Below are 115,343 nucleotides of genomic sequence, written 5' to 3'. Positions count from 1 at the left end.
GGATAAGTCAAAACCCACACAGGTATCAGCAGATCTGCAGGAGACGAAGATAACTCTCCCAATATTTGAGTGGCGTGGGTTAAATAGATAGATTGGACTATAGCGCGCCGGCCTGATAAGTAGGCATGAGCGGCGTAGCTGGAAGTTTTTTTCACTCGGATCGTTCGGCACGTACCTGCCGATGAAAGGACGCCACCCATGGCATCAGTAACCTTCGATAAGGCCACCCTGGTCTATCCAGGCGCGAAAGCGCCAACCGTCAATAAATTCGACCTCGAAATCGCCGACGGCGAATTCCTCGTCCTCGTCGGCCCCTCCGGTTGCGGTAAATCCACCACCCTGCGCATGCTCGCCGGCCTCGAAGATGTCACCGACGGCCGCATCCTCATTGGCGACCGCGACGTGACCACCGCCGCCCCCAAAGAGCGCGATATCGCCATGGTCTTCCAGAACTACGCCCTCTACCCACATATGACCGTGCGTGAAAATATGGGCTTCGCCCTCAAGATCGCGGGCATGGACAAAGCCGAAATTGATCAGCGCGTCAACGAAGCCGCCGCCACCCTCGACCTCACCGAATACCTCGACCGCAAGCCAAAGGCCCTCTCCGGTGGTCAGCGTCAGCGTGTGGCCATGGGACGCGCCATTGTGCGTAAGCCCCAGGTCTTCCTCATGGACGAGCCACTGTCGAACCTCGACGCCAAACTACGTGTGCAAACCCGTACCCAGATTGCCTCCCTGCAGCGCAAACTTGGTGTGACCACGCTATACGTCACCCACGACCAGACCGAGGCCCTCACCATGGGTGACCGCATTGCCGTTCTCAACGGCGGCTTCCTCCAGCAGGTCGGCAGCCCCCGCGAACTCTACGACACCCCAGCAAATGTCTTCGTCGCCGGCTTCATTGGATCCCCAGCGATGAATATTCTCGATTGCTCCCTCGAGGGCAACGTGGCCACCATCGGCAATGCACGTATCCCAATTACCGATATCACCCGCGCCGCCATCACCCCTGAGGACCAGGGTCGTATCACCATTGGCTTCCGCCCCGAGGCCCTCGAGCTTGTCGACGCCTCCGGCGACACCATCCCAGTCACCCTCGACTTCGTTGAGGAACTAGGATCCGATTCCTTCCTTTACGGTCATATCGAGGGCACCGACAATAAGCAGCTCGTTATCCGCGCAGCTCCTAATATCGCACCTCCACGCGGCACCACCATTCACGTGCGCGTGACCCCTGAGGGACAGCACAATTTCTCCGCGTCGACAGGCACTCGCCTGCCCGCGTAACCTAGACAGACCCTCACCTTTAGCCCGTACTCCCCACGCCTGGTGGGGGGTGCGGGCGCTATCACTGTTATACACAGGAAGAATCCGGATATGACCAGCCATATGCACATCGACGGCTCCGCCTACTCCGCGAGCCTCTTGCCCCTGCCCTGGAGCACCCCGCTCGAAGAATGGGGCGACGACGTTGTCGTGACCCTACCCCGCGGCATTTCCCGCCACGTGGTACGCTTCGTTCACCTCGGCGACGCCACTGGAACCGATTACGCCACCCAAGCCCTCTCAGGGGGTATCATCGCCGCCATTAAAGAAATCGGACGCCGCACCGCGCACCACGAATACGCCATGCTGCGCGAATTGCGCCGCGTCAAAGCGCCCGCAGTCACCCCCATCGCCGTCATCACAGGGCGACGTGATGAAAACGGCGAGAAACTCACCGCAGCCTTGGTCACAGAACACCTCCGCTTTTCTCTCCCGTACCGCGAAATCTTCTCCCAAACCCTCGAGCCCGCGGTGGCCGATAAGCTCATCCGCGCCCTCGCAATCCTTTTGGTTCGCCTACACCTGTTGAATTTCTACTGGGGCGATGTGTCTTTGTCGAATACCCTATTTAGGCGCGATGCAGAGACCTTCTCCGCCTACCTGGTCGACGCCGAAACGGGAGAATTCCAGCCCAAACTGTCAACCAACCGCCGCCTGCATGATCTCGAGGTGGCCCGGGTGAATGTGATCGGCGAACTCATGGACCTCGCCTCAGGGGGTACGCTCGACGAGCAAATCGACCCCATCGCCTTGGGTAATTCCATCGAAACCTATTACCTCGATCTCTGGTCCCAACTCACCGAGGAAATCGAAGTACCCGCCAGCGAGTACTGGCGCGTAAAAGAACGTGTAGAAAAACTCGCCGAAATGGGCTTCGATATCGAAGAATTTCAAATCTCCGGGTCGAGTGGCACGATCACAGCACGGCCGAAAAGCGTGGACGCCGGCCACCACTCCAACCAACTCATCAGCCTTTTGGGTCTTGAGGTTGAAGAGCAGCAGGCTCGCCGATTGCTCTCTGAGATTCGTCGTTACGCGCCCGGGCAACCCATCGAACAAGCGGCGCGCTCATGGTACAGCGAAGAATATTTGCCCACCATTCACGCTATGCCCCCTGAGCTCACCGATAAGCTCGAGCCGGCACAGATTTTTCATGAAATCCTCGATCACCGCTACTTCTTAAGCCAGGAACAAGCGCGCTTTATCCCCATGGACGAGGCCGCTCACTCCTACTACGACAAGGTGCTACCAGGCCACCGTGATGAGAAGATGCTGATCGATTTACCGCAGAAAGCCAGTATGGATATCACTCACCTCGACTCCGATAGCTAGCCACGAAGCAAATTGTTATAGTGATCCAGGAACAATACAAGGAGAAATTGGTGAGACAGTACCCCCACTACGACGGACAACTTGGCGCCCTGTATACCCCTTCAGCCACCACCTTTAGGCTCTGGGCACCAACTGCCGCTACGGTTACCCTCTATCTTCGCTCCGAGGCCTACCCCATGACCCAAGGGGATCACGGGGAGTGGGAAACTATATGTCACGGTGACTTCCACGGAGCCGAGTACCATTTCGGCCTCAGCTTTCCAAATGGCACAACTACGACGAGCGTGGACCCCTATGCCCGCAGCGTGACCATCAACGGTAAGCAGGGCGTTGTTGTGGACGTCGACACGCTACTCGGCCCAGTTCAACGACTCGACAGCTTCACAGATCCGCGCACCGCGATCATCTACGAGGCTCATATCCGCGACCTCACCATCGGGCCGAACAATGGAATCACCCATAAAGGCGCATTCCTAGGCCTCAGCGAAGCTGGCACCCGCACCACGCGGGGCAACCTCTCAGGGCTCGACTACCTCAGCTCCCTCGGAGTCACCCATATCCAACTACTGCCCATCTTCGACTTCGGCAGCGTCGACGAAGCCGGCGATCTCAGCTACAACGCCCAGTACAACTGGGGATATGATCCAGAGAACTACAATGCCCCGGAAGGCTCCTACGCCACCATCCCCGGCGACCCACTGCTGAGGCTGACCGAGCTGAAAAAACTTATCGACGCCTTGCACGCGCGCGGGCTGCGGGTAATCATGGATGTGGTCTACAACCACGTTTACGAGGCCGAAAGGCACCCCTTCGAACTCACCGTTCCAGGCTATTATTTCCGCACCACCAGTGAAGGCGCATTCTGCAATGCCACCGGCTGTGGCAATGAAACAGCATCCGAGCGGTCGATGATGCGCAAGTATATCGTCGATTCTGTTCTCTACTGGGCCCGCACCTTTGGCCTCGACGGATTCCGCTTTGATTTGATGGGCATTCACGACGTAGACACCATGAACGCCGTGCGCCGGGCGCTCGATACGGTGGATGAAGGCATCATTATCATCGGAGAAGGCTGGGAGATGGGCAACCACTCTCAGGGGGTACGTGGCGCTCATCAGGGCAATGCTGCCCTCATGCCAGGTGTGGGTATGTTCAATGATTTCTATCGCGATGTGGTGAAGGGGAGTAACTTCATCCGCACTGGCAGTGGCTTCATCTCAGGGGCTAGCGGGGATGATGCCCGCAAGTTATTTGACGCCCTCAATCCCTTGGATCCCAGTCACTCAGTGGTCTACAACGAGGCCCATGATAATTGGACAATGTACGACAAACTACGTGGTACCACCGGTTTGGAACAGGCCCCTGAGGAGGAGATCGCTCAACGCCACACTCTAGCCACCCTCACCCAATACCTAGCGCGTGGCATGGTCTTCCTTCACGCAGGTCAGGAATTTCTACGTACCAAGGGTGGAGATGAAAATTCCTATAAGAGCCCTGATTCCGTCAACGAATTTGACTACGACCGTGCCCAGCTTTTCGCCAAGGAAGCGGGTTTTGTTCGCCACCTAAATACTTTTCGTAAAAAGTACTCGTGGACCTACGATCCGCAGTATCTCATGGAGCTCATGAGCGCTGAGGGGCGGCGCCTAAGCTATCGGGTTAACGATGCCTTCGGCCCTGGCCGGCACGCGATTGTTATGCTAAATGGGGAAAATAGGCACTGGCTACACCCTGTTACCTCAGGAGCTTACCGAGTGCATATCAACCAAGGTGTGGTATTCCACAACCCCGCTCCTATAAACCTAAGCCATGAATATGTGGTGGGCCCCCTGAGTGGAACGGTTTTGGAGTGTGTCGAGTAGGCCACTAAGCGATATGCGTAGCGGCCTTTCTAGGATTGCTTTCCGTAGTACTCGAGTGCCCACTGGGAGACGCTTTTGGGGTGCGTCCGAAATTCGAGCTTTCCGCGTTTAGAACGGCGCAGCCCGGGAACCCCAGTTTTGGGATCTTTCTCGATTCGCCCGTGCCTCGAACTGATCCCTGGCACGTCGCAATTAAGACGATTATGCACCCGACACAGGGGCGCTAAATTGTCGTAGGTGGTCGGTCCCCCGCGGCAATGGGCCTCGATATGGTGTCCATCGCAGCTGATCGCTGCGATATCGCAACGCGGATGCACGCAGCTTAGATGCTCAATCGCGGCAATATATTTTTGATAAGGATTAAAGTAGCGGCCCTGTATGGTGCGCTGAATTCGAGCAGAGCTGACAGGTGCTGGGCGACCTTCGGCATCCAGCCCCCAGCAGATAACGTAGCCGAATGTGCCGATCTTCTCGTTGATGAACTGGCTGAGGTTAATTGTCGCGCCATCACTGGTAGCGATGCGCCCATCGGAAAAATACCTGGTTCCAGCCTCGAGCGGAAGAATAAAACAGGGCTCGTGGATGGGCTTTTTCTCCGGTGATCCCGTGATAAGGCGGTTGATGGCGGCTTGGCCGATGGCGTCGAGAAGCGTCAGTGATTCGTGTGCGGCGCGTAGGGCGCGGGCATCGGCGGCGAGCCTGACCCGCAGCATGTGAGCGCGATCTTCACTTAACCACCCAGAGAAGTGGATTCGCCCGTGGGCGTCGGGGACGGTACCCATGGAAAAGCGTGCCTGCGGCATCGGTTTCTCCATCCCGGCGTTTTCTTCGCGCACCCGCCGGGTCATGAAAGTTCGCAAATCGCGAAGCAGCATGGAGGGTGCTCGGCGGATGAATTCCTCGCGTAAAACGTGAGTATCGATAGATGCTGAGATCTTCTTTATATATTTATTGATCACATCAACCTGATCGACGCTCAGCTCCAAGCGAGCGGCGAGCGCTAAGTGCTTACGATCGAATTGCCGTGCCAACCAATGGAGGTGTTTTGCGCGGCTTAAATCGATCCCCGCACCCGCTTCAAGCTCCTCGGGTGTGATGGAGTGCGTGCGCACATGGTTCAACATCGCGGCGCCGGAGCGCTGTGCGGTGATCCATGTGCGGTAGCTCATGCCCTCAGCCTAACCTGAGCCGGCTGTTATCGCGCGGCGAGCTTTAGACCCCTGTGGATAACCTTTTCCCGCCCCACTACGCTGTGTTTTTCACTGGCCGACGATCACCGCACTCGCAGGTGGTAACCACTTACCCGAATTTAGGTCAGCGTTGAGAGCAAAGAGAATCTCGCCTTCATCGGGGATTTCTATTGGCTCAGTAGACATATTGATGGTGACCACTACCGAGAAGCGGCGATAGCGTAGCACCCGATCGGAGGAGATATCGGAGAGGAATTCTAAACCCCCTGAGGCGTGGAGGTCTGGGGTATCGCGGCGCAATTTAATCAGGGTGCGCACCACGTGCAGCAGCGATTGGGGATTCTGCTCGTGTCGCTCCACCGTCTTCTCAGGGCCCTGATTAGCGAAAGTGGGCAGGTAAGTATTTGGGTTCGTGCTAAATCCCGCTTGTGGCTTCGTTGACCACTGCATAGGGGTGCGCGCGCCGGTGCGGGTATAGCCGCCCTCATGGGTAGGAAGATCTTGATAGTCCATGGCGATTTCATCGCCGTAGTAGATAAACGGAATACCTGGCATGGTGAGCAGGAAAGTGAAATAGAGCCGCAACTCAGCGTCGGTGAGGTAGTGGGAGATACGTGGATTGTCATGGTTGCCCGTAATCAGGCTGAAATGGCCCGCGCCGACGCTGGCACGGTAGTGCGGGAGGTACTGGTCGATGAAGTCGCTGGCTGCTCTCGAGCTCACGGCCGAGAAGAAAGCGTTATCGGCACGAACCAGTAGGTTATAGCCGTTCCCCGGCCAATCGAGGTAGAAATCCATATCGAACCCGGCTTCCAGGGACTGGCTGGGGTTTCCCCACTCGGCAACAAAGATCGCATCGGGGTGCGTTTTCTTGACGTTTGTGAAGATCTCCTGCCACGCCCTTATGGTTGCGCTCTTATCCGGATCGTGTTTGACCAAGGAATCAGCCATATCGACACGGAATCCATCAACACCCTTATCGAGCCAGAATGTGATTACTTTCGCCATCTCTTCGCGGTTGCGCTGCGCCCCCTGAGAGGATGTAGGCTGCTGCCACGGGGTCTTCGGTGTGGCGAAGCCGTAGTTCAGAGCTGGTTGAGAGTGGAAGAAGTTGAGCACATAGCAACCGTTGCGCGGAGCTACTCCGGCGACGAAAGGCAAAGAATCGGCGTCGCCAAACCATGAGTCCGTCCAGATATAGCGGTCATCCTCAGGGGTCTTATCAGGGGAGGAGGATTGGATAAACCAGGGGTGTTCATCGCTGGTGTGGCCGGGTACAAGATCGAGCAGGAGGCGGATACCTGCGGCGTGGAGAGCGTCGATAAGCGCGCTGAGATCGTTGGTGGTGCCGTAGCGAGGCGCTATCTGGTAGTAATCGCGCACATCGTAGCCGGCATCCTTGAAGGGGGAGTCGAAGATGGGGTTGAGCCAAATGGCGGAGATGCCGAGCTGTTGTAAATAGGGGATCCTGTCGATGATGCCGCGCAGGTCTCCGATGCCGTCACCATTGGAGTCTGCAAAGGATTGGGGATAGATTTGATAAAATGTGGCTTTTTCCAGCCAGCTTTTTCCGCTGTGCGTTTCCATAAATACCATGTTAGTAGTGACTAGGATGTGATTCATGAGGCGTTTTCGACGGTCGCCGGCCCGCTTGGTGGCAGAGTCTTTTCTGGGCCTCATTGTGCTGGGTACGGTGCTTCTAAGCATGCCGTTCTCGCATGCCACCGAGGAGTCGAGCATCCTAGTTTCTTTGTTTACCGCCACCTCCGCGGTCTGTCTCACCGGTCTCGTGGTGGTTGATACTGCCACTTATTGGACGCATCTGGGTCAACTTATCATTATCGGCCTCGTGCAGCTCGGCGGACTGGGAATTATGACCTTGGCAACCCTAGCCTCGTGGGCAATAGTCGGCAGAATGGGGGTTCGCTCCAGACTTAATGCATCCGCAGAGGGCCGGGGATTGCATCTTGGTGAAGTCAAGGGACTCCTCGCAGCCACGATAGGATTTACGCTCGTCGTAGAAATAGTGGTGGCAATGAGTCTCAGCTTGCGTTTTTATCACCACTATGGCCTCGGTGTTCCGGCCGCTATCTGGGAGGGGAGCTTCCACGCCATTTCTGCCTTTAATAACGCTGGTTTCGGGCTCGCCTCCGATAACCTCGTGCCGTATGTCCGCGACGAAGTCATGCTCTGGCCAATCGCGCTAGCCATAATTTTAGGCGGTCTGGGGTTTCCGACGCTCCTAGAGTTAGCCAAGCGGGTGCGTACGCGCGGACACCTGAGCTTGACGACGATTTTCACCCTCTATGGCACGGCCATCCTATTGTCCGCTGGCATGATTGTGACGGCTTTCTTTGAGTGGAATGGGGCGCTCGCGCACCTATCCCCAGGGGATAAGCTCTTCTCCGCTTTCTTTCACTCGGTGAGCTCGCGTACGGCAGGGTTTAACTCCATCGACCTATCGATGTTTCACCCCAATGAACTCATGGCTACCAATATTTTGATGCTCATTGGAGGCGGTTCTGGGGGGACCGCCGGTGGGGTGAAAATAACCACAGTTGGAGTCTTAGTTGCTGTGTTGATCGCAGAGATCAAAGGCGACGATGAGGTGGCTATTTATGGTCGCAAATTGCCTGACCGTACCTTACGGCAGGCGTTGGCCGTGGTAACCATAGCGGCATTTCTGGTCTTTTCCTCCATTATGATCGTAATAGTCTTGGCACCAGACTTCGCCACTGATCAATTGGTCTTTGAGGTCATTAGTGCCTTTTCTACGGTAGGACTGTCTACTGGTATCACCTCAGCCCTGCCCCAAGGCGCTCAGATTGTGCTCATTATATTGATGTACGCTGGACGGATTGGGCCGATTACCGTGGTGGCGGCGTTGGCAGCCCGCGACCAGCAGCGACATTATTCTTTCCCTGAAGAAAGGCCGTTCATTGGTTAAATTATTTCGGCGCCAATCCGTGGTGGTTATTGGTTTAGGTCGCTTTGGTATGGCATTGTCTGAAGAATTGGAAAAGCAGGGTGTGGAAGTGCTCGGCCTCGATATGAACCGCGAGGTGGTGGCGCGGGCGACCGAGAAACTTAGTCATGCCGTGGTGGGCTCGGGCACCGATGAGGCGGCCCTTAAGCAATTGGGCGTGCAGGAGGCGCGCCGGGTCGTGATTGCCATCGGATCCGATTTGGCGGCCAGTGTTCTTGCTGCGCAATCCATTTTAGATTTAGGGGCGCCAAATGTGTGGGCTAAGGCCGATGGAGACGCTCACGAGAAGATACTCAAACGGATTGGGGTGCACCACACCATTCGCCCCGAACGCGATACTGGCCGCAGGATTGCCCATCTGATTGGGGGAGCGGCGGAGGAGTATGTGGAATTCGATCACGATTTTTCCATGATCAAATTGGCTCCGCCGGTAAATTTCTTGGGTTTAAGAGTGGAGGAAACTCCTCAGGGGGTCGATATTGTGGCCGTGCGTAAGCAGGGGGGTAGGTTCACTCGCCCCGTTCCCGGCCAGCGCATCGAGTCGGGCGATATCATCATCGTTGCTGGTGCTCTGAGGAGTTTAGAGAGCTTCGCAGCATCCTAATTTCTACCCCCTTTCGTGGGCTTTTTCGGGCGACGGAAGGGGGCTTTACTGTGACTAACTGCGGGTCAAAATGTGATTATCTTCATTTTTTTAGCAGACGTGATTCTAAATTCACAGCATAAGCCCCCTTCATGCTCTGCTAACAGCCTTCTTCGTCTTTGTTCAGGTGGTGCGCTGTGTTTAGATATGATTATTGAGCTTTAGCAGGATCCTTTTCCTTTGGTAGGAAAAAGAACATTGCATATCGCACATATCTTAAAAGTTCTCCCTTTTGTTCAAAAGTGGAGAGAATCTTCTACAAGAAAGTGGTGTTTGTACAGTGCTGAACACTCGCAAAGCCTTCGCAGCAGTAATTGCTGTGGCCTTGGGCTCCGCTAGCCTGGTTGCTTGCTCTAATGACGACGCTTCGACCAATGATGCCGCAGGTTCCGCATCCGGCAGCGATATCACCTTAACCGTATGGACCTCCCAAGAAGATCAGACCAACTCCGATGCCTGGCTACAGTCCATGGAGAAGGCTTATGAAGAGGCTAATCCAGATCTGAATATCACCTGGAAGAACTCCGTGGTGTCCTCGGCTGATGCTGCTACCACCGTGACCCAGGACCCATCCGCTGCTGCTGACGTGTACGTATTCGCCAACGATCAGCTCGGCTCGCTGATGGCTGCTAATGCTATTGGCGCACTGTCCGACGATGGCAAGGCACAGCTCGATATGCAGGCTGAAAAGTCCCTGGCTGACTCCGTCGTGGGTAGCGATGGAGAGTTCTACGGGCTGCCTTATGAGCCAAATACCTGGTTCATGTACTACAACAAGTCCAAGCTGAGCACCGAAGATGTCAAGAGCTTCGACACCATGTTGGACAAGGCTAAGGTTTCCTTCCCAATCTCTAACTCGTGGTACCTCTCAGGCTTCTATGCAGGTGCTGGCACCACGTTCTTTGGTGCTGACGGCCTGGATGAGGCTGACGGCATTAAGGCCGGCGATAACGCAGCCGCCGTTACCGAGTACCTCGCAGGCGTTGCCAAGAACCCGAACTTCATTAACGACGCTGATGGCGCCGGCATGGGCGGACTCGCAAACGGCTCCGTCGACGTGGTCTTCTCCGGCGCCTGGGATGCGCAGGCCGCTGAAGAGGCTCTAGGCGATGACTACGCTGTCGCTGCTCTGCCAACCTACAAGCTCAACGGTGCAGATGTGCAGATCAAGGCCTTCTCCGGTTCTAAGGCTGTGGGTTATAACCCAACCTCTAAGAACCAGGTTGAAGCTGCTAAATTCGCTCAGTTCCTCGCCTCCAGCGAGTCTCAGAAGGCTCACTACCAGCTCAACGGTGTGATCCCTGCTGATAAGACCCTCGTTGATGACCCCGAGATTTCTCAGGATCCAGTGGCCGTCGCTCTCTTCGAGACCGTTGCTAATGCCTCCGTGCTGCAGCCTACCTTCAAAGAGATGAGCGATTTCTGGGAGCCCGCTGATAACTTCGGCAAGGCTCTTGCTAACGGTGAGGTCACCGAGGCTAATGCAGCTGAGAAGACCGAAGCCTGGTTCAGCGCCTACAAATAAGGCTGCACGTTTTTCCTAGCTTCCAAGTAGTTCGATAGCTACTTGATAAAAAGCCCTGAAGCGCTCTGCCTTCATAGCACGATCTGCTTCAGGGCTTTTGTCGAATCGAGATACTGACGACGCTGGGAGTACCCCTCTTTTCACAAAGGAGAATTCCAATGAAGCACCGCGGCCAAGAAGCCGAGTTCAAGATTGGGCAAGCGTGGAGCGATGGCGATATCCTCACCAAGCTATCCCTTTTTGTCTTCGGTTTAGGCAATCTCGCGCGCAAGCAGTACGTCAAAGGTGTGATGCTGCTGGCCATCGAGATCTTAAGCGTCACTCTCTTTATTACCAAAGGCTTTTCTAAGATCGCTGCGCTGCCCGAGCTTGGTGGCGAGGGCGGTCAAACCCGGGTGAAGGTAGACGGTTTCTGGACCTACGTCACCTCAGAGCCATCGATCGTTGTGCTGCTAAACGGCATTGTCTCCGTCGTCGGAGTCCTCGCCTTCTTATGGTTTGCCACCATCGCTTTGCGCAGCGCCTTCAAAGCTCAGGTACAGATTGAAAACTACGGTCAAGCTCGTAGCTTCAAGGGCGATCTGAAAGCACTGCTGAATACAGATGCACCTATTTTGTTTATGACCTTGCCAACTGCCGGCATTCTCATCTTCACCGTCTTGCCACTGATCTTCATGATTTCGATGGCATTTACCAGCTTCGATTCCAATAATTCCCAAAACTTCAAGTGGGTCGGTTTCGAAAACTTCGGACAAGTATTTAGCAACGACGGCGGCCAAGTGAACTTTAACCTGTTCATTGGTGTGTTGATCTGGACCCTCGTCTGGGCTTTCTTCGCTACTTTCTTGAACTACTTCTTGGGCATGTTCTTGGCTATGGTGATTAACCGCCGTACCACCCGCGGTAAATCCTTCTGGCGGGCGATTTTCTCGCTCTCGGTAGCTGTTCCACAGTTCGTATCGCTATTGGTGCTGCGCTCTATGCTGCAGCCTCAGGGTGCTATCAACCGGTTGCTACTCGATTATGGTCTCATCGATTCGGCACTGCCATTTTTTACCGATACCACCTGGGCCCGTGTCACGGTGATTGTTATCAACCTTTGGATCGGTATTCCTTATACCATCATGCAGGTCACCGGCATTCTGCAGAATATTCCCGGTGAGCTCTACGAGGCAGCGCGCCTCGACGGCGCCAGCTGGTGGCAGACCTTCCGCAGTGTCACCATGCCCTATATGTTGTTCGTGATGACCCCGTACCTCATTACTACCTTCACGGCCAATGTGAACAACTTCAACGTTATCTACCTGCTCTCCGGTGGTGATCCGACCCCAGTCGGAGCCTCGGCTGGTAAGACTGACCTCTTGATTACCTGGTTGTACAAGCTCACTGTGGACAAGGGCGACTACAATATTGGTGCCGTCATCGGTATCTTGACCTTCATCGTTTTGTCCACCGTGGCGTTAATTACCTATCGCCGTTCCGGCTCTTACCGCAATGAGGAGGGTTTCCAGTGAGTAAGACCCTTGATCACACTGATGCCAAGATGACCGACCAGCGGGCTGCCCGCCGGGTGGGGGATATCTTAAGCTACGCATTATTAGGCACGCTCTCCATAATCTGGGTCATGCCCATTATCTGGATTTTTGCCAACTCTTTTAATAAGAATACGGCACCTTATTCCTCGACTTTCTTCCCCACGGAGTACACCTTCGATAACTATATTGCGCTCTTTACCGAACGCGATGTTCTCGATTTCCCGAGGATGTTCCTCAATACCTTTGTCATCGCGGTATTCACCATGCTGATTTCGGTATTCTTCGTCTTGATCGTCTCGTTCTCCCTCTCGCGGATGCGCTTTAGGTTCCGCAAGGTTTATATGAACCTCGCGCTGACCTTGGGCATGTTCCCAGGCATTATGGCCGTCGTTGCTATTTACTTCATTTTGAAGGCCATGGGTCTTACGGGTGGTTCGATGACCAATATCGCCTTGATCATCGTCTACTCCGCTGGCTCCGGTATGGGCTTCTACATCATGAAGGGCTATATGGACACCATTCCTAAGTCCTTGGATGAGGCTGCTTATCTAGATGGCTGCTCGCGGTGGCAGGTCTTCTATATGATCATTTTGCCTATTGCCAAGCCCATGATTGTCTACCAAGCTATTATTGGCTTCCTGGTACCATGGCTTGACTTCGTGCTGGCAAAGGCAATCGCACGCACCCAGGATAACTACACGGTAGCTCTTGGGTTGTGGAAGATGCTGGAGAAGGAGTATATCCACGATTGGTTCGCTCGGTTCGCTGCTGGTGCAGTGTGCGTTTCGATTCCTATCGTGATCCTCTTCATCGTCATGCAGCGCTACTATCAGGAGTCTATGGCGGGCTCCGTCAAGGGCTAAGAATAGCGCACAGATTTTTTCAGGGCGCCTTACTATATATAAGTAAGGCGCCCTTCATTACTATGATTAGGGGCTATGATGACCAGTAATTTCGCAGCCAAAGGGCTCAAAATCCGCGGCCTTCTCATCATTGCGAGCATCTTCTTGCTTTTCCACGTGATCAGCCTCGGTATCGAGCGTCGCTTGGTACCGGATATTGCCCAAGCGAGTTTTGGGAATCTTTCTTTTGTGATCATCCTTGAGATCCTCAGCTGGGCCGCCTATCCACTTCTGGCCTTTTGTTTCCTTATTGCACTTGAGCATCTTACGGTTACGCGGGACCTTGTTTTGTTGACCCTAGGGCTAAGCGTTGTGAGTGAATGTGCAGAGGATTTTGCCCGTAGTGGGCGGCTGATCGATATGCGTTCCCAGAGTTTTGTTTGGGCTTTTGTATTGTGCATCATTTGCTACCAAGCGCTGAAGTCTAAAAAGGTGCGCTCGCGTCCGCTAGTGGCCGTGGCCATCATCGTGGCCGCTTTATTATGGGCGTTTATCGCCCAACTGGGAGTGCGTTTTAGTGGGTTCGTGCCAGGGGCCATCCTCCTTGTGTTCTTCCTCGTATTCTTCTACCTCAAAGGCCGTGAAAATACTATGATGCTCTCCGCTGCCTTAATGGGCGCTACCTTTGCCGTCGCTCCGGCTTTCGGTGTGGTCTTTTTGCACTACCGTGCCCCTAGCGTGGAGATTGAGCCGCAGTTTCCACCCGCGTGGATACTAGCGGCGTACCCGGTGGCACTGATCATTGCTGGGTTTTAGAATTTGACGAGCCCATGTCCGTGGGACTAGAGTTTCCAATAGTCCCATATGTGGGAGTCTTGGAATTTTGCCCAGTGTCTACTGGGAGCCTGGATTCTAGCAATTAGTTAGATCTTCAAGATTCTTCAAGAAAAACGGTAGCGGCCCCGGAAAGAGCCCCTATTTTTGTTTGTTTAGGGGCATATAGGGATTGTCGCAATCGTCAAGAAAATTCCAGATAGTGAGCGAAATTTCCTCCTCCGGATGGATGAGGATCAATCGAAGAGAAAGACTGTTCATGCCAACTATTCAGCAGCTGGTCCGCAAGGGTCGCCATGATAAGACTGCAAAGGTAAAAACTGCAGCTTTAAAGGGTTCCCCTCAGCGTCGTGGCGTGTGCACCCGTGTGTACACCACCACCCCTAAGAAGCCTAACTCCGCTCTGCGTAAGGTCGCCCGTGTGCGCCTAACCTCCGGCATCGAGGTTTCCGCTTATATCCCAGGTGAGGGCCACAACCTCCAAGAGCACTCCATGGTGCTCGTGCGTGGCGGTCGTGTGAAGGACCTCCCAGGTGTTCGCTACAAGATCATCCGTGGCGCCCTCGATACTCAGGGTGTGAAGGACCGTAAGCAGGCCCGTTCCCGTTACGGCGCAAAGAAGGAGAAGTAAACAATGCGTAAGAATGCAGCTCCCAAGCGTCCAGTTATCAAGGATCCAGTCTACGGATCCGAAGTTGTGACCCAGCTGGTTAATAAAGTCCTTCTTGATGGCAAGAAGTCCACTGCCGAGCGCATCGTGTATGGTGCCCTTGATAAGTGCAAGGAAAAGACCGGCACCGATCCGGTGCTCACTTTGGAAAAGGCACTGGGCAATATCAAGCCTGAGTTCGAGGTTCGCTCCCGTCGTGTCGGTGGCGCTACCTACCAGGTTCCTGTTGAGGTTCGTGCCGCTCGCGCCAATACTCTCGCCCTGCGCTGGTTGGTGACCTTCACTCGTCAGCGTCGTGAGAACACCATGATTGAGCGTCTTGCTAACGAGATCCTCGATGCCGCAAACGGTTTGGGTGCTTCTGTGAAGCGTCGTGAGGATACCCACAAAATGGCTGAGGCTAACCGTGCCTTCGCTCATTACCGCTGGTAATCTTAACGCTTGCGGGCGCTATTAAGGCGCCCAATATGTGGATTACTATTAGAACTATTATCCCTTCAGCTACATAAGTTAGGAATACCGTGGCACCACAAGAAGTGCTTAAGGACCTCCACAAGGTCCGCAATATCGGCATCATGGCTCACATCGATGCCGGTAAGACCACCACCACCGAGCGTATCCTCTTCTATACCGGTATCAACCGCAAGGTAGGCGAGACCCACGATGGCGCCTCGACCACCGACTGGATGGAGCAGGAAAAAGAGCGCGGCATCACCATTACCTCCGCTGCTGTGACCTGTTTCTGGAATGGCAATCAGGTTAATATCATCGACACCCCAGGTCACGTTGACTTCACCGTTGAGGTGGAGCGTTCCTTGCGCGTGCTTGACGGTGCCGTAGCCGTTTTCGACGGCAAAGAGGGCGTAGAGCCCCAGTCCGAGCAGGTGTGGCGTCAGGCCGCTAAATACGATGTTCCTCGTATCTGCTTCATCAACAAGATGGACAAGCTCGGTGCTGACTTCTACTACACCGTGCAAACCATCATCGACCGCCTCGGCGCCAAGCCATTGGTTTTGCAGCTGCCGATCGGCGCAGAAGATGATTTCGACGGTGTTGTTGATCTGCTCGAGATGAAGGCTATTACCTGGCGCGGCAAAGTCGAGACAGGCGCTGAGCCAACCATCGAGGAAATCCCAGCTGATCTGCAAGAGAAGGCTGAGGAGTACCGCGAGAAGCTGCTCGAAACTGTTGCTGAGTCCGATGAATCCCTCATGGACAAGTACTTCAGCGGTGAAGAACTCAGCGTTGAGGAGATCAAGGCTGCGATCCGTAAGCTGACCGTTGCTTCTGAGGTTTATCCAGTGCTTTGCGGTACTGCTTACCGCAATAAGGGCGTTCAGCCTTTGCTCGATGCCGTCATTGATTACCTCCCGAATCCTCTCGATATTGGCGAAGTGATCGGCCACGCTGTGGGCGACGAGTCCACCAAGGTCTCCCGTAAGCCTTCTATCGACGAGCCTTTCTCCGCTCTCGCTTTCAAGATCGCTGTTCACCCCTTCTTCGGTAAGCTCACCTTCGTGCGCGTCTACTCCGGCATTGTGGAGCCTGGCACCCAGGTTGCTAACTCCACCAAGAGCAAGAAGGAGCGCATTGGCAAGCTCTTCCAGATGCACGCCAACAAGGAGAACCCTGTCGACCAGGCTCGCGCTGGAAATATCTACGCTTTCATCGGGCTCAAGGAAACCACCACCGGTGATACCCTCTGCGACGCCAATAACCAGATCATCTTGGAGTCCATGGACTTCCCGGATCCTGTGATCAAGGTATCCATCGAGCCTAAGACCAAGTCTGACCAGGAGAAGCTCGGCGTTGCTATTCAAAAGCTCGCTGAAGAGGATCCAACCTTCACCGTGGAACTCGACGACGAAACCGGCCAGACTGTTATCGGTGGTATGGGCGAGCTCCACCTAGATGTTCTGGTGGACCGCATGAAGCGCGAATTCAAGGTGGAAGCTAACGTTGGTAACCCCCAGGTTGCTTACCGCGAGACCATCCGCAAGGCCGTCGATCGTGTGGAGTACACCCACAAGAAGCAGACCGGTGGCTCCGGCCAGTTTGCAAAGGTCATTGTTGCCTTCGAACCTTATACCCCAGACCCAGAGACCCTCGAAGAGGGCCAATCTGCTACCTATGCTTTCGAGAATGCGGTGACCGGTGGTCGCGTGCCTCGCGAGTATATCCCGTCCGTCGACGCAGGTATCCAAGATGCCATGCAGTACGGTTACCTCGCTGGCTACCCCTTGGTTAATATCAAGGCCACGCTGCTCGACGGCGCCTACCACGACGTTGACTCCTCTGAAATGGCCTTCAAATTGGCTGGTTCCCAGGCTCTCAAGGAAGGCATTGCTAAGGCAAAGCCAGTCCTGCTCGAGCCAGTGATGGCCGTCGAAGTGATCACTCCGGAAGAGTATATGGGCGACGTGATCGGCGATATTAACTCCCGCCGTGGTCAAGTCAACGCCATGGATGACCGCGCCGGTGCGAAGGTTGTTAAGGCACGTGTGCCGCTATCGGAGATGTTCGGTTATGTTGGTGACCTGCGTTCTAAGACCCAGGGTCGTGCCAATTACTCGATGATTTTCGATTCCTACGCTGAGGTTCCTGCGAGCGTATCCGCCGAGATTATCGCGGAGCGCAACGGTAGCTAGACGCTCACCCAGGTAGCCTTCGTTGAAAGTCCAGTACATGGGAGGCTATCTGGGTAACTAGGGTAGTGGCTTCCTTGAGTCATTTTTCTTAGATATAATTCTAAAAGTGGCTTAAGGTGGCCGTTACCCTAGTAGATCCTATATCCACGAGATTTCACTAGCGGTTTGAAAAAAATGCGGTGGAACCTTAGGATCATGTAACTGGCATAAGTAATCGCTGAGCGCCAGATCATCCCCGAGGTGAGAAGGATCAGCACCATCAATTTTTGTGGCTGCGAGGTTCGTGGCCACCACGAAAAGTCCAGGAGGACACACTGTGGCAAAGGCCAAGTTTGAGCGCACTAAACCCCACGTAAATATTGGTACCATTGGTCACGTTGACCACGGTAAGACCACTACTACCGCTGCTATCACCAAGGTTCTGGCTGATACTTACCCAGATCTGAACCAGGCTTTCGCCTTCGATGCCATTGATAAGGCACCTGAGGAAAAAGAGCGCGGCATTACCATCAACATTTCCCACGTTGAGTACCAGACCGAGAAGCGCCACTACGCTCACGTTGACGCTCCAGGTCACGCCGACTACATCAAGAATATGATCACCGGTGCTGCCCAGATGGACGGCGCTATCCTCGTTGTAGCTGCAACTGACGGCCCCATGCCTCAGACCCGTGAGCACGTTCTTCTTGCTCGCCAGGTTGGCGTTCCTTATATCCTCGTTGCTCTTAACAAGTGCGATATGGTCGATGATGAGGAAATTATCGAGCTCGTGGAGATGGAAGTTCGCGAACTTCTCGCTGAGCAGGATTACGATGAGGAAGCTCCTATCGTTCACATCTCCGCTTTGAAGGCTCTCGAGGGCGACGCTAAGTGGACCGAGTCCATCGTTGAGCTCATGAACGCCTGCGACGAGTCCATCCCAGACCCAGAGCGCGAGACCGACAAGCCATTCCTCATGCCTATCGAGGATATCTTCACCATTACCGGCCGTGGCACCGTGGTCACCGGTCGTGTCGAGCGCGGTCAGCTCAAGGTTAACGAGGATGTTGAGATCATCGGTATCCGCGAGAAGAGCACCTCCACCACCGTTACCGGTATCGAGATGTTCCGTAAGCTCCTTGACTACACCGAAGCTGGCGACAACTGCGGTCTTCTTCTCCGCGGCATCAAGCGCGAAGACGTTGAGCGCGGCCAGGTTGTTGTAAAGCCAGGCGCTTATACTCCTCACACCGAGTTCGAGGGCTCTGTCTACGTTCTCTCCAAGGACGAAGGCGGCCGCCACACCCCATTCTTCGACAACTACCGTCCACAGTTCTACTTCCGCACCACCGACGTGACCGGTGTTGTGAAGCTTCCTGAGGGCACCGAGATGGTTATGCCTGGCGACAACGTCGACATGTCCGTCACCCTGATCCAGCCTGTTGCTATGGACGAGGGCCTGCGCTTCGCTATTCGCGAGGGCTCCCGTACCGTTGGCGCCGGCCGCGTTACCAAGATCATCAAGTAATGATCACCGCACCCTAAAAGGTGCGCACTAATCACCGCCTTATCTCCGCTTAGGGGATGGGGCGGTTTTTGGCATTCCTACAGGCATTTACTTCTGCGAGATTATAACGCTCAGAAATGCTGAACCTCCCAGGCTAAGATTTCAGATTGCTGGTGATGTCTTCCAGGCCCATAACGGGCTTGATGAAACTGATCAAGCGCTTATACCAAAGGCTGCTAAGCTGAGTTTTTATGGACCAATTAAGGCTCTATATGTACGAGCAGTTAACGATCGATCCCTGGCGTATCCCCGTGGTGATTCTTTCGGGGATTTTTACCTACCTCGGCTTTATCGTATTGGTTCGGATTTTTGGAGCCCGGGTGCTCTCCAAGATGCACACCTTCGATGCCGTTGTTATTGTCATGTTTGGAGCGGTGGCAGGACGTGCAGTTATCGGTCACCCGCCCACTTTAATGGCGGGAATAGTGGGACTCGGCACGCTTATGGTCATGGAATCCATTTTTGGGATGATCCGCGACGGTCGGTATATCAAGCGAGTCATCAATAGCCACCCCCAGGTCATCGTCGCCAACGGAGAGATGATCGACGATCAGCTACGCAAAACTCATGTATCCCCCTCTGATATTCGCTCTGCACTACGCAGAGCAGGTATACCGACACTCTCTATGGTGCAGCTGATGATTCTAGAACCAACCGGGGACCTTACAGTTTTCAAGGTCGGTATTCCCGTAGATCCCGATCTTCTCAAAGGGGTGGCTGGTGTGGAGTATCTCTACCCCTAAATAGAGAAATTCTCCTGCCGGCATTATGCCGACAGGAGAATACTAAAAAAGAATCTTATTACTTAGCCCAGCCGATATTCTCTACCGGAAGATCAGCGAAAGCGGTGGCGCCGAAGTTAGCCAAACCCTTCTTTACGCCAACCATTTGAGGTCCGTTGTACATAGGGACAACACCGTAGGTAGCAAAAGCTTCCTCTTCTAGTTTATTCGCTTCCTTAATTTGCTCCTCAGCGGTGGGTAGCTTTTGGAGCTTGTCAATCTTGGCATCGAGTTCAGCAGAACCCGTGCCCGAGATATTCAGCTCGGAGTCGGTATTATAGAGCTGACCGAAGTACGCGGCTCCAAAAGGATCAGAAGACCTAAAGCTAAGGAAGAAGAGATCGAAGTCCTTGGCGGCCATGATCTTGGAGAAATCAGATGATGGGCGCTCTTGGATGGAAAGATCCACACCAATATCCTTCATCATCTTCTGCAAAGCAGAGGCAAATGCCTTATCAATTGCGGAGTCGCCCAGCATGGTGTAGCGGATGCTGAACTTTTGGCCATCCTTCTCGCGGATTCCATCGCTACCAGCAACCCACCCAGCTTCGTCGAGCAACGCTTGAGACTTTTCTGGGTCGAAAGCCCCTACAGAACTAAAGTTATCTTCGTAGCCTGGCTGGAAGGTGAAATAGGTCAGTGAGCCTGGCAGTTCCTCAGTATAGTCCAGACCATTGAAACGGATCTCTGAGATTAGTGCGCGGTCGATGCCCTTCACAATAGCCTCGCGAACTTTAATATCGCCCAGTTGTGGTGCCTGGGCGTTGAGCATCATCAAAGCATTGGAGGTAAGTACCGAGGAACGAATATCAATAGCATCACCCAGCCCGCGAGCGGTGGCAAGGTTGTCTTTGCTGCTCACGCCGGCGGCATCGATCTCGCCAGCTTTGAAGGCATTGATCGTTGCCAGATTCTCCATGGCGCGCAGCGTCAGCTTCTCAAGTTTGGCGGTCTCGCCCCACCACTTATCATTGCGAACGAAGGTTACGGTATTGGCGTTCGGGTCGAAGCTGTCCACGATGAATGGACCGGCACCCCATTCAGGATGCAGAGTGTTGATATAGCTCTCATTGAAAGTCGCGGGATCGTTAACCTTTGGGTGCAGGATCGAGTTAAACAAGCCCTGCCACCACGGGTAGGTGCCATCGAAGGTGATGATTACTTGCTTATCATCGTCACCCCGGGTGACAGCGGAAATGCGCTCATAGCCATCGGTGCCGCTAGGAACCACCTGAGGGTTAGAGCCGTTATTCATCTTCCAGGTGTTCTCAAAGGCGGTCCAGTCAATGGGGGTACCGTCGTTGAAGGTTGCATCAGGGTGAATATCCCAGGTGAGTACCAAATTCCCATCTACGATATCGTCCTTGACATCAGTGAGGTAGGCGGGATTGGCGTGCCAGGTGCCATCACCGTCGAAGAGGGCGATCTGTGGGTTGAAATAGCGCCAGATCCTGGTTGTATCAGCCGAGCTATTACCGTGGAAACGATTGAGTTGCTCGGGAATTTCTGAGATAGGCAAGACCAGCTCGCCGCCATCCTTGATCTGATCGCGCTCGAGCGGGTTATAATCGCCAGCAGCCTTGATCTCGAACTCGGCTGAGCCTTGGCCGGAGGCTGATTGGGAGCCAGTGCCCGTGGTGGCACCGTCGGCGCACGCACCTAGGGTCAGAGCAGCAACAGATAGCGCAGCCATCGTTGCAATGCGGATATTCTTCTTCATAAGGAAAAAATCTCCTTCATTGATCGTGTGAGGGTGGGTATAAGCGGACGTCAAGAGGGCACCGGGTTATCATGCCCGTGAGTCCAGAGCCTTTCTCATGATGAAGAAAATCTCTGCACGAGACTGCGATACGACGGATCAATCGACCGCAACCTCGTGCAGAAACCTTTTCGCTCTCTAAGCAAACTATAGAGGTGGTGCCAGGATCTTAGTACTCATGTATATTGCTGATACTTTATAATCCTGACACCACAGGGGCAAAGTCTTTATCGACGCGCAACCGTTGGATCGGGGATGGGGATCGCCTCGAGCAGTTGCTTGGTGTACTCGTGTTGCGGATGATCGAAGATATCATCCACCTCACCCTCTTCCACGAAGCGGCCTTTGTACATCACTGCGACCCTATCGGAAAGATGGCGCACGACAGAGAGATCGTGGGCTACGAAAAGATACGATAAACCGAGCTTGCGTTTGAGGTCTTCAAGAAGGTTAATTACACCCGCTTGGATCGAAACGTCGAGGGCAGATACCGGTTCATCGAGAACGATAACACTGGGATTGGTCGCCAAGGCTCGAGCGAGGCCGATACGCTGGCGTTGACCGCCAGAGAAATGCCCGGGGAAGCGATCAATTTGGGAGGTATCCAGGCCGACCAAAGTCATGAGTTCTTGGACTCGGCGATCAATATCGCCGTCGAAGCCGAGCGCATATAACGGTTCAGCGATAACTTCCTTTACCGTCAACCGGGGGTTGAGCGAACTCATGGGATCTTGGAAGACAATCTGGATTTGCTTTCGCGCTTCTCGACGCTGGGTGCGTGTCATCGATGATGCATCAATACCATTGAGAATCACGTGGCCGTGGGCTGGATCAAGATCCATGATCTCAAGGAGAGTTGTGGTTTTACCGCAACCAGATTCACCAACAATAGCCATGCACTCACCCTGGTGAATATCAAAGGTCAATCCGTCGACCGCCTTCACGGTGCCAACTTTGCGCTTAATGAGAGCACCTTTAGTCAGCGGGAATTCCTTGCGAAGATCCTTGACACTGAGCGTAACTGGACGTTCGTCGCGTGGGATTTCAGCAAGAATATCCGGGCTCAGTGGGGGTAGTTGGTACATGCGATCACCATCGATCCTGCCATCGAGGATCTCTTGAGAGCGAAGGCAAGCCGATTGATGAGCCTGGGTTCCTGGCACGAGATTGAGGGAGGGCTCTTCTTCGTGGCAGCGTGGTTGTACCACTGGGCATCGGGGGGCGAATTGGCAGCGATCGCGCAGTCCCACGAGCACGGGGGGATTGCCCACGATAGGTGTTAAGGGTTCGTCTGAGGAAATATCAGGGCGGGGGGTTGATCCGAGGAGGCCGACGGTATAGGGCATCCGCGGTTGGGCAAAGACCTCAAAGACATTACCTTTTTCCACAGGCCGCCCCGCGTACATCACGAGGACGTCATCGGCGGTTTCGGCCACCACACCCATATCATGGGTGATCATGATAGTGGCGGCACCAGTCTCGCGTTGGGCGAGTTTAATGACATCGAGGATTTGCGCTTGGATGGTGACATCGAGCGCGGTGGTGGGCTCATCCGCAATGAGCACACGAGGATTATTTGCAATCGCAAGGGCGATGACCACGCGCTGGCGCATACCACCAGAAAATTCGTGGGGAAAGGACCTCACCCGTTTGTGCGGCTCTTTAATACCGACAAGATCTAATAACTCTATGGCCCGCTTGAGTGCATCGGCTTTGGAAATCCTTTGGTGCGCTTGCAACGCTTCTACAAGCTGGGTGCCAATATCAAAGACGGGGGTCAGTGCCGAGAGCGGATCCTGGAAGATCATACCGATGCCGTTACCGCGAATCCGTGACATTTCACTGTCGGTTTTGCCAATTAGTTCTTCACCGGCGAAACGAACCGAGCCTGCAATCTTGGCATAATCCGGAAGGAGACCCATAACAGACAGTGAGGTGACCGACTTCCCCGATCCGGACTCGCCCACAATTCCTAGAGTTTGACCAGGAAAGAGGTCAAAAGACACACCGCGCACAGCATTGACAACACCGGCTTCGGACGGGAAAGAGACATTAAGGTCGCGGACTGAGAGTATTGGGGTATTTAAGGCAGTTGTGCCTTCGAGGGAATACGAGCTAGGCGAACTCATGCGTTTCCTCCGGACTTTGAGTTGGGATCGATGGCATCGCGCAATCCGTCAGCAATAAGCGCTAACGAGACCGTCAGTAGGGTCAAGATCGTGGCTGGGATATAAAACTGCCACGGAGCAGTGAGAACAGTGGCGGTGCCGCCTGATAATAAGGTTCCCAAAGACACATCGGGGAGTTTGACACCTAAGCCGAGGAAGGACAACCCAGTCTCGCCCATAACTGTCGATACCGTGCCGAGAACAAATTGGATCACTAACAGCGAGCTGATATTGGGGAGCATATGGCGGACGATAATTCGTGACTTGGATACGCCCATATAGCGAGCAGCCCGAACAAAGTCGTTTTCACGCACGGAGATGGATAGTGACCAAATCACACGAGCCGAGTACATCCAGCCGAGGAGAATCATTACGAAGATGAGCACCTTCCAGTCGCCGCCGGAGTCAGAAACCAGCAGCGCCAAAATGAGGAAGCTGGGAACCGCGAGGAGGAAGTGAATAATCGCTAGAATGATCTTTTCTACCCAGCCGCCGAGAAGGGCCGCTCCGGCACCAACGATGGCGGAGATTATGGTGGTCGACAGTGCAACACTCACGCCGATAATGAGAGAGCGTCCCAGACCATGGGCGGCCTGTGCAAAAAGGTCTTGGCCACCGTCGGTGGTGCCAAACCAGTGCTCGGACGATGGAGCGCTTGACAGGTTAAGGAAATCAGGTTCTGTAAACGACCACGGGGTGAGCAGGCCACCAAAGGCTGCGAAGAGAGCGAGGAGCCCAAAAATGACCGAGCCGATGACCGCACCCTTATTGCGCATGAAGCGGCGTGCGTAGAGTGTGAGACGGGAGGTGCCGCGGACGAGTTCCGGTGTCTCGGGAAGGGTAGGTTGGGATTCGTTCTCATCGGAACGAATCTCTGAGCCATGGGGCACAGTTGCACCGACGTGGAGGTTTGCTGGCGGCATCACCGTTGAGGTGGCCTCGTCGATATCGCCTGTGGGGCGTTGATTATTATCGTTCATGGTATTAACTCACTCGTACTCGAGGATCGAGGGCAACGACGACTAGATCGGCCAAAATTGCGGAGACGCCGGTGAGTGCAGCCCCGAAGGCGGCAACGGCCACGGCACCGTGGACGTCATTTTTCGATATGGTTTCCACAAAATACACGCCCATGCCGTTCCATGCGAAGATTTTTTCAGTCAGTACCGCGCCCGTAAAGATGCCGGGAACAGCGAAGGCAACCGAGGTGGCGACCGGGATGATGGAGGTGCGCAATGCGTGCCGGCGAATAGCCTGTCCCTTTGTCAGCCCTTTAGCTCGGGCTGTGCGTACATAGTCGGCGTTAATATTGTCGAGTAGCAGGGAGCGCTGCATGAAGTGGTAGCCAGCATAGCCAATAATTACGAGAGCGATTGTTGGCAGAATGAGGTGCTGGGCATAATCGACGAGCTTGGGAAAGAATCCCTCCACGCTGGGGTTCGAGGCCCCGGTGACATAGAGGATACGAGCTCCTACTAGGTCGTTGATTTTAATCGCTGCGGCTACAACGATAATCGATGCGACGACGACGTGGACATTCATGGCCACGATTGAGATAGCCTGCCAGATTCGGTCACCTCGCTGGTATTGCCTAGACGCTGTGTACACGCCCACCGACACTCCAAGGACGATGGTTATGAGGGTAGCGACGAGCATCAGTTGAGCGGATACCCAGATGCGGAAACTAATTTCATCATTAACGAGGGATCCAGTTGGAGAATAGCCCCAGTTCCAGTGGAGCAGGATATCGCTTAACCAATTCCACCACCGCTGCCACAAGGGGATGGTGGGGCTGAGATTATAGGGCACAAGGAGTGTGTCAATCTGCTCGGGGGTTAACGGTGGCCTCCGCCCAATATAATTCGAGCGAGGGTCGAGGAAGGCCGACGCTAGGAAGAAAGTAATATTTGTTGCCAGAAAGACGATGAGCGTCCAGCTAGCTGCTTTCCTCAGTAGATATTTGAACAATGGTTTTCTCCATCACGTGCGAAAGTCACAGGGCTTTAAAGTTCTCCAGGAGGCTTAAAACCGGCGTTGGTGCGTAAAACGACAGTATCCCACATCTACTCCGGCATTGTGAATACGGAGCCTGCGGAATTATTGCAATTGTTGTGCTTATAATTTACGGCTCTACGCGGACTTTTAATAATTACAGCTCGCAGAAGCTAAAAAAATTTCGATAATATTCGATCCGTCCACTACCCCCACAGCGGTGATGTGAGGATTATTGCTGCTGGATTTTCTCCCTATTGAAGCTAGGTTTAGGGGCCAAAAATACCGGTTTTCTTAGTCTTGAACTGGATAAATCAAGTCTTCTCCCAGTTGTTTTGTGGTATCGGGTTGATGAGCATCCTTCCGGGGCTAGGTAGTGAGGTCTAGGGCGGAGCTGCGGGTGATGATGATCCAATTTTATTCATTGGATCTCATAGGAGGTACTCCTTAGTGACTTCTCATCATCCTTTGGCGATGTGTGTATGTGATCGAGAGCATAGTGCTAAAAGCCCCGGTGCAGCGGCTGGCGCCGAGGTGTGGGGTGGCTTAAACTATAAGTAGTTGACTTATCAACTTTCCTATCCATCACGTACGCGAAAGTAGCTTAAATCATGACCCACTCTCTCCACTCCGGCTGGCCTGCGCTCAAAGTTGCCGATTGGGAAGAAACCCGCACGACTGTTCATATGTGGACACAAATCATCGGCAAGATCCGCATGGCCTACGCACCCCTCGTCAATCACTGGTGGCAAGTGGCGCTCTATGTCACCCCAGCGGGTCTAAGTACATCCGCGATCCCCTTTGAAGACGGATCCTTTGATATAGAGTTCGACTTTCTCGCCCATGAGATCCACTTCCGTCGCTCAAATGGAAAGCGGGCACATTTTGCCTTGCAATCCATGAGCGTGGCCGCGTTCTACCGTCTCGTGGCAGAGGCAATGGAGGCGATCGAGGTCCCATTCGATATTCGACCTATCCCAACCGAAGTAGACCCCGCACCTGACTTCCGCACAAATGAGACCGACGCTGCCTACGATAAGAGCGCAATCGAGGCATTTTTCCAACAACTTGTGCAAGCGAATAATCTCATCGGTGAATTCCGTGCTGACTATATTGGCAAGGTCAGTCCCGTTCACTTCTTCTTTGGTTCCTTTGATCTTGCATGCACGCGCTTTAGTGGAGAACTCGCCCCCCGCCACCCGGGCGGCGCGCCCAACTGTGGCGACTGGGTCATGGTTGAAGGTTATTCGCACGAACTATCCAGCTGCGGCTTCTGGCCGGGTGGGGGAGACGAGGGAGCATTCTATGCCTACGCCTACCCCGTGCCCGAGGGATTCGAGCGCGCAGCTATCGCCCCCGAAGGCGCTTATTATAGTGAGGAATTCCAGCAATTTCTGCTTCCCTATGAGGTAGTTCGCCAGTCGGCCGATCCTCGCGCTGCAGTCCTTGCCTTCTTACAGAGCACCTACGAGGCCGGAGCCACTCTCTTGAAATGGCCGCGTACCCAACTAGAATGCGACGATTCTAGGCTTGAAGCCTATAAGAATGGCCGCACCCCGCGTGATCTACACTCTTAAAGGTCCACCCTAGGAGCAAAACGAGAGTAGCCGAATCCCCCCTCGTGGCGAGCATATAGACCCACGAGGGGGGCTTCTGTGCCATTCGTACAATTTTCCACCTCGTGGATTGCGCGGTAGATTGCGCGACCTGTCATCCGGTGTTATATAGAATCTCCGCCGCCGCAGCTACGTTAGGGAGCCGATCGGCATTCAGGGAGGATATGAAGTGATAAAGGTGGTGTGCTAAGCGCTGAAACAAATTGGCAATCTAGCTTGCAACTTTCCTTCATACATGTTTTAATAATCAGGTTGCTTTGACAGGTGCACTGGTATCGCCCTCAAGCGGTTTCAGTGAGGCTGGCAAAGCAAACATGACACCTTCACTTAAGGTGACTTTAGTATTTAAGAGGTACGGATCCTCCTTACGAGGGTTAGCGGCCTTGTTATTACTGAAGCATCTAGGAGGTTTCTTCAAGGAGAATGAGCTCACGCGAGTTCTATTTGAAGGCCAGGATAAGTGACGTGGATGCATGGCAAATAAACAGCGGCAGTACGTAAGTGATCACCTAGGTGAAAACCTAGCGCCCGATCCCTTCCGGCTTGACTTCTTGGGTCTTGTACCCCGAGGGCTAGTGAAAAGGCCAAAGTTTGTGAGCTTTGTAGCCACATCGACATGTTCGACATTTTCCTAGCAAGTCTGGAATAGACAATCAAGTAAGAAACTGGCGTTGCGCCCAGGTATCCCAAGAACTCCTGGACAACGTTATAGAGAATAAGATGAAGCGATTCCCACCAATCCATTGTGGAAGTGGGACAAGCGAGGAAGAGGAAAGCGTGGCGGGACAAAAGATCCGCATTCGGCTAAAAGCCTACGACCACGAAGCAATTGACGCGTCTGCACGCAAAATTGTCGAGACCGTCACCCGTACGGGTGCACGAGTGGTAGGCCCAGTGCCATTGCCAACCGAAAAGAACGTATATGCCGTTATCCGTTCTCCCCATAAGTACAAGGACTCTCGCGAGCACTTCGAGATGCGCACTCACAAGCGCCTCATCGACATCCTCGACCCGACGCCGAAGACGGTCGACGCGCTCATGCGCATCGATCTTCCGGCCAGCGTCGATGTGAATATTGTGTAATCGACGACTTTCTTGGCATCCGGAGAATAAATAATGAGTGAAACTGAGATCAAGGGCATTCTGGGCCGCAAGCTCGGTATGACCCAGATCTTCGACGAAGAGAACCGCGTAGTACCGGTGACCGTCGTTGAAGCTGGGCCATGCGTTGTAACCCAGATTCGTACCCCCGAAATCGATGGCTATAGCGCCATCCAGATCGCCTTTGGCGATATCGACCCACGCAAAGTAAACAAGCCAGGCACCGGCCACTTCAACAAGGCCGGAGTTACCCCGCGCCGTCACGTAGCCGAAATCCGCATGGATGATGTGTCTGGTTACGAAGTCGGCCAGGAAGTCACCGCTGATATCTTCGAAGGCACCACCTTCGTCGACGTCACCGGTACCTCCAAGGGCAAAGGCTTCGCCGGCGGCATGAAACGCCACGGCTTTGCCGGACAGGGTGCATCCCACGGTAACCAAGCAGCTCACCGCCGTGTCGGTGGTATTGGTGCTTGCGCTACCCCAGGCCGCATCTTCAAGGGCAAGCGCATGGCTGGCCGCATGGGTTCCGACCGCGTCACAACCCAGAACCTCAAGGTTCAGAAGATTGACGCCGATGCTAACCTCATCCTGATCAAGGGTGCAATCCCGGGCAACCGTGGAGGCATCGTGACCGTTAAGACCGCAGTGAAGGGCGGTGCACACGCATGAGCCATTTAACATTGGACGTCCACACCGCTCAAGGTGCCACCAATGGCACCGTTGAGTTGCCAGCAGAGATCTTCGATCGTGAAGTCTCAATCGCGCTGCTGCACCAGGTAGTCAACGCTCAGCTCGCTGCTAAGCGCCAGGGTACCCACTCCACCAAAACTCGCGGTGAAGTCCGTGGCGGTGGGCGTAAGCCTTTCCGTCAAAAGGGAACCGGTCGTGCTCGTCAGGGCTCGATCCGCGCACCTCACTTCGCCGGTGGTGGCATTTCGCACGGCCCTAAGCCACGCGATTATGCGCAGCGTACCCCGAAGAAAATGATCAAGGCCGCTCTCTTCGGCGCCCTGTCGGATCGTGCACGCAACGCACGCATCCACGTGGTGGAAGAGCTCGTTCCTGGTCAAACCCCTTCAACCAAGTCCGCAAAGACGTTCTTCGAGCGTCTCACCGATCGTCGCAACGTATTGTTCGTCGTCGGCCGTGAGGATATTACTGCCCAAAAGAGTGCTCGCAACTTAGAGCATGTCCAGGTGCTATTCGCTGATCAGCTGAACACCTATGATGTGCTCAAGTCTGATGATCTAGTATTCTCCGTCGAGGCTCTCAATACCTTCATCACCCGCACCCAGGGTGCGGTTAAGGAGGAGAACTAATGGCTAAGATCGCAAATCCCCGCGATATTATCCTCGCACCGGTTGTATCCGAGAAGTCTTATGGTCTGATGGAAGAAAACACTTATGTTTTCTACGTCGCTAAGACCGCTAATAAGACCGAAATCAAGATTGCCGTCGAGCAGATCTTCGGCGTTCAGGTAGCTTCCGTGAATACCATTAATCGAGAGGGCAAGCGCAAGCGCACTCGCTCCGGTTTTGGTTCCCGCAAAGCCACCAAGCGCGCCTACGTGACGCTCCGTGAGGGCAGCGACACAATCGACATCTTCGGCCAGAGCGCTTAAGAGAGTCGAGGTAAGGAAAAACTATGGCTATTCGTAAATACAAGCCGACAACCCCGGGTCGCCGCCAGAGCTCCGTTTCCATGTTCGAGGAGATCACTCGCTCGACCCCGGAAAAGTCCCTGGTTCGCCCACTTCCCAAGAAGGGTGGCCGTAATGTACACGGCCACATCACTGTTCGCCACAAGGGTGGTGGACATAAGCGGCAGTACCGTCTCATCGACTTCCGTCGCAATGACAAAGATGGTATCCCCGCTAAGGTCGCTCATATCGAGTACGACCCGAACCGTACCGCTAATATCGCCCTGCTGCACTACGTAGACGGCGAGAAGCGCTATATCGTGGCTCCTAAGGGCCTCAAGCAGGGGCAGATGCTCGAAGCTGGCGCCAATGCTGATATCAAGGTTGGTAACAACCTGCCACTGCGTAATATCCCAGCTGGTACCGTTATCCACTGCGTAGAACTCAAGCCTGGCGCCGGCGCCAAGCTCGCCCGTTCTGCTGGTGCATCCATCCAGTTGCTCGGTAAGGCTGGTAAATACGCTGTACTGCGTATGCCATCTTCCGAAATCCGCCGCGTCGACATCCGTTGCCGCGCTACCGTTGGTGAGGTTGGCAATGCTGATCAAATCAACGTGCGCTGGGGCAAGGCTGGCCGTATGCGTTGGAAGGGCGTTCGCCCAACCGTCCGTGGTGTCGTTATGAACCCGGTCGACCACCCACACGGTGGTGGTGAAGGTAAGACTTCTGGTGGTCGTCACCCAGTGTCCCCATGGGGCAAGAAGGAAGGCCGTACCCGCAACCCGAACCGGTACAGCAACAATATGATCGTGCAGCGTCGCCGGTCTAATAAGAGCAAGAAGCGCTAAGAGGAGGTAAGGAAAGATGCCACGTAGCCTAAAGAAAGGCCCGTTCGTCGATGAGCACCTCCTCGCGAAGGTAGACGCTCAAAACGAAAAGGGTACGAAGCAGGTCATCAAGACCTGGTCCCGCCGTTCCACCATTCTCCCAGATTTCATTGGACACACCTTCGCCGTTCACGACGGTCGTAAGCATGTTCCAGTATTCGTAGACGACTCCATGGTCGGCCACAAACTGGGTGAATTCGCACCAACCAAGACCTTCAAGGGTCATATTAAAGACGATAAGAAGAAGGGACGTCGATAAGCGATGAGCGAAATCAATTCCGCACGCGCGACCGCCCGCTTCGTCCGCGTAACCCCTATGAAGGCTCGTCGTGTTATCGATCTCGTACGCGGCAAGTCAGTCGAAGAAGCTCTGGCTATCTTGAAGTACGCTCCCCAGCATGCTTCTGAGCCACTAGCTAAAGTGATTCATTCCGCAGCGGCCAACGCTGAGAATAACTTCGGCTTGGATCCACGCACCTTGGTCATCTCTGAAGCCTATGCTGACGAGGGCCCCACCATGCGTCGTTTCCAGCCTCGCGCCCAGGGTCGTGCTTTCGCGATCCGCAAGCGCACCAGCCACATCACCGTGGTTGTCGAGAGCCAAAAGGCAGGTGCATAAACGTGGGACAGAAGATCCATCCACACGGTCTCCGATTGGGTATCACTTCCGACTGGAAGTCCCACTGGTACGCCGATAAGAATTACGCAGAGTACCTCGCAGAAGATATCAAGATCCGCGAGTTCCTCACCAAAACCCTCGACCGCGCTGGTATCGCCGATATTGTTATCGAGCGCACCCGCGACCGCGTCCGCATCGACATCCACACCGCCCGCCCGGGTATTGTGATCGGTCGCCGTGGTTCCGAGGCTGACCGTCTGCGCGGCGAGCTCGAGAAGCTCACCCGTAAGCAGGTTGCCCTCAATATCCTCGAGGTCAAGAACGTTGACGCCAATGCACAGCTGGTTGCACAGTCGGTAGCCGAACAGCTCACCAACCGTGTGGCATTCCGCCGTGCTATGCGTAAGGCAATCCAAGGCGCTATGCGTCAGCCTCACGTCAAGGGCATCAAGGTTGTATGTTCTGGTCGTCTCGGCGGTGCCGAAATGTCTAGGACCGAGCGCTACCACGAAGGTCGCGTTCCACTACATACCCTCCGCGCCGAAATCGATTACGGCACCTACGAGGCTCACACCACCTTCGGACGCATTGGCGTCAAGGTGTGGATCTACAAGGGTGACGTTGTCGGCGGCCGTCGCGAGAGTGAAATCAACGCACCAGCAGAGCGCCGTGGCCGCGGTGACCGCAACGCACGTCCGCGTCGCGGTGGCCAGCGTCGTCAGCGCGCTGAGCAGAAGCAGGAGGGCTAAGACCTATGCTTATTCCAAAGCGCGTGAAATACCGCCGCCAGCACCGTCCACACCGTAGTGGCGTTTCTAAGGGCGGTAACCGCATTGTTTTCGGTGATTACGCGATCCAGGCTCTCGAGCCCGCCTATATCACCAACCGTCAGATCGAGTCTGCACGTATTGCAATTAACCGGCACGTCAAACGTGGTGGCAAGGTTTGGATCAATATCTTCCCAGACCGTCCACTGACCCAGAAGCCACTCGGTGTTCGTATGGGTTCCGGTAAGGGCCCTGTGGAAAAGTGGATTGCAAACGTCAAGCCGGGTCGCATTCTCTTCGAGATGAGCTACCCAAATGAGGAAACCGCTCTTGAGGCGCTGCGTCGTGCAGGCCAGAAGCTTCCTTGCAAGGTTCGTATTGTTAAGAAGGAGGACCAGTTCTAATGGCTAACGGTACCCCCGCACACGAGCTTCGCGAGCTGAACGCCGAGGAGCTAGCAACCCGCCTCTCTGAGGCTAAGGAAGAGCTGTTCAACCTGCGCTTCCAGGCCGCAACCGGTCAGTTGACCAATAACCGCCGCCTGCGTGCAGTGAAGACCGATATTGCTCGTATCTACACTGTCATTCGCGAGCGCGAACTTGGCCTGTCTGTAGTTCCAGGAGCTGAGGCTTAATTATGAGTGAGGCAAAAGTGAACAAGAAGGAAAAGGGCGCACGCAAAGTACGCACCGGTTATGTCGTCTCTGACAAGATGCAGAAGACTATCGTGGTTGAGCTCGAAGACCGTCACCAGCACGCTCTTTACGGCAAGACCATCCGTACCAACTCGAAAGTAAAGGCTCACGACGAGAATGAGATTGCCGGCATTGGCGATCTGGTTCGCATCGAAGAGACCCGTCCACTTTCAAAAGATAAGCACTTCCGTCTCGTAGAAATCGTCGAGAAGGCACGCTAAATCTGTGTGGTTGAAAGACCCTGTGAAGAAAATATCTTCACAGGGTCTTTTTTTAATGCGAAATCCGCTGAGCCAGGTCATTTAGAACCTCTACTCCCACCATCCCTGGATGATTGACGGGATACTCAACGCACTCCAGGTGCTCAATCAGATGATCCCAAGCGCTCACCGTAATCTCCGGTAACCGGGTTGCTCGATCTAGCCCCGCGGTATAGTGCACCGCTTGCCCAGAGTAAAAGCCTGCAGTGTGCTCACGCATCAACGATGCATTGTGCGCCACCATTGTCCTAATGCCATCAATTTCGTGGTCACGCAACTGGGAAAAAACTCCATGGGAATCCCTCATGGCCGCGATGATCTCAGCTGCGCTCAGGGGAGTATCATCGGCGCGCTTGAGCCCTGCCATGGCGAGAACTCCTGCCCATAACTCCTCCTCAGAGGGGATCGGCACAGATTGCCATACCTGAGGAGGGTAGGCATCAAGGAGATAGAGTCCGCTGATAGCGACACCGTCCCAGCTGTGCTGAAGTTGGCAGGCCACTTCATGAGCCACAACGCCACCCACCGACCAGCCGACAAGCACGACAGAGCTAAAATGATGGATCTGCCACAGCTCTCGAATTTTATCTAGTGAAGCTCGCGCTTGTGCCTGAATGCTGGTTGCTCGGTGCGCAGTATCGAGAATACCCAGAGATTGCATACCAAAAATGCCGCTACCTGAGTGCCGATCGTACTCTTCCAGGAGGTGCGCCAGGGGGGAATAGGACCAGGTGAGTCCACCTGCTGGAGCGAAGCAGAAAATAGCTGCCCCACCTTGATGCGGACGCAGAGTAATAACCGGATCGAAACCTCCAGCATCTGTTGAATAGTTCAGACATTTAGCCAGGCCGGAAATCGTGGGGTGGGCAAATATATCTGCCACACTAAGTTGCGGAAATTTCAGCGCCAAGTCCACCGCACTAAGCGAATGACCGCCTAGGGAAAAGAAACTCTGATCAGCATCGTTGACACGCTGCCCCAGAACCTCTTCAAAAGCCTTGTGGACTGCCTGTTCCGTGGGATCGAGTGAAATTATTGCGCCACCTGTGTGCTCTGGGACGGGGGCTGGTAGGGCCTGGGTATCTAGTTTGCCATTGGGAGTCATGGGGAAAGCGTCAAGCGCTATATAGAACGAGGGCACCATATATTCCGCGAGGAAGGAGCGTGCATGGCGATCGAGTAATTCGGGAACTTCTCGATCAGCGGGAATATAATAAGCCACAATTTTGGGGTCCCCATGGCTGTGGTCAATAACGACCGCCACGGCGAGCACCTCGGGGAGCTTCGATAGGGTATTCTCGATCTCCGCGAGCTCCACACGCTGGCCGCGAATTTTCACCTGGCTATCTGCTCGCCCCGTATAGATCAGCTCCCCATTCAACCAATAAGCCGTGTCACCGGTGTTATAGAGCGTGGTGGGGCCCAGGTGGGGGAGGGTAATAAAGTGCTGCGCGGTGAGATCTTCGCGCCCTATATATCCCAATCCCACCTGTACGCCACCAATCAGTACAGTGCCGCTAAAGCCTGGTGGCAGGGGCGCGAAATAGGGGTCAACAATATGGATATCGGTATTCCATACCGGTGCCCCAATGGGGACCAGATGATCGGTCGGTGTAAAGGTATGGGCGGTGACATCAATCGCCGCCTCGGCGGGTCCATAAAGATTATGAATATCAGCATCAAAGAAATCCTGAGCGCGAGATGCCAGGCTTGCCTCCAATGCCTCACCTGAGCAGATAAGGGCGCGCAGATTAAAGCGAGCTGCGTCCCACTGGTCTCTTTTCGAGGGGTGTTGAGTGAAACTTAAAAAGGATGTGAGGGCGGCAGGCACAAAATGACAAATCGTGGCGTGCGCCAGAGTGAGATGGGAGGCAATGACGGCTGGATTCTTATGAGCTAGTGGCGTCGCAATCGCAGTTGGGATCCCGTGAGTAAAAGCTAAGAGATACTCCCATACTGACACATCGAAAGAACTGGGTGTTTTATGCAGCACAATATCCTCAGGTGTTATCTGGTAATACTCGCACATCCAGCTGAGTCGATTGACAATACCTGCCTGAGAATTTGCTACCGCCTTCGGGGCGCCAGTGGATCCGGAAGTAAAAAGGATATAGGCGCACTGTGGATGCGCATGGGGGGATCGGATAGGGGACGTAGGAGCTGAGCAGGTGGAATCGGTGACCCTTATAGTAGGGATCGGGTGATCGAGCGAAGTGGCAGACATTACCACGTCCGCTCCGCTGGCGTCGATCATATAGGTGCGTCGCGCTAGCGGCAGGGTGGGGTCTACTGGGCACCACGTCACTCCCATGAGAGCAAGAGCCGCGACAGTAAGAAGGAATTCCATTCCGCGTTCTATATGCAGGACGACGATATGCCCGGGCTGGAGACCGTAGCTGCGCAGAGCCGCGCATCGCCTATCAACTCTCGCCCATACCTCGGGAGCACTAAGCCAACGCAGATCTTCCCTACCGAGGTCAAAGGTACCAAGAAGTTTATCCAGCTGACCATATCGCTTGCGGGCAGCGGTGATCATCTCTCCGAGGGTCTGGTACTCGATGGCTCGTTGCTTCCCTTGGTAATGAGCAATGGAAATACGTTCATGCGCCGTAGCTACAGATTTTCCCGCAAAGAGGGGGCCACCCGAGATATCTAGTGTGCTGATAAACTCAGCGAAGCGCTGGGCGTGGTCGCGAACAAGGTGCGCGTTATTGGAGCCGCGACCCAAGACAATTATTTCTAATTCCGCTAATGGTGTGGACTGAATGATGAATTCGCAATCATTAATCGGCCCCACGGCAATGGTCTCCAGGAGTGCTTGGATCGTTGCAAATTGAAACCTCGGGCTAAAGGGCCGGAAATTTAGATGCGGCCCAATAAAACGCTCATAGGGATCCGAGATCCCTTTAAGCGCTCGCAATTGGGCCGCGCTGATATCACTATGGGCGCGGAGGAGACTCAGCGCCTTAGATACCTCGTTGATATCGATTCCAGGCTGCGGGATATGAAGATCAACGTCGAGGCCTAGAACATTGACTAAGGGGCCCTGGCTTACCAGCGCCTGTCCTAGGGGGCGGTTCATCATGGGGACCCCGATACTAATGCGCTCGGTGACGCCTGAGAGCACACCGCAATAATGAGCCAAGCTCGCCAATAATAACTCCAGCTCCTGGGCGTGATACTCGCGCGCTAAAGCCATAAATGATCGGCGCGCCGAAGCAGCTACAGTGGCCCTAGCGCTGACCATGAGTTCATCTCCCGCCGGTTCCAGCAAAGGGGGTGGGGTGACCAGCGGAGTCGCACTCCAATAATCGCGTGTCGCCGCACTCGGAGTAGGCGGTTCAAGGGTGAATTCTGCTGCCACATAGTCAGGAGGAATAAAGGGTGACGACGGTAAGTGCGCGTGATTGACGAAGGCGGTGTAGGTATCCGCTATCCAGCGGATAAGAGCATTGACAAAGAAACCATCACAGCAGATATGGTGAAAGCGAGCCAGCCAGTACACCCTATGATCTTGATCCCTAAACAGCCAGTGAGCAGTGAGTGTTTCTCCCACGAGATCGCCATTAAGCCGGGTAAGCATGATGGTGCGGGCGAACTTTCTAGGGTAATCAACGGGCGCCTCTACCACGGTCACCTGGCACGGATTCGGCTGGAGCACGGCGCGGTGCGGACTATCGTAATGAGCATTGATAACCTCCACCGATTGAATACACTGCGTGATGGCCGTGCGGAGGAGATCGATATCTACCTCGCCGTCGAAAATGATGAGCTCCGCGGTTTGGTACTGCGCGCTGGTGGGGTCAAGCATATGGGCGAACCACATAGATTGCTGCGTGGGACTCAGAGCGATGTAGGTAGTGGGGGAATGCATGATGAGTCCTTATCGGGGATAGGTAGTCGAAAAAGCGCGAGGATCGAGGTGGGCGCGTGGGTACTCGCTGAGGGCGGCGCTTAGATCGTCGAAAAGCGTCTCCCGCCACCACGCGAGGTCATGGCCGCCGTCGATAAGAGAAAATGAATGGGGCCAATCTAGGTCATCGAGGGCTGTTATTAATGACATAACATGCGGTAGGAGTTGATCCTCCCGCAGTCCTGTGGAGATATAGAAGTGGGGTAGGCGCTGTGGAATGCTCAGCTCATAGAGTTCGGTGACCAGCCATGGAAGCACCTGGTTATTTAGATCGCGCGGGCTGGCTTCCGGCCCTGGGTGCCACCACAGCGACGGTGACTGCGCAATAACCGCCCCGAAAAGATCAGCACAATTAAGAGCTATATACAGCGCCTGAAAAGCCCCAAGGCTCTGACCTGCAATGAGAGGCTTGGCGCTGCTGAGGCGATGGCCGCGGGTCTTAGCCAATTGCTGGGCCATAAGAGGTAATTGGGAAGCAATATAATGCGAAGTCTCGGGATTTACAGTGAGCATCTGGCGACGCTTATCGGGCGAGGAAAAACCAAGGCCGATAACAGCAACCGGAGGAATCATGCCGTGCGCGATGGCCTGATCGAGCGCCACCTCAAGGTGGAGACGCTGAAACCATATATCGGCGTCGAGCAGAATCAGCAGGGGCAAATCAGCACAAGGGATTGCCGGAAAATAGGAGTAGATACCCTCGGGTGAGCAATCGAAGCGCGCCGGGTGTGGGTGCGTGAGTGCATCCCATATACGGTGTGGGGGAGCCGACCGCCCGCGGATGAGCGAGAGCCCTTTTCTCCCTTCAGAAATGAGATGACCGAATCGGGCGTGGGGGTCGAAGAAGTGAGGATAATTATTGTGCCCTGGAGGGCGATAGTGGCCAGCATTGATGCGGAAGCAATAGGAAGCGCGCACAGTTGGGGGAATTGTCAAGGTGCGGACCCACACGGATGTTCCTGGGACCTGGCGCATCAACCCGTGAGCGTGGCGTGTCTTATCGGTCAGGCGATTAATCCATACATGAACGTCATCTGGTGGAGAGACCCCGTAGGCGGGGTCAAGCTCGCAGAGATCCACAAGGAAAGTCATCTCGATCCCGGTGGGGTGATGTAGTGGGGTTCCCTGGGTGAGAAGCTGGGATAAAAAGTGCGCAGGGTTGTTCATTGTCGCACAGGCATCGATGATCTCTGCATCGCGATAAAACACTGATAACTCCCAGCTTTTTGGCTGCCTAGTAGTGGCAGCACGATGGTTATATGTCCTGTGGTTTTAGGTGCTGAGAATGTCGAGCCACTGACCAAAGGTGGGGGCAGCAATCAGGTCGTTGAATTCCACCTCGTAGCCATCAGCTCGCCATTTCTCTACCAACATAATGAGCCCCATGGAATCAAGACCGAGATCAACCATTAAAGCGTCGGCAGTGATGATCTCAGGGGAAATGCCTAAAACTGTGGCGAGTTCATCTTTTAATTGTGTCTCGGTCAGTTTCATTGGTATGCTCCTTACTCTGATGATGGTGTGGACTCCGAAGTGCTTTGGATATATTTGAGTACTAAAGCGCGTAATTCTTTGCGGCTGGTTTTGCCCACCCCGGTGTGTGGAAATTCCTGGGCGAATTCGAAGAAATCGGGAATTTTATAGCTTGCTACACCACGGTTGCGTAGATACTGCCGTAGTTCTGCAGCACTGAGACCACTAGGCCTACTAGGCCTACTAGGACCACTAGTGCTGAGCTCGGTGTCAGTGGTGAGTACTTCGCGCACGATAAAGGCACAGGTTTTCTCCCCGTGCATGTCATCTGCTACGCCCACGAGGGCGGCGTCGCGGATCAGGGGGTGGGTGATGAGGTGGTTTTCGATGTCCTCGGCGGAGATTTTCTCGCCTCCGCGGTTAATCTGATCTTTGGAACGACCCTCAACGATCAGGTGGCCTGTGGGGAGTTGGCGGACAATATCGCCAGTGATATAGAAGCCGTCTGGGCTAAAGGAATCTGGGTCCGCGCCGTTGAAATAACTATTGATGGTATACGGGCCGCGGGTTAGCAAAATACCGGGTTCACCTGGGGCTACCGGTTGGCCAGAATCATCAATGATCCTGATCTCATCATCAGCGGAGATGGGACGGCCTTGAGTTGTGGTGACCAGCTCAGGTGGATCATCATATCTGGTATAGTTCACCAAACCTTCGGCCATCCCGAAGACCTGTTGCAACTGACACCCGAGCTCTGGGCCGATGCGGCTGGCTGCAGCGCTGGAGAATTTAGCCCCACCTACTTGGAGAATCTCCAGCGAAGAGAGATCGGGTTTGGTGTTGGCATGAACAGCAAGCCATGCGAGTGCCAAGGGAGGTACCAATGAGGTCATGGTAATAGCCTCATGAGCGATAATCTTAAAGGCCGTGGAGGGAGAGGGATCGGTGCAAAAGACGACAGTGCCACCCTTGAGCCAAACCCCTAAGACCCCGGGGGAGCTCATCGTAAAATTATGGGACACCGGCAAAATGACAAGGAAGCGGGTGTGCTCGTCGAGGCTGCATATGAGAGCGGATTCACGCACCGAATAGAGATAGTCGGCGTGGGTCCTAGGGATGAGCTTAGGGGTTCCGGTGGTTCCTCCGGAAACCTGCAAGAAGGCAAGATCTAAGGCATCGACAGCGTGGCGCGGGTAGGTAGCACCACTGAGCCACACGCCGGAGTGAAGGTAGAGGTTGTCGCTGTGGTCCTCATGTGGGCTAGCGATGATAACGGTGAGCGTAGGAAATTCTTCGCGCAAAGAATCCGCGAGTGCCGCGTGATTAAATCCTTGAAATTCGGCGGCGCACACCAGTGCTGTAGCTTTGCTCTGACTAATAAAATGCCGTAATTCGTGGCCACGGTGTGCCGGTAGGGCGAATACTGGCAGTGCCCCGAGGTGGAAGAGGGCGCCAATAGTGACGGCAAATTCGTAGATATTAGGAAGCTGCACGACCACGAAATCGCCGTTGTTTATTCCACTTTCGGCGAAAAAGGCGGCGGTAGCTTCGATATGTGTGTTGAGGTCCAGATAGCTGGAGCGGTGTATGTCTCCTCCACTGTCCTGGGCTACGAGTGCAGTGTGGTGTGGATATTTTTGCGCTTGGTGCGCAAAGAAATCAGCGAAGGTATCGGATGTCCAATATCCCCTACTGAGGTAATACGCGGCGCGCTCTGGTGGGTAGGGGGTATAGGTCATCATATCGAGTCCTTCTCGGAGCTCTGATGAGGCGGTCCTTGGGGCACGGGATGCACCACTTCTGGACCAAGATTGAGAACCGCGCGGATCGGCCCCAACTTCGTGGAGGTTTCTGCCAGTTCCTCCGCAGCTACCGAATCGGCTACAATTCCGCCCCCAGCGTACGCGGTGACATCACGTCCACCAATGAGCGCGCTCCGGATAGCCACCCGCCACTCACCGTTGCCATGGCGGTCCGACCACCCCACCGTGCCAGCATAAAAGCCGCGATCCGGTTCACGCTCTTTGAGTATCTCAAGAGCTCGGTTTTTTGGGTAACCGTTGACTGCTGCCGTGGGGTGTAATAGAGAGGCCAATTCAAGGGCAGTCATATTTTCTTTTAGTTCTCCCTGAATACGGGTCCCCAAATGCCACGTATGCGTGGTGCGAATGAGTGAAGGGTGGCGTGGAATATCCAACGTGCGGCTTAGCGGAGCGAGAATCTCTCGGAGCCCTTCGGTAACATAGGCGTGCTCAATATGATCCTTATGCGAGTTTTTTAATAACTCCGCACGCTGGTTATCGATTGTAGAGTCCTCACTGCGCGGGGCAGTGCCAGCCAAGGGCAAGGAGATGAAACTTTTACCGCGCTTGAGGAGGAGAATTTCTGGGCTGGGTCCTACGAAGTACTCGCCGTTGCCTACTGCGCTGAGATAGCCGTAGCCGGTGCCGGCACTGTGCATATATCGCGCCAGGATGGCCTCGGGGTGCGGTTCGTGAAGGAGGCGGTAACGCTGCGCGCGGGAGAGCACAATCTTGTCAACCTTCCCTGCTTTAATATCACCAATAGCGCGGTTGATTGATTCATAGTGCTGGCTAGGGCTAGGAGAATCTGTCACGGATACGACGGTGAGTGATTCCTGCTCAGTAAGGGTAGGGGTGGTAGAAGAGAACTGAAAACTGTCCGGAGCAAAAAGATAGGGTGTGCGATCAGGGTGGAAGGAAAGAGCTCCTAGAACAATTTCTCCGCCATTATTGAGGTAGTCAATTCCATCGTGCACGGTGGAGAATTTCTGAGCAATCCCGTGGGCGCTGAGGTTTTCTTCTGGTGAAATAAAAATAAAGCTGCGCATATTATTCTCCTCCCGCAGGATCTAATTGTTTGAACACGTGGCGGGTAGGAAGAACAACGCCGCACCGCTTGGCCACCCATAATAGTGCTTGTTCATGCTCGTCGCGGGTGAAGTCAGCTATGGCGTCACTGATAAGGAACGGCTGAATATCTTTCATAAAGGCATCGCCGGCACTGACTTGGCATCCCATATGCCCGTAGACTCCAGTAATGATGAGTTGATCGCGCCCACTGTACGAGAGTGCTCCAGCTAGGCAGGTCCGTTCGAAAGCCGAGTAGCGCCATTTTTCAATCACATGATCTCCTGCTTCTGGCGCCAAGGGGGCGATGATCTCCGCATCATGAGCGGTCTGCATTCCAACTCCCCACACCTCGTTAAGAAGACCCCGCTGGTGGGGGTGTTGCCGAGGGGGTTGCGCCGAATAAAAGACGGGGATGTCAAGGGAACGAGCTCGATCGGCGAGGGCTGCGATATTGGCTATGACGGTGCGGATGGGCTCCTGATCAGGGTGATAGGCGCGGATAAAATAATTTTGCATATCGTGAATCAGCAAGGCCGCTCGATACACATTGAGTTGCCAATCTGCGGCGCGCACAGCTGGCGGTTGGGGCAGACCGTAAGGAGAAATCTGGGGGATAGCCATTAAAGTGTCCAATCGCAAGATACCGGTAGAGCCTAGCTGTCGAGAGTTGCGCCCCCGTCGATACGCAGATCGTGCATCGTGATATGAGCTGATTCAGGGGAGACGAGGAAGAGGCACGCATGGGCAATATCATCAGGTTGGGCGAGTTTCTGCAGCGGAATTCCGAGGCGATACTCACTAGCGGTGCCGGCAATGACGCGCTCGCTTGCATCAACGCCATCTGGCCACATACCGGTGAGCATGGGCGTGAGTGTAGACCCTGGGGAGACGATATTGCAGCGGACATCGTAGCGAGCGCATTCGAGCCCTAAGGTGCGAGTCCAGGCTGTCACGGCTGCCTTTGACGCCCCGTAGCTGGCCATCCCGATGCGTGGAGTCGTTGCGGCATTAGAGGAAACCACAACAATGCTTCCGCGCCGCCGGGCGCACATGGCCTGGGCTATGGGTGAGACTACAGCGATGGTGCCTCCTATATTGACCTCAAAATTCTGGTTGCCAAAGAAGCTATGGTCTTCTTCTAAGCAGCGATCGGGCTGCATGACGCCAGCAACGTGGATGAGTGCATCGATTGGGCCGTGTTGATTTTCGGCGCGGGCAACGACCTGACGTACCCGTGCTTCATCGCGGATATCCACGGTGTCTTGGTCGATGGCGGTGATCGCCCGGTAGCGAGCAGTGGCATGCGCGATGACGGCACGTCCTATTCCTCCGGCTGCTCCGGTGACACAGAGATGTTGTGATGGGGAATGCATAGCTGTGGAGTTCTTTTCGCTGATTAAAGGAATGCTGATTAAGGGGATTAAGGGAATTCAAAAGTACGGTGTGCAAAGAAAATGACAGTGTCAGGCGTCTATTCATCTTTTTGCCGTCGCCGGTGCAGCCGATTTGTGATCAGGTCTACATTCCAGCCGAAGCCTTAAGCTAGAACGTAGTACAACTTTTTGTTAACTAAGCCTAACCAAAATGATGTACCCATTAAAGCACGACGATGCGATCGAGGCTAATTATTTTCCACCTTCTGGCTGAATCATCCGATGATTACTCGATTGCAAGCCGGTGGCCAGGGATAGTCATGGGTATGGACTGCCCATTTAGTGGGTGTGCTGCTTTTTTACCCCCGAGTTTTTGTGAGGTATTCAACTTTTTGAGAATCAATCGGGGCGCGTGAGGTTATCCGGCTTCTGAAAAGCTTTGGCTAACCATATCAATTAGGCGTTTACAAAAAGACTGGTCACCTTTTACGCCATCCAGCGCGAGGTGCCATTATCGCCTCAAGTGCGGATTTGCCCCGTTGAGAGCCCAGTGGGGCCGGCTTAAGCTCATCAAGCGAGAGTACGGTTGAGAAATCAGTCAAAAGGTTGACTTCTGCATCTGGCTCCCCAAGATTTTCTACAGATTTTCTACGTATATGGAGGTGATATCGAGCTTGATATCAGATCTCCCCAAATGCTCAGATACACCCTCTGGTTTCCATAGCCTGCTCACGGTGATGCTGAAAATCTATTCCCCCCAAGTCGAGCTATGTGGCCCCTTAATAGATAACAGATTAGCGGTCTGCACTTGCAGGTATGGATCAAATAAAAAACGGAAAGTGATTATATGAAGAATCTTCTCGCCCCCAAAGCTCACCAGCGCGCTCTCGCTGGACTCATGAGTATAACCGTGGTGGCCTCTGGGCTCGGCGTCGTTGCTACGACTCCCGCATTTGCCACCGAGGTTTGCGCTTCTGTGCAGGCGCCCGGCAATATAGCTCCCGAGGATATGACCCTCACCATTGACAATGCTGATGTCAAAAATTTCCGTTCGGGAGATACCATCCATCTAACCGCCAGCGGGGTCGCCCCTCGCAGCGCTGAAAACCCTTTGGTTATCAAAATTAATAAAGGTGCTAATAATTGGGTTCGCGCCGATCAGGCTCAGGGATCAAACCTCGAAATTTCGGGAACAGAAACGGAATCCCCGAACTTAATAGTTCCGTCCGATCTATTTGCTAATGGCGAATTGGATATCCACGTTGTCCTTCCGCAGGATCTTCCTAATGGCCAAAACTTCCTGACCGTCTTAGGTGGAGGGCAAGGGGGCGAACGACTGTCTTATTCTGTCCCCTTCTTTGTGGATAACACCGCAGCTGACGACGGTTTGTGTGGCACCCTCACCATCCAATCTCCTGAGATTAAAAGTGTAACCGGGTATGCCACGGACTCTCGACGTGCCAAGGCCGGCGAGATCCGCGTTTCCCTCGTCGTCGAGGGGATGATGGCAGGCGCCACACCCACGATGAGCATCGGTACCCAAGCGCTGACACTGCCCGATGATCTCGTGGTTGATCCTGCGGGTGTATTAAAAACTACCGTGACTCTACCCGTGGGCAGTGCTCTTGCAGGAGCGCATATGCTTACTGTGAGCGATGGTACGACCACAAAGGAACTCCGTCTGCTGACCACTGGATATGCCATGATTAGTGAGAATGCCGCTCAAGGCTCCCAAGCTACTGTGCGAGTAGTCAACCTCCCCGACGGCACTGAACTTACGAGTGTCGGCGTGGAGGGGCAGAACTGGTTGAGTGCCCCGGTAAGCGCCGTGGGTGGAATAGCGGAGCAAACTGGAGTGATGGTTCCTGCCGACGCACCATTCCGTGAGAAGGTGCGGGCCACCTACTCCATAGCTGGTCGCGACTACACGGTTGACACCGGTGAGCGGGTCAATGCCCCTCGTGATCTCATAGCCACGGAACTCTATGATTCTCAGTCGATGGAACTAGGGAAGGGCTTATACCAGAGTGCCATCAACGATAAGACTGGCAAGCTATTTGTCACGCGGGCAAATCGCAGAGAGGATTCTTCGATCTACAAGATTGATGCTAAGACCTTCACGATAGAGCAAACTCTTGATATTCAAGATCGTGATTCCACAGGTGAGAGCGTGCGTGGAGCCTTTGGTGTTGGGTTAGATAATGAGCGTGGTCTCGTCTGGGTGAGCAATACACTGCAAGATACCGTCAGTGTCTATCGCCAAAGCGATCTCAGTCTGGTGAAGACGTGGAGCGAGGGGAGTACCGCGCATCCACGCGATGTTGTTATCGATGAGAAAACAGGTTTGGCTTATGTTTCCATGGTTTCTCGTGCCACCGGCGCTGTGCATATCTATGATCTCGAGGCTGATGCTCCCGTAGCCATTGATCTCGGCCCAGATTTTGCCATCACAATGTCACTTGCTCTTAATGCTGACAAGGGCTTGCTGTATACCACTTCGAGGGTCAACCCGAATATTGCCAAGATCGATATCGCCTCGGCGAATAAGCAGGTGACGACAAAGAGCATGGATTCCGATCTAGTGGAATCCGCATCGGGTGTCGCGTTGGATCCGGTACACAATAAGCTTTATATCACCGCGCAGGGAACCGGTAATACCGTGGTATTCGACGCCGATACCATGGACTTCATTACCGAGATTCCTACTGGAGCATCAGCGTTGAATGCCCGCTACAATCCGAGCGATGGTCGCATCTACGTGGCTCACCGCAAGGCAGGTACGGTAGTAGCGATTGATACGGAGACCGATACGGTTGTGGCCCGTCTGGACGCCGGTATGAATACGAACCATATCTCGGTCGGCGCTGACGGCACTGTCTATGCGGTCAATAAGGCAAGCCAAGCTGATCCAGAGGCCAAAGATAGACTCTTCGCCTTCAAGCTAAAGGAGCAACGAGGCGATGACATGTCGAGTTCTGGTCCGCTGCCAATGTGGGCCACAGTTCTGATCTCCATCACAAGTATCCTGGGTATCTTTGGATTGATCATAGGCGGCCTGCGCAATCTAGCGATGCAGTTCGGTATTCGGTTGCCATTCTGAGGCTGCTAGCTCTTGTCATCATCTAGTTCGCTGACTGGGTACGGGGGTAGATCCCGCCCCCGTACCGGCATGGACATATAAACAAGTCCAAATTATATGACGTATCTAACATTTGGGAGCTGTTTGAGCTCTCATGCCACATTCCACTAAGGGTGACCTCATTAATTAGAGGTTTAGCTAAGGGTAGATTTACCTCCCATGTGATACCCGTATCTGAATCTACCCATAGAAGCTGGCTTGAAGTGGGAAAAAGCGTTGATTTGAGCTGTGGCTTACCTTAGGATTTGCAACGAAGGACCGGTTATATCAATCGAAAGATTGAATATAAGTTACAACTTATCGGTGACTACCGTGGGATCGCTATTTTCTTGAACCTATATAAGTCGCCTGACAAATTTTGGTATCTACAAACAAAGGAATTTTTCTTCAATGAATAAAACTTCAATGAATAAAATAAGAATAAGTGGCACCCAACGCGCTCTGGCAGGACTCATGAGTGCCGCTCTCCTCGGCTCCGGTCTCGGAGTCGTCTCAAGCACCCCTGCCTTCGCTAACGATGCTGAGTGCGCTAGCGTCCAACCGCGCGCTTCTCGCGGCATCATAGGAACCGATCTGAAAATTGTCGGCGCTGATACGAAAAACTTCCGCGCAGGCGATATTGTCCGTATCACCGCAACGGACGTTGTCCCTCGCCCTGGTGGATTCCTAGTGCTGAAAATCGACAGCAATGATAAACAGTGGGACCTTGCTGCGCAATCACAAGCTTCCGGACTTCAAGGCTTTCAAGGGCGCTCCGATACTTTAGAAATACCCGCTGATATGTTCGCCGATGGCAACCTCGATGTTTCCGTCGTCCTACCTGGGAACCTGGAAAATGGCCAGCATGTCATTTCGGTCCTCGGAGGCACCGATGGTGGTACCGCTATTTCTGCTCACCTCACCTTCGATGTCAATAACACCGGCGTAGATGATGGCATTTGCATGACAAAGGTCATTGAAGCCCCCACATCTTCTCCCGAAATCACTTCAGTTCGAGGTAACGCCGCCGACAACCGCCATGGACCAGCTGGCCTGCTCCGCATCAAGATGGAAGTACCCGGTTTCACCGCCGGTGAAGAAGCAACTGTCACCATAGGCGAAGATGCTTTCTCACTCGGCACCTTCACCGTGGGCGATGATGGAGTTCTCAAAGCTAGCCTGCGTATGACGGAACCTAAGGCGCTAGCTGGCGTTCACAAAATCGTCGTCACCGCTGGCAGCATGAGCAAAGAACTCACACTTGTCACTACTGCATATGCTGAAGTTAGCGACGGAGCGCCGCAGGGCGCACCTGTGACTGTCAGCGTGGCCAACCTGCCACTTGGAGCTGAGGTCGTACGCGTGGGCACCGATGGTGCTAACTGGTTGAGTGCTCCTGTTAGCGCTGATGATCGCGGCCAAGTGGCGATAGACAATGTGATGGTCCCCGCCGATGCCCCATTCGGGGAGCCAGTAACTGTTACCTACAGCTCGTCTGGAATCGAAACCACTATTTCGGCTGGCACTAATATCAATGCCCCTAGTGCGGCTCTCAATGTTAGTGACTACGAACAGCAGTCAGTAATGCTCCCCACTGGTCTCTACCAGTCAGTCTATGATTCTCGTACCGATACAGTGATCGTTAATGGATCTAACCGCACTGATGACTCCGTCTTCTACCGCCTGGATGCTCAGGATCTCAGCAAGAAGGACGAAGTCGAAATTGCTCACCGCGATGACGAAAATGGTATCTTCGCTGCTTTTGGTATCGCCCTCGATACCGAAAATAACCTGCTGTGGGCTGCAAACTCCCGCCAGGATGCCATTGCCGCCTATGACGGAACAACACTGGAACTTAAAAAGCAATGGCCTGTAGGTACCGCACAGCATCCCCGCGATGCCATTGTGGATGAAACTACCGGCAAGGTGTACTTCTCCCTGGCAGATCGAGACCACGGCAAAGTCTTGGTCGCTGATCCAAACCTCGAGCTAGATCCAGTAGAGATTTCCTTGACCGAGGATTTCAAACTCGCGATGGATCTCGAACTCGATTCGGCTAAGGGTTATCTCTATACCGTTGCCCGAAACTCCAACCATGTGGCAAAGATCAACGTGAAAACTAACGGCGTTGAGCTCTTCACGGTTGACGGTTTAATTGGCGGAACCGGAGTGGCTCTCGATCCAGAACGCAACGAGCTATATATTTCATCCCAGAAAACCGGTGAGACTACGATTCTCGATGCGGACACCGGAAATAAGAAGCAGACTATCCGTACTGGTGCGACCGGACTTGGTGTCGCTTATAACCCTGTGGACAAGCGCGTTTATGTGGCCAACCGTGGTGATGGCAACCTCATTGCTATTGATCCCGCAACCAAGGATATCGTTGCAAAGATTCCAGTTGGGCCTTTAGCTAACCATGTGAATGTCGGCCCCGACGGTACCGTCTATGTGACAAATAAGGCCCGCGCGGGTGTCGGCGACGATCGGCAGGACGGCTTCTACGCTTTAAAGCTCAAGGAGCAAACCCCACCGCAATCCCCCAGCGGAAACGATGGGACCTCTAGCGAAAGCGGTCTGCCTGAGTGGGCGACTATCGTGCTCTCAATCGTCGGATCGCTAGGAATACTCGCCGTGATCCTCGGTGGTTTACGCACCCTTGCGATGCAGTTAGGCATCCGCCTGCCTTTCTAAAACACCAAGCGATCGTAAATTCCTACCTAGGTTTTCCTTCTCATCAAAGGAAGACCTAGGTACGGGATTACTGATCCACTAGGGGAATGGGGTTGCGGCCCTATTCCCCTCGTGCTGTCTTCTTCTCCAGCAGATAAAGACCTACGCCTACATGATGACCGCATCATGTGTACCCTCTCAACCTGCTTATGAAAAAGGAATCCATGAACGCCTTGCCATCCATGCTTCGTCCCCACCTCTTAGCGGGGCTCGCAGCCCTTCTGATCCCAGGATTAGTAGCGTGCTCATCTCAAGACGTGCCGCAGGATACGCAATCCTCCAATCGCACTATCACCGATATCGATGGTCAAAACGTTGTCGTACCGCTTTCCCCTCAGCGCGTGGTAGCACTATCTGAACCTACTTTAGATAACCTCCTCGCCCTGGGTATCACCCCGGTCGGGGCGGTGGCAGGCCGCGGGCAAGCAACCTTGCCCAACTATCTTATTGAGATAGCAGGTGACGTACCGCTGTTGGGAAATGTTGCCCAACCCAACTTCGAAGCCATTGCCACGGCTCAACCCGATATTATTTTCGTCGACGGCACCAGCATTAATAACAATCCGCCTGTGATTGCAGCCCTCAACAAAATCGCCCCAGTGGTTTATACCGGTTGGGCGGGGGGTGATTGGCGCGATAATCTCCGCATCACTGCAGACGCCATGAACCTCAGCGATGAAGGCGAGAAATTGATCACAGCCTACGATAAAAAAACTGAAAAAGTATCTAAGGAACTCGACGCCTACGCGGATTCCACCTTTAGCGTTGTGCGCTGGCAGGGCAATAGCGCCTCCATGATCTTAAAGGAACTCCCTGCTGGTCGAGCCCTCGAGGACGTTGGACTGCGACGCCCACCCAATCAAGATCGCGAAGGGCGTGGTCACTCCGACCCCGTTTCCTTGGAGAATCTCCATGATATTGACGCAGACTATATATTCTTTGGCACCCTCGGAGGCTCTGCCGTTAACAACCCCCAAGCAGGCGGTAGCGCTGGGGTAGAAGAGGCCGTAAAAGCCATTACAGCAGCTAAAGATATTCCGGGTTTTAGTGCCCTCGAGGCTTTTCAGCAAGACCATATCATCCCAGTGGATGGCTCCGTATGGACATCCGCAGGCGGCCCGATCCTGATGAATCGCCTGATCGACGATATCGTAGAAAAACTCGTCTAAGAGAGTAGAAATGTCATGACCATAATGACTCACACTTCCATCTACCGCAGCGCAGCACTGAGGCTTAGCGTAGGGCTTAGCATGGGGCTTATTGCTCTCATCGCGCCAGCACAATGGGCCTATGCCAATGAAGAATCAACCACGGCTACGCCAGTAAGTGATGCCGAGGCCGAGAGCGAGTACATCGATATTGACGTCGATGATGCTCAGCTCAGCGTACAAAGAGATGCCACATCTGGCGACAAACTACGCATCAAGGGTTCAGGGTGGACCAACCAAGCAGGGACCGGTTCCACTATTACGGTGAAATTGAATTATCTGAAAGACGGAGTAGTTGCCCAGTACCAGCGCGGTGGCCCAGATACCGGCAATCCGGACCCAGACGATGTCTTCTCCCACCCCAAAAGTGGTGTCAAAGATCGAACGATCTTCTGGCAATTCGTAGCCGACCCGGATGGTTCTTTTGATGTCACCCAAACTCTTCCCCTCAATCTCAGCCCGGGTCAGATGCTCACGATTAACTTCGCTTCTGGTCTCGTCGAGGGAGATACTTCCCGAACCGTGGTCACCCCGTCGCTTCGGGTTGAGGGGCAGCAGTGGATTGCACCACCATCTGATAAGCCCACCTGCCAGTCACCTGTCGCCTCTCCGGAGGCTATAGTCTCGGAATTTCCCGACGAGAATAATACGCTTCTGGTCGAAGGGCGCGGTTTTTGCAATACATTGCCCAACGGCGGCGGAGCTCGTGTTGTTATCAAATTTAACTTCGGTGGCATCAAACACTTCGAAGAATTTGCGGTGCACCCCAACCTCACTGTATGGGATATCGTTGTCACAAATGACGCAGACGGCAGCTTCTCACACCGCGTGCGGCTGCCTGAAGACACCCGCGGGCAGTGGGGAACCCCCACTCCGCTCAGCGAGGGGGAACACACCCTCAACGTATTATCAGGTTCTCTCCAAAGTGGCGATATATCTCGGTCCATTCCGCTGACTTTTATCAACGGTGAGTACAGCCCCAACGGAGTCCCTGATCCTATTGATTACAAGGCCGATCTGATACCCGCTAATCGCGCCGGGGTGTCTATTCGCCCCTTCGATACCGACCTCATTATCGAGGTACCTGAGGGACAGCCTGGGGATTGGGTGTATATTTCCACCTACCTCCCCGATGGTTCCCCCAGAATTCCGTGGAAAGATCAGTGGTTTAGACTCAGCGATACCAGGAGTGTACTGCTGCCTAATAACGAGGACATTCCCGAGGGACCGTTGAAATTTGTGGTACAAAATGGCAATCGTGGTCAGCGCGGTGAGCTTATTGGCTGGGTTGGCTATGAGTTCAAAGCGATCAGCTCCACGACAACAACCACCGCCCCAACCAGTGCTTATGGAGTTATCGCTAGGGAGTTAGGACTTCTCAATAACAGCCTGACCACCTTGGAAAAAACCATCGACACTCAATTCCTTGCCCCCAATGAACAAGATAATAATAAGGATCAAGCCACACAGGGTGATACGGCTGGTGCAGATGAAACTGAGCAGGAGATCATTACTCGCCGAATCGTGCGTCGCCGTAGCTTAGTGGCCCCCACAACGGCAACGAACAGGGTACAAGGTCCGAGCTACGACAGCCGCCCAATATCACCAGTAGATCCACCTGTAACAAGCATCGGTGAATTGAATTTCTCGAATGCCGGCAATGTCACCGGCACTGTTGAGGGGGAGCAACTAGCCATCAAGGTTCCAGATTTATGGACGGGGCAGTGGGCGAATCTCTATGTCTACCCCGATCTTCCAGGCCAAGAACCTATCGACGCCGGCTGGGTACAGGTAGATCAGTCAGGAACTGTCTATCTGGATACCAGCGGGTTGCCCGATGGTGACTATGCCATCAGCCTCAGCGATCGCGGCGGGAATCTGGTTGGATGGCTCGATCTCGGGCTTGGTTCTTCTGCAAGTCTTGAAGCTCAGCAACAAGACCTAGCTCCTCAGAATGCGCAAGCAGATACCATTCGTCCAGTCATTAAAGCTAACGGGCTCATGGGCCCCACCGACTGGGTGTTAATCCTCGCCTCGCTCATCGTCACTGCTTTGACTGCAGCAGGAGTTTCATTGACTGCGGGCAGAAAACATGCCTAACCATCGCAATTCACCTATCAACTTGGAGCCGAAAAGGACGTGTACATATCTTATGAATTCAATCTTCCCTGTTGTACCCCACTGTGTCACCTCATCTCGTATCCGCCTAGTGCGCTGGGGCGTAAGTGTGCTTGCTGTTACAGGCGGTATCGTATCCGTGGCCCTGCCTACTGCTCTTGCGATCCCGCCAGGAGGTGCAGGACCTGATACGCCAGGGACATCCTCCTCGGTTTCCCCCTCTGTGGTGGAACAGTGCGGGACGCTGAGCTACCAAGTCAACGGGTACCCCGCAGGTGAAGTGGTCAATATCAAGATCGATGACGGGCGTGGCTTCGGCGGTGATGCGAGCGTCCAAGGTCAAGGTGTGATCGCACGACAAAAGATCGATAGTAGCGGTACCGCCTCAGGCTCCATCTCGGTGCCATGTGATCTGCCCCCCGGAGAGCACTACCTACGCTATCTAGCCACCGAAGGAACGAAAAACCTAGGTTATACCAGCGTGGGCAATTCCTACTTCACAGTCACCGCCACCGTAGAGACACCCGCTACTAATCAAAATACTCAGTCCACCCCCACCCAAAGCGCCCGGGGGCGCGTGGGGCAATCAAGAAATTCAGATCGCGCATCCGCCCAACCAGGTGGACGTAATCGCCAAGCTGCGCAGCCTCGAGAAGAAGTAGTCTATGTCGACGAGTACGTCGATGCCCCCGCTCAAGCGGCTTCGCCTAATCAAGCTGCCCAGGCCCCACAGAACCTGGATAATTCCGCTGCGCGCCCTGAGTTTTCGGGAGATACTCATGCCGCCGGCTCCGCAGCCTCAGCACCTGCCAACACTGGAATCTTCGATAAGAAAAAGCAGCAGCAACAAAATGTGGCACAAGCTGCAGCGAATGGCAGCTCTCCATCGGCCCCATATGTGGGATTCTTTGTTGGCCTGGCGATCCTCCTTGTTGGCATGACTGCAATTAATGCGTGGCTCGTGGTTCAAAGGCGTCAATAAATATGCGATCTCGTTCCCCTCTATGGCTATATGGCGATATCTATGACGAGGCATAGGCGGCGACTGAGTTTTCTGCTCCTCGTTGCTGCGCTAGTCCTCATGGTTTTTGCTTCCTTAGCGCTGGGTTCCAATCCTCTGAGCTTAAGTGCAGTCATCGAGGCGCTATCAGGGCGCGGAGATACCATCAGTCGTACCGTTGTGATCGATCAACGAATTCCGCGCACTCTCGTGGTGATGCTCGTGGGTGCAGCACTCGGTGTGGCCGGAGCACTCATGCAAGCCTTAACCCGCAATCCGCTCGCTGATCCAGGCATCTTGGGCATCAATGCCGGTGCCTCCCTGGCCGTGGTCACCGGGGTAGCATTTTTGGGTATTCAAGGGATTGGCAGCTATATCTGGCTTTCACTCATCGGTGCGGTACTAGCCAGTATCGGTGTCTACGTTCTCGGTGGGGTAGGGCGCGCCTCAGTCAGCCCCGCCCGGTTGACACTAGCTGGTGTGGCCATATCGATGGCTATTTCTGCCTTTGTTCAAATGATCTTATTGAGCAACCAGAATGCCTTTAATGAATTTCGGTTCTGGGCAGCGGGATCCGTTGAAGGGCGGGGGGTGGATGTGCTGCTCACAATCAGCTGGATGATCGTTCTCGGCCTATTCCTTGCTTTGCTCGTCGCACCGTCGCTGAACGCTCTCAGCCTCGGGGAAGAAACTGGTAAAGCTCTCGGTGTAAAGGTGGGGCTTACTCGAACTCTCGTCGTGATCTCTGTGACCTTCCTATGTGGAGCCGCAACAGCCGCGGTCGGCCCCATTATGTTTGTTGGCCTCGCAGTTCCATATATGGCACGCGCTATCTGTGGGGCGGATCAACGTCTTGTGATCCCAACCTGCGTCGTGGCGGCACCAGTATTCTTACTCTTTGCCGATATCGCAGCGCGTCTGGTCGTGGCCCCCTTGGAGATCCAAACTGGAATTATGTCCGCACTCGTCGGTGGCCCAGTATTCCTTTATATTGTACGGGGCAAGAATCTGGAGACATTCTCATGAGTACGCCAGCGATAGCACCAACTCGATCCGATGCCCGGTTTTATACCCTTAAGGGAATTCGGTTAGAGAAACGATCCGTAATTGTCGGCACCATCTTTGCTGCGGTGATTGCCACCGCTATGATAGGCGCGCTGAGCTTGGGGGAATACCCCATGAGTTATAGTGAAACGGTCGCTAACCTCGTGGGCATGAGCGAGGATCCGTTGGGGCAATTCTTCGTCCGCGATCAACGTTTGCCACGTGTGATTGCCGCCACTTTAGTGGGTGCAGGTCTGGGAGTGTCGGGATGTATTTTCCAGCAGCTCTCTGGCAACCCCCTAGGTAGTCCCGATATCATCGGCTTTACTGTGGGCTCCGCTACCGGTGCGGTTTTGATGATCACTCTCTTTGCGGCCTCCCCGGCCGCGATTGCCGTAGGAGCCGCGATGGGTGGAGTTGCCACCGCAAGCATTGTGTATCTGCTTGCTAGGCAGCATAAAAAACTCTCTGCCATTCGGCTGGTCCTTGTTGGTATTGGTATGGCCTCGATTCTGCAAGCCCTCAATGGACTTATGATCGTTAAGGCCTCCCTGAGCGCTGCTCAAACTGCTGCGCAGTGGTTGGCGGGTTCGTTTAACGCCACAACCTGGTCCGATGTGAGCGTTGCTGCGCTAGCTATGGGTACCTTGATTCCCATAGCATTTTTCTTAAGCCGGCCCTTGAGCATCATCATCAGTGGAGATGAACTAGCAACAGGGCTAGGTGTGCGGGTGGAAGTGCGACGCAATCAACTAATTGCGGTGGGTGTCCTTTTAACCGCGCTTGCTGTTGCGGTGGCTGGCCCCATTTCCTTTGTCGCCCTCGCGGCCCCGCAGATCTCTCGGCGCATGAGTCGCAGTTCTGGGGTGGGCATGGGTAATGCTGCACTCATGGGCGCTGTCCTCGTGATGGTCTCCGATTTGTTGGCCCAGCGGCTCTTTGCCCCCACCCAATTACCCGTGGGAGTCGTCACAGGACTATTGGGTGGGGTCTATCTTATCTGGCTGTTGGTGCAACAATGGCGCACCTAGACAGACGGCACGATGACAAAAGAATTATCCATGAGAGTGGCGATCTATATAAAGAGGCAATGAGCGTGAATTATCAACAGCAAATCTTCGAGGAAGGGCAACCGAGCGCAAAGGATAGCGCCCTCCAAGTGCTTGAGCTATCCGTTGGTTACGGATCTCATTCCATTATTTCTCATCTCACTTTAACTATTCCCCGTGGTGAACTGACCGTTATCGTTGGCCCCAATGCATGCGGTAAGTCCACCCTGTTGCGCTCGCTGGTGCGCGTCATCCCCTCCCAAGGATCCATCCTTCTAGAAGGAGCAGATATTTATTCCTTGGGGGCTAAAGAGGTGGCCAGGAAGATGGGTCTTCTGCCGCAGAGCCCAGTGGCCCCCGATGGGATCGTGGTGGCCGATCTGATTGCACGTGGACGTTATCCGCACCAAGATATCCTAGGTCGCTGGACCAAAGCTGACGAAAAAGCGGTAGAAAGTGCGATGCGCCGTGCCCACGTTCTCGATTTACGCGAGAAGCGTATCGACGAACTCTCTGGTGGTCAGCGCCAGCGAGTCTGGCTTGCTTTAGTGCTCGCCCAGGACACTCCCATAGTGCTCCTTGACGAACCCACCACCTATCTGGATATCACCCACCAGGTGGAAGTGCTCAACCTCGCTCGCGATTTGCAGCGCCACGGTGTGACGGTAGTCATGGTCCTCCATGAACTAACCTTGGCTTTTCGCTATGCCACACATTTAATTGTGATGAAAGACGGAGCAATTCAAGCCACTGGACCCGTTGAAGACGTGGTGACCGAAGAGCTCATTAAGCGCGTATATGAACTGGACTGCAGGTTGGTGAAAGATCCCGAGAGTGGGCGCCCAATCGTGGTTCCTCGCCTCACATAGGAGCTAGCAAGCAAGGGGCACCCCAGATGGCGTGCAAGGAGCAGCATCACTGGCACTTTAAGATCTCGCACATTAAGGCCCGCTCATTTTATGGTCGATTATCGTAGGTCGAAATCGGATATAAAGCGTATGTAATATGGAATTCAAGTTTAACTGCAGTCTCAGTAATACTGTGCCAGTACTGTGTCCTTATTCGCGTCTGCTATGGCGCACAAGAAAAAGAAAGAATATCGGGGATTCATATGCGCCGCTTTTTCATAGGTCTCGGCTTAGCACTTTTAACATTGCTCCTTATTGTGGGTTCCGCCTTCTTTTATGCACAAAGCCAGGTATTCAAACAAAAAGAACCCACCATAACGTCTACCGGCATCGCCGCATCTTTCAAAGATATAGCGGAATTAGCTGTGGAGGAATATACCTTTACCAATGTGGGCAAATTTGCAGATGAAGGCCACCAGATCTACGGCCTGACGGTTCCACTTACGGGCAAGAATTTTCTCATTACCTACGACGGCACCGTTAAAGCGGGGGTCAAAGACTTCAGCCAGATCGCTATTGATATGAGTGATAGCGCGAAGCAGGTCACGTTGAAAGTACCGCGCGTAGAGATCATCGATTCCAAGATCGACCCCGACAGTGTGATTGTTTACGATCAAAGCTACAATCCCCTCAACCAGCTCAGCGTGGACGATATGACCCGTTTCCTTACTGTCGAAGGTAAAGCGGCAGAAACTCAGGCCATTGAGCATGGCATCCTCAAGCGCGCCGGGGAGCGCGTTGAGCAGCTCCTCGATACTCATATTAAATCCCTGCTCCTTCATACAGACAAGGAAGACTACGAAGTTACCGTAACCTGGAAGTAGTCTGGAGTAGGCCAGAGCAGACTGTAGAAAAACGCCCTCACCTTTGTACTTAGTGAGGGCGTTTTTCCCATCGGCTGGTGTGGTGAGTGTTGAGATAGGACCCATTAGCGAGGATCGCATATATATAAAGGCTGCCGTAGCACTCAACCCCGTGAGTGAAAAATTTCCTTGAACGCAAACGAGTAAAAATATCAGGTATGCAGCATAGATGCGGTAAGCTTTCCATATTTTTCTATTGACACGCAGACTCCTCGTCGCATAAGGTGAGAAATCTCACAAGGTTTTCTTATGACCTTCTTAACGAGAGGAAAGTGTCGAGTGACACAACACCACATCAGGCGCGGAGCAATTGCCTCTGTGACCGCTATATCCATGCTTGCCGGGTTGACAGCCATACCTAGCTATGCCAATGATTTCGCTATCAAGACAATTTCACAGGTCAAGGACATATCCTTCGGCGACAAGGTCGGACGTTTCACGACTCCGACCCAACTCAATATCAAATATATGCCTGATGCACGCGATCGTATCCCAGAGAACCTGGAGTTATTCTCGCTGATTAACGGCCGCGAGTACCTAGAAGGTGCGCTGCACATCAGCAATCCTGATCGCTACGATGAGTCGCAGATATATATGGGTAATTTTTCGGGTTGCGAGCCAATTGAGGTAGGCAACGAGAAAGAAGAGTATTCAGTGGTACCCAGAGACACGGTGGAGGGGCAAATAAGGGACGGACACCGCCATATCAAGCTCTTCAACGATCCCTATGGCTTCGTGCAGAATAAGCCAAATGACAAGGTCAACTACGCGATCACGACACCCGTCGTGCTCAACGGCCCGGGAGTGTGCTACCCTTCGGTTTTTGCACAGACGCACACAGCACCCATTAGCAGTTATGCAAACTTTGATTATTACACTCCATGGGTAGCTAATGATGATACCGATCAAGCAGGAATCACAGGTAATGGTGCGAACACCGTCCCGTATTTCACTTATTACAGCGAGGCGGATAAGTCTAATAGCGCCGACTATATAAAGGCATTTGATAACGGTACACCCAATAATATTCTCGACGATGTAGTGGTCACTCACTCGGCCCTTCGTGGTATCCCGGGTCATAGAACTAGTCAGTTCGATGTCGCAGTCGGGCCCGAGTACGTTCCATCACCACAAGGTGACTACTTAGAATTTGCCTTCGTGACCCGCCATCTCTCAGATCCTTCTCGCCCAGGTGCTGGCCGGAATAGGGATAATTTACAAGAGGTGGAAGGATATTCCGGTAAGGCCGTCATTCCCGTCATTATCCTGCCGAAAAAGCAAGAGTTTTCACTTAGCTATAACGATCGTGTTGTCCAAGCTGGAGAGACACTTATTCTCGAACCAACAGTAATCTCAGCGCCACCAGCCCAGTCGACATTCACGTTTAAGAATAATGTCGACTCGTGGATCACCATTGATGAGGCAACGGGAACGGTTACAGTCAATCCACCCAGAGATATCGTCAGTGTGACGAAGGATTTGATGGTAGTTGTCACCACGGCAACTGGTGATGAGAAGGAGGTGCCGCTGAAGCTGCAGGTATTCGGTAAGGCGATTGTGCCCCCTGTTACCAGCACCACCTCCACTCCAACGTTAAGCCCAGCTCCGAGTGCGCTGCCGACGCCATCGTCAGGAACCGCTATTCCACCGATTCCGAGCAGCACTACGACTCCGACTGTAGAACCATCCCCCAGTACATCTACTACACCTAGCGCTACGCCCACCGCTACGGCTGCTCCAAGCTCCACAACCACGCCTACTGCGACGCCTGCTCCAAGCGCTACAGCGACCTCGAGCGCCTCGCCCGCACCAACCACATCAGCGACCTCTAGTGTCACACCGACCGCAGAGCCAACACCAACTAACTCCAAGGAACCTGTGCCTGAAAGCCCGAAGAAGGGCTCAAGTGACAACGACGGGGAAGGCAAGTGTACCGCCCATCCTCATATCATCATGCCAGCGCTTGTGACCATATTATTGGGGCTAGCCGCGGCATTGCCGTTCGTCCACATTCCACGAGATGAACGATTAGAGAAGAACAACCCGCTTGTCCGTGACGTTCGTAATTTTTTGCGGGCCAACCGTGGCGGACTAGCAGTACTGACGGCGGTATCAGGGCTTATCAGCTTGCTATTCACACCAGCCACCTGCGACGGACCCACCCTAGCTGATCGAATGAGTTCCTAAAAAAGGGGCTCAGCCCACGGGGCCTGTTGGAAACGACGTGCCAGAAAGCGATGGGGTTGGTTGTGGCCCACCCCGTCGCTACCAAATATATTAAGGCGAAAACCAGCCGGGCTTAACTTCACCGACCTTATTCTCGCGGGCGGATTGGATAGTGAGCCAGCCGACAGAGTGTTGTTCAATTCCCTATATGCCTTGGATTGAGCATGCCTATCTCCTAGGCGCTGGTTAGTAGTTAGCCTGCTTCCGTATTTATTCGGGCGCAGAATATGGCTGTGAGCGGTAAAATCGTGAGGTATCAGAATTTTCTCCCCCAACAAAAGAGGACCTCATGGCTCAAGACACAGGCGAAGAATATCCAGAGCAGAAAACACCAGCAGATATCTCAATCACTCCCGAGTCAGAAACCCCGCTCGAGGCTACCGATACTGAGGCGGACCACTATACGGTGACCGCAGTAGAAACTGATATTGACGGTGACATTACCGTGGAACTAAAAGCCTTGGACACCCCAGAGGAGGGTACTGACCCGGCGCAGGTTGTAAACAACGATCAGGCGCTGAGCGCAGATGTCGAGGTAGAAAAACCCGATATTGAGCAGGAGCTCGACGCTGGCGTCGTGGAAGAGGGACAACAGCAATCCGCTACCCAAGAAAAGCTGAATGCTGTCAAACAAGAGGGTGCTAAGAAACTCCACGAGGCCTCAGAGAAGTTTTCTGAAGCTTCAGAAAAAGTCAAAGAGGGGGCAACAGAGAAATTCCAAGAAACTTCCGCCAAGTTCACCGAAACCACAGAAAAGGTGAGGGAGGGAGCGAGCGAAAAATTCAAGGAAACTTCCACTAAACTCACCGAAGCTACGGAGAAAGTAAAGCTCGAGGCAGGCGAAAAATTCCAGGAAGCGAGTGAGAAGCTACAGGATTCCTCCGAAAATTTTCAAAAGAACTGGCCGAGTTATAAGGTGCGCATGGCTGCCCTGGTGCGCACAATCGGACGCGAGATCGCCAACGTTTGGGGTGCGCTTAAGCACTGGTCCAATAAATCCGTGCTGCGTGCGCTCGCAGTTTCGCTCGTCATCGTTTTATTTCTTTATGCCACACTGGCCTCGCTCTGGCTGGGAGATCTTGCATCCAGCTACCAATTTGCGGCTCTTACTCAAGTCGAAACCTTCAAATACGCCATTATTGCGCTGGTTGCTAGCGCCTATTTCGTTTTTCGATATTGGGAGCGCCGCGATTCTGCGACTAATCAGCTGGCCGAGGACGGTTTGAGTACCGATCGCCGTCTCGATGAGGCCATGGAAAAATTAGGTTCAGATTCCCCGCAGGTTCGCATTGCCGGCATCTATACCCTTGCAGATGTTGCTGATATCCGAGGTGGCTCTTATAAACAGCGAGTGGTGGATATCTTGTGTGGTTATTTGCGCAGTCATCGCGGAGACGATACCGATGGAGAGCGTGCTGTTGAGTCAACGATCTTCGGCGTATTCTCCGAGCATCTAGTTTCTGCTAGTGGCCTCGAAACTGCAGCGGGGAAGAAGCAGCTCAAGCCAATAGAACAGCTCTGGTCCGATTGCCGTTTCGATTTCCGCCACGCCTATTTCATCTCTGAGGTTGATCTCAGTCAGGCATCTTTTGATTCGGTGGCAGATTTCAGCGGGGCCACATTTACTCGCCCAGCTGTATTCAACTACGCATCTTTCGATGTTGATCCCGTATTTACTGATGCCCAATTCCTCGCTGAGGCCTCCTTCTTCCATACCGTATTCAGGCAAGGAGCGTGGTTCGGCGGGGCTAATTTCACTGAGGACGTGAGATTCGATAACGCCCAATTCCGGGGAAATGTGAATTTCTCTCGAGCCCGCTTTGAGAAGGATCTGTGGTTGAGCGGGGTGACCTTTGCTGGCGATACATTCTTTGGTGAGGCGAAAATCAACGATAAGGCGAGCTTCGTTTCGTCCACGTTCACCGGGCACACTGACTTCCAGTACACCACCTTCGGTGGCGAAACCATCTTTGACGGGGCACGCTTTGCCAAGGGCGTTTGGTTCTTAAACTCGGTCTTCTACCAGAAGGTTTCTTTCCGTGACGCCTCCTTTGATGCCCACTCTGGCTTTAATGGCGCAACTTTTAGCGCAGAGAGCATCTTCGATGCAGCTACCTTTTATAAAGATGCACAGTTCGAAGGGGCTCGCTTTAAAGACACGGCCTCTTTCGGCTCTGAAGAGGCACCTACTCGGATGGAGACCGGATCCAGCTTTGATTCCGCTGAAATTGAAGTGAGTGATCCTCCAGTCTTCGAGGTTGATCCCGTTGTAGAGTACTTGGTTTTCAACGATGCCCAATGGCCGGAAAGCCTCAAATCCTACCGCTAGATTTCTCATCAAACGCTCGTGCTCCTAAAAGCTCATGCTGCATCCTCAGACCTCAACAAATAAGGATGCAGCATTGTGCTGCGATCGCGTGCGCCACGGACGTAGGCCCCTCGAGACGTGGATGCGCACACTATGAGTGATCGAGCAAGCCCACTCAAAGTCGTATAATTGAGGTAAGCCTTAGCCTCGAGGTCTTTTATTGCTATGGTGACCGTAGATATAAGAAATCCGGCGAAGCAGAAGATTAAGCAGGGGCGTCTAAGGTAGGTAAAAGTATATACGGGCTCATCATGAGGGTCCTACGAGTGGAAAATTTTACGTGCACAGTTTTACGAATCTGGGACCACAGTCCCACAATGAAGGATGTACGGGTAAGCTCCCCGGATTTCATTCGGCAGTGCCAACCATGCGGAGGAGACTTTATTCGCTGCTGGTTTGCCCATCCATATCAACCCACTAAACAAGTGATGCGAGGCTATACTCTCGTCGATATTGATAAACGCAGTGGTGAGTTCACTCTATACTTCCTGATCCACGAACCTTCAGGGCCGGCATATTTGTGGGTCCAATCCGTTGAGCCCGGGGACACCTTTGAGGCATCCTATTACGGTTCGACTCCCTTTGACCTGCCTGATCCACAGCCGAAAGGTTTCATTTTCATCGCCGATGCGGCTGGATTTCCCTACGTCAATTGCCTCGCTCGTCGCTTGACTGACGATCATGCTATCAGGGTGTGAATGCTGGAATGGCGAAAAAGTGATCGCACAATCCCGCTGCTGGACCATCCGAATATTGACATCGAATGGGATCAGCCTGATTCACAATCACTGCTCGATGAGGCCAAGGAGTTTGATTGGGACGGGTGGTTCCCACACCTAGTGTGCGAGGCAAAGGTTTTGTTGGACACAAAGCGCTATCTGCTCAAAGAAGTGGCGATGGACAAAAGGTCTATGTACGTCCATGCCTGATGGGTCAAAGGTAAAGAAATGGGCAGTAGCAGAGATATATGAGTTTGACGCTGTGAGGTGGTAGCGGACCTTGGGCGAGTAGGCTGTTCTGAAAAAATATGGTTTAGCAGGTGGGATAGTTCACTCTCACGTTGAAGCTTAATACCTAGAACGATAAAAACTAACGGAGAGCTCAGTCATATTCGCAGATAGGAGGTATCTGGCATCATCGCGGTGGGTGTGAACAAGAAAAGCTCTGCGGTGGAGGTCACAACATCAGCACCCACTGGGCTTATTATCAGAGTGAGAATAACGAACGATTCTTCGCACACTGAGGGAGATACTGAAGCCTCAAGCGAAACGCTCCACTAATATCAGGCACCAGAAGCTCCGAGGTTCGTCACAGACACACTTCGATTGGGGCCAGGGCTAAGCGCATAGCTCCTTTGACCGACTGGAAGTTTGGCCGAGCACGAAGGTGTAATTGGCTATCTCACGCTAACTTCACGCTAACTTCACGCTAACCTTAAGCTATGGCGGTGCACTTGGCGGATTCCGCTTTTGACCTCCAACTCTATGGTGGACTTGCGCGTAGGCCACTCCATGAAGGTGTGAGTCCAATAGGGGGCCAAAATGGCAAGCTTGAAAGCAAGTGGTGGGTGTGGTTTACTATCTGGGTTGCCTTTTATAGGTTTGAGCTCGCGATGCCCGATTCCGGGGCAACGGCGGCTTGAATGCCCTTCGGGGCCGAAAATGGAGGCAGCAGTACATAGACCGCGTGTGTCAGTCCGGAACTCTGCCACACATAAAATTTAGGTCAAGGAGACCCCTAGTGATTCAACAAGAATCGCGTCTGAAGGTCGCCGACAACACCGGTGCACGTGAAATTCTGTGCATCCGCGTCCTCGGCGGCTCCACCCGACGCTTCGCTGGTCTGGGCGATGTAATTGTCGCTACAGTCAAGGAAGCAACCCCCGGCGGCAATGTTAAAGCCGGTGAGGTTGTCAAAGCTGTCATCGTTCGCACCAAGAAGGAAACCCGTCGCGCAGACGGTTCCTATATCAAGTTCGACGAGAACGCTGCTGTGATTATTAAGAACGATAACGAGCCTAAGGGCACCCGTATTTTCGGCCCCGTTGCTCGTGAACTTCGTGATAAGAAATTCATGAAGATCGTATCCCTTGCACCGGAGGTGATTTAATCTTATGAAGATCCATAAGGGCGACATGGTCGTCGTAATCTCCGGCCCCGATAAGGGCGCACAAGGCAAGGTTATTGAGGCTTATCCTAAGACCGAAAAGGTTTTGGTTGAAGGCGTTAACCGCATCAAGAAGCACGTAGCAAACTCTGCCCCAGAGCGTGGTGCAGAGTCCGGCGGAATCGTGACCCAAGAAGCTCCTATTCACGTTTCCAACGTGATGGTCCTCGACTCCGACGGCAAGCCAACCCGCGTTGGCTACCGCCTCGATGAGAACGGCAAGAAAGTCCGTATCTCTCGTCGTAATGGGAAGGACATCTAATCATGAGCGATTACACTCCACGTCTTAAGACTCGCTACCGCGAGGAAATTCGTACCAAGCTCAATAAAGAGTTCTCCTATGATAACGTCATGCAGATCCCTGGTGTCGTGAAGGTTGTTGTCAATATGGGCGTGGGCGACGCTGCCCGCGATTCCAAGCTGATTAACGGCGCTTTGGAAGATCTCACCGCCATCACTGGCCAGAAGCCTGAGCTGCGTCGCGCTAAGAAGTCGATCGCTAACTTCAAGCTTCGTGAAGGTATGCCCATCGGTGCCCGCGTAACCTTGCGTGGCGACCGTATGTGGGAATTCCTCGATCGCCTGCTCACTGTTGCTCTGCCACGTATTCGTGACTTCCGCGGCCTCTCTGATCAGCAGTTCGATGGTCATGGTAACTACACCTTCGGTCTCTCCGAGCAGACCATGTTCTACGAGATCGACGTTGATAAGGTCGACCGCCAGCGCGGTATGGATATCACCGTTGTAACCTCCGCTACCAACAATGATGAAGGCCGCGCTCTCCTGCGTGAACTCGGCTTCCCATTCAAGAAGTAGCATAAAGGTACTAAGGCGAGTAGATCGCCTGAGCATTACTTTCCCACCCGCTCTTGTGATGATCACGAGAGCGGGTGGTTTTGTTTTTCGCCGCCTATCTCCGCCTATCGCCTCACAGTCAGATGAGTAAAAGGTGGTCAATATTACTGCAGGCAACTGGCTCTCCTACGCTAGCCTTGAGGATAACCCCCATACACGGGATTTTTATTGTGCCCACGTCATTTTAAGGAGCCAGCAATGACCTACGAAACCATCCTCACTGAGACGCATGGCCGCGTCGGATTGATTACCTTCAACCGGCCCAAAGCCCTCAATGCCTTAAACAAGCAACTCATGGAGGAGGTCGTTGCCGCCGTAAACATATTCGACACAGACCCAAATATCGGTGCCATTGTGCTCACCGGCAGTGAGCGGGCCTTTGCCGCAGGCGCGGATATCAAAGAAATGTCCACGAAATCCGCACCTGAGATGTATCTCAGTAACTGGTTCTCTGGCTGGGATGGCCTAAGCTCTGCGCGTACCCCGATTATTGCCGCGGTCAACGGCTATGCCTTGGGCGGAGGGTGCGAAGTGGCTATGATGTGCGATTTCATTATCGCTAGTGATACCGCAAAATTCGGCCAACCAGAAGTTAATCTCGGCATCACCCCAGGTATGGGCGGTTCGCAGCGGCTTAGCCGGGCTGTGGGTAAGGCGAAAGCAATGGACATGTGTTTAACCGGTCGAATGATCGATGCCGAGGAAGCAGAGCGCGCAGGCCTGGTTGCACGGGTGGTTCCCGCAGCCGATCTCCTCGATACTGCCCTCGAGGTCGCCACCACGATTGCAGAGCGTTCTTTTATTGCAACCTCCCTCATTAAAGAACAGATCAATACAGCCTATGAGAGCACACTGCAGCAAGGCCTGCTTTTTGAACGTCGTACTTTCCATGCCCTCTTTGCTACCGCGGATCAAAAAGAAGGGATGGATGCTTTCGCTCATAAGCGCGTCCCGGAATTCAAGCACCAGTAACCTCACCGATTAGAGCGCGTAAATCTCCCGCTCAGATGACATAACCCTCAGGGTGGGGGAGAAGAACACTGTCAATAACTCAGGGTTTGCCCTCACCCCGTTTTGGATAATCAGGGTGGTCAAGAATGCTATCCCTTTGTTAGCGTTACTTATAAGAAGAGACATCGCTTTATAGAGCCAATAGAAAGGTCAGCCAGTCATCGTGGCCATATCAGCCGTAGCAAATAAGAGCGTACTTATCGGAGGTTCGGTGCTACTAGCGCTGGCCCTGGCAACGGGCGGGGGAATCTATTATGTCTCCAACAATAAACAGGAAATCAGTGCAGCTGACTACCAGGAGCTCTCCAAGCGAGATAACGCAAAAAAGGTATCCATCTCTGGCACCATCGAAGCCCAAAGCTCGGTGGCGCTAACCACAAACCTGGCAGCACCGGTTAATAAGGTATCTGTCAAAGTGGGCGACCGCGTCCAAGTAGACCAGATCCTTGCGCGTATGGATACCAGTCAGATTGAGCGCCAGCTTGCTACTGCACAAGCGCAGCAAGCTGCCCAAGATGCGGCATCGATTAGCCAAATTCAAGCGGCACAGCGCCAATACGATCAGCTTGTGGGCCTGAATAACGATGGCCTCAACGGGGAAATATCCGCAGCGCAAGCCGCCTTGCGCCAGGCGGACGCTCAATATCAGCGCGCTCAGGCGGAGTATGATTTCCAGCGCTCCCAGGTTGATCGAGGCAATGATCCGAGCATTATCGGCCAGACCGCAGCCGTCGAGGCAGCACGGGACCAGGTTTTAAACTCAGCACTTGAGGCGGCTCGCACCGGTACCACCATTTTCTATCGCGCAGAAGACCAGGCCCGCGATACCGCGGAACTAGCCGCGCTTAATACCAAACTGGCCCAGTTGATCTCGCAACGCGGCCTGGCCACAGATCCCATCGAGATTGCCCGTCTCGACGCTGATATCGCCTCCACCCAGGCCTTAGTAAAAGCCCTGCAGGAGAAACTGAAGCGCTATCCGGAGAACTATGTGGGCGCTGGTCTTACCACTGCCAGCAATGCGGCGGGACTCTTAGCCAGCCTGCGTAACCTCAACGATGCGCAAAATCTACTCAATAATACCCTCGGGGGCGTGGATCTAAAGCTTCAGAATGCCCAGCGGGAACTAGCTCTGGCCTTTGATGCTAAGAAGGATGCTGCGACCAATGTCATCGCAGCACAGCGCAGTGTCGATAACCAGGTACAAAACCAGCAAGCCGCTATCGATGATGCGATGCGCTCCGCGCGGGCGAGCCGTGCGGCCAATGGAGCATCAAATCAGCAGTTGCAAGTAGATATTGCCTCCGCCGAGGTGCGCAGCCCAATATCTGGAATTATCACCCGCGTAGATGCCAAAGAAGGCACCCCGGCTACCGGTCCCTTGATGATGGTGGCCGATGACCGTCGCCTCATTATCCACTCCACCATCAAAGAGATCGATATCTCCAAGGTAAAGGTAGGACAAGAGGTAGATTTCACCACCACCGCTACTGAGAATAAGAAGTTTGAGGGTCGCGTGTCCTTTATTTCACCGGCTGCTAGCACCGATGGCTCTACCGCTATGAACCCCCAAGCAGCAGGTTCTGGACAAACTAGTTCCTCCAAACCTACCTTTCCAATTGAAATTGAGGTTATAGGCGACCGAGACGGCCTCCTATTAGGCAGCTCTGTTAAAGCGAAAATTATTACCAAAAAAGCCAGCGATAACCCTCTCGTATCCAAAGACTCCGTGTTTAAAGGTCCCGACGGAAATTTCGTGCTCGTTGTCGCGAAGGAGGATGGCACCGATATTATTCGCAAGCGCCGCATCGACCTGGGTAAGGAACTTGACTTCGATTATGAGGTCACGGGCGGAGAGGTGAAGACGGGTGATCGCATCCTAGGTGACTATCAGCGCTTCATAACCGATGTGGATGATGAGGTTGAGGTTGCCGAAGACCCCGCTGCTGCACCATCAACCACCGCGCAATCTGGGGATGACGTCACAGTGGAGAAGGTTAATTAATGACTCAAATCGATAGTATGCCGCCGCAGCTTATTGATATGAGAGGCATCTACAAAACCTTCAATGCTGATACCGAGAATGAGTTGACTGTGCTGCATAATTGCGAATTCGACGTCGCTGACGGGGAATTTGTTTCCATTGTCGGGGCTTCCGGGTGCGGTAAATCCACGTTGATGAATATCATTGGGATGCTCGATCGTCCCACACGTGGAAAATACCTGCTCGAAGGGGTGGACGTCCTCGATCTTCGCGATGATCAGGCTTCGCGCTACCGCAGTAAACACATCGGATTCGTTTTCCAGAACTTCAACCTCATTGGGCGCATTAGCGCTAGGCAAAATGTGGAAATGTCGATGATGTACGCAGGTGAATCCCGCAAAGAGCGCGAAGAACGCGCTATGCATTTACTGGATATGGTGGGTATGGCCGACCGCGCAGGGCACGCGCCGAGTGAATTATCGGGTGGGCAGAAGCAGCGTGTCGCTATTGCCCGCGCCCTTGCTAATAACCCCTCGCTTATTCTTGCCGACGAGCCCACCGGTGCCCTCGACTCCAAAACTGGCCGCATGGTGATGGACTTATTTCATACCCTCAATCAAGAACAGCAGCGCACCATAGTCTTTATTACCCACAACCCCGAGCTGGCTAAAGAGACGACCCGCACGGTCACGATGCGTGATGGAGTGCTGCGCGGTCCCAGGGCTCCCCGAGATCCTGAGCTGATTAAGGCAACCCAACGGGCCACAAATCGAGGTGACCACCAGTGAGCGTACTTGAATCGCTGAGACTCGCATGGAGTAATATCGCCGGCAATAAACTGCGCTCATTGCTGACGCTTTTAGGTGTCGTTATCGGTATTGCTTCCGTGATCGCTATTCTTACCCTCGGGCAAGCTCTGAAAGTGAATGCCAATTCCAGTCTGGCCAGCCTTGGTGCGGCCGACTACTCCCTGCAGATCCAGCCCACTTTAAGCGAAGAAGAGCTCGAAGAGCTCGGCGGGGAAGACGCTTATTTTTACTTCGGACCACTCGAGGACCCCGAGGATGGCATTAGCGAAGATATGATCGAGCGCCTTCGTCAGGTTATGGGTGATGACCTCGCCGGTGTTGCCATCGGTGATCAATCGGCTAGTTTTGGTAATTTCAACTCTGGTGAAGCAGACGCGGACGGAACCGTTAGCTTTGTGAATGAAGATTATGCTACTTTGCGGGATATTCCGGTTGAGGTGGGTCGCGGGATTTCGGCCGACGATATTGCCAATAGCCGTCCTGTGGCGGTGATTTCAGATCAGCTGGCGCAGGCGCTTTTTAAAGGAAATGTTAAGCGCGCTATTGGATCCACACTCGATTTTGAATCCGAAGAGAGCTTCGTCAGTGTGAGCGTGATTGGCGTGCAGAAACCAGCAGAAGGAAACCTCTTCAATATCAGCGGCCCGCGAAATGCCGCTCTTATGCCGTATTCCCTCCAGGAGTACTTCACCGGTGAGGAGAACTATTGGCAGAATATCTTTTTGCGTAAAGGGCCGCGCATTGAGCCTGCGGAATTTATGGATAAAGTCTCATCCTTCTTCGAATCCTATTACCAGGACAACCCCGACTACAACGTACGGGTTTTCGACGGGGCGCAGAGCTTGGCGATTCTCAATACCTTCCTCTCGACCATCAGCGCGGCCATCGCCGCGATTGGCGGTATCTCGCTTTTTGTGGGCGGTATCGGAGTAATGAATATTATGCTCATTACCGTCACCGAGCGCACCAGAGAGATCGGTATCCGCAAAGCCCTCGGTGCCACTAGGCGCGATATCCGACGCCAATTCGTTATCGAAGCCATTGTCGTGTGTATGATCGGTGGACTTATTGGCCTTGCCACCGGATCGATATTGGGTATGATTGGCTCCTATTTCATGGGCGGGGTGACTGCTCCTCCGCTCTGGGGCATTCTAGTATCCATCGGATTCTGTTTAATTATCGGAGTATTCTTCGGCTGGTATCCCGCCAATAAGGCTGCAAAATTAGACCCCATCGAAGCGCTGCGCTACGAATAGAGCCCACAGAAACCCCCTAGGAGAAATTCCTAGGGGGTTCTATTCCGTATGCGAGGAGTAATTAGCGGGGGATGAAGTGATTGAATGCTGCTATAACGATCGCTGCCAAACCGATGAGGCCAGCAATGACCCCCACCACTATGCCCACTATACGTCCAACGCCCATATCCTGAGGATTGGCGGGTTCATCAGGTTCAAGGTCAGGGGTTGGCTGCGCAGATGTCGTTGGAGGTTGCGGAGCTGGGGAGGGAGTGTGAGAAGGTGCGGGATCGTGATTGGCCTTCGGGAGTGCTCCGTAGGCCAGCTCTAAGAGCTGTTGATTTGTCTCGGCATCGCGCTCTATAGCGGTGCGCATATCGGAATTGAGAACTAGCGGATCAACGACCGTGACAGTTAACTGCTTAGCATGGTCGGTTAACGGGTGGCCTGGATAGCGCTTCTCGTCGCGATCATTATTGAGCTTCCGACACGCTGCGTCGGTACTTAAGCCCAATTCGCAATCCACAAAACCTTGAGCAATGTCGTAATTAACCACCGCGAACGGGGAGATCTCTGCAGTAGGTGTGCCTGCCTCGAGGTCACCGATAATATCGCGAAGGCGGTTGGCACCATCGGAGACGATTTTCTCGCGGTTATTGATCAAAGCAATACGCTTATCGAGGCTATCCTGCTCTTTTAGAGCATCACGGCGGGCCAATAACCCTGTGGAGCTTTGGCGCAGCAACTCTAATGCCTGTTTACTCTCCTTGAAGTCAAAGCCCACCTTGCTGAGATCAAGAGCTCTAGCTGCAGCATCACCTTCCACCTTCATCATCGCAAGACCCAACCGAGCCTTGGCGATATAGCAATTATCCTCAGATAATTGGTGGGCTTGGTTCATCTTCGGGGTACGCTGCGTATAATCTGCGTATTTTTGCTGGTAGGCAGCAGTGTGATAGACGTGGCGCAATTGGCTTAGGTCGTGGAAAGTATGCAACTCGCCCATATACTGGGCACTATCAGCAGCCTTGTCCACATAGTATTTATGCGGCATGGCATCACTAGTCTCTATCTCATAGCCATCAACGTTAGTCTCATGAGCTATCCCCTGAGGAATGACAGCTGTAGAGGCAGGCAGCAATGCGGCGCCAGTGGCTAGTGCACTAGCAAGCGCCACACCAGACAATAAATGACGATAATTGTGCATGATATGTCCTTTCATCTTAAAGATCTATATACGCGGAAGGAACTGAGCCAGCAGCCCGAGATGCTGCGCGATGAAGCCACCAATGAGCCCAATAGCTGCAAGAACCGCAATGATGATGCCCGCAATGGCGCCACCACTAAGTCCGGTTTCACTTTCGGGTATCGGGGTAGGAGCCGGGGTCTCGTCCTCAGAGAGATTGAGCAGATCATCATTCTGAGGAAGTTTCTCTGGCCACAGTTCAGCGAGCTTCTCGCGGCTGGCGAGATAGGTTTGTCGTGCCTCGTCGACGCGCATACGAGCGGCAGTAACTTCAGTATCAGAGCCTGCTTTATTCACCGCAGCGAGATTTTCTAGCGCCTTGTTCAGGCGAGAGCGGCTATCGGTGAAAATCTGCCATGCCAATTGCTTATGTTCGCGAATTTCGCGCCGGTGGGCTTCCTCTGGGGTTTCGGTGCTCAGAGCTTCGCGCGTGGGATCGACAATATGCACCAGCTCATAGTGCTCGATCCCGCTGGTATTATTTTCCACCACAGTGGGTACGAAAAAAGATCCGTTAGCAAGCGCAAGGAAATTGCCTTGGGTCCTATTGGAGGTTTCGCGCCCATTGGGAATATCAAAAACGCGCTCTTTTCCATCATGAGTGACAGGTGTGAAAGTTGAGGGGTCGAACCATATAAGCTGGCCACGCTCACCAGATAACATGACTGGCTGATTCTGGCTATCCCAACTAACTCCTGCCCACCCTGTGAGATCGGGGCGTGCTGCTAAGCCTTGATCCGCCGTCACATCGCGATTGGCATAGATCAGCCGCTGAACTTGATTGCTACCGGCTGAGGTGAAATTATTCCAGCGGATAATGTCGGCCCCATTATTAGCCATAGCCGGCATCGACTCATTGGAATTATCCTCTTGTGACCCCGGCATGAATTTTGCCACCGCCTCAGGCTCCCGGGCGCGGGGATCAATGCTGATCAAGGCCTTGCGCTTGGCCGAATTCTCACCATTGAGATAGATATCCGCATTCGAAGAATAAACGAAAGTGCCATCAGGCATACTGAGCAGCACTGTGGCCATGGGCTCTGGCGCAAAACCGGGGGCGTAGGGGCTATCACCCGCAATATCGTTCGTAGCAAAGAGCTCTGCCGCCGAAGGCAGGACGATATCGGAGCTGATAGCGGGAGTATCGCCGCCGGAAATAATATTGAGGTGGCCGATCTTTTCCACCGTAGGGGTCGATGATTGGTTGTTCTCCACCGAAATGGCAATAATATCGCCAGTCGTATCGTGCACCCCAATGCTATGAACAGTGCCTTTGGTTGTGCCAACGGGTTCAATTTGCCCGAAGCCAGAACTGGTGACCTTTACTCTTTTAATGACAGAGCTGAAGCGATCGAATCTACTTGGGGATTCACTGAAATAAAAATAGCCGTGAACGGCGTCAAACGCGGCAATATTATGGCGCGACAATGGGAAATCCACCTCGGCTATCTGCTTCATGTCGGAATTGATGAGATAGAGACCATGGCCACCCACCGATACCAAAACCTTATCTCCTAATTGGTACAAACCATGGTGCTGATCATAGGTGGCAGGCGAGCGCCACTTCTGCTGCATGACCTCTAGCGAACCAGTATCAGAATCAGGCCGTGCTCCCTGCCCCTTGGCACTAAAGGAGAGCGGATCGAGCCCTTGACCTGGTTCATAGAATTCGGAGAACATACGATTGCCCTCGGTCGTAAGCGTGGTTGGAATATTCTCCCAATTGATATAGCCCGTATCTTGTTTAAAAGCACCGCCGGCAGTGGAGAGCCGAGCAATCTTTACTGGCTCGCTCGGGGCATAGTAACTCTTATCCTGGTACTGCTTACTGCGCACGGTGGCCTCGAGGTACGAGCCTGAGTTATCGATAACTATCTTGGGATTGCGAAGGGTCATATCAAGATCGCAGGTAGCCGAGAGGTCTCGAGCTTTTTCCTTAGTGCCACAATAGTTGCGAAAGCGAACCTCACCACCGAATTGCGCCTCAGTGCGCTGGGTTACGGAATCAAAACGGTAGCTCTGAAGTGGGAAGTGGAATGTCCGATCGGTAAAAGTAACCCCATCCTCTAAAAAGGTTGGACCGCCGGTGTAATTATTAAAGCTGGTACGAATACCCCAGCGAAGCTCTTCCACCGGAACTTCGCTGGCTACTGCGTGGAGTGGTAGGAGCGCCAGGCTGGTGCTGGTGATCAAAAGGGCGCGTGATATTGCTAAAAGTCGCACAGTGAGTTGCTTGCCTTTCGGGAACAGGGAAAAACGAGACTAGGCGGTATTGGATATTTCTACCAAAATAGCACAGGGATTAGGCTTACCTAATATTGCCTGATCGCAGGTCGTGTCCAGGAAACGAGTACCCATAAGTTTTGTACGAGAGCGGGCGGGGAACTAATGCGGAATGCGGGAGGGCTGCACTAATGCAGGGAGTGTTGCTAAAACTCCGTTAGTCCGCGTACGCGGTCCTCTTTAAACTCGCGTGGGCCCCGGGGCGGACTGATAGGAGCGGAGCAATGGGAGAGGGAAGAAGTAGAGCTTGGCTCCCTCTCAGCGACAAAGGTGTGCTGATAAAAGTGAATAGAAGAATCGCGGGACTTGAACGGAGAGTTCGGTATTCAGAGAGATGTCTAACTGAAAAGGGGATAGGGGAATTTGATCCGATGCCCGACCATTTTGTCAGAGATATAAATTCCGTCTGCTGCGCAAGACCTTACCTTGCTTCGTAGCAACAGGTGGATTGCAACAGGTTATATCACGACTTTCATACATACGTGATACCAAAGTTTCAATTCGCTTCATAGTGACAGGTGGATTGCGACCGGGAAAGCGGCAGTGCACTGTGTCATTGTTGGTTTGTTTCAATTCGCTTCATAGCGACAGGTGGATTGCAACAGAACCTAACGAATACACCCCACACCCACAAAGGATAAAGTTTCAATTCGCTTCATAGCGACAGGTGGATTGCAACAAAAGATTGTAACCCAGGAAGTTTTAGAACTTTCCTGTTTCAATTCGCTTCATAGCGACAGGTGGATTGCAACTCCGCCCATTTTTTGTGGGCACCTAGCAGGGAGTTTACACCCCACTTTCACGCGAGCCAATTTTATCTCCTTAAACATTGTTGAAAATATCTAGATATTTCTGTTTGCCCAGCTCAGAGACTTCACGAGAGAAGTGCCTCTTAGCGCACTTCTCAAGATCTCTACGCCTAGGTTTGTAAAAAGCGAACGAGTAGGTAAGGGCCATCTTTAGATATTTCTAAACTGTATCTGCCCCAACGTCATTATGAATCAACTTTATCTCAGGCGTGCATTCAATAGAAGTGTGAAGTTCGACTCTGCCAGTTTGACGGTTTGGCGACATTGCGATGGGAAGAACCTTCCAGGACTCGGCACTACTCTTCGAGTCTTGATTACACCAGAGGACAAATAAGCGGCGTCTTTTAAGTGCCTGGCTGGCATCGCCTAGTAGCGAAGAGTTACTTAGTCTGGGCCCATTTTTCTGCGATACGAAGGGGAGTTCGCAGGAAGCTCGTGTCAGCTCCCGTTTTCTCCTGGTCCCTATCCGGTAAGAGTTCCATCGATCGTAAGGTGGCGAGCTTTTATCCAGTATTCAAACCTGTGGCGGGGCGGGCTTAGGGAATCATATACCGCGGGGCGAGCGGGAGCCTTTATCTCCATAACTTTGAGGTCGAAGTGCTTGCCCGACTAGTTAGAGACCTCAAAGGTTGTTCGTTGTCACCGTCGGCAATGTAAGGGACCAACCGAGTCCAGAAAGATATACATGGAAGCCTTCATCGTTGTAGAGGTCAAGTTTTATCACCGTGACCGCAAACTTTAGTGTGCGCATATATTTCAAAGGTTTGAGAGTCACGATCCCTGACTCCCCTTTATGGTTCTTCACGGGAGCCTCTATGTGCACGGGGGTACTTCACAGATCTCCACAGCAGGCTTCGGTATATTTAATTAGCGATACACTCGCCGAGCTTGCCGCTCCGAAAAGGCAGGCCTGTGCTTAACTGCTTATAATGTCCACTCGAGGGAGTTAGTCGTGCCTGCACTAAATATTTACTGCGATGAGAGTACGCACTTACCCAATGATGGTCAGCCGTACATGGTCTTAGGTGCAATAATTTGTCCTGCAGCACGATCGCGCGAGGTGGCAGTAAGACTTCGAGAGATCCGAGCTAAGCACCAGATCCCGGGTACGCTCGAGCTTAAGTGGACGAAGGTTTCCCCATCGAAACTCGGGTTCTACCGCGATATTATTGACTACTTCTTTGATGATGATGACCTGAGCTTTCGAGCCGTTGTGGCGTCCAAGCGCGGTCTCGATCACGCGCGCTTTGGTCAGACGCACGACGATTGGTATTACACCATGATGTTTAATCTCATCCGCAACGCAATCCCCGCCCACGACGAGGCATTCGTCTACTTCGATAAAAAAGATACCAACGGTCAAGACAAAATCGATCGCCTGTCTCAATCACTCATCAACGCGGAGTACGACTTCAGCAGGAGCAATATCCGCCGAATGCAAATTGTGGAATCGTACCAAGTCGGTCTACTACAGCTTGCTGATCTACTAATCGGCGCTATCAATTACGCAAATCGAGGGGATACGGCGAGTGAAGCTAAAATGTATCTGATTGAAAGAATCAGGGAACGCTCAGGGATTAATCTGATTCAGAGCACGCTGCCCTCGGAAACGAAAATGAATATCTATCGGTGGCGAGCTCACAAATGAGTCCGCACCGACCCTTCCATACGGGACCAGCTTTCGATCAACGATCTATGGCCCTCGATGAATATATCGAGAATCTGTACCAAATATTCCTTGCAGATCTAGTTGATCGTCCGCTTCCTTGGAAAAGAGATGGCCTAAGCGTCAGTCTCCGCAGGCACCCCGAGGTTGATGGACGTCATGCAATTTTTTGGCATATTATCTCTGGCGGGTCAGGATCAGAAGCCTCACGAAGAATAGAACCCCATCGCTGCATTCGGATTCGCTGGATCCGACTTCTCGTTGAAATCTTCAATATCGAATTCCCCAAGGAAACAGACATTCGTTGGTGGATTGACCGCAAGAGATCTTCGCAACCGCGCTACGTGATCACCAGGCCAGAGTTTGACTATATCGTTGTGATAGAACAGCGTGAACGATACGCCTTGCTTGTTACTGCATACTATATCGATCACGAGCATCGCCGTCGGAAGCTTAAAAAGGAATGTGATACTTTTTGGCAACAGCAAGAGCCGCCCACATAGTGAACGGCTCCAGATACTCCTTCAACGCATGGTTGATGAGCTAGGGCAATCATAACACCGAATCTAGGTTCAGGGAAGTGCATCACGCACGGACACGTTATACCTACTCCCTGGAATTTTAGGAGGTTATCTAAGCGGCCTCATGGGTTGAGGGTGTACAGGGCTGGGGTCTGTGAGAAACCGAGACCATCATTCAACTTCTGAATGCGAATGCTGAACTATCCAGATTGCTTTCAGGTGGGCTCTCGTCGTAGCACTGTCGCAATGAATCCGTTGAGGCTCAACCCTCACCAGGGAACAGGAACGCACATTGCACGTGGTCTTAACACTGTGCCTGCTCAGCGTGGGTGAAGGATTCAACCAATCTGGGTTCACACCAAGTGACGTGAGTTTAAGTCGCTATGAGATGGAACCCTAGAAGTAGCGGTAAGGTGGCGCTTCCTGCCTGTCCCCTAGGGATCCCCCTTTAACATTCATCGAGTGCATGATTAAGATATGCGAGAACTGCGAGGGGGACGGCCTTCGAACTCTAGCCAGAAGGCTGACTTCAGGCGTGTCAGAAGGCCCCCTAGGTTAGGCGTAGAGATCCTTGGCTAGCGATTGCATGGACCCGGGCCTGTGGAAAACGGCTGTATGAGATTGGTGAAGGTGTGCTGATCGCGCTTCCAGAGCTCATTCTTTGCTTATTCGCCACGGGCCTCCACTCCTTTAGGGGGTTAAGGCCGGTGAGAATGGGTGACCCCACACCAACCCTAGGTTATATGAAAACCAGAGGCCCGTTGGGAGAGAGTTTCAATTTTCCACCAAAAACCTAGAAAAACCTCGCGAGTAATCCTAGGTGCTGCGCCACCCCAATAATTGCCGCGATGATCGCAAGAACGCCAATAACGATTCCAGCGATAGCGCCGCCGCTTAAACCAGACGAATCTTGATCATCTGGATGTGGTAGCGGGGTGGGGTTGTCAGGGATACTCGGCATGTCGGGGAACTGTGGGGTATAGGGGCGGCCAAAAATTTCCTCGTAGGCTTTTTTAGCTTCGTTATAGCTATTGATCGCCAGTTCGAGTCGGGCGGCTACATTTCTAGCCTCTACCTCATTCTTATTTTTCAACGCCTGGATATGGGCCCGCTGCAGATTACGCACCTCTTCTTCTGTGCTCTGCGCGATACGTAGGGAGATGCGTTGCTGCTCTTTGAGCTTATTAAGTGCCTTTTCTTCTGCCGTTTCGGCGCTCAAGGGCTCGCGGGATTCATCGCGCAGGCGAATGAGTTGGTACTTTTCGTCGATACCCTTCCGGTAGGTGGGGATAAAGAAGCTGCCGTCGGAAAGTGCGAGCAGGTTATCTTGGTAGACCTCGAATAATCCGTTGCCATCGCGAATGCTGAAATCTCGCGGGGAGTCGCCTTCTTGCTCAAGGCGTTCCAAGGTATCGGGATTGATCCAGACGAGCTTCGAATGAACGCCGTCGACTACAACGAGGTGTCCGTGGCTATCGAAGGTGGCGCCAGAAATTCCGACGACGGAATCTACTGGTTGTGGACTGCGTACTTGGGTGAGCCGGCCCGATTGGTAGCGCAAACTCTCCGCGAGAGAATATTGAGCATCGTCATTCTTATCCCACCGAATGATCCTCTCACCATCAGTGGCGATGCCCTCGAGGACCTGGGTGCCCTGATAGCTCGTGGAAGCAGGGAGATACTCGGCTAGGTGGGCTGGATCATCTGGATTGATATGCACCAGGATATTGCGCAAAGTTCGATCAGAATCTTTCAGCCGAGGGGCAGCCAAGCTGTGGTAAATAAAAGAACCATCGTCCATGCTGAGCAGGCGCGGGGCCGTGAACCCCGCAAAGAAAGTGGGAGCATAGGCCGTGGTCTCATCAGTAACCGCTGCTCCCAGAAGTGTTGAAGTGTTGGGTAGGGTGAGGGGAGCAGAGAGGGTGCCCGTGACAGGATCGACGATATACAGTTCGGCCGTGCGCTCATCTACTGGAATATCAAAAGACTGGGGCTTCTCTGCCACGCTGATTGCTACGATACGCCCAGTCTGGTGGTGGACGGCGAGGGCGAAAATAGGATTGTTGGTGCTACCGAGCCGTTCCTCTTGGCCGAAGCCGGTAGCGGTGACTTTCACTCGGAATAAGTCAGAGCTAAAGCCTTGGCGGTATCCATCGTGGGTATGTGGGTCCCACTTGGTGTAGTAAAAATAGCCATGGTCCGCATCGAATGCATTGACTCCATTGGTAGCAAGAGGGGCAGCAAATTGAGCCCTATCGCCAAGCTGCGGGTCTACTATGTGGAGACCTTCGCCCGTCACCGCCACGAGTGCTTTGTTGCCGTGCTGGTAAAGATTATGGCGGGCGGAATCATAATCTTTCGGCGATATCCACTCACCGCTTTCGGCTCGCAGATTCGACCGATCGCTGGATAGACGCTGACCCTCGCCATGAGTACTGAAGGAAATCGCATCGAGGGAGCCCCCTTCACGGTAGAAATTCGAGAAAGTCTTAACGCCCTCTGCCGTAAGGGAGACGGGAATATCTTCCCAGGAAATAGTTCCCTCAGCCTTGTTGGCTGCGAAGATACCTCCAGTGGTCGCGAGCTTTCCAATGGCTACGGGTTCATTGGGGGAGTAAACCTCATTCTTTAGATACTGGCGTGAAGAGACGGTGGCATAAAGATAAGAGCCTTCCTTATCTATTACAACTTTAGGATCCTTGATTGACAGATCCAGATCGCAGTACACATTGAGGTCGCTACCGTCTTGGCCATTGCAGTATTTCCGGTAAGCAACCTCGCCTTCGAATTGAGCTTCTGTATGCTCGCGAGTGGCATCGAAACTATAGTCCTTGAGCGGAAAGGTGAAAGTATAGTTTCCCGGGTCAGGCTGGGTCGCCCCACCGTGGACGAAGGTAGGTCCGTTGGTGTAGGAGTTAAAAGACGAGCGGATGCCCCAGCGGAGAGAATCCATGAGAGCGGGTGCCGCCGCGGCAGTGGCTACTGGGAATACTGGCAGCAGACTGCTCAGGCTGATCATGGCCACTAGACGGCTGATACGAAATGCGCTCAAGACATATGTCCTTTCTACTGTTTTAATTCACACCAGTCATATGATCATCGCCTCGCAACTGTTGAGTACACGCCCTGTGTGAACGAGGGCAGCTAGGGTAGAGATACCTAATGGCAGTTGCAGCCGAGTAGGGCGTGAATATATATCGTGGTTGATGCTCACCATACGCGGGCTGGGATAGGTTTACCTAACTTGAGATATCAACGGGGAAGTTGGGAGCAAGAGCGCACACCAGTCACGAGGTGCAAGAGCCGAATAGCCTACCGGTGAAAGCCTTGTATGAAGATTGTCTGCTGAGACAATCGGTGGAATTCCGTATCATTTACGTTTTCTTAACCTACGGGCTACACCAGCCCGTATAGGCCTTCCGCAGAGCCGCCGGGGATAAAGGCCGGGGATGAGGGCAGTAGCGGGCGAGACGTTAAGATGTGCGCAGAGGCGTCGATAAGCGAGGGCGATGGGGGGCTTGTGCCTCTTGTTGCATGTGGGGGTATAAACGTGTAGCGTTATCGCTTGGACTTTTATGCACCGAGCAGGTTATTTTCTGGATAATCTGTGTGGTCATCAAAAGCTCCCCAAGACAATTTTTCAACCTACATTGTTGTAGGCCCCCCGCCTTGTGCGACCGCAACCAAAGAGCAGCGAGCTTCCCCACTATTGAGTGAGGGCGGCGAGAGTGGCCAAAAGCGTGCGGTAACGTGATGAAGGTGGCGTGGAACCGCAACGAGAAAGGCTATAAGGGTCTCTATCTATGACCATGACTGATCCTATTGCCGACATGCTGTCGCGCGTGCGTAACGCTAACCACGCACACCACGACACCGTGTCGATGCCTTCCTCCAAGCTCAAGGCAAATATTGCTGAGATCTTGAAGTCAGAAGGCTATATTGCTGATTACACCGTCGACGATGCCAAGGTTGGTAAGACCTTGACTCTCGAACTGAAGTACAGCCAAAGCCGCGAGCGTTCCATTTCTGGACTGCGCCGCGTATCAAAGCCAGGTCTGCGCGTTTACGCAAAGTCCACCAATCTGCCTAAGGTTCTTGGCGGCCTCGGCGTGGCTATCATATCCACGTCCCAGGGTCTGCTGACTGACCGTCAGGCTCACGAGAAGGGTGTAGGCGGAGAAGTTCTCGCCTACGTCTGGTAAGGGAGGAGCGAGAATATGTCACGTGTTGGTAAGGCACCCATCGCTGTTCCTGCCGGCGTCGATGTTAAGATCGACGGCCAGTTTGTAGAGGTTAAGGGCCCTAAGGGCACCTTGTCTCACACCATCGTTGAGCCGATCAAGGCGCAGCTGGAGGATGGCCACATTGTTGTGAGCCGCCCAGATGATAGCCGCAAGAACCGTTCACTCCACGGTCTGTCCCGCTCTTTGGTGAACAACCTCGTGGTTGGCGTCACCGAGGGCTACACCATCAAGATGGAAATCTTCGGTGTGGGCTACCGTGTACAGGCTAAGGGCAAGAACCTTGAGTTCGCTCTCGGCTACTCCCACCCAGTGTTGATCGAAGCACCGGAGGGAATCACTTTCGCCGTTGATGGAAACACTAAGCTGTCCGTCTCCGGTATCGACAAGCAGAAGGTTGGACAGGTCGCCGCCATTATCCGTCGCCTGCGTAAGGATGATCCTTATAAGGGCAAGGGTATTCGTTATGAAGGCGAGCAGATCCGTCGCAAGGTCGGAAAGACGGGTAAGTAAAGCATGAGCACAACCGAAAATAACAACGGAAAGCGTTTGCCGGTAGGTAAGGATATTTCCACCCGCCGTCGCATCGCCCGCGCACGCCGCCACTACCGTATCCGTAAGAACCTGCGTGGCACCGCTGAGGCTCCACGCCTTGTTGTTCACCGCACTTCTCGCCACATGCACGTCCAGGTGATCGATGACCTCAAGGGACACACCTTGGCAGCCGCTTCCTCCTTGGAGCAAGCAGCCGCAGTTGAGGGCGATAAGAAGGCTAAGGCAGCCAAGGTCGGTCAGCTGATCGCTGAGCGCGCCAAGGCAGCTGGCATTGAAAAGGTCGTCTTCGACCGTGCCGGCTATAAGTACCACGGCCGTGTTGCTGCACTGGCCGACGCAGCTCGTGAAGGTGGTCTGAAGTTCTAATGATCATCTCTAATAACAACAACGGAAGGAACGCCTAAATGTCCGGACGTGAACGGCGTGAAGGCGGACGCTCCGCCGATGAAAATAAGAATGAGCGCCGCGGTGGACGCCGCGACGATCGTCGTAACCAGCAAGATGAGCGCTCGCAATATATTGAGCGCGTAGTTACCATCAACCGCGTGTCCAAGGTTGTCAAGGGTGGTCGTCGCTTCAGCTTCACCGCACTTGTAATCGTGGGCGACGGTAAGGGCATGGTTGGCGTAGGCTACGGCAAGGCCAAGGAAGTCCCAGCAGCCATCCAAAAGGGTGCAGAAGAAGCACGTAAGTCCTTCTTCCGCGTACCTATGGTTGCCGGCACCATCACCCACCCAGTCCAGGGTGAAGCAGCTGCAGGCGTCGTTATGATGCGCCCCGCTGCTCCTGGTACTGGTGTGATCGCTGGTGGCGCTGCTCGCCCAGTGCTTGAGTGCGCGGGCATCCAGGACATTCTCTGCAAGTCCTTAGGCTCCGACAACGCTATCAACGTGGTGCACGCTACCGTTGACGGCTTGAAGCAACTGGTTCGTCCCGAAGAGGTAGCCGCTCGCCGCGGTAAGACCCTCGAAGAGGTCGCACCAGCTCGTATGCTGCGCCAGCGCGCGGGACAGGAGGCTTAAATCATGGCCCTGAAGATTACCCAGAACAAGGGACTGGTGGGTGCCAACCCTAAGCAGCGTAAAAATATCGCCGCTTTGGGCCTCAAGCGCATCGGCCACTCCGTCGTCCGCCCAGACAATGGTGCCGTGCGCGGTATGGTTCAGACCGTACGCCACATGGTCACTGTCGAAGAAGTGGCAGGGGAGTAAACAATGAGCGAAGTAATTAAGCTTCACGACCTGCGCCCATCTAAGGGTGCACACAAGGCAAAGACCCGGCTCGGCCGCGGTGAAGCCTCCAAAGGTAAGACCGCCGGTCGCGGTACCAAAGGTACCAAGGCTCGTAAGCAAGTTTCGGCTGGCTTCGAGGGTGGTCAAATGCCAATCCACATGCGCCTTCCTAAGTTGAAGGGCTTTAAGAACAACAACAAGGTTATCTACCAGGTAGTCAACGTTGCTGATCTGCAGGAGCACTTCCCAGAAGGCGGAGATATTAAGGTTGCCGATTTGGTAGCCGCTGGTCTCGTGCGCGCTAATAAGCCCGTAAAGGTGCTTGGTGAGGGCGAGCTGACCGTCAAGGTCACCATTGAGGCACAGAAATTCTCCAAGTCTGCTGTTGAGAAAATCGAAGCAGCTGGTGGATCTGTCTCCGAAGCATAAATGGGGCATAATTCGGCCTTATAGTTTTAACGCTTAAGAGATCACCCCTCTCTCTATCCTGTTGTGGCATAGAGGGAGGGGTTTTCTGTGCCTATAGCTCTCCTTCTTCATCTCCCGTAAGGGCCCACAGCCCATGATTTCTTCAAGTGCACATGCTGCTGAGAGTTTTGGCCTAAGATCCCAGGGCGGGTAAGGCTGACTATATGACTTTTTTCACGGCGGTTCCCTTCTGCCTTTTTGGGCCTGGTGACTTAGAGTTAGGAGCTAGTGTGCGCCGTCAATCGTTCTTAACGTCCGTGCGTTAATTGAGCGACAAGGTCGTACTGACGCTAAAGAAAACACGAATTCACTGAGTTCGTGGACGTGAAAGGATTACGGGATGACGCTCAATGATGTGATCGACAAATCGGTAGCAAAAAAAGTGCTCCTTCTCAATCACTCACCAGCCCGCTTGGCCGTTCGCGCCATTCTCGCCGGAGTCTATCTCACCCTCGGTACTGCCTTTGCGGCCCATATGGGGGATAAGGTCGAAGCCCTAGCCCCAGGCCTCGGTGGACCAGTCTTTGCCATGCTGTTCTTTGTGGGCCTGGCGGCAATCATTTTATTGGGGGCGGAACTGACGACCTCCAATATGATGTATATGTGTTTTGGGCTCTACCGCCGCGTGATTTCCGCGAAGAACGCCACCATCATTTTGGTCCTCAGCACCGTCTTCAACCTTATCGGGGCCCTCATCGTGGGATTCCTCCTTTCCCGTTCGCATGTATTCGCTCATATGACTGATACCCATCTAGCGGCGGAGATACTCTCCCATAAATTAGATAAAGACCCCGTCGGTTGGATCATCGAAGGCATTGTGGCCAATTTCGTGGTCAATATGGGCATTATTGGCGCATTGCTGCTGAAAGACTATCTTGCTAAATTCTGCATGCTTCTCTTTGTCATCGCCATCTTTGTGGGCCTGGGGACCGAGCACGTTATTGCAAACTTCTCGCTGACGAGTATTGTTGGCTTTGCATCTTCTCCGCTGCCAGAACTATTCACCTCCGCACAGATAGGCCAGAACTGGCTATTTGCCTGGATCGGCAACCTCATCGGCGGTGGTGTTTTCATGGGCCTCGGTTATGCCTGGCTTAATGCGGGCCCCGATGGCTATGTTGACCATATCCAATAAGGATCTACCAAAGGGCAGCGGCGCGACCTCAGTGTGACTGTCGAGACGGGAGTGATCAGTAGTTCTTCCGGTGGCGATCAACGAGGTTTACCCCCTGCCTTTGCTCCCGTTAGGGGGATGAGGGGAGTAGTGTAGTATGCCGCTGGCTTTAGATGGTGGTAGAGTACAAAAGTCAAACATTGTCCATTTTCTTCCGCGCACTTAGTGCACCGACTTTTGAGCGTTTGCCGCTAGGAGAGTCATAAGCTATAAGCGCGGGAGATTAATCAACGAGCACGAAGTATTTAGCGCTGCTATATCGCTTGAAAAGTCTCCACTGATGTTTGATCCATGTACCGCCTCCATCGACGGACTATGGCCAAAAAGAGTGGATGATTTTTTGAGTATATTTAGCGGCGGCGAATACCTGGGAGGCCTGAGTGTCCGCCATTATCCAGGCATTTAAGGATGCGGATCTTCGTAAGAAAATCCTCATCTCACTTGCATTGATTATTCTCTACCGCGTGGGAGCCCAAATTCCATCGCCAGGTGTAGATTACGCCTCAATATCGGGGCGCATTAGGGAATTAACCTCCGACTCATCGAGTGTTTATTCCCTGATTAACCTTTTCTCCGGTGGCGCGCTCCTGCAGCTATCGATCTTCGCCATTGGTGTCATGCCCTATATTACGGCGTCGATTATTGTCCAGCTGCTTACCGTAGTCATTCCACGCTTCGAGGAGCTGAAGAAGGAGGGGCAGTCGGGTCAGGCTAAGATGGACCAATACACCCGTTACCTCACTTTGGCGCTGGCGCTGCTGCAGTCCGCGGGTATTGTCGCACTCGCAGACCGCGAGCAACTCCTAGGCTCAGGTATTCGAGTCCTCCAAGAAGACCGCAATATCTTCACCCTCATCATTTTGGTTACCACAATGTCTGCTGGTGCCATTCTTGTGATGTGGCTTGGCGAGTTGATCACTGAGCGCGGCGTTGGCAACGGCATGTCGCTGCTTATCTTTGCCGGTATTGCCACCCGTCTCCCTTCCGATGGTGCTAATATTCTCGCCAGCTCAGGGCAACTCGTTTTCGGCCTTGTTGTCTTCGCAGTCATCATCTTGGTCGTTGGCGTGGTCTTCGTTGAGCAAGGGCAGCGCCGCATCCCCGTCCAGTACGCCAAGCGTATGGTGGGACGCCGTCAGTATGGTGGTTCGTCCACCTATCTGCCGCTCAAGGTCAACCAGGGTGGCGTGATCCCGGTCATCTTCGCATCGTCGCTGATTTATATGCCCGTGCTCATTACCCAGATCGTGAACTCCAATACCTTTGAGGTTCCCGATAACTGGTGGCAGCGCAATGTCATTCAGTACCTGCAAACGCCATCGTCATGGCAGTATATCGTGCTGTACTTCTCCCTCATTATTTTCTTCAGCTATTTCTATGTCTCGGTTCAGTACGATCCGAACGACCAAGCTGACAATATGAAAAAATACGGCGGCTTTATCCCTGGTATCCGTCCCGGCAAGCCAACTGCAGACTACCTGTCCTATGTGATGAACCGCCTGCTTTTCGTGGGCTCTCTCTACCTTGGCTTCATCGCTGTATTGCCAAACCTCATGCTCGAGTTCGGGGTGAGCTCTCAATCGGGCTCAACACCTTTCGGTGGCACCGCGATCCTCATTATGGTTTCGGTCGCCCTGACAACCGTCAAACAGATTGAATCTCAACTGCTGCAAAGCAATTACGAAGGACTCCTGAAATAATGCGTATTGTTCTCCTCGGCCCTCCTGGGGCAGGCAAGGGCACGCAAGCAGCTATCCTCACCGAAAAGCTGGGTGTGCCGCATATCTCTACTGGTGATCTGTTCCGCGCCAATATCGGCGAAGAAACTCCACTCGGAATAGAAGCAAAGCAGTATATCGATGCAGGCAAATTGGTGCCTACCGATCTCACTGCGCGCATGGTGGAATCTCGCCTGAACGAGAAGGACGCAGCACAGGGATTCCTCCTCGACGGATTCCCACGCACCGTCGAGCAGGCCGATCTTTTAGATACCATGCTCGAGAAGCAGGGCCATCAGCTTGATGCAGTGGTGCAGTTAGATGTTGCTGAGGATATCGTTGTTGAGCGTATGCTCGCTCGTGGCCGTGCCGACGATAATGAGAAAACAATTCGCACGAGGCTTGGGGTCTACCGCGAGGAAACCGCGCCACTTATTGAGCACTACGGCGAGAAGATCCTCAAAATTAACGCCGAGGGAAGTATCGAAGATATCAGCTCTTCCACGCTTCAGGCCCTCGGTCGCTAAAACAGTGCACACGCGCTAAGAAAAGCTCGCTCCTAAAACGCTTAATCGTCCCCTTTGTACCAGGCCGAAAGCTTTGACCAGCTCAACTAGCCTCTGCTCATGCGAGTGAGGTAAGGAGGAACGGTCTTGCTTTCGGCCTTTATAGCTATGTACATGCCGCGCCGCCTCGGTATAGTCCTGGCGGCCGTACCTGCCACACGGAGCAGGCAATGAGGTATAACTGCCTCAGTCTTTTATCCTTTCGACTATTTCCAAGGAATACTCATGGCCTTTCGTAAACGCCGCACAATTATCAAACCCAAAACCCCAGCCGAATTAGATGCTATGCAGGCTGCTGGCGAAATCGTGGGGAAGGCGCTGACTGCCGTGCGCGACGCCGCGAGCGTAGGCATGAGTACGCTGGAGCTCGATCGCATCGCCGAAGATATTATCCGCAGCAACGGCGCGATTCCCACTTTCAAGGGTTACGAAGGTTTTCCGGCATCTATTTGCGCATCCGTTAACGAAGAGATCGTGCACGGTATCCCGCATCCGGACGTGCGCTTGGACGAAGGAGATCTCGTCTCCATTGACTGCGGCGCCACACTCGATGGCTGGGTGGGAGACTCCGCTATTAGCTTCGGCATTGGTGAGTTGGCCGCCGATATCCAGGCACTTAATGAGGCCACGGAGTATGTGCTCCACCAGGGTATAGCCATGATGGTGCCGGGTCGTCGCCTCACTGATATTTCACATGCGCTAGAGAAAGCTACGCGGAAGGCCGAGCAGAAGTGGGGTTATTCCTTCGGAATCGTGGCTGACTATGGCGGACACGGAATTGGTCGCACCATGCACGAAGATCCGTGGCTGCCCAACGAAGGCAAGGCGGGGCGAGGCCCAGAGATCGTAGAGGGGTCGGTACTAGCCATTGAGCCAATGTTAACTCTGGGTAGCCCTTATTCAATTGTGCTTGATGACGGTTGGACAGTGGTAAGTGAAGACGACACGTGGGCAGCCCACTGGGAGCATACTGTTGCAGCTACTGCTGCGGGGCCACGCATTCTCACTCCCCGCTATTAAGGCAGATAAGGAATGAGGGTGGGGCGGACCCTCGATTCCCCCGGTTATTATCCAATATTCTAAGTCCCATGATCGCTTCACCAGGGGCGGGGATGGTGGATTCGTCAACTATAGTGTGAGTAGTTTCGCTTTCGCTTTTCCAGACCGTTATAGTGGTAGCTATGATTTCTCAGCACACGAATAAGAAGTCGGCGACGAAACGCCGCGTAGCCTCGGCTGCGGCAGCCTTTACCATGGCTCTTGGCCTCGCCGCCACCCCAGCAGCAGGTGCCCAAGACTTTGTCGGCGGCTCCTCCGATATTCTCGGCAACGTGCGCGAGGGAGCTTGGCAGACTCGCCAAAATATATATCGTCACGCAGATGCCACATTCAATCCCCAGGTTGCTGAAGGTATTAAAAACGCAACCGATGGTGCCGTGAATTTCGTTTTCCCAGGCCTTATCCAAGAGCGCGAGCGCACTTTCGACTATGGCCCCTGCCCCAAAACCGCCCGGGTATGTGTTGATCTCGCCCGTGAGCGCGCATGGCTGCAGGAGGATGGACATGTAAAGGGCGGAAATGTACGCATTTCTGCTGGAGCCCCTGGCTGGGAAACTCAAACTGGCAACCTGCGCGTGACCCGCAAGGTACTAGACGAGGTATCCTATGTCTTCAACAATGCCGCCATGCCTTATGCTATTTACTTCACCCATAACGGCCAAGCCTTCCACGAGGGTGATCCTGATCTTTGGTCGCACGGCTGCATTCACCTCTACCGCGATGACGCCATTGCCTTCTGGAATCACTTACAGGTAGGTGACCCGGTCTTCATTTACTAGGCTGAAAGTAGTGGGGGCTGAACGAATCCCCCCCAATGCTCACTGCCAATATCTAGAACGCGGTTATTCTCACGGTGTGAGCATAACCGCGTATTCTTTTGGTATCTCTGGATATATTTAGCGGGGTTGTGGTGGTGACACGCCGTTGTCAGTTAGGAAAATATCCAGGGTATGTGTACTATGGGCAGATGGTGCAGATGTGTTTTGTCTGTGCTATTCCAGTGGTAATCAAACGAACCGGCCGACAGGCTGGGGAAATGCAGAGGATATGGCTAAAAAGGAAGGCGCTATCGAGGTTGAAGGTCGCATTGTTGAACCTTTGCCTAACGCTATGTTCCGTGTTGAGCTCGATAACGGACACAAGGTTCTTGCTCATATTAGTGGCAAGATGCGCCAGCACTATATTCGTATTCTTCCCGAGGACCGGGTAGTAGTGGAGCTTTCTCCCTATGACCTGACCCGTGGTCGTATTGTTTACCGCTATAAATAAACTATTCGCCTTCATGCTTCACTGAATTTTCACGTGTGGCAGGGGCTTTTTGGGCATTATTCCCTAAAGGAATAGCTCCAGGCTCCTTCTAGCGTGAGACTTTCATCCACACCTTTGGCCGCGGTGGCTAAAGCCTTGCACTTTTATTTCAAAGCCTTACTCATCCCGGCTTCCGATCCGGGTGAGGGGGTTAATTGGCAGGGACGAGCATGGAGAAAACCACCGCAACAACCGGAAAGGTACCGCCACTATGGCACGTCTTGCTGGTGTAGATCTTCCACGCAATAAGCGTATGGAAGTCGCACTTACCTATATTTACGGCATTGGCCCCGCCCGTGCTAAGCAGTTGCTCGAGGAGACCGGCGTCTCCCCGGATCTACGTACCGACAACTTGAGCGATGAGCAGATTGCTGCTCTGCGTGACGTTATCGAGGGAACCTGGAAGGTCGAGGGTGACCTCCGCCGCCAGGTCCAGGCAGATATTCGTCGCAAGATCGAAATTGGTTGCTACCAGGGTCTGCGCCACCGTCGTGGGCTGCCTGTTCGCGGCCAGCGCACCAAGACCAACGCCCGTACGCGCAAGGGTCCGAAGAAGACCATCGCCGGAAAGAAGAAGTAATCCATGCCTCCAAAAGCACGCGCTAATGCACGCCGTTCTGGGCGTCGCGTCGTAAAGAAGAATGTGGCTGCAGGCCACGCTTATATCAAGTCCACCTTCAATAACACCATTGTGTCCATTACGGATCCCTCTGGTGCTGTGATCGCTTGGGCATCCTCTGGCCACGTTGGTTTCAAGGGTTCCCGCAAGTCCACTCCATTTGCCGCTCAGCTCGCTGCTGAGAATGCTGCCCGCAAGGCCATGGAGCACGGCATGAAGAAGGTTGAAGTTTTTGTGAAGGGTCCGGGCTCCGGCCGCGAGACCGCAATTCGTTCCCTCCAGGCTGCTGGCCTGGAAGTTACGTCAATCTCTGATGTCACCCCACAGCCATTCAATGGCTGCCGCCCACCCAAGCGTCGTCGCGTTTAAGGAAAGGAAAAAGGTAACTTACTATGGCACGTTATACCGGCCCAGTAACCCGTAAGTCCCGCCGCCTCCGCGTCGACCTCGTCGGCGGAGACCGCGCATTCGAGCGCCGTCCATATCCTCCAGGACAGGCCGGCCGCAACCGCATCAAGGAGTCGGAGTACTTGCTCCAGCTCCAAGAGAAGCAGAAGGCCAAGTACACCTACGGTGTGCTCGAGAAGCAGTTCCGTCGTTATTATGCCGAGGCTAACCGCCTGCCCGGCAAAACCGGTGAGAACTTGGTTGTTTTGCTCGAGTCCCGTCTCGACAATGTCGTTTACCGTGCAGGTCTAGCGCGCACCCGCCGCCAAGCCCGCCAGCTGGTCTCCCACGGCCACTTCTTGGTCAACGGCAAGAAGGTAAATATTCCTTCCTTCCGCGTCTCCCAGTACGACATCATCGACGTTCGTGAGAAGTCGCAAAAGATGGTGTGGTTCGAAGAGGCTCAGGACTACCTGACCGACGCAATTGTTCCTGCGTGGCTTCAGGTTGTTCCCGCTAACCTGCGTATCCTCGTGCACCAGCTGCCCGAGCGTGCTCAGATCGACGTTCCACTGCAAGAGCAGCTCATCGTCGAGCTTTACTCGAAGTAAAACTTTTATATGCCTGGGCTGAGTACAGCTCGGGCGCATACAAGTATCTTCGGATTCACTCAACTTTTTACCCTTTCCGCCCTCGCCGACGTCATATAGTGGGCGTCAAATCTAGGAGAGTTCCATGCTCATTTCTCAGCGTCCAGTCCTCACTGAGGAGAAGATCGATAGCGCTCGATCCCGTTTTACCATCGAGCCACTCGAGCCAGGCTTTGGCTACACGCTTGGTAATTCGCTGCGTCGTACGCTGCTATCATCTATCCCGGGTGCGGCAGTGACCAGCGTCAAGATCGACGGAGTGCTGCACGAGTTCACCACCATCGCTGGTGTTAAGGAAGATGTCACCGATATCTTGCTCAATATCAAGGGATTGGTATTGTCCTCTGACTCCGAGGACCCAGTTGTGATTAACCTCAACGTGGAAGGTCCTGGAGTTGCAACGGCCGGCAGCATTACGCCACCGACCGGCGTGGAAATCCACAACCCGGACCTCCACATCGCAACGCTCAATGAGCAGGGACGACTGAATATCGAGATGGTTGTGGAGCGTGGCCGTGGCTATGTTCCTGCCACCATGTTCGGCTCCAGCAGTGAGATTGGCCGGATCCCTGTGGATCAGATCTATTCTCCAGTGCTGAAGGTGAGCTACAAGGTCGAAGCAACGCGTGTCGCGCAGCGTACCGACTATGACAAGCTCATCATCGACGTGGAGACCAAGAACTCTATGACCCCAGGTGACGCTCTCGCTTCGGCAGGCAAGACCTTGGTCGAGCTCTTTGGGCTCGCCCGCGAGCTCAACGATGCGGCAGAGGGTCTGGAAATCGGACCATCGGTTCAAGAAACTGAGCATATTGCGGCTTATAATATGCCTATCGACGATCTTAATTTCTCGGTACGCTCTTATAACTGCCTCAAGCGCCAAGAAATCCACACTGTGGGTGAACTAGCAGAATGCTCGGAATCCGATTTGCTCGATATCCGTAACTTCGGACAAAAGTCCATAAACGAAGTGAAGATCAAGCTCGCTAATCTGGGCTTGACCTTGAAGGATTCACCTGAGGATTTCGACCCATCGCAGCTTGAAGGCTACGACGCCGAAACCGGTGACTATGTTGATTTGGATCCAGAAGAGTCCGAGTAAATAGCCTTTAGTACCCAGCTTAAAAAAATTATCTGCTGGGTGCGCCCAATCACACCTGTCAACGAGGAGAACCAAATGCCTACACCAAAGAGGGGCGCCCGTCTCGGCGGTTCTGCGAGCCATCAGAAGCACATTCTGTCTAACCTCGCAGCTCAGCTGTTTACCCACGGCGCAATCAAAACCACCGACGCCAAAGCCAAGCTGCTTCGTCCATACGCGGAAAAGCTGATCACCAAAGCGAAGTCCGGCAGCATTGCCGACCGTCGTAACGTGCTCAAGCTCGTCAACAACAAGGACGTTGTTGCTCATCTCTTCGATGAGCTCGCACCTCAGTTTGCTGAGCGTACCGGCGGTTATACCCGCATCATCAAGCTCGAAAACCGTAAGGGTGACAACGCTCCTATGAGCCAGATCTCCCTCGTCCTCGAGGAGACCGTCTCCGCTGAAGCGAACCGCGCAGCGCGCGCTGCAGCGTCCAAGGAAGCTCAGGCCGAGGAGACCGAGGCAGAGAAGTAATTTTCTACCCAGTCTTTACAAACCCCACCGTGCAGATCCACTCTGCTCGGTGGGGTTTTTCGCTGCTGATAGCTAGCTTTGCTACGGTATAGGGCGTGATTGAGAACCCCACTACTCGCATACGCCTCGACCTCGCCTATGACGGCACGAACTTCCACGGGTGGGCCAAACAAGGAGATTCCTCGCTGCGTACAGTGCAGAAAGTTCTGGAGGATAATCTCGCTCTTATCATGCGACGCCCCATTAACCTGACCGTTGCGGGTCGCACCGATGCAGGTGTTCACGCCACCGGCCAAGTGGCTCATTTTGATATCGATCCTCAGGCTCTTAACACCAGAAGTCTCAATCATGACCCCAAAAACCTTGTCAGGAGGTTGGCGCGCCTGCTGCCAGAAGACGTGCGTGTCCACGATGCTTCTTATGCTCCCGGAGGTTTCGACGCCCGTTTTTCAGCCCTGCGACGCCATTATGTCTATCGTCTTAGTACTCACCCTCGCGGTGCGCTACCCACTAGGCGATGCGATACCGCGCACTGGCCCAAAAATATCGATGTCCATGCCATGCAGCAAGCCGCTGCTGAGCTCGTGGGACTTAACGATTTTGCAGCATTTTGTAAATTCCGGGAAGGTGCCACCACCATCAGGGACTTGCAAGAATTCACTTGGCACGATATCTCCACACCTACTGAACCCCATACCTTTGAGGCCCATGTCAGCGCCGACGCTTTTTGTTGGTCCATGGTGCGCTCCTTAGTGGGCTGTTGCCTCGTTGTCGGGGAAGGTAAACGCCCTGCTGGTTTTGCTGCCTCGCTGCTTGCAGAATCCTCTCGATCATCACAAATACCCGTGGCTCCCGCCCGTGGGCTCACCCTTGTCGGGGTGGATTATCCCGAAGACTCTGCCTTAGGAGAACGTGCAGATATGACGAGACAGAAGCGCGTCAAGCTCGATTGATAGGAAAATGTGGCCCCAAAGCCCTTCACGGAGCCCTCAGCATCTACTAAAATGACAGATACTACTGTGGTTATTTGAACAGACCGCCTAACTGAGAGCGTGGGGCTCGACGTGTGGGGGTCACGGGCAATTATTCTGGCTGCCTAAAATAAGAAAGGTTTGAATAACCTCTGATGGCAGTTACTCCGACCACGAAAGCCCAAGTTACTGGGCATAAATTTCTGTGGCGCCGCGTTGAACACGCACTGATCCTCGGTGATGAGCGCATGCTGCATGATCCTCTAGGCAGGCGACGACGGGCTGTACTCTTTGGTCTCGCCGCTACCGTATTAATCGCCATATGCTCGGTTGCCTTGGCGTTTTTTCGCCCTGCCATCGATCCAGGGCAAGCGGAATTGATTCGCGCCGATAGCGGGCAGCTGTATATGCGCATGGAGGACCATTTGCACCCGGTGGCGAATCTCACCTCCGCGCGACTTATCCTGCAAGAAGCTGTCGAACCTGTCAGTAGTAGCGACCAGTCCCTCTTTGGGTTAGCCAAAACTACCCCCATAGGAATCGTAGATGCCCCCGCTCTCTTCGCACCCCAGCAGGGCTCGCAACCAACCTTCGATGCGATCGCTTGCCATGAGATACAGCCACCGCATCAACGCCTAGACAAGGGCAGGGATATGCTGGTGGTGATACTCAGCCCGAGCGAGCGGGTGAGCGCGACTTTAAGACCGATCGTCGATAGGGAAGCTTTCTTAGCCCGCACCAGTTCCGGCGATTTCCTCATTAGCGAACAGGGTCGTTTGCCCTTGTTGCCTGATACTAGCCCCGAGGGGCGAATGATGCGGCGTGCTTTAGGCATTGAGAATGCCACACCACTGTGGTTTGCTGCCGATGCCATGATAGACGCCATCGACGAAGTTCCACCTTTCCGCGACTTTGATATCAACACCGTGCTCGGCACCGGTTTTGACTACTGGGGTGAAAAGGATGGAACCATCATAAGACTGAGCCCAACCCAGGCAGAATTGATCATGGCCAAAGGGATTGAGTATCGCCAAATCCCCAACAGCGAACTGCGTAACTATACCGATAGAGTCGGTTACTATATACCGCTTCCTCCGACACGCCCAATCCTCATAGACCCAGCGGAATTTATGCCGTGCATCAATAGCACAGGTCAGCTTCTCATTCCGAGGCAGCGAGACCCTGATATGATGCTCTCACCGTCTTTCGGATCACGCGTGGATCGACCCTCGCAGGGTTCCACTCTTAGCTATATCGGGCCAGGCTATGCGCTTGCTGTTGATACCGGTTCAGGGGTGCATATTATTTCTGAAACTGGCAAACGGCATGGACTTCGCTATCCCGAAATGATAAAAGAGCTCGGCATCGACTCAACAACGCCTATGAGCTGGGAGTTGCTTTCCCTGCTCCCTGAAGGGACTCCGCTGAGTCAGGAGGCCGCGCTCTCCGAAGTTATTCCGCAACAAAGCCCGTGACGCGCGGGTGAAAGGAGAAAATTCCCCCCAAACTGTCCGTACATCTAACTATCGCGGTATGATTGCTGGCAATACGCGGGAAAACTAAAGTCCCCCGTACGTCGGGAAGGAGAATGGCGCGCTTTATGGCAATTCAAACGCCTGCGGTTGAAACCCCAGAGAAACCGCATACCACTCGCGATCAGGTACGCGCCAAGATACACGCGATAACTTTCCACCACGAGCGAATGAAGACCCGACGATTTGGTTTCTTGGTTCGCCCGCTTGTTCTCGTTGCGGGCTGGGTAGTTGTCATCCTCGGCCTGGTGACCATTCCTTTTCCAGGGCCGGGATGGCTCACGGTATTCGTGGGCATAGGAATACTTAGCCTCGAGTCCCACTTGGCCGGCCATCTTTTGGGGTGGGCTATCGGCCTCTATGATCGATTCTTTCAGTGGTATCGCTCAAAACCTCGAATCGTTCGCTACTTTCTCATCTTTCTCATCTGTTTAGTGGCCTGGATCATGGTGGGCTCAACTGCGGTAACCATGTGGAGCTACGGCGCTTTGCCTGCGCTCGATCCAGTGATGCAGTATATTATCTAAGTTCGCATCCTCGAATAGGCAATGGTTAGCACCAAAATCAGGCTGGCCAGTACCACGAGCCAGCTCGAAGCCAAGGGAATGGACGATTGGTGGCGTCGTGGTGCGGCGATAGCGTGAGCGGCTGGTGGTGTTGAACTGACTAAAGATGCTTCATCCTCTGGAAGGCGATAGTCTAAGACCCTCGGGATATCAATGGCGCCGCTAGTAGGATCAACACTGGATATGACAAGCTCGCGCAATTCTCTCGCCGTCGCGGTAGGGTATTTCTGGCGTAACAGCGCAAAAGTTCCACTAATGAGCGGGGCAGCAAAGCTTGTTCCCTCGAAAGACTGTACCGAAGACGCAGACTGCTCGATTCCGCTCGCGAGAAAGCCTCCCGAATTTGACAGCGCCGCGAATACTTTCCCCGGGGCTGCAACCTGAGGTTGGGAGGAGTCTAGGGAATAAGCAGCATGATGATAAGGATCCGAAAGAGCCGCAACTGAGACTACGGTGGGCATAGCCGCTGGCACAATAAGTGAGTCCGGCGTACATTGAGCATCTTGATTACCGGCCGCGGACACCACCACGATATTCGCCTCCTCCGCGCGGTTGAGTGCCGCTTCCAGGCCAGAGAGATCAACAGAAAAAGGCCCTTGGGGGATACAACTGACCACAGAAATATTGATCACATCGACCCCCTGATCAACGGCTACATCTATAGCCTGGCTCAGGGTAGCCAACGTGCCACCAGCATCGCGGTGATCGCTCATCTGTTTAATAGAGACGATGCCGGCATCGGGCGCCACCCCTACGATCTCGTCTTGATCCCACCGTGCCGCAATAATGCCGGCCACAGCCGTTCCATGAGCATCGCAGTCTTCTAAAGCATCTCCAGACTCAGGGTCGGCTATGACACTGCCCCCCGATGCTAGATTCGGAAGGCGTGGATGGGTACTAACTCCAGTGTCGATCACGGCGACTCGGGTGCCAAAACCGGTAGCAAAAAGGTGGGCGCGGCGATACTGGTCTGCTAGCGCTGCCTGTTGTACCAGTGCCGCTGAGTTTGCTGGGACCCCTTGGGCGCACTCAGCGGCTGCTGATGGAAGGAGCAAGACTGCGAGTGTTCCCCATGCACTTAAACCGGCAACAAAGGAGGCTATTTTCATAGAGCCAAACCTCGTAGGAGGCTAAAGAGACCAGCCGTTTGCAGTGCTAAGGGAAAGATCGCTGCGAGCGCAAGAAGTTCAATGCGCTCTAGCCACACCACCACCGTGGGTTCGAGAGTAGAGATCTTATCGGCCATACTTGGGGCCGCCACCATCATGAGCGCGAATATCAAGGCAACAATGCTTAAGCTCGTACTTGAGAGCAGAGCCGCTAGCGGAAGCAGGGCGAAACCTGCGAGGTGCGCAGGTATCCACAGTGCCCAGATTTCAAGGGAAAAACGATGCCGGTGGGCGTGTAAGATCAGCGCCAAGCTGAGCGCGAATATCAGCCAGAAATGGAAAATACTCAGATCGAGGATTTCCCGCAGACCAAGGATCAACAGGCCTAAGGTTGCTAAGCTCAACCAACTTCCGATAGCTATCAGCATGCCCGAATACATGGTGCGCGCATGTCGAGTGCGGAGGGGGCTTTCTTCATAATCCTTATCCGCTATATCAAGCGGCTGCCCAATAGTTGGAAGTAAAGGTACCCGCAAGCCCGCGATTTTGGCCAATATTTGCGGCCCTGCGGCGAGCATAATCACCATGACGACGATGGAGACACTCAAGCCATGACCTAACCACACCATCGTGGGGTTAAGCGAAACCAAGATACCCGGCGAATACAAAAGGCCTCCCAACCCTAAGGAAAATATTCCAAGGGCATAGGCGACTGTGAAAACCACATATCCGCGAGCTGGAATGAGCAGTTGCATGACTGTGGCTACCACAACGACTGTCAAGGCGGCAGCGGCTAGGGAGAGAGCCCACCCGCGCGCAAAATCAGTGGCAGTTATACCCTCAACAAGCAAGTCTGGGCTCAATAAAAGCTCGCTGCCACCTACAGCGATGAGGGCAGATACAGCGGTGAGAAGCGAGATAAGCGGAATAGCTATATGAAGCTTCGCCCATATGCTCATACTGCCAAAAATTCCGGCTACGAGTAATAAGGTGACCGCTAACGGAATCGGCAAGGGCAGTAGAAAAGCTCCACCTACTAGACTAGCTGCCCCGCTGACCGCCGCGAAAGTAGGGGTATGAGCAGTTCTGAGCTCTTTCGGGGCGGCGGCCGCTAAAGATTCCGCTGCATCGCGCACTAATGGGGGAGGCGTGGCAGTAGCGTTGCGGATAATCATGACATCGCCGTGGCTGAGCCCCAGCGACTTGAGGGGAGCGTGCATATCGAGGATGATCCCCGCAGCTGTCAGAACCTGGTAACGCCCTGGGTGAGAATGGATATGAGCGAGATGGAAAATCTCTGCCATCATATCGCTCAAGCTACTCGAACCCGGTAGGTAAAGATCGATGTGTTGAGGATTATCGCCAAGTTCAATCCGAATAAAGCTGCGAATACTCTCGGTATCTCGAAGGGATGAATTCATCTTAGGGGCGCACTCCTTAGGGATAAGTGGGGGAGAAACATAGGGATAAATAAAGGGCAAAGTACAAAGTACGTAGTTTTAGACTGCGGTTGGCTCGTATCGGTTCCCCAGTGAGCAGACGAGGTCCAAGCTGAGAGAATGCTCAGAAAATGGGGGTGCGATATGGGGTTTATTTTCGCAAGGGCCTTACGGGCGCACAGCAGAGCTACTAAGGTTTTGATTGCTTTCCACGTGAGGTGAGAATGCAACGCGACGGTAGGGATGCCGTCCGCGCGCTTAAGCGATAGGGCGCATAAGGGTCCTGCCCTTTCGTGTACTGCCAAGGCTTCTAGAGGGGTTATCGCGCTTATAGGACAGAGCGCTCTATAAGCGATGAGGAAAACGTCGATACCTACCCGACCTAAGGAGACCGCCATGGCCCCGCCTCGTTTTAGTACCGTCGTCGCCCCTATCAGCCTTAGTGAGCGGAACGCCATTCCACCACTTCCCACTCAAGCACTAGTCCCTGACCCTGTTCCAGCGGCCACCAAGCCTAAACCCATGCCTGTGATGCGCATTGTTATGCCATTAGTAATGGTGCTTGCAATCGGCGCCATGGTTGCTCTCATGGTTATCAATGGCGGCACTCTCAACCCAATGATGCTCATTTTCCCCATCATGATGCTCATGGGCATGCTGATGATGTTTAGCCCACAACCAGGAGAAGACACAGATGAAATCCGCCGCAGGTATTTGCGTCATTTGAGCACCCTGCGTACCCAAGCGGCACACAATCACCAGGCCCAGCGGCTCAACGCCCTTCATGAGCATCCCGCACCAGTAGATCTGTGGAACCTTCTGGGCACTAACCGGATGTGGGAACGTAACGCTTATGACCCCGATGCATTAGCGCTACGTATAGGACTGGGGGAAACAACCCTAGCCACCCCCATCGAACTGGACGACCAAGGAAATATCGAGGATCTAGATCCGGTATGCGCAGTCAGCGTGCGGCATATGGTTAAAGCGCTCTCGGTAGTCCCCGATATGCCCATCGTGGTGCAGCTGCAGGCTTTTCGGGCGCTCGATATATCTGGCTCCCAAGCGCACGGGCTGCTCCGGGCCGTGGTAGCTCACCTCGTTACTTTCCACGGCCCGGATACGGTAGGGATTGAGCTTCACGGGGAGACCTTTCGCAGTTGGGCGAAATGGCTGCCGCATACTCATCCGGTGGCGGTGGAAAAAGCAGCTGAGAAAATTCTCATCCTCGATAATAAGGTGCCTGCCTCGAAGGTAAAGGAACTGGTTGCGGCTCGGACGTGGACCACAATTATCGCAGTGAATCCGCAGGATAAAACTCTCAAAAAGCTCGCCGACGATGATGGTTTGGTCCTCGAGGCACGAAGCAAAGATCTCGTTGCTCACACCGAGGCTGGCGCTGAAGCACTCGGGGTGGCTGACTATATGGGTCTGCGGGAAATGACTCAACTAGCTCGAAAACTCAGTGCCTATCGACGCCCCGATGCCGCAGGTAGTGGCGGTTCCCAAGACTTTTTGAGTTTGCTCGGTATTGAGGATATTTCTGCCGCAACGCTGGAGAAATTATGGCAACCGCGGGGAGCGCGGCGATTAGCGGTGCCCGTAGGCGTCGATGATGCGGGAGCGCCGTTGATTATTGATATCAAAGAATCAGCGCATGGTGGTATGGGCCCGCACGGATTATGCGTCGGCGCAACGGGTAGCGGTAAATCGGAGCTATTGCGCACCCTTGTTATTGCCCTAGCAGCCACTCACTCTCCAGCGGTTCTTAATTTTGTATTGGTGGACTTTAAAGGTGGTGCCACCTTCTTGGGTATGGATACCCTGCCGCATACCTCTGCGGTGATCACGAACCTAGCAGAAGAGTCCGTACTCGTGGAGCGGATGCACGACGCTATATCGGGGGAAATGAACAGGCGCCAAGAACTGCTGCGTACTGCAGGGAAATTCAGCAATGTTGATGAGTATAATGCAGCCTGCTTAAAAGACGATTCCCTAAAGCCTATCCCCGCATTAGTCATTGTGCTCGATGAGTTCTCCGAACTTCTTGGTCAGCATCCAGATTTCGCGGATCTTTTTGTTGCTGTTGGTAGGCTCGGTCGCTCCCTTCATATTCACCTCCTGCTAGCCTCGCAGCGGCTGGAAGAGGGGCGGCTACGAGGGCTTGATTCGCACCTTAGTTACCGGATTGGGCTGCGGACCTTCTCAGCGGCGGAATCGCGGCAAGTATTAGGGGTACCAGATGCCCACCATCTCCCAAGTAAACCGGGCGCGGGCTTTATGAAAACCGATGCCGATCGCCTAAAAAAATTCCAAGCCTCCTATATCTCAGGCCCATGGATGCGCCCCGACTATTCTCAAAATCTCGATCAACTCGATTGTCGTGGTGTTCGAATTTTTGATGGATGGGAGTACCCTCAGGAAGAAAAAGTTGAACTCCACGTAGCAGATCCGCGCGGCACTATAGTCGACGCCGTCATCGAAAGTGCCCAAGAAGTCGCACATAAATACGATCTCTCCGCGCACCGCTTATGGCTGCCACCCCTCCCCGAAGAACTGCCAATTGCCCAGGTAGCAGGCCCGCAACCGTTCTTGCATGCCGCTGTAGGCTTGATCGATCGCCCTTATCACCAGCGCCAAGACCCGTTCATTATCGATTTCACCGGTTCCAAAGGGCACCTCGCCCTGGCTGGAGGTCCCCAAACCGGCAAAACCACAGCTTTACGCACAATTATTACCTCCCTTGCAGTCACCCACTCCACCAAACAGATTCGGTTCTATATTCTCGATCTGGCAGGTAAGGACCTTTCGGATATCACCCTAATTCCCCATTGTGCGGCCGTGGCCCACCGCGGTGACGTGGAGAAGATCAACCGGATCGTCGATGAAGTCTTAGGGTTTATCGATGCCCCAGCTCCAGAACATACCTTCCTCGTCATTGATGGTTGGCACACAGTAGGTAGTGATTACGAGAATCTTCTAGCCAAACTTGGCCGCATCGCTGCCGATGGACTTGCTGCCCGCGTGCATCTGGTCATCTCCACGGCGCGATGGACGGCATTGCGCCCGGCCATCAAAGATCTCATCTCCAATCGTTTGGAATTAAAAATCAGTGAAGCCTTAGATTCCGTCATCGATCGCAAAGCCCAATTAAGTACTCCCGACCTCCCCGGACGTGGGCTTAATACCGCAGCTGAGAGTATCCTTTTTGCGCGGTCTACTGCCCAAGATCTCGCGCATATTGCCTCCGTAACTAAGGATCAAGATCATGTGCGGGCCCTTCAAATGCTCCCTCAGCATTTATCGCTTGATTCTCTTTTAGTACCGGCCACGGGTTCTCATGCTCGTACTACCGAGATCGTCCTCGGTATCGGTGGCGCCCGTCTTGAACCAATAACCTGGGATACCAACCGCAGTCTGCATGTACTCTGCTTCGGATCCCAAGCAAGCGGTAAATCCACAGCACTGGCCACAATCATGCGTGGCATATGCCAGTTGGGAGCAGAGAAAGCGCGCATCGTCCTCATCGATCACCGTCGTCATCACCTTGGCACCATTAAACAAGACATGCTTGCTGCCTACTGTGCAAGTAGCGCGAGCACGGAGCAAACAATCGCGGCAACGGTGGTTACCCTGAAATCTAGATTGCCCGAAGCCGATATCACTCCAGCAGAGTTGAAGGCTCGCTCATGGTGGCAAGGCCCTGACATCTATCTTGTCATCGATGACCTCGAAGTTGTTGCCGACTATCTGCTCCAACCACTCGTTGAATTGCTGCCCCACGCTCGCGATATCGGCCTTCACGTGATCATCGCTCGGAAGTCCGGTGGGGTAGTGCGCGCCCTCTACCAACCGTTGTTGAGTGAATTAAAGGACCAATCCCCTCTCTGTCTCATACTCGACGCGGACAAAGACGACGGTCCCATTCTCGGAATTAAACCTCGGGCGTTGATCCCAGGTCGAGCCACCATGGTGCTTCGCGGACATGATAGCGGATTAATTCATATCGCAGAGCCCGAACAGGAAACCGATAAGGAGCAATAATGGACGACGATGATGTATCTGGTGCCCCCACCCCACACCCACCAGACAGCGATCCAACGGTGGAGATTACCGTTACAGTCCTCGATACTGCCACCATCTTTGAAGGTCCAGATACAGTTTACCGCTACGATCTCACTGTCGGCGGAGTCATAGATGGTACCGCGACTAGTGCCATCATAGATCAACTGCGTGCTATCGCTGGGCAGTCGTGGCCCCATATCGCCGTGACGATCGATGCCCCGCGCCGAGTAGTTGATATGCTACGTGTGGCCCTGGATGAGACCGGAGTGCAAAAAAGCTCGCCACCACCGACATCTCCTGAGCGCTCCAATCCTTTGAATATTCCCACTGAGCGTGAAGTCAAGAGATCGAGTTCTCAGAGCCTCTGGCGGCCCAGTAGGAGGGCCCTTATGTGGAGTGGGCTGAGCATACTATCGGTCATCGCACTCCTGGGCCTGGGATCGCTAACAGCGTTTATCCTCCATAACTCACGCGCCCAGGCTCCCGACCTCCTTGCAGCAACTCCTACTAGCTCTGCGATGGAGACTTTATCTAAAGACCCGATGGCCGATCGTGGTGCAGCCGAAGAGGTAGAAGAGTCTTCTAGGAATCGAGAGAGAATTTTTGAATCTGATTTGCTGAATTCTGCCTTGATCTCGGTCGTATTGCCGCCAACTTTCACTATTGAGTTGCGTCGAGAAACTCCCGATATTCTCACCGCGACTGGTCAAGACGAGAATTTGCGTGTGCTCATAGCCGCCGATCCTCTCTACGATGCTGATCCTGAGTTTGTGCGCCAGGAATTGGAGCAAGAGGCAAGAGAAAACCCCACGTTCACCCTCCTGCCGCCTAGCCAACAACCGCGTCAGGGGGAGGTTCGCTATATAGAGGAACCGGGCGATGGATCTCATGCCCAGTGGGTGGTCTGGATTGAAGGCGATTTTATCTACTCGCTCGGCTGCCACTCCCGTTTCGATCTCAAGCTCTCCCAGCAGGCAATGTGCGCCAAGGCTGCTGAAAGCCTGACAGCGCGAAAAAAAATTGATGCACCCAAGGGAACCGTAGAGACCCTGCTGTAGTCCTATCTCTTGTAAGTGCTTAAAACCGCAAGCGATCTGGCTCGGTAACACTAAGCCTTTACCCCATGGGAACCACGTTGGAACCCCCACCACCCCAATCAATGGAGGATATATCGAATGAGTAATCTCTTTCGCACCGAATCAGACGTCATGGTCGCTACAGCCGGCCGCGTCGACGATACGAATAATGAAGTTCAATCCGAGCTCAACCGGCTCCGCGGAGTCGTTGACTCAGTACGCGGATCATGGTCGGGCACCGCTCAAGTAGCCTTCGACGGCTTAATGGAACGATGGAATACCTCGGCGCTTGAACTTCAAAAAGCGCTCAGCAGTATCAGTGACAATATCCGCTCCAATGCTCGAGCGTTTGAAAACGTCGAAGCCGATAACGCCCAATCACTACACAACGTTGGAGGCGGGCTCAACCTCTAAATGCTTAAGCCTCCCCACCACATAGCTTGCGCAGCTTAAATATTTCGCCCCGCGTTCAGCCATAGTAGCGGCACACTGCGTGCCTCACAGTAGAAATAAAACACCACGAAAACCTAGTGGTGTTGCGTTGTACCAAAACTTAATAGAGCACGATTGTTGAGCCTATTATATTCTTGCGACCTCTCAACCTATCGGGCTGCTCACTGGTTAGAAACCCCAATGATCCCCGCCTCGATCTAGACACGTATCTGTATCTGATTAGAGGTTGTTGTAGCTTTCTAACCACTGATAAAGCTCATACCTTAAAAGAGCCTGCGGTTTATGTTGTTTTCCTTCGACATATGGCAGCTGAAACCACCAGCAGAACATTACTTCCCATCACCTCACCGGCCTCTGCTTTTTCAAGCTCAGGCTTTCGATAACATCCTCAAGGGCAGTAGTGAACTCAACTCCATCTCATGTCACGATAGGTCACTGTTTCGAGGGCGATTTTTTATATTGTCTCTCCAGTCGATGTCATATCAGCATCCTTGGACAAAGCTGCCGAGAAGGCGCTGGGAGTTAAGGGTTTCAATTCCGGTATATGAGCACCCCACGCGCTCAATCAACTACCAGAACTAGCCGCTTGTATATGACAGTGGAATCCGTCTGTCCTCGCAGATAGGGATCACCCACGAAGGATACTTTTTATGACAGTCGTGCTCTATGTCCTTAACCAAGTGGTTTTCTAGAGCGATTGTTCTAGGTCGTGCCACTTTTCGCACAGCTCATTCTCATTGAAGGAGAAAAAATAATGGATATGATTAAATACGGCTTCGGCGAAATCGAGGCGGCCTCAGGCGATATTCAGGCCACCTCAGCTCGCATCAATGCTTTACTCGATGCCTTGAAATCTCAGATACAGCCCATGGTTGCTAGCTGGGAAGGCGATTCGGCCGCGGCCTACCAGCACGCTCAGCTGCAATGGGACAAAGCTGCTGCCGAACTCAATACCGTGCTTGCTACCATCGCCCAAACCGTACGTTCCGGTAATGATCGTATGGGTGAAGTTAATAAGCAAGCCGCAAGCTCCTGGTCCTAAAACCGCGATGTGTCAGTTACAGGGTAGAGGCCCTTAAAAAGTAATGCCAACGAAGATCTCTCCCGACAAACCCCTGATGATTGAGAGTGATCCTCTTAATAAGCGCGCGGAACCGATGACGATAGCTGTGGTAGGCCCAATCGAGGAGAATTCCGCCCAAGGGTCGAGCGTGAAGCTCTGAACCTGTTGCTGACCATCTCAATCCTGCACCAAAGCACAGGGCTCTATGGCCTTATGTATCGGTGCAGGATTTTGGCCAGGTGTGGAACGTCCGCTAGAATTGGTCCTCTGTGTGTCTTCTCGCCACTAAGACAAACGCCACGTAGCGCCAAATCTTGGAGCGGAAGAAAAAGCTTATATCACTGGGTCTCCACCGGCCGCCAGTGATGAGGGCTGGAATGAGGGTTGAAACTTCTACAGACTTAATGCGGTAGAAGGTGTCCGTTTTCCAGCTCTGGAGTTGCACATATTTTTGGCTGGCAGTTCTAGACAGACTTTAAAGGAGTCAATAAGTGTCTACTTATCACCCAAAGGGCGGTGACATTACCCGCAAGTGGTATGTTATCGACGCCACTGACGTGGTTCTGGGTCGCTTGGCTGTTACCGCAGCCGACCTACTCCGCGGCAAAGGCAAGCCTCAGTTCGCACCCAACGTTGACTGTGGTGACCATGTGATCATCATCAACGCTGACAAGGTACATATTTCTTCTAATAAGCGTGACCGCGAGTTCCGTTATCGCCACTCCGGTTACCCAGGTGGTCTGAAGACCATGACCCTGGGTCGCTCGTTGGAATTGCACCCGGAGCGCGTAGTCGAGGAATCCATTCAGGGCATGATGCCACATAACCGTCTTTCCCGCGCTTCCGTAAAGAAGCTTCACGTCTTCGCTGGCCCTGAGCACACGTACGCTGCTCAGAAGCCAGAGACCTTCGAGATTAAGCAGGTGGCACAGTGACCGATCAGAATCTAAACGACACCACAGCAGCCGACCTCGCCGCAGCTCAAGCAGCGACTGAGGAATTCACCACCACCATCGGAGAAGCCGTTGCTCCCGAAGCTGAGGCTGAAGTTGCTGCTCCCGTCTTGCACGAAGGCCCTATTCAGACCGTTGGTCGCCGTAAGCGCGCCATCGTCCGGGTTCGTATGCAAGTGGGATCCGGCCAGTTCATCTGCAACGGACGCACCCTGGAGGAGTATTTCCCCAATAAGCTGCACCAGCAGCTGATCAAGGCTCCACTGGCCTTGCTCGATCGCGATGGCCAGTTTGATATTCACGCCAACCTTGTTGGCGGTGGCCCCACCGGTCAGGCAGGCGCATTCCGCCTCGCCATCGCCCGTGCGCTCAATATCTACAACCCTGAGGATCGTGCAGCCCTGAAGAAGGCTGGCTTCCTCACCCGTGACGCTCGTGCTGTTGAGCGCAAGAAGGCTGGTCTGCACAAGGCCCGTCGTGCCCCTCAGTACTCCAAGCGTTAATATCTGCTCGATTTCAGTACAGATATACACAAGCCGCTCTTCTTTGGTCTCCAAAGAAGAGCGGCTTGTGCTCTATCGGAAACTTCGCCAACGTGGCCATATTTTTTGGGTTTAGAGACTAAAGAATCGAATCATCGCGGTTTTTAACTACGAACTTTCTATATTCACGACTATCCTGAGAGGGATTGCACAAACCTGGAAAGGGGTTATTTCACCTATGACTCGACTCTTCGGCACGGACGGTGTCCGCGGGCTCGCCAACGAATCACTGACCGCCCAGATGGCCTTGCGTTTAGGCCAAGCAGCAGCAGAAGTACTTACGTTTGAGCACCGCACCTCAAAACGTCGTCCCACCGCGGTGATCGGGCGCGACCCCCGGGTTTCGGGCGAGATGTTGGCTGCTGCTCTTGCTGCCGGCATGTCTAGCCGAGGAGTAGACGTTCTCCGGGTCGGTGTCTTACCAACACCTGCGGTGGCGTACCTCACCGGATTCTATGGAGCTGATATGGGTGTGATGATTTCGGCGTCCCATAACCCTATGCCGGATAATGGCATTAAATTCTTCTCCAAAGGAGGGCATAAACTCCCCGACGAGGTCGAAGATCTTATCGAGCGCACTATGGAGTCCCTGCCAGAATCTGGCCCGACTGGTCATGGTATTGGACGCGTGATCGAAGAAGCTGTCGATGCAAAAGAGCACTATTTAGCGCATCTAGCTGAAGCTATGCCACGGCGCCTCGATGGTCTCAAGGTGGTCGTCGACTGCGCCAATGGAGCCGCCTCAACGGTCACCCCGCACGCCTACCAGGCTGCCGGAGCCGAGGTCATCGCCATCTATGACCAGCCGAATTCCTATAATATTAACGATAATTGCGGCTCAACCCATATCGACAAAGTACAGGCTGCAGTGCTCGAACACGGTGCCGATTTAGGCCTAGCCCACGACGGCGACGCCGATCGATGCCTTGCCGTCGATGCCACGGGCGCCCTGGTGGACGGGGATAAGATCATGGCTATCCTAGCGCTGGCTATGAAAGAAGACGGCGAACTACGGAAATCTACTCTCGTAGCAACAGTCATGAGTAACCTCGGATTGAAGATAGCCATGGAGGATGCTGGTATCACCGTACGTACCACCCAAGTAGGCGATCGTTATGTTCTCGAAGATCTCAATGAGGGTAATTTTTCTCTCGGTGGCGAACAATCCGGCCATATTGTCATGCCCGATTACGGCACAACGGGGGATGGCACACTAACCGGTTTGGCTTTGATGAGCCGCATGGCGGAGCAATCGAAAAGCCTCGCTGAGCTCGCCCAAGTTATGACAACCCTGCCACAAGTCCTCATCAATGTGCCCGTGGCTAATAAGGCTGTCATCGCCGACCATCCCAAGGTCATTGCGGCTATCGCTGAAGCGGAAGCCGAGCTCGGGCGCACTGGTCGAGTTCTCCTCCGAGCCTCCGGTACGGAGGAGCTTTTCCGGGTGATGGTCGAAGCTGCCACGAAGGAAAGCGCCGGACGCATAGCCGGCCAACTTGCGACAGTGGTCGCCCAGGTCTCCTAAAACCGCTCGGATATGATAAAGCCGCATACGAAACTCGGGCTCGCGTGCACTTGGATGGACGCGTGGGGAAGCGAATAAAAAAATCTCTCACACAGGGAACCGCTCGTATATGAGAACAGTCTGATCTTCCAGCCAACAAATATTTCTTTTCGGCTGGGCGCTCAGTATATTCATCAGCGTATACGCGAGCCCAGCTCCTCTAAGGAAAGCGGGATAGTGAGTATATGCCTAGGGATCTACAACTCAGCATCGAGCTCAGAGACCTCATTCACCAGCGCGCGACCTCGGCTCACTCTGCTCTTGACTTACTGCCGGAAGCCCCCGTCGACGATGTGCTTCCGCACGCCCTGGGCGAGTACTTTATCCCCGAAATAGAAAAGCTTCGATCTCACTACCAAGAAGTCTGGCGGCGTCGGATAGCGGCACGTCGCACGGTTGCCGAGCAATTAGACGCCCTTTATGATCACACTTGTACCATCGTTGATGTTGATGAGACCATAGCCCGAGAACTGCGAGCTCATGATGAGTAGCTTTTATGTGCGCTTTATGGTCTCAGTCCACCAATTGATTGCGGCAAGCGATGGCAAAATCAATATTGCTCCCAATGTGCAGTCGCGTCTAGGTCTCAGCCTCGATTCGGCGGAGAGTTGGCAACCCGCAAGCGTTGTAGCTGCGGCAATACGCATCGCCCAACCTCTCAATTCTGGGATAGACCAGATAGATCATCACCTCAACACCGAACTGTGCGCGAGTGGCTTGACTACACACGCCCATCAACTCACAGCAGCTTATCGAGGCATATCCGCAGCAGACACCGCCGCGCAGCACATCAACGAGCACTCTCTGGCGGCTTTGCGTGCAGCAGATATCATCCACCAGCATGCAATCAACGGGATCGCCAGTGTGGTGGAGGATTTTGAAACTTTCAGCAGTTCCCTAGCAGATACCCTCAGTCGAACTGATCTAGCTCGCGAAGCGATCGACTACGCAAGCCTAGTCACTCAAGGCCGCGAAGCTATTGAGGCTAGTGCGCACGCGATTATTCGCATCTGCACTCTGCATGATAAAAAAGTGGGAGAAATCCTAGGCCACCTCTTAGAGAGTGTGGATACGGCTATGCACCCCGGAGGTGATGTGCCAGGCGCCATGGAAATATCTTCTTCCCAGCCCGACCCTCCGGTGGTCACCGATTCCAGCGGGGGACTTTTACTCTCAGCAGCAAATCTGGACTCACCGGTGGTGTCCCTCATGAATACAATCGGTGCCAATCTCCACCGCTCTATGGTGGCGGCTCAAGCCTTCTGCCAAGCGAGCCACACTATTATTGAGGTATTGGCAGATATGATAGAGCACTCGCTGCCAACTACAGACCAGGTAGTAGCAGCCACTCCAGTGGCTGCTAGTCCTTTAGAAGAAACGCTGGAGCTTAGTTCGCAGCACCAGACCCCACCAATGGCTGAACCGAGTTCACCTATCGAGGCCTCACCTCGAGCTACAGTCGACCCGGAGACCCCAATTACTATTCAGCCCGGCAACGCAGAGACGGTTTTTCAACCAGACAGCGAAGTCTCGGGGCTAGGCCGTGGGCTCCATAGCTCTGGATCTTGGTAGCTCGTATGGGTTATGACCGTTTTATTGCAGAATTCCAAGAAGAGAACTCTCGAGCAATGAGCGAATTTGAAAAACGTATGGTTCAAGCTGCAGCAGAGGTCGCCCGAATTCGGGCGCAGCACCAGCAAGAATTACCAGCGCACACCGAGCATGAAACAAAAAGCGCGCCCTCCCACCAAAGGGGGAAAGCGCGCAGTATCCTCAGGCCGGTGCGATTTTAAAATGGCATCTCAAGGCCGCGAGGTTCAGTTAAATCGGCACGTTCTTTTAATTCCGCAGCATCAAAGGTTCTCATACCTGTAGCCTCGGCATCCTGCTCTGTAAAACCTGAGAGCTTACGATCCTCATTGAGGGTGGCCAACAGATAGCCCGTGATAAAACCGACGATATTCTCACGCCTCTTAGCCTCTTTCCCCAAACTAGAGAAGAGACGGAAGTGAGCATTTTCATGCAAAGTGGTGTGTGAAGCATCCTCCCACTCGCGGTAGAGACAGGAGTCCTTCCACGCTTGTGCCACAGCCGGGGCGTTTCCGTAATCCAGACCCGGGTAATCGCCACTACCGATAACCAAACCAGAGGCTGGCACATGTGGCGCCGCCAATTCAGCAGCAGGGGATACTTGAGCGGGGTACGCTGCCACCACACTCTTCAAATCCTCATGACCAGTGGCTGCTAATACCGCCGCACCGGCTCCCATGCCATGACCGAAAAGACCCAAGCGCCCAGGAGCAACGGTAATATTTCCGGCCCCGAGACGAACGCCCACTAATACCTGGAGAGCGGTTTCCAAGTCGGCCGCGAAACCTTGGTGGTCAGGATTGATACCTGTTTCAGTATCGGGCGCAACCACCACGATTCCCCAGCTAGCAAGGTGCCTGAGGGTAGCATGGTAGTGGCGAGAGTTTTTCAGCCAGTCATGGCCAAAAGCGATGCCAGGTAGAGCTTCACCCTCGGCTGGGCTATAGACCTTGCCAGGTAAACCTGCATAAGAGAGATCTCCCACGAGTACGTGGTTCGGGCCTCTGCGGGAGTATTTTTTAATCTTTTTAGTTAAATTTACGCTCACGAAGTCAAGGGTAGTCGAAAATGCTCGCTGTGTTGGCATAGCGTGGTGATATATGCCCTCGATCACGAATTAAGCAAGGGTAGAAGAGGGGAATCTTCTGGGTACCGAGGTGCTGCTGCCATTAATATTCTGGCGCCCTAGCCGTGGAGAAGGTGCTTGGGGGATAGGGAAAGTGGCACAATAAATCCCATGGATCTTAATTCGGTGGTTGTTGATCTAGCTGCTATCGCCCATAATACTCACACTCTCAAGGACCTCGTCGCTCCTGGGCAACTGATGTGCGTGGTCAAGGCCAATGGCTATAATCATGGCGGCATCGAAGTTGCTCGCACCATGAGCGCCAACGGTGCCGACCAATTCGGGGTAGCCACTATCCAAGAAGCCCTTGAGCTACGCAGAGCCGGCATCACCCAGCCCATTTTAAGTTGGATATGGTCCCCGGAGGGGCCTGTTGTCGAAGCCATTGAAAATGATATCGATCTTGCTGTCTTTTCCATCGAAACGGCCGAAGCGATCGCAGCCTTGGCTCGTCGCGGGGTAAGAAATACCCAGTCGACGGTGCGGGTAACCATAAAAGTTGATACCGGTATGCATCGTTCTGGCCTATCTATTGATCACATACCCGAGGTGGCGCGGCTATTACATCAAACCGAGGGTGTTGATGTCACTGGGATGATGAGTCACCTGGCTGCCGCCGACACCCCCGACGACCCTTTAAATGATGAGCAGGTCACAGCTTTTCGGAAAGCGATCGCGCTGGGGCGCTCTCATGGTCTCACCCTGGGCACCAACCACATCGCGAATTCTGCTGCTCTACTGAGCCGAAGCGATTGCCTTTTCGATATGGCCCGCCCAGGACTTGCACTCTACGGTGCCAAACCCTTTCCCATGCCGGAATGGCGGCTGTGCCCAGCTATGCGCTGGGAGGCCAAAGTATCCGTGGTTAAACCGGTGAGCCGTGGAGAGGGAGTGAGTTATTCCCATACGTGGCATGCCCCTGCCGATGGTTATATCGCAGTTATTCCCATTGGGTACGCTGATGGCTTGCCGCGCCGGCTACAAGGCAGCTTAGAGGTAGATATCAATGGCCGCCTTTACCCGAATATTGGACGCATTTGCATGGATCAGTTCATCATTGATCTTGGCGGTAATGAACACAGGGTAGCTGTAGGGGATACAGCAGTTTTGTTTGGTTCCGATACTCTCGATGTTGACCACGTGGCTGAGCAGTGGGGAACGATAAATTACGAAGTGATCTGCAGTCCAACGGGTCGAACGAGCCGCCTTTATCGGGAAGCGAGTTCCTAAGTAATAACCGGTTGAAGGTGACTATCGAAGGAGATTAAAAGAATGCTCAAGACTTTTCCCCAATCAGGGAATATCCGCCTGGAAACTGCAGCTGATACCCAGGAGTTCGCTGCGCAACTCGGTGCTGCGGCAGAGGCGGGCGACGTCATTATTCTCGACGGCCCATTGGGTGCCGGGAAGACGACGTTTACCCAAGGTCTTGCTCGTGGTATGCAGGTAAAGGGCCGTATTACGAGCCCCACCTTCGTCATCGCGAGAGAACATCGATCGCTAATTGGCGGGCCTACTTTGATCCACGTTGATGCTTACCGATTACTCGGTGAGGATCCTCATGCTGTGGATGCTCAAGGGGCCCTAGATTCCCTTGATCTAGATACTGAATTGGATCAGGCTGTGGTGGTGGCCGAATGGGGCGGCGGTCTTATTGAGCAATTGGCTGATAGCTATCTCTTTATTTCATTTGATCGCGAGACCGCCGTGGTAGAAGATCCCACCTCTCAAGCTCGCTATATACGGTGGCATATGGTTGGTTAGATGCAGTGCTAGCCACTGAGCCACAGCTAGCCGCAGAGCCAACGGTCGTTTTTAGGGGTGAGTTTCGTTCGCGCTATCACCGCGTAGGTAGAATACAATGAGCTGAGACCACTTCGGTGGGGCACTAACCGCATGTATACAGGAGATAATCGAGAACATTATGGAAATGACTGCAACTATCCGCAATATTATTGCTGTCGCTATTGCGATGATCGTCATTGGTTTTGCCGGCATTATTACAGCAAGCTATGTCAGCCATGCTGCAACGGAGCAAGTTGGCCCCTTGGAAAAAGCCGTCAAGACTGTGGATGCTGCAGGTCTTACCGTCACCGGCATTTCTCCTTATGATGTTTACGGTTCGGACTACCAAGTGGCAGCCATTGTATGCCCAGGGGAAAGCCGTTCCTCTGTTGCTGAAAAATTCAATGTAGACGAGTCCGAGCTCCAAGGTCTTCCGCGCCGCCCCATCAAGGAGGGCTACAACTATATGCTTGTGGGTTCTCAGCTGGGCGAGATTCGCACCGAGCGTCTTGACCGCGACCTTGTTGATCTTTGCCAAGTAGCGACCCAACCATTCCAGGCCCAAGCGATGATCCCATTAGTTAAGAGTCCTGCTGGCGCGTGGACTATCGCGGCGCAATAACCTCGGAGACTATATTATTTTAGTCCTGTGGCCCCAGCTCTGTTAGAGGAAGCTGGGGCTTTTGTCATGAAATGGGCACAGGCTCGCATCCTGCGATGGGGGTGACTACCCTTAGTCTGGTGTTAGTACTAGCAATAGATACCGCGACCGAGAACCTCGTTGTGGGAGTAGTGCGCACCGATCAATCAGGTGTGCCAAAAGCTCTGATAAGCGAACGCATTGTTGATGACGCCCGTGCCCACAATGAGATGCTGGTTCCCACTACTCTCGAGGTTTTAGATGAGGCAGACTTAAGCTTTGCTGATCTCGACGTCATTGTGACAGGAACTGGGCCGGGCCCCTTCACGGGCTTGAGGGTAGGAATGGCGACCGCCCAAGCCTACGCCGATGCCTTAGGAATTCCAGCAATTGGGGTACCCAGCCATGAGGCCCTGGCTCATCGACTGTTCTCTCAATACCCCTCTGCTGCGCGTATCGTGGTGGCCACGGACGCGCGCCGTAAAGAAATTTATTGGTCATCTTTCCGCCTCCTGGAGGGGCGTATTCAGACAGTAGCGGGCCCAGAGGTATGCCGCCCCGAGCAATTAGGGCAGCCACAGCCGGAATCTGATCTTGGTTTCACAGATATTGACCTGCTCTCAATCCCTGAGAACATTGCACCGCACTTAAACGCTGCCTATAAGGGCGTCACCCGTGTGCATCTCCATGCAGGCGCGCGTGATCTGGTGGCCCAAGCAGACCTGAGTGGATTAGAGCCATCTGGTGCTGTCAGGACAGCGCCGCTGGTCCCATTATATCTTCGGCGCCCCGACGCTAAGGAGCCTAAAAAAGTGCCGCTATCGAAAGCTCTTTCGCCACATTTTAAGCGCATATGATGGTCCATACCCAGCCAGGACACTAAGAATCGGAATAATCTGTGCAGCTTAGAGAAGTATACTCAGGTGATATTGACCGCCTCGTGGAGTTGGAAAGAGAACTGTTTCCAACAGACAGTCCGTGGACTGAAGCGGATTTTCGCGCTGAACTAGCTCAGGAGTTCACCAGCTATCTCGCCGTGGTTGATCCGCAGCGACCAGAAAAGCTTCTAGGCTACGTGGGGTTGGCCTTTCTTGGCACTCCAGGTGCCTACGAGGCTGAGATTCGCACCATCGGGGTAGATCCCCACTTTCAGCGGCGGGGCGCGGCCAGGCTTTTGATGGAGAATGTTGTCTATCTCGCCGAAACCTTAAATGCCCCCATTTTCCTCGAGGTTCGCTGTGACAATATTCCAGCCATATCGCTGTATGAAGGTTTTGGTTTTGTGAAAATTGGGGTGCGTAAAAACTACTATCAACCTTCCGGTGCGGATGCATTTACCATGGTGCGGGAGAAGAAAGAGGATGAACAATCATGATCGTTTTAGGTATTGAATCTTCCTGCGATGAAACCGGCGTGGGTATTATTGAATTGGGCGAGGATCACAGCATGACCATCTTGGCTAATGCGGTGGCGTCATCCATGCAGGAGCATGCCCGCTTCGGCGGGGTCGTGCCCGAGATTGCTTCTCGTGCGCATTTAGAAGCTATGCAACCGGTGATGCGGCAAGCTTTAGCGGAAGCTGGGATCAGCCGACCCGACGCGGTAGCCGCTACGGTGGGACCTGGACTCGCTGGCGCACTTTTGGTGGGAGCTTCTGCTGCCAAAGCCTACGCCGCTGCGTGGGGGGTGCCATTTTACGGGGTTAATCACCTAGGTGGGCACGTTGCGGTGGCCAATCTGGAAGGCGACGATTTACCGCACGCAGTAGCTCTCCTCGTGTCAGGTGGACACACCCAGCTGTTGGAAGTGGAGAAAGTGGGCAAGCCGATGCGGGAGTTGGGCAGCACTTTAGACGACGCTGCTGGAGAAGCGTATGACAAGGTCGCCCGCTTGCTCGGACTCGGCTACCCAGGAGGACCGGTCATTGACACACTAGCGCGTACCGGTAATAACACCGCTATTGCATTTCCGCGAGCTCTTAATAAGGCCTCCGATCACACCGGCCCACACCGTTTTGATTTCAGTTTTTCGGGTCTAAAAACCGCGGTGGCGCGCTATGTTGAGCAGGCCGAGCGCGAGGACCGAATGGTTAGCATTCCCGATATTTGTGCATCGTTCCAGGAAGCTGTGTGTGATGTTCTAAGCGCTAAAGCTATTCGTGCGTGCAAGGAAACTGGTGCCGAGGTACTGCTTCTTGGTGGCGGGGTTGCAGCCAACTCCAGATTGCGAGAACTGACGGCGCAGCGCTGTCAATCAGCTGGAATAACTCTCCGGGTTCCGCGCTTCGAATTGTGTACCGATAATGGATTGATGATCGCGGCTCTTGCTTGCCAGTTGATTGTAGAATCTGCTTCGCCCTCAGCGTGGACTGTAGGCACTGATACCTCCCTTGAGGTGGAGATTCCACTCCTGGCGCGGTAGCAAAGGAGAGCGCAATAAGGTGAGCGTTCGCTGTCAGCGTTCACGAGTGTGAAGAGCTTGAAGGGTTAGCACTTGGGAGGGTAGAGTGCCAAGTGGCTGCTTTTTTAAAGCACCCCAAGACACAAACAATATTGATAGTTGAACGAGGGAGATTCTCATGGCAGTGAATATTAAGCCACTGGAAGACCGTATTCTGATCCAGATCAAGGAAGCTGAAACCACTACCGCTTCGGGCTTGGTCATCCCTGATTCCGCTAAGGAGAAGCCACAAGAGGGCGTCGTTATCGCCGCTGGTCCGGGCCGCCTCGATGGCGCCGACCGCGTCCCAATGGATATCAAGGAAGGCGATACTGTTGTCTTCTCCAAGTACGGCGGAACTGAGCTGAAGTACGACGGTGTGGAATACCTCCTGCTCAACTCCCGCGACGTTCTTGCCATCATCGAGAACTAAGCATCACCTTAAAAAGACGAAGGTTAGAAACTTATGGCAAAGCTCATTGCATTCGACCAAGAGGCACGCGAGGGCCTTCTCAGAGGCGTTGACGCACTAGCAAACGCAGTGAAGGTGACGCTGGGTCCCCGCGGGCGCAATGTCGTATTAGATAAAGCCTTTGGTTCGCCAACCGTCACCAACGATGGTGTCACCATCGCACGCGACATCGACATCGCAGAACCTTTTGAGAACCTAGGTGCTCAGCTCGTTAAATCGGTTGCGGTGAAAACCAATGATATCGCTGGTGACGGCACAACTACCGCCACGCTTTTAGCTCAA

At 53.6% G+C, this 115,343-nt stretch carries 106 protein-coding genes and 1 CRISPR repeat array (1 of these 107 running past the window's edge); of the genes, 87 read left to right on the top strand and 19 right to left on the bottom strand.

Features of this window, described 5'->3' with window-relative positions:
- Positions 1–198: 198 nt before the first annotated feature.
- The 3 genes from NXT01_RS03555 to pulA all read left to right on the top strand — a co-directional run bounded on the left by NXT01_RS03555 (position 199) and on the right by pulA (position 4,523).
- Positions 199–1,290, top strand: a complete 1,092-nt coding sequence (locus NXT01_RS03555) for an ABC transporter ATP-binding protein (protein WP_259077484.1) — start codon at positions 199–201, stop codon at positions 1,288–1,290.
- A gap of 90 nt (positions 1,291–1,380) precedes the next feature.
- A complete protein-coding gene (locus NXT01_RS03550) occupies positions 1,381–2,661 on the top strand; it encodes a DUF4032 domain-containing protein (protein WP_259077483.1) in 1,281 nt (426 codons plus the stop codon).
- Positions 2,662–2,711: 50 nt separating this feature from the next.
- Positions 2,712–4,523 (top strand): type I pullulanase, encoded by a 1,812-nt coding sequence (gene pulA, locus NXT01_RS03545; RefSeq protein WP_259077482.1) that lies wholly within the window; start codon positions 2,712–2,714, stop codon positions 4,521–4,523.
- A 29-nt stretch (positions 4,524–4,552) separates the two neighbouring features.
- Here pulA and NXT01_RS03540 read toward each other — a convergent pair whose 3' ends face one another.
- Entirely contained in the window at positions 4,553–5,692 is a 1,140-nt protein-coding gene (locus tag NXT01_RS03540; RefSeq protein ID WP_259077480.1) for an HNH endonuclease signature motif containing protein, read from the bottom strand.
- 90 nt (positions 5,693–5,782) lie between these two features.
- Positions 5,783–7,300 (bottom strand): alpha-amylase family glycosyl hydrolase, encoded by a 1,518-nt coding sequence (locus NXT01_RS03535; protein WP_259077479.1) that lies wholly within the window; start codon positions 7,298–7,300, stop codon positions 5,783–5,785.
- Between the two features lie 34 nt (positions 7,301–7,334).
- Between NXT01_RS03535 and NXT01_RS03530 the strand changes: the two genes are divergently transcribed.
- From NXT01_RS03530 to NXT01_RS03480, 11 genes are all read left to right on the top strand, one after another.
- A complete protein-coding gene (locus NXT01_RS03530; RefSeq protein ID WP_259077476.1) occupies positions 7,335–8,660 on the top strand; it encodes a TrkH family potassium uptake protein in 1,326 nt (441 codons plus the stop codon).
- A complete protein-coding gene (locus NXT01_RS03525; protein ID WP_259077474.1) occupies positions 8,653–9,303 on the top strand; it encodes a TrkA family potassium uptake protein in 651 nt (216 codons plus the stop codon). The genes NXT01_RS03530 and NXT01_RS03525 overlap by 8 nt, the downstream gene beginning before the upstream one ends.
- Before the next feature lie 319 nt (positions 9,304–9,622).
- Positions 9,623–10,867: an extracellular solute-binding protein gene (locus NXT01_RS03520; RefSeq protein ID WP_259077472.1), complete on the top strand. Its 1,245-nt coding sequence runs from the start codon at positions 9,623–9,625 to the stop codon at positions 10,865–10,867.
- A 158-nt stretch (positions 10,868–11,025) separates the two neighbouring features.
- On the top strand, positions 11,026–12,381 hold the full coding sequence (locus NXT01_RS03515; protein WP_259077469.1) for a carbohydrate ABC transporter permease: 1,356 nt from the start codon (positions 11,026–11,028) through the stop codon (positions 12,379–12,381).
- A gap of 29 nt (positions 12,382–12,410) precedes the next feature.
- Complete coding sequence (locus NXT01_RS03510) at positions 12,411–13,265, top strand: sugar ABC transporter permease (protein ID WP_396124724.1); 855 nt, start codon at positions 12,411–12,413, stop codon at positions 13,263–13,265.
- A 75-nt stretch (positions 13,266–13,340) separates the two neighbouring features.
- Positions 13,341–14,060 (top strand): hypothetical protein, encoded by a 720-nt coding sequence (locus tag NXT01_RS03505; protein ID WP_259077465.1) that lies wholly within the window; start codon positions 13,341–13,343, stop codon positions 14,058–14,060.
- Between the two features lie 277 nt (positions 14,061–14,337).
- Positions 14,338–14,709 carry a 30S ribosomal protein S12 gene (gene rpsL / locus NXT01_RS03500; RefSeq protein WP_025251882.1) on the top strand — a complete coding sequence of 124 codons (372 nt, stop codon included), beginning with the start codon at positions 14,338–14,340 and terminating at the stop codon, positions 14,707–14,709.
- Positions 14,710–14,712: 3 nt separating this feature from the next.
- Positions 14,713–15,180 (top strand): 30S ribosomal protein S7, encoded by a 468-nt coding sequence (gene rpsG / locus NXT01_RS03495; RefSeq protein WP_259077463.1) that lies wholly within the window; start codon positions 14,713–14,715, stop codon positions 15,178–15,180.
- Positions 15,181–15,323: 143 nt separating this feature from the next.
- Positions 15,324–17,396, top strand: coding sequence for an elongation factor G (fusA, locus tag NXT01_RS03490; protein WP_259077795.1), 2,073 nt, complete (start codon positions 15,324–15,326; stop codon positions 17,394–17,396).
- Between the two features lie 316 nt (positions 17,397–17,712).
- Positions 17,713–18,903, top strand: a complete 1,191-nt coding sequence (gene tuf / locus NXT01_RS03485; protein WP_259077461.1) for an elongation factor Tu — start codon at positions 17,713–17,715, stop codon at positions 18,901–18,903.
- A gap of 230 nt (positions 18,904–19,133) precedes the next feature.
- Positions 19,134–19,685 carry a DUF421 domain-containing protein gene (locus tag NXT01_RS03480; protein ID WP_259077460.1) on the top strand — a complete coding sequence of 184 codons (552 nt, stop codon included), beginning with the start codon at positions 19,134–19,136 and terminating at the stop codon, positions 19,683–19,685.
- Between the two features lie 58 nt (positions 19,686–19,743).
- Here the strand turns inward: NXT01_RS03480 and NXT01_RS03475 are convergent, their stop codons facing one another.
- The 4 genes from NXT01_RS03475 to NXT01_RS03460 all read right to left on the bottom strand — a co-directional run bounded on the left by NXT01_RS03475 (position 19,744) and on the right by NXT01_RS03460 (position 25,619).
- Positions 19,744–21,444: an ABC transporter family substrate-binding protein gene (locus NXT01_RS03475; RefSeq protein ID WP_259077457.1), complete on the bottom strand. Its 1,701-nt coding sequence runs from the start codon at positions 21,442–21,444 to the stop codon at positions 19,744–19,746.
- A gap of 266 nt (positions 21,445–21,710) precedes the next feature.
- Positions 21,711–23,612 (bottom strand): ABC transporter ATP-binding protein, encoded by a 1,902-nt coding sequence (locus NXT01_RS03470; protein WP_259077454.1) that lies wholly within the window; start codon positions 23,610–23,612, stop codon positions 21,711–21,713.
- Positions 23,609–24,631 (bottom strand): ABC transporter permease, encoded by a 1,023-nt coding sequence (locus NXT01_RS03465; RefSeq protein ID WP_259077452.1) that lies wholly within the window; start codon positions 24,629–24,631, stop codon positions 23,609–23,611. The genes NXT01_RS03470 and NXT01_RS03465 overlap by 4 nt, the downstream gene beginning before the upstream one ends.
- A gap of 4 nt (positions 24,632–24,635) precedes the next feature.
- Entirely contained in the window at positions 24,636–25,619 is a 984-nt protein-coding gene (locus NXT01_RS03460; RefSeq protein WP_259077448.1) for an ABC transporter permease, read from the bottom strand.
- Positions 25,620–26,254: 635 nt separating this feature from the next.
- On the opposite strand from NXT01_RS03460, the gene NXT01_RS03455 reads away from it, so the two are divergent.
- The 12 genes from NXT01_RS03455 (at position 26,255) to rpsQ (ending at position 33,190) form a co-directional block, all read left to right on the top strand.
- Positions 26,255–27,220, top strand: coding sequence for a DUF5996 family protein (locus tag NXT01_RS03455; protein ID WP_259077447.1), 966 nt, complete (start codon positions 26,255–26,257; stop codon positions 27,218–27,220).
- Between the two features lie 816 nt (positions 27,221–28,036).
- Positions 28,037–28,342 (top strand): 30S ribosomal protein S10, encoded by a 306-nt coding sequence (gene rpsJ, locus NXT01_RS03450; protein ID WP_259077445.1) that lies wholly within the window; start codon positions 28,037–28,039, stop codon positions 28,340–28,342.
- 33 nt (positions 28,343–28,375) lie between these two features.
- The gene (rplC, locus tag NXT01_RS03445; RefSeq protein WP_259077442.1) at positions 28,376–29,032 is read left to right on the top strand and encodes a 50S ribosomal protein L3; all 657 of its coding nucleotides are present in this window, start codon (positions 28,376–28,378) and stop codon (positions 29,030–29,032) included.
- Positions 29,029–29,682 carry a 50S ribosomal protein L4 gene (gene rplD, locus NXT01_RS03440; RefSeq protein ID WP_259077441.1) on the top strand — a complete coding sequence of 218 codons (654 nt, stop codon included), beginning with the start codon at positions 29,029–29,031 and terminating at the stop codon, positions 29,680–29,682. The genes rplC and rplD overlap by 4 nt, the downstream gene beginning before the upstream one ends.
- Positions 29,682–29,984, top strand: coding sequence for a 50S ribosomal protein L23 (rplW, locus tag NXT01_RS03435; RefSeq protein ID WP_259077439.1), 303 nt, complete (start codon positions 29,682–29,684; stop codon positions 29,982–29,984). The genes rplD and rplW overlap by 1 nt, the downstream gene beginning before the upstream one ends.
- 23 nt (positions 29,985–30,007) lie before the next feature.
- Positions 30,008–30,850: a 50S ribosomal protein L2 gene (gene rplB, locus NXT01_RS03430; RefSeq protein WP_259077437.1), complete on the top strand. Its 843-nt coding sequence runs from the start codon at positions 30,008–30,010 to the stop codon at positions 30,848–30,850.
- A gap of 16 nt (positions 30,851–30,866) precedes the next feature.
- A complete protein-coding gene (rpsS, locus tag NXT01_RS03425) occupies positions 30,867–31,148 on the top strand; it encodes a 30S ribosomal protein S19 (RefSeq protein ID WP_207118735.1) in 282 nt (93 codons plus the stop codon).
- 3 nt (positions 31,149–31,151) lie between these two features.
- Positions 31,152–31,508: a 50S ribosomal protein L22 gene (gene rplV, locus NXT01_RS03420; RefSeq protein ID WP_259077431.1), complete on the top strand. Its 357-nt coding sequence runs from the start codon at positions 31,152–31,154 to the stop codon at positions 31,506–31,508.
- A 2-nt stretch (positions 31,509–31,510) separates the two neighbouring features.
- Positions 31,511–32,257 (top strand): 30S ribosomal protein S3, encoded by a 747-nt coding sequence (gene rpsC / locus NXT01_RS03415; protein WP_259077429.1) that lies wholly within the window; start codon positions 31,511–31,513, stop codon positions 32,255–32,257.
- A gap of 5 nt (positions 32,258–32,262) precedes the next feature.
- Positions 32,263–32,679 carry a 50S ribosomal protein L16 gene (gene rplP, locus NXT01_RS03410; RefSeq protein WP_259077427.1) on the top strand — a complete coding sequence of 139 codons (417 nt, stop codon included), beginning with the start codon at positions 32,263–32,265 and terminating at the stop codon, positions 32,677–32,679.
- Positions 32,679–32,909: a 50S ribosomal protein L29 gene (rpmC, locus tag NXT01_RS03405; protein ID WP_259077419.1), complete on the top strand. Its 231-nt coding sequence runs from the start codon at positions 32,679–32,681 to the stop codon at positions 32,907–32,909. The genes rplP and rpmC overlap by 1 nt, the downstream gene beginning before the upstream one ends.
- A gap of 2 nt (positions 32,910–32,911) precedes the next feature.
- On the top strand, positions 32,912–33,190 hold the full coding sequence (gene rpsQ / locus NXT01_RS03400) for a 30S ribosomal protein S17 (protein WP_259077418.1): 279 nt from the start codon (positions 32,912–32,914) through the stop codon (positions 33,188–33,190).
- Positions 33,191–33,242: 52 nt separating this feature from the next.
- On the opposite strand, the gene NXT01_RS03395 is transcribed toward rpsQ, so the two are convergent.
- The 7 genes from NXT01_RS03395 to NXT01_RS03365 form a co-directional block, all read right to left on the bottom strand.
- Positions 33,243–37,103 carry an AMP-binding protein gene (locus NXT01_RS03395; RefSeq protein WP_259077405.1) on the bottom strand — a complete coding sequence of 1,287 codons (3,861 nt, stop codon included), beginning with the start codon at positions 37,101–37,103 and terminating at the stop codon, positions 33,243–33,245.
- Between the two features lie 9 nt (positions 37,104–37,112).
- Positions 37,113–38,351 carry an alpha/beta hydrolase-fold protein gene (locus NXT01_RS03390; RefSeq protein WP_259077403.1) on the bottom strand — a complete coding sequence of 413 codons (1,239 nt, stop codon included), beginning with the start codon at positions 38,349–38,351 and terminating at the stop codon, positions 37,113–37,115.
- 63 nt (positions 38,352–38,414) lie between these two features.
- A complete protein-coding gene (locus tag NXT01_RS03385) occupies positions 38,415–38,636 on the bottom strand; it encodes a phosphopantetheine-binding protein (protein WP_259077398.1) in 222 nt (73 codons plus the stop codon).
- Between the two features lie 11 nt (positions 38,637–38,647).
- Complete coding sequence (locus NXT01_RS03380; protein ID WP_259077397.1) at positions 38,648–40,357, bottom strand: (2,3-dihydroxybenzoyl)adenylate synthase; 1,710 nt, start codon at positions 40,355–40,357, stop codon at positions 38,648–38,650.
- Complete coding sequence (locus tag NXT01_RS03375) at positions 40,354–41,466, bottom strand: isochorismate synthase MenF (protein ID WP_259077396.1); 1,113 nt, start codon at positions 41,464–41,466, stop codon at positions 40,354–40,356. The genes NXT01_RS03380 and NXT01_RS03375 overlap by 4 nt, the downstream gene beginning before the upstream one ends.
- A 1-nt stretch (position 41,467) precedes the next feature.
- Entirely contained in the window at positions 41,468–42,109 is a 642-nt protein-coding gene (locus tag NXT01_RS03370; RefSeq protein ID WP_259077393.1) for an isochorismatase family protein, read from the bottom strand.
- Positions 42,110–42,141: 32 nt separating this feature from the next.
- The gene (locus NXT01_RS03365; protein WP_259077383.1) at positions 42,142–42,861 is read right to left on the bottom strand and encodes an SDR family oxidoreductase; all 720 of its coding nucleotides are present in this window, start codon (positions 42,859–42,861) and stop codon (positions 42,142–42,144) included.
- A gap of 847 nt (positions 42,862–43,708) precedes the next feature.
- On the opposite strand from NXT01_RS03365, the gene NXT01_RS03360 reads away from it, so the two are divergent.
- The 20 genes from NXT01_RS03360 to NXT01_RS03270 all read left to right on the top strand — a co-directional run bounded on the left by NXT01_RS03360 (position 43,709) and on the right by NXT01_RS03270 (position 69,577).
- A complete protein-coding gene (locus NXT01_RS03360) occupies positions 43,709–45,961 on the top strand; it encodes a YncE family protein (protein ID WP_259077381.1) in 2,253 nt (750 codons plus the stop codon).
- A gap of 429 nt (positions 45,962–46,390) precedes the next feature.
- Entirely contained in the window at positions 46,391–48,673 is a 2,283-nt protein-coding gene (locus NXT01_RS03355; RefSeq protein WP_259077379.1) for a YncE family protein, read from the top strand.
- A 203-nt stretch (positions 48,674–48,876) separates the two neighbouring features.
- Positions 48,877–49,881: an iron-siderophore ABC transporter substrate-binding protein gene (locus NXT01_RS03350; protein ID WP_259077377.1), complete on the top strand. Its 1,005-nt coding sequence runs from the start codon at positions 48,877–48,879 to the stop codon at positions 49,879–49,881.
- A 24-nt stretch (positions 49,882–49,905) separates the two neighbouring features.
- A complete protein-coding gene (locus NXT01_RS03345) occupies positions 49,906–52,020 on the top strand; it encodes a hypothetical protein (RefSeq protein ID WP_259077373.1) in 2,115 nt (704 codons plus the stop codon).
- 52 nt (positions 52,021–52,072) lie between these two features.
- A complete protein-coding gene (locus NXT01_RS03340; protein WP_259077370.1) occupies positions 52,073–53,020 on the top strand; it encodes a hypothetical protein in 948 nt (315 codons plus the stop codon).
- Positions 53,021–53,062: 42 nt separating this feature from the next.
- The gene (locus NXT01_RS03335; protein ID WP_259077368.1) at positions 53,063–54,064 is read left to right on the top strand and encodes an iron ABC transporter permease; all 1,002 of its coding nucleotides are present in this window, start codon (positions 53,063–53,065) and stop codon (positions 54,062–54,064) included.
- Positions 54,061–55,113, top strand: a complete 1,053-nt coding sequence (locus tag NXT01_RS03330) for an iron chelate uptake ABC transporter family permease subunit (RefSeq protein ID WP_259077357.1) — start codon at positions 54,061–54,063, stop codon at positions 55,111–55,113. Before NXT01_RS03335 ends, NXT01_RS03330 begins: the two co-directional genes overlap by 4 nt.
- Before the next feature lie 59 nt (positions 55,114–55,172).
- A complete protein-coding gene (locus tag NXT01_RS03325; RefSeq protein ID WP_259077354.1) occupies positions 55,173–56,000 on the top strand; it encodes an ABC transporter ATP-binding protein in 828 nt (275 codons plus the stop codon).
- A gap of 242 nt (positions 56,001–56,242) precedes the next feature.
- A complete protein-coding gene (locus NXT01_RS03320; RefSeq protein WP_259077351.1) occupies positions 56,243–56,863 on the top strand; it encodes a DUF4230 domain-containing protein in 621 nt (206 codons plus the stop codon).
- Between the two features lie 318 nt (positions 56,864–57,181).
- Positions 57,182–59,089 carry a Rib/alpha-like domain-containing protein gene (locus NXT01_RS03315; RefSeq protein WP_259077349.1) on the top strand — a complete coding sequence of 636 codons (1,908 nt, stop codon included), beginning with the start codon at positions 57,182–57,184 and terminating at the stop codon, positions 59,087–59,089.
- A 328-nt stretch (positions 59,090–59,417) separates the two neighbouring features.
- The gene (locus NXT01_RS03310) at positions 59,418–61,457 is read left to right on the top strand and encodes a pentapeptide repeat-containing protein (protein WP_259077347.1); all 2,040 of its coding nucleotides are present in this window, start codon (positions 59,418–59,420) and stop codon (positions 61,455–61,457) included.
- 290 nt (positions 61,458–61,747) lie between these two features.
- A complete protein-coding gene (locus NXT01_RS09425; protein ID WP_396124710.1) occupies positions 61,748–62,194 on the top strand; it encodes a siderophore-interacting protein in 447 nt (148 codons plus the stop codon).
- The gene (locus tag NXT01_RS03305; RefSeq protein WP_259077345.1) at positions 62,195–62,425 is read left to right on the top strand and encodes a siderophore-interacting protein; all 231 of its coding nucleotides are present in this window, start codon (positions 62,195–62,197) and stop codon (positions 62,423–62,425) included.
- An 811-nt stretch (positions 62,426–63,236) separates the two neighbouring features.
- Positions 63,237–63,605: a 50S ribosomal protein L14 gene (gene rplN / locus NXT01_RS03300; RefSeq protein ID WP_259077338.1), complete on the top strand. Its 369-nt coding sequence runs from the start codon at positions 63,237–63,239 to the stop codon at positions 63,603–63,605.
- 4 nt (positions 63,606–63,609) lie between these two features.
- Positions 63,610–63,924 carry a 50S ribosomal protein L24 gene (rplX, locus tag NXT01_RS03295; RefSeq protein WP_259077336.1) on the top strand — a complete coding sequence of 105 codons (315 nt, stop codon included), beginning with the start codon at positions 63,610–63,612 and terminating at the stop codon, positions 63,922–63,924.
- Positions 63,924–64,478, top strand: a complete 555-nt coding sequence (gene rplE / locus NXT01_RS03290; protein ID WP_259077794.1) for a 50S ribosomal protein L5 — start codon at positions 63,924–63,926, stop codon at positions 64,476–64,478. The genes rplX and rplE overlap by 1 nt, the downstream gene beginning before the upstream one ends.
- A gap of 237 nt (positions 64,479–64,715) precedes the next feature.
- The gene (locus tag NXT01_RS03285) at positions 64,716–65,489 is read left to right on the top strand and encodes an enoyl-CoA hydratase (protein ID WP_259077334.1); all 774 of its coding nucleotides are present in this window, start codon (positions 64,716–64,718) and stop codon (positions 65,487–65,489) included.
- 202 nt (positions 65,490–65,691) lie between these two features.
- Positions 65,692–67,533 (top strand): efflux RND transporter periplasmic adaptor subunit, encoded by a 1,842-nt coding sequence (locus tag NXT01_RS03280; RefSeq protein WP_259077332.1) that lies wholly within the window; start codon positions 65,692–65,694, stop codon positions 67,531–67,533.
- 17 nt (positions 67,534–67,550) lie between these two features.
- Positions 67,551–68,300, top strand: coding sequence for an ABC transporter ATP-binding protein (locus NXT01_RS03275; protein WP_310470301.1), 750 nt, complete (start codon positions 67,551–67,553; stop codon positions 68,298–68,300).
- Positions 68,297–69,577 carry an ABC transporter permease gene (locus NXT01_RS03270; protein ID WP_259077329.1) on the top strand — a complete coding sequence of 427 codons (1,281 nt, stop codon included), beginning with the start codon at positions 68,297–68,299 and terminating at the stop codon, positions 69,575–69,577. Before NXT01_RS03275 ends, NXT01_RS03270 begins: the two co-directional genes overlap by 4 nt.
- Before the next feature lie 61 nt (positions 69,578–69,638).
- Here the strand turns inward: NXT01_RS03270 and NXT01_RS03265 are convergent, their stop codons facing one another.
- Together NXT01_RS03265 and NXT01_RS03260 are read right to left on the bottom strand one after the other, a co-directional pair.
- Positions 69,639–70,763: a hypothetical protein gene (locus tag NXT01_RS03265; protein WP_259077327.1), complete on the bottom strand. Its 1,125-nt coding sequence runs from the start codon at positions 70,761–70,763 to the stop codon at positions 69,639–69,641.
- Positions 70,764–70,787: 24 nt separating this feature from the next.
- Positions 70,788–73,025, bottom strand: a complete 2,238-nt coding sequence (locus NXT01_RS03260; RefSeq protein ID WP_259077325.1) for an HtaA domain-containing protein — start codon at positions 73,023–73,025, stop codon at positions 70,788–70,790.
- A gap of 478 nt (positions 73,026–73,503) precedes the next feature.
- Positions 73,504–73,837: a CRISPR direct-repeat array (repeat unit 37 nt; unit sequence GTTTCAATTCGCTTCATAGCGACAGGTGGATTGCAAC).
- Between the two features lie 1,009 nt (positions 73,838–74,846).
- Between NXT01_RS03260 and NXT01_RS03255 the strand changes: the two genes are divergently transcribed.
- Positions 74,847–75,542 carry a DUF3800 domain-containing protein gene (locus NXT01_RS03255; protein ID WP_259077324.1) on the top strand — a complete coding sequence of 232 codons (696 nt, stop codon included), beginning with the start codon at positions 74,847–74,849 and terminating at the stop codon, positions 75,540–75,542.
- Positions 75,539–76,063 (top strand): hypothetical protein, encoded by a 525-nt coding sequence (locus NXT01_RS03250; RefSeq protein WP_259077322.1) that lies wholly within the window; start codon positions 75,539–75,541, stop codon positions 76,061–76,063. The genes NXT01_RS03255 and NXT01_RS03250 overlap by 4 nt, the downstream gene beginning before the upstream one ends.
- Before the next feature lie 811 nt (positions 76,064–76,874).
- On the opposite strand, the gene NXT01_RS03245 is transcribed toward NXT01_RS03250, so the two are convergent.
- Positions 76,875–79,133: an HtaA domain-containing protein gene (locus tag NXT01_RS03245; protein WP_259077321.1), complete on the bottom strand. Its 2,259-nt coding sequence runs from the start codon at positions 79,131–79,133 to the stop codon at positions 76,875–76,877.
- Between the two features lie 751 nt (positions 79,134–79,884).
- Here NXT01_RS03245 and rpsH point away from each other — a divergent pair.
- The 20 genes from rpsH to NXT01_RS03145 all read left to right on the top strand — a co-directional run bounded on the left by rpsH (position 79,885) and on the right by NXT01_RS03145 (position 94,706).
- A complete protein-coding gene (gene rpsH, locus NXT01_RS03240) occupies positions 79,885–80,283 on the top strand; it encodes a 30S ribosomal protein S8 (protein ID WP_259077320.1) in 399 nt (132 codons plus the stop codon).
- 15 nt (positions 80,284–80,298) lie between these two features.
- Positions 80,299–80,835, top strand: coding sequence for a 50S ribosomal protein L6 (gene rplF, locus NXT01_RS03235; RefSeq protein ID WP_259077317.1), 537 nt, complete (start codon positions 80,299–80,301; stop codon positions 80,833–80,835).
- Between the two features lie 3 nt (positions 80,836–80,838).
- Positions 80,839–81,243: a 50S ribosomal protein L18 gene (gene rplR / locus NXT01_RS03230; RefSeq protein ID WP_259077315.1), complete on the top strand. Its 405-nt coding sequence runs from the start codon at positions 80,839–80,841 to the stop codon at positions 81,241–81,243.
- A 38-nt stretch (positions 81,244–81,281) separates the two neighbouring features.
- Positions 81,282–81,899, top strand: a complete 618-nt coding sequence (gene rpsE, locus NXT01_RS03225; protein ID WP_259077314.1) for a 30S ribosomal protein S5 — start codon at positions 81,282–81,284, stop codon at positions 81,897–81,899.
- Positions 81,900–81,902: 3 nt separating this feature from the next.
- Positions 81,903–82,088 carry a 50S ribosomal protein L30 gene (gene rpmD, locus NXT01_RS03220; RefSeq protein WP_259077313.1) on the top strand — a complete coding sequence of 62 codons (186 nt, stop codon included), beginning with the start codon at positions 81,903–81,905 and terminating at the stop codon, positions 82,086–82,088.
- 3 nt (positions 82,089–82,091) lie between these two features.
- Positions 82,092–82,538 (top strand): 50S ribosomal protein L15, encoded by a 447-nt coding sequence (gene rplO / locus NXT01_RS03215; RefSeq protein ID WP_259077312.1) that lies wholly within the window; start codon positions 82,092–82,094, stop codon positions 82,536–82,538.
- Positions 82,539–82,917: 379 nt separating this feature from the next.
- Positions 82,918–83,712, top strand: a complete 795-nt coding sequence (locus tag NXT01_RS03210; RefSeq protein WP_259077311.1) for a formate/nitrite transporter family protein — start codon at positions 82,918–82,920, stop codon at positions 83,710–83,712.
- Between the two features lie 419 nt (positions 83,713–84,131).
- Positions 84,132–85,451, top strand: coding sequence for a preprotein translocase subunit SecY (secY, locus tag NXT01_RS03205; RefSeq protein ID WP_259077310.1), 1,320 nt, complete (start codon positions 84,132–84,134; stop codon positions 85,449–85,451).
- Positions 85,451–85,996, top strand: coding sequence for an adenylate kinase (locus tag NXT01_RS03200; protein WP_259077308.1), 546 nt, complete (start codon positions 85,451–85,453; stop codon positions 85,994–85,996). The genes secY and NXT01_RS03200 overlap by 1 nt, the downstream gene beginning before the upstream one ends.
- 264 nt (positions 85,997–86,260) lie before the next feature.
- Complete coding sequence (map, locus tag NXT01_RS03195; protein ID WP_259077307.1) at positions 86,261–87,055, top strand: type I methionyl aminopeptidase; 795 nt, start codon at positions 86,261–86,263, stop codon at positions 87,053–87,055.
- A gap of 161 nt (positions 87,056–87,216) precedes the next feature.
- Positions 87,217–87,873 carry a L,D-transpeptidase gene (locus tag NXT01_RS03190; RefSeq protein ID WP_259077306.1) on the top strand — a complete coding sequence of 219 codons (657 nt, stop codon included), beginning with the start codon at positions 87,217–87,219 and terminating at the stop codon, positions 87,871–87,873.
- A 268-nt stretch (positions 87,874–88,141) separates the two neighbouring features.
- The gene (infA, locus tag NXT01_RS03185; protein ID WP_005519800.1) at positions 88,142–88,363 is read left to right on the top strand and encodes a translation initiation factor IF-1; all 222 of its coding nucleotides are present in this window, start codon (positions 88,142–88,144) and stop codon (positions 88,361–88,363) included.
- A gap of 250 nt (positions 88,364–88,613) precedes the next feature.
- The gene (gene rpsM / locus NXT01_RS03180; protein WP_259077305.1) at positions 88,614–88,982 is read left to right on the top strand and encodes a 30S ribosomal protein S13; all 369 of its coding nucleotides are present in this window, start codon (positions 88,614–88,616) and stop codon (positions 88,980–88,982) included.
- A 3-nt stretch (positions 88,983–88,985) separates the two neighbouring features.
- Positions 88,986–89,390: a 30S ribosomal protein S11 gene (rpsK, locus tag NXT01_RS03175; RefSeq protein WP_259077304.1), complete on the top strand. Its 405-nt coding sequence runs from the start codon at positions 88,986–88,988 to the stop codon at positions 89,388–89,390.
- A 23-nt stretch (positions 89,391–89,413) separates the two neighbouring features.
- Positions 89,414–90,019, top strand: coding sequence for a 30S ribosomal protein S4 (rpsD, locus tag NXT01_RS03170; RefSeq protein WP_259077303.1), 606 nt, complete (start codon positions 89,414–89,416; stop codon positions 90,017–90,019).
- Positions 90,020–90,143: 124 nt separating this feature from the next.
- Entirely contained in the window at positions 90,144–91,160 is a 1,017-nt protein-coding gene (locus NXT01_RS03165) for a DNA-directed RNA polymerase subunit alpha (protein WP_259077302.1), read from the top strand.
- A gap of 75 nt (positions 91,161–91,235) precedes the next feature.
- Complete coding sequence (gene rplQ, locus NXT01_RS03160; protein ID WP_259077301.1) at positions 91,236–91,676, top strand: 50S ribosomal protein L17; 441 nt, start codon at positions 91,236–91,238, stop codon at positions 91,674–91,676.
- 98 nt (positions 91,677–91,774) lie between these two features.
- Positions 91,775–92,629 (top strand): tRNA pseudouridine(38-40) synthase TruA, encoded by an 855-nt coding sequence (gene truA, locus NXT01_RS03155; RefSeq protein WP_259077789.1) that lies wholly within the window; start codon positions 91,775–91,777, stop codon positions 92,627–92,629.
- A gap of 173 nt (positions 92,630–92,802) precedes the next feature.
- On the top strand, positions 92,803–94,122 hold the full coding sequence (eccB, locus tag NXT01_RS03150) for a type VII secretion protein EccB (RefSeq protein WP_259077300.1): 1,320 nt from the start codon (positions 92,803–92,805) through the stop codon (positions 94,120–94,122).
- Positions 94,123–94,247: 125 nt separating this feature from the next.
- A complete protein-coding gene (locus tag NXT01_RS03145) occupies positions 94,248–94,706 on the top strand; it encodes a TIGR02611 family protein (RefSeq protein ID WP_259077299.1) in 459 nt (152 codons plus the stop codon).
- On the opposite strand, the gene NXT01_RS03140 is transcribed toward NXT01_RS03145, so the two are convergent.
- On the bottom strand, positions 94,703–95,854 hold the full coding sequence (locus NXT01_RS03140) for a S8 family serine peptidase (RefSeq protein ID WP_259077298.1): 1,152 nt from the start codon (positions 95,852–95,854) through the stop codon (positions 94,703–94,705). The genes NXT01_RS03145 and NXT01_RS03140 overlap by 4 nt on opposite strands.
- On the bottom strand, positions 95,851–97,275 hold the full coding sequence (gene eccD, locus NXT01_RS03135; RefSeq protein WP_259077297.1) for a type VII secretion integral membrane protein EccD: 1,425 nt from the start codon (positions 97,273–97,275) through the stop codon (positions 95,851–95,853). The genes NXT01_RS03140 and eccD overlap by 4 nt, the downstream gene beginning before the upstream one ends.
- Before the next feature lie 414 nt (positions 97,276–97,689).
- On the opposite strand from eccD, the gene eccCa reads away from it, so the two are divergent.
- The 11 genes from eccCa to NXT01_RS03080 all read left to right on the top strand — a co-directional run bounded on the left by eccCa (position 97,690) and on the right by NXT01_RS03080 (position 108,802).
- A complete protein-coding gene (eccCa, locus tag NXT01_RS03130; protein ID WP_259077296.1) occupies positions 97,690–101,337 on the top strand; it encodes a type VII secretion protein EccCa in 3,648 nt (1,215 codons plus the stop codon).
- Positions 101,337–102,416, top strand: coding sequence for a type VII secretion-associated protein (locus tag NXT01_RS03125; RefSeq protein ID WP_259077295.1), 1,080 nt, complete (start codon positions 101,337–101,339; stop codon positions 102,414–102,416). The genes eccCa and NXT01_RS03125 overlap by 1 nt, the downstream gene beginning before the upstream one ends.
- A 117-nt stretch (positions 102,417–102,533) precedes the next feature.
- Positions 102,534–102,848 carry a WXG100 family type VII secretion target gene (locus tag NXT01_RS03120; RefSeq protein WP_259077293.1) on the top strand — a complete coding sequence of 105 codons (315 nt, stop codon included), beginning with the start codon at positions 102,534–102,536 and terminating at the stop codon, positions 102,846–102,848.
- 793 nt (positions 102,849–103,641) lie between these two features.
- Positions 103,642–103,929: a WXG100 family type VII secretion target gene (locus NXT01_RS03115; RefSeq protein WP_259077291.1), complete on the top strand. Its 288-nt coding sequence runs from the start codon at positions 103,642–103,644 to the stop codon at positions 103,927–103,929.
- A gap of 43 nt (positions 103,930–103,972) precedes the next feature.
- Entirely contained in the window at positions 103,973–104,110 is a 138-nt protein-coding gene (locus NXT01_RS03110; RefSeq protein WP_259077289.1) for a hypothetical protein, read from the top strand.
- 331 nt (positions 104,111–104,441) lie between these two features.
- The gene (gene rplM / locus NXT01_RS03105; protein ID WP_259077288.1) at positions 104,442–104,885 is read left to right on the top strand and encodes a 50S ribosomal protein L13; all 444 of its coding nucleotides are present in this window, start codon (positions 104,442–104,444) and stop codon (positions 104,883–104,885) included.
- Positions 104,882–105,406 carry a 30S ribosomal protein S9 gene (gene rpsI / locus NXT01_RS03100; protein ID WP_259077286.1) on the top strand — a complete coding sequence of 175 codons (525 nt, stop codon included), beginning with the start codon at positions 104,882–104,884 and terminating at the stop codon, positions 105,404–105,406. Before rplM ends, rpsI begins: the two co-directional genes overlap by 4 nt.
- Before the next feature lie 217 nt (positions 105,407–105,623).
- On the top strand, positions 105,624–106,970 hold the full coding sequence (gene glmM / locus NXT01_RS03095; RefSeq protein ID WP_259077284.1) for a phosphoglucosamine mutase: 1,347 nt from the start codon (positions 105,624–105,626) through the stop codon (positions 106,968–106,970).
- 224 nt (positions 106,971–107,194) lie between these two features.
- Positions 107,195–107,500, top strand: coding sequence for a hypothetical protein (locus tag NXT01_RS03090; protein ID WP_259077282.1), 306 nt, complete (start codon positions 107,195–107,197; stop codon positions 107,498–107,500).
- Positions 107,490–108,581 carry a hypothetical protein gene (locus tag NXT01_RS03085; protein WP_259077281.1) on the top strand — a complete coding sequence of 364 codons (1,092 nt, stop codon included), beginning with the start codon at positions 107,490–107,492 and terminating at the stop codon, positions 108,579–108,581. Before NXT01_RS03090 ends, NXT01_RS03085 begins: the two co-directional genes overlap by 11 nt.
- A gap of 56 nt (positions 108,582–108,637) precedes the next feature.
- Positions 108,638–108,802 carry a hypothetical protein gene (locus tag NXT01_RS03080; protein ID WP_259077280.1) on the top strand — a complete coding sequence of 55 codons (165 nt, stop codon included), beginning with the start codon at positions 108,638–108,640 and terminating at the stop codon, positions 108,800–108,802.
- Here the strand turns inward: NXT01_RS03080 and NXT01_RS03075 are convergent.
- On the bottom strand, positions 108,799–109,647 hold the full coding sequence (locus NXT01_RS03075) for a dienelactone hydrolase family protein (RefSeq protein ID WP_259077279.1): 849 nt from the start codon (positions 109,645–109,647) through the stop codon (positions 108,799–108,801). The genes NXT01_RS03080 and NXT01_RS03075 overlap by 4 nt on opposite strands.
- Before the next feature lie 189 nt (positions 109,648–109,836).
- Between NXT01_RS03075 and alr the strand changes: the two genes are divergently transcribed.
- The 8 genes from alr to groL form a co-directional block, all read left to right on the top strand.
- The gene (gene alr, locus NXT01_RS03070; protein ID WP_259077278.1) at positions 109,837–110,955 is read left to right on the top strand and encodes an alanine racemase; all 1,119 of its coding nucleotides are present in this window, start codon (positions 109,837–109,839) and stop codon (positions 110,953–110,955) included.
- Positions 110,956–110,997: 42 nt separating this feature from the next.
- Positions 110,998–111,489: a tRNA (adenosine(37)-N6)-threonylcarbamoyltransferase complex ATPase subunit type 1 TsaE gene (tsaE, locus tag NXT01_RS03065; RefSeq protein WP_259077276.1), complete on the top strand. Its 492-nt coding sequence runs from the start codon at positions 110,998–111,000 to the stop codon at positions 111,487–111,489.
- Between the two features lie 166 nt (positions 111,490–111,655).
- The gene (locus NXT01_RS03060; RefSeq protein WP_259077271.1) at positions 111,656–112,132 is read left to right on the top strand and encodes a hypothetical protein; all 477 of its coding nucleotides are present in this window, start codon (positions 111,656–111,658) and stop codon (positions 112,130–112,132) included.
- A 119-nt stretch (positions 112,133–112,251) separates the two neighbouring features.
- Positions 112,252–113,007 carry a tRNA (adenosine(37)-N6)-threonylcarbamoyltransferase complex dimerization subunit type 1 TsaB gene (gene tsaB, locus NXT01_RS03055; RefSeq protein WP_259077270.1) on the top strand — a complete coding sequence of 252 codons (756 nt, stop codon included), beginning with the start codon at positions 112,252–112,254 and terminating at the stop codon, positions 113,005–113,007.
- A gap of 41 nt (positions 113,008–113,048) precedes the next feature.
- Complete coding sequence (gene rimI, locus NXT01_RS03050) at positions 113,049–113,525, top strand: ribosomal protein S18-alanine N-acetyltransferase (protein WP_259077269.1); 477 nt, start codon at positions 113,049–113,051, stop codon at positions 113,523–113,525.
- The gene (gene tsaD / locus NXT01_RS03045) at positions 113,522–114,571 is read left to right on the top strand and encodes a tRNA (adenosine(37)-N6)-threonylcarbamoyltransferase complex transferase subunit TsaD (protein ID WP_259077266.1); all 1,050 of its coding nucleotides are present in this window, start codon (positions 113,522–113,524) and stop codon (positions 114,569–114,571) included. The genes rimI and tsaD overlap by 4 nt, the downstream gene beginning before the upstream one ends.
- A gap of 157 nt (positions 114,572–114,728) precedes the next feature.
- A complete protein-coding gene (gene groES, locus NXT01_RS03040) occupies positions 114,729–115,022 on the top strand; it encodes a co-chaperone GroES (protein WP_259077265.1) in 294 nt (97 codons plus the stop codon).
- A 33-nt stretch (positions 115,023–115,055) separates the two neighbouring features.
- Positions 115,056–115,343 carry the start of a chaperonin GroEL gene (gene groL, locus NXT01_RS03035; RefSeq protein WP_259077262.1) on the top strand. The gene runs 1,320 nt beyond the window's last position, so only the first 288 of its 1,608 coding nucleotides appear in the window; its start codon is at positions 115,056–115,058; the stop codon falls past the right edge of the window.

Origin of the sequence: Corynebacterium sp. ES2775-CONJ, from assembly GCF_024814515.1 — a bacterium.
Classification (GTDB): Bacteria; Actinomycetota; Actinomycetes; order Mycobacteriales; family Mycobacteriaceae; genus Corynebacterium.
Note: the sequence above shows the minus strand (reverse complement) of the source record. Positions and strands in the feature narration are given on the sequence as shown.

Bases quoted from the DNA above. Each gene is read 5' to 3' on its own strand.
- NXT01_RS03555 (WP_259077484.1), top strand. From the start codon at position 199: ATGGCATCAGTAACCTTCGATAAGGCCACCCTGGTCTATCCAGGCGCG.
- NXT01_RS03550 (WP_259077483.1), top strand. From the start codon at position 1,381: ATGACCAGCCATATGCACATCGACGGCTCCGCCTACTCCGCGAGCCTC.
- NXT01_RS03540 (WP_259077480.1), bottom strand. From the start codon at position 5,692: ATGAGCTACCGCACATGGATCACCGCACAGCGCTCCGGCGCCGCGATG.
- NXT01_RS03535 (WP_259077479.1), bottom strand. From the start codon at position 7,300: ATGGAAACGCACAGCGGAAAAAGCTGGCTGGAAAAAGCCACATTTTAT.
- NXT01_RS03530 (WP_259077476.1), top strand. From the start codon at position 7,335: ATGAGGCGTTTTCGACGGTCGCCGGCCCGCTTGGTGGCAGAGTCTTTT.
- NXT01_RS03515 (WP_259077469.1), top strand. From the start codon at position 11,026: ATGAAGCACCGCGGCCAAGAAGCCGAGTTCAAGATTGGGCAAGCGTGG.
- NXT01_RS03510 (WP_396124724.1), top strand. From the start codon at position 12,411: ATGACCGACCAGCGGGCTGCCCGCCGGGTGGGGGATATCTTAAGCTAC.
- NXT01_RS03505 (WP_259077465.1), top strand. From the start codon at position 13,341: ATGATGACCAGTAATTTCGCAGCCAAAGGGCTCAAAATCCGCGGCCTT.
- rpsL (WP_025251882.1), top strand. From the start codon at position 14,338: ATGCCAACTATTCAGCAGCTGGTCCGCAAGGGTCGCCATGATAAGACT.
- rpsG (WP_259077463.1), top strand. From the start codon at position 14,713: ATGCGTAAGAATGCAGCTCCCAAGCGTCCAGTTATCAAGGATCCAGTC.
- fusA (WP_259077795.1), top strand. From the start codon at position 15,324: ATGGCTCACATCGATGCCGGTAAGACCACCACCACCGAGCGTATCCTC.
- NXT01_RS03480 (WP_259077460.1), top strand. From the start codon at position 19,134: ATGGACCAATTAAGGCTCTATATGTACGAGCAGTTAACGATCGATCCC.
- NXT01_RS03475 (WP_259077457.1), bottom strand. From the start codon at position 21,444: ATGAAGAAGAATATCCGCATTGCAACGATGGCTGCGCTATCTGTTGCT.
- NXT01_RS03470 (WP_259077454.1), bottom strand. From the start codon at position 23,612: ATGAGTTCGCCTAGCTCGTATTCCCTCGAAGGCACAACTGCCTTAAAT.
- NXT01_RS03465 (WP_259077452.1), bottom strand. From the start codon at position 24,631: ATGAACGATAATAATCAACGCCCCACAGGCGATATCGACGAGGCCACC.
- NXT01_RS03455 (WP_259077447.1), top strand. From the start codon at position 26,255: ATGACCCACTCTCTCCACTCCGGCTGGCCTGCGCTCAAAGTTGCCGAT.
- rplC (WP_259077442.1), top strand. From the start codon at position 28,376: ATGAGTGAAACTGAGATCAAGGGCATTCTGGGCCGCAAGCTCGGTATG.
- rplD (WP_259077441.1), top strand. From the start codon at position 29,029: ATGAGCCATTTAACATTGGACGTCCACACCGCTCAAGGTGCCACCAAT.
- rplW (WP_259077439.1), top strand. From the start codon at position 29,682: ATGGCTAAGATCGCAAATCCCCGCGATATTATCCTCGCACCGGTTGTA.
- rplB (WP_259077437.1), top strand. From the start codon at position 30,008: ATGGCTATTCGTAAATACAAGCCGACAACCCCGGGTCGCCGCCAGAGC.
- rpsS (WP_207118735.1), top strand. From the start codon at position 30,867: ATGCCACGTAGCCTAAAGAAAGGCCCGTTCGTCGATGAGCACCTCCTC.
- rplV (WP_259077431.1), top strand. From the start codon at position 31,152: ATGAGCGAAATCAATTCCGCACGCGCGACCGCCCGCTTCGTCCGCGTA.
- rplP (WP_259077427.1), top strand. From the start codon at position 32,263: ATGCTTATTCCAAAGCGCGTGAAATACCGCCGCCAGCACCGTCCACAC.
- rpmC (WP_259077419.1), top strand. From the start codon at position 32,679: ATGGCTAACGGTACCCCCGCACACGAGCTTCGCGAGCTGAACGCCGAG.
- rpsQ (WP_259077418.1), top strand. From the start codon at position 32,912: ATGAGTGAGGCAAAAGTGAACAAGAAGGAAAAGGGCGCACGCAAAGTA.
- NXT01_RS03395 (WP_259077405.1), bottom strand. From the start codon at position 37,103: ATGCATTCCCCCACTACCTACATCGCTCTGAGTCCCACGCAGCAATCT.
- NXT01_RS03385 (WP_259077398.1), bottom strand. From the start codon at position 38,636: ATGAAACTGACCGAGACACAATTAAAAGATGAACTCGCCACAGTTTTA.
- NXT01_RS03380 (WP_259077397.1), bottom strand. From the start codon at position 40,357: ATGATGACCTATACCCCCTACCCACCAGAGCGCGCCGCGTATTACCTC.
- NXT01_RS03375 (WP_259077396.1), bottom strand. From the start codon at position 41,466: ATGCGCAGCTTTATTTTTATTTCACCAGAAGAAAACCTCAGCGCCCAC.
- NXT01_RS03370 (WP_259077393.1), bottom strand. From the start codon at position 42,109: ATGGCTATCCCCCAGATTTCTCCTTACGGTCTGCCCCAACCGCCAGCT.
- NXT01_RS03365 (WP_259077383.1), bottom strand. From the start codon at position 42,861: ATGCATTCCCCATCACAACATCTCTGTGTCACCGGAGCAGCCGGAGGA.
- NXT01_RS03360 (WP_259077381.1), top strand. From the start codon at position 43,709: ATGAAGAATCTTCTCGCCCCCAAAGCTCACCAGCGCGCTCTCGCTGGA.
- NXT01_RS03355 (WP_259077379.1), top strand. From the start codon at position 46,391: ATGAATAAAACTTCAATGAATAAAATAAGAATAAGTGGCACCCAACGC.
- NXT01_RS03350 (WP_259077377.1), top strand. From the start codon at position 48,877: ATGAACGCCTTGCCATCCATGCTTCGTCCCCACCTCTTAGCGGGGCTC.
- NXT01_RS03345 (WP_259077373.1), top strand. From the start codon at position 49,906: ATGACTCACACTTCCATCTACCGCAGCGCAGCACTGAGGCTTAGCGTA.
- NXT01_RS03340 (WP_259077370.1), top strand. From the start codon at position 52,073: ATGAATTCAATCTTCCCTGTTGTACCCCACTGTGTCACCTCATCTCGT.
- NXT01_RS03335 (WP_259077368.1), top strand. From the start codon at position 53,063: ATGACGAGGCATAGGCGGCGACTGAGTTTTCTGCTCCTCGTTGCTGCG.
- NXT01_RS03330 (WP_259077357.1), top strand. From the start codon at position 54,061: ATGAGTACGCCAGCGATAGCACCAACTCGATCCGATGCCCGGTTTTAT.
- NXT01_RS03325 (WP_259077354.1), top strand. From the start codon at position 55,173: ATGAGCGTGAATTATCAACAGCAAATCTTCGAGGAAGGGCAACCGAGC.
- NXT01_RS03320 (WP_259077351.1), top strand. From the start codon at position 56,243: ATGCGCCGCTTTTTCATAGGTCTCGGCTTAGCACTTTTAACATTGCTC.
- NXT01_RS03310 (WP_259077347.1), top strand. From the start codon at position 59,418: ATGGCTCAAGACACAGGCGAAGAATATCCAGAGCAGAAAACACCAGCA.
- NXT01_RS09425 (WP_396124710.1), top strand. From the start codon at position 61,748: ATGAGGGTCCTACGAGTGGAAAATTTTACGTGCACAGTTTTACGAATC.
- NXT01_RS03305 (WP_259077345.1), top strand. From the start codon at position 62,195: ATGCTGGAATGGCGAAAAAGTGATCGCACAATCCCGCTGCTGGACCAT.
- rplX (WP_259077336.1), top strand. From the start codon at position 63,610: ATGAAGATCCATAAGGGCGACATGGTCGTCGTAATCTCCGGCCCCGAT.
- NXT01_RS03285 (WP_259077334.1), top strand. From the start codon at position 64,716: ATGACCTACGAAACCATCCTCACTGAGACGCATGGCCGCGTCGGATTG.
- NXT01_RS03275 (WP_310470301.1), top strand. From the start codon at position 67,551: ATGCCGCCGCAGCTTATTGATATGAGAGGCATCTACAAAACCTTCAAT.
- NXT01_RS03265 (WP_259077327.1), bottom strand. From the start codon at position 70,763: ATGCACAATTATCGTCATTTATTGTCTGGTGTGGCGCTTGCTAGTGCA.
- NXT01_RS03250 (WP_259077322.1), top strand. From the start codon at position 75,539: ATGAGTCCGCACCGACCCTTCCATACGGGACCAGCTTTCGATCAACGA.
- rpsH (WP_259077320.1), top strand. From the start codon at position 79,885: ATGACCATGACTGATCCTATTGCCGACATGCTGTCGCGCGTGCGTAAC.
- rplF (WP_259077317.1), top strand. From the start codon at position 80,299: ATGTCACGTGTTGGTAAGGCACCCATCGCTGTTCCTGCCGGCGTCGAT.
- rplR (WP_259077315.1), top strand. From the start codon at position 80,839: ATGAGCACAACCGAAAATAACAACGGAAAGCGTTTGCCGGTAGGTAAG.
- rpsE (WP_259077314.1), top strand. From the start codon at position 81,282: ATGTCCGGACGTGAACGGCGTGAAGGCGGACGCTCCGCCGATGAAAAT.
- rpmD (WP_259077313.1), top strand. From the start codon at position 81,903: ATGGCCCTGAAGATTACCCAGAACAAGGGACTGGTGGGTGCCAACCCT.
- rplO (WP_259077312.1), top strand. From the start codon at position 82,092: ATGAGCGAAGTAATTAAGCTTCACGACCTGCGCCCATCTAAGGGTGCA.
- NXT01_RS03210 (WP_259077311.1), top strand. From the start codon at position 82,918: ATGACGCTCAATGATGTGATCGACAAATCGGTAGCAAAAAAAGTGCTC.
- NXT01_RS03200 (WP_259077308.1), top strand. From the start codon at position 85,451: ATGCGTATTGTTCTCCTCGGCCCTCCTGGGGCAGGCAAGGGCACGCAA.
- map (WP_259077307.1), top strand. From the start codon at position 86,261: ATGGCCTTTCGTAAACGCCGCACAATTATCAAACCCAAAACCCCAGCC.
- NXT01_RS03190 (WP_259077306.1), top strand. From the start codon at position 87,217: ATGATTTCTCAGCACACGAATAAGAAGTCGGCGACGAAACGCCGCGTA.
- infA (WP_005519800.1), top strand. From the start codon at position 88,142: ATGGCTAAAAAGGAAGGCGCTATCGAGGTTGAAGGTCGCATTGTTGAA.
- rpsM (WP_259077305.1), top strand. From the start codon at position 88,614: ATGGCACGTCTTGCTGGTGTAGATCTTCCACGCAATAAGCGTATGGAA.
- rpsK (WP_259077304.1), top strand. From the start codon at position 88,986: ATGCCTCCAAAAGCACGCGCTAATGCACGCCGTTCTGGGCGTCGCGTC.
- rpsD (WP_259077303.1), top strand. From the start codon at position 89,414: ATGGCACGTTATACCGGCCCAGTAACCCGTAAGTCCCGCCGCCTCCGC.
- NXT01_RS03165 (WP_259077302.1), top strand. From the start codon at position 90,144: ATGCTCATTTCTCAGCGTCCAGTCCTCACTGAGGAGAAGATCGATAGC.
- rplQ (WP_259077301.1), top strand. From the start codon at position 91,236: ATGCCTACACCAAAGAGGGGCGCCCGTCTCGGCGGTTCTGCGAGCCAT.
- eccB (WP_259077300.1), top strand. From the start codon at position 92,803: ATGGCAGTTACTCCGACCACGAAAGCCCAAGTTACTGGGCATAAATTT.
- NXT01_RS03145 (WP_259077299.1), top strand. From the start codon at position 94,248: ATGGCAATTCAAACGCCTGCGGTTGAAACCCCAGAGAAACCGCATACC.
- NXT01_RS03140 (WP_259077298.1), bottom strand. From the start codon at position 95,854: ATGAAAATAGCCTCCTTTGTTGCCGGTTTAAGTGCATGGGGAACACTC.
- eccD (WP_259077297.1), bottom strand. From the start codon at position 97,275: ATGAATTCATCCCTTCGAGATACCGAGAGTATTCGCAGCTTTATTCGG.
- eccCa (WP_259077296.1), top strand. From the start codon at position 97,690: ATGGCCCCGCCTCGTTTTAGTACCGTCGTCGCCCCTATCAGCCTTAGT.
- NXT01_RS03125 (WP_259077295.1), top strand. From the start codon at position 101,337: ATGGACGACGATGATGTATCTGGTGCCCCCACCCCACACCCACCAGAC.
- NXT01_RS03120 (WP_259077293.1), top strand. From the start codon at position 102,534: ATGAGTAATCTCTTTCGCACCGAATCAGACGTCATGGTCGCTACAGCC.
- NXT01_RS03115 (WP_259077291.1), top strand. From the start codon at position 103,642: ATGGATATGATTAAATACGGCTTCGGCGAAATCGAGGCGGCCTCAGGC.
- NXT01_RS03110 (WP_259077289.1), top strand. From the start codon at position 103,973: ATGCCAACGAAGATCTCTCCCGACAAACCCCTGATGATTGAGAGTGAT.
- glmM (WP_259077284.1), top strand. From the start codon at position 105,624: ATGACTCGACTCTTCGGCACGGACGGTGTCCGCGGGCTCGCCAACGAA.
- NXT01_RS03090 (WP_259077282.1), top strand. From the start codon at position 107,195: ATGCCTAGGGATCTACAACTCAGCATCGAGCTCAGAGACCTCATTCAC.
- NXT01_RS03085 (WP_259077281.1), top strand. From the start codon at position 107,490: ATGATGAGTAGCTTTTATGTGCGCTTTATGGTCTCAGTCCACCAATTG.
- NXT01_RS03080 (WP_259077280.1), top strand. From the start codon at position 108,638: ATGAGCGAATTTGAAAAACGTATGGTTCAAGCTGCAGCAGAGGTCGCC.
- alr (WP_259077278.1), top strand. From the start codon at position 109,837: ATGGATCTTAATTCGGTGGTTGTTGATCTAGCTGCTATCGCCCATAAT.
- tsaE (WP_259077276.1), top strand. From the start codon at position 110,998: ATGCTCAAGACTTTTCCCCAATCAGGGAATATCCGCCTGGAAACTGCA.
- NXT01_RS03060 (WP_259077271.1), top strand. From the start codon at position 111,656: ATGACTGCAACTATCCGCAATATTATTGCTGTCGCTATTGCGATGATC.
- tsaD (WP_259077266.1), top strand. From the start codon at position 113,522: ATGATCGTTTTAGGTATTGAATCTTCCTGCGATGAAACCGGCGTGGGT.
- groES (WP_259077265.1), top strand. From the start codon at position 114,729: ATGGCAGTGAATATTAAGCCACTGGAAGACCGTATTCTGATCCAGATC.